Below are 114,559 nucleotides of genomic sequence, written 5' to 3' on the forward strand. Positions count from 1 at the left end.
CTTCAACTCCTCGTTCTGCACCGTGCTCTGCGCCGACCTCGCGGCGAACTGGCTGGTGCGTTATGCCGACGGCCAGCTCGCGAACCAGCCGACGGCACAGGCGATGCGCGACAACATCGAGATGATGCTGCACTTCAAGCGCGTCGAGCGGCCGGCCGCGGGCGTCTATGGCGGCCTCTGCGTCGCCCCTTATCACTACCGCCATTTCGACGAGCTGATGGCCGATATCGGCGCGAAAAACCAGAAGCGCGGCGGACTCGCGGGCCGCTTCCAGCCGCCGGATGCGGATGCTTACGCCAAGTTCCTGGCGACGGCGCCGGACTACCGGGCGGCGTGAAAGGAGAATTGCGGCGGCTCGCCTCCGACGTCTACGATCTCGCTGGCCATCGAATCGACGGGAACCAGCCATAGGATCGGCCATGGGATCGAGACGACTTGCCGCCGCGGCCCTCGCGGCTGTTGCCATCTTCGGCGCGGTGCCCACCGTTGCGCAGAAGGCGGCGCCGACGCCACAGCAATCGGAGGCGCTCGCGGCTTACGAGCGCGCGCTCGGCGACTTCAAATCCATCCTCACTGAGCGGCGGCGCCAGATCGAGGCGAAGGAGCCGCTGCCGAACCTGCCGGGACAGGCGCTCTATCTCGCGCGCGTCGCTGTGATCAGCAGCTACAAGGACCTCACCGACGTCATGCCGTCGCGGATCGGCCGGCCCAACAAGTTCGAGATTCCTCCGGCCTATTTCGACGCCGAGATCGAGCCGCTGGTCGACGAATACGGCAGGCTCTTCGACCTCATGGAGGCGCCGCCTGCCAGCGCGCAGAGCTCGCCGACGCCGTTCAAGGACGTCGTCGATCTCGCCGTTGCGATCGCGCGCGCCAAGGGCCTCGCGCCCGAACATGCCGAAGTTGCGGGGCGGATCAGCCTCGGGCTGTTCTTTGCGGAGACCAACGGCAAGCAGAACGTCCGCAACGCACGCTCGAACACCTATATGGGCAGCTTCCAGACCGGCCCCTCCGAAGACCGCAACGGCCGGCGGAAATGGGAGAAGATCAAGGGCGACGTAGCTGCGATCGACCCGGGCTTAAGCGCGCGAGACGACAAGGAGGAGGCGCGTGCCCGCGGCACCGATCAGCGCTTCAACCACTGGACCAACGTCCGCAACGGGTTGATGAACGCGCACTCCGATCTGTTCCGCGAGATTCCGGGTATCGTCAAGACGCTGCCTGATACGATCGACCAGATGAAGCTTTTCCAGCTGATCCAGATCGTTCCAACCCCGACGCGGTCCGCGCTCAAATCGGGCGATCTCCTGAATTACCGGGTGTCAAGCCCCAGAATCATGGGATACCTGCGCAACAACAGCATCTTTGCCTTCGGACGGGCCGACCGGGCGAAAACCTCGGCGAGCTACCGCGAAATCTTCGCCGCGATGTGGCTGTTCAACCGGAAGTTCGAGAAAGCGATGGCGAAATACGCGGAGATCAGGGCGCGCTGAGGAAGCGGGTTGCAACTGCCAGCGCAGGTTGTAGTCTCGCGGTGGCATCGATCACGCGGACCTTTCCATGCGCATTCTCGTTCTCGGCGGCAGCCAGTTTCTCGGCCGGGCGATCGCAAGCCACGCCTCCGCTGGCGGGCATGACGTGACCTGCGCGGCCCGCGGCCTTGCGGGGCCGATTGCCGCCGGCGCCCGCTTCCTGCGGATCGACCGCGACGTGGCCGACGGACTTGCGCCGCTCGCGGGTGAGACATTCGACGCCGTGGTCGATGTCTCGCGTCATCCCGGCCAGGTCCGTCGCGCAGTCGCCGCGCTGAAGCGGCCGGGCGTGCATTGGACCTTCGTCTCGACGATCAGCGTTTATGCGGACAACCGCATCCCGGGGCAACGCGCCGACACGGCGCCGCTGCGCGAGCCTGTTGCGGGAGAGATCGAGCACAGCACCGAGGCGATCTACGGCGCAGCCAAGGTCGCCTGCGAACAGGCGGTCGGCGATGACGCCTTCATCTGCCGCGCCGGACTGATCGCAGGCCCCGAGGACCCGACCGGACGGTTCGCCTATTGGCCGGCGCGGCTTGCGCGCGGCGGCGAGGTGCTGGCGCCGGGATCGCCGGAGGATGCGGTCCAGTTCATCGACGTGCGCGATCTCGCGCAATGGATCGTGCATGCGGCAGAGAGCGGTCTCGTCGGCATCTATGACGGGATTGGGCCGATCCGCACGCGCGGCGGATTCCTGAGCGAATGCGCTTCCGCGCTGAACGCGTCCTGCACCTTCACCTGGATCGATCGCGCCTTTCTGGAAGCGCATGACGTCAGGCGTTGGGCGGGCCCGCGGTCCTTACCGATGTGGCTGCCATTGCCGGACTACGCCGGCTTCCTGACGCGCGATACCTCGCCGGCACGCGCGGCCGGATTGACCTCGCGACCGCCGGGAGACACCGCGCGCGATACGCTTGATTGGCTCAACGCCAACAACGGGCCCGTCGTCGGTCTCACTGCCGAAGACGAGAAGGATGTGCTCGCGGCGTGGCATGCGCGCCAGCCCTAGGTGCAGACGGGCCAATCGTTCGCCGGTGAAGAAGCGCCTTGTCGTGACAAATCTGTCAAAGGCCACACTGCCGTTTTCGGTGCAAGACCCGTGACCGCCATGGCTATGGTGTTCCACGACTGCCCGTTTGTTGGTAGCCTGCCGCACCGACAGACAGCAATCGGGGACCACCGAATGACGCGCGCCAATCCCGCATCTCCCGCACGACGCAATGGAGCAGCGAGGAAACATATCGGTCGGGCACTCGCCGCAACCGCGGCATTGGCTGTGCTCGCCGGCTGCGAGGACAAGAACACGTTCGTGGCGCCGCCGCCGCCCAAGGTCGACGTCGCGACGCCGGTGCAGCGTCCGGTGACGCGCTACATCGAGGCGACCGGCAACACGGCACCGATCAAGAGCGTCGATCTCGTCGCGCGCGTGCAGGGCTTTCTGCAAACGATCGACTATCAGGACGGCACATTCGTGAAGCAGGGCACCCAGCTGTTCACGATCGAGCCTGAGACCTACAAGCTCAAGCTCGAGCAGGCGCAGGCGGCCGAAGTCGGCGCGCAGGCCTCGCTCCGGCAGGCGGAGGCCGACTACAAGCGACAGGCCGAGCTGGTGCAGCGCCAGGCGGTCTCGCAAGCCACGCTCGACACCTCGACCTCGAACCGCGACAACGCCCAGGCCAATCTGCAGCAGGCCCAGGCCAACACCAAGCTCGCCGAAGTCAATTACGGCTACACCAAGGTCACGGCACCGTTCGACGGCATCGTCAGCGCGCACATGGTCTCGATCGGCGAGCTCGTCGGCGTCTCCTCGCCGACCCAGCTCGCCACCATCGTGGCGATGGACCCGATCTATGTGAACTTCACCGTCAACGAGCAAGACGTGCTGCGCATCCGCGCCGAGGCGACCCGTCGCGGACTGACGCCCGCGGACATGAAGCACTTCCCGATTCAAGTGGGGCTGCAGACCGATACCGGCTACCCTCATGAGGGCAAGCTCGACTACGTCTCGCCGACCCTCAACCAGTCGACCGGCACGCTGGCCGTGCGCGGCCTCGTTCCCAACGACAAGCGGGTGCTGCTGCCTGGCTATTTCGTCCGGGTCCGCGTGCCCTTCGACCAGGAGAAGAGCGCCCTGCTCGTTCCCGACACCGCGCTCGGCAGCGACCAGGGCGGCCGCTATCTCCTCGTCGTCAACAGCGACAACGTCGTCGAGCAGCGCAAGGTACAGATCGGCCCGGTCGACAACGGCCTGCGCGTGATCGAGAGCGGCCTGAAGCCAGAGGATCGCGTCGTGACCGCGGGGCTCTTGCGCGTCATCCCGGGCCAGAAGATCGACCCGCAGGTGACGAAGATCGAGCAGACGCAGGCCTCGAGCAAGTAGGGGCTGCCAGCCATGATCTCAAAGTTCTTCATCGAGCGGCCGGTCCTCTCGAACGTCATCGCGCTGTTGATGATCCTGATCGGCGGCGTCGCGCTGTTCAATCTCGCCATCGCGCAATACCCCGACGTGGTGCCGCCGACCGTGCAGGTCACCACGCGCTATCCCGGCGCCAGCGCCAAGACCGTGATCGATACCGTGGCGCTGCCGATCGAGCAGCAGGTCAACGGCGTCGAGGACATGCTGTACATGCAATCCTACAGCGGCTCCGACGGCACCTACACGCTGACCGTGACCTTCAAGATCGGCACCGACCTCAACTTCGCGCAGGTGCTGGTGCAGAACCGCGTCTCCAGCGCATTGTCGCAATTGCCGCAAGCCGTGCAGAACCAGGGAGTCACCGTGCAGAAGCGGTCGACCTCGATCCTGTTGTTCGTGACGCTCACCTCGCCGGATGCGAGGTACGACAGCCTCTACTTGAGCAACTACGCCACTATCAACATCCGTGACGAGCTCTCGCGCCTGCCCGGCGTCGGCAACGTCACCGTATTCGGCGCCGGGCAATACTCGATGCGGATCTGGCTCGATCCCAACAAGCTGCAGGTGCGTGGCCTGGTGCCGCAGGACGTGATCCAGGCAATCCAGCAGCAGAGCCAGCAGGTCGCCGCCGGTCAGGTCGGCGCGCCGCCGACGCCGCCGGGACAAGCGTTCCAGTACACGCTGAACGTCAACGGACGGCTCGACGATTCCGGCCAGTTCGAGAACATCATCGTCAAGACGGGCACGAGCGGCGACGTCACGCGGGTGCGCGACGTCGGCTGGGTCGAACTCGGCGCGCAGACCTACAGCCAGATCTTCTCGCTCAACAAGCAGCCCGCGGTCGGCATCGGCGTGTTCCAGTCGCCGGGCGCCAACGCGCTGCAGGTCGAGCAGGCCGTCGAGAGGAAGATGGCGGAGCTCGCCAAGCGCTTCCCCGAAGGCATCAAGTACGACACGCCGTTCGACACCACCAAGTTCGTCGAGGCCTCGGTGCACGAGGTCTATATGACCCTGATCGAGGCCGGCCTGCTGGTGCTGGTCGTCATCCTCATTTTTTTGCAGGACTGGCGCGCGATGCTGGTGCCGGCGACGACCGTGCCTGTCACCATCATCGGCGCCTTCGCCGCGATGGCGGCACTCGGCTTCACCATCAACATGTCGACGCTGTTTGCGATCGTGCTCGCGATCGGAATCGTGGTCGACGACGCCATCGTCGTGGTCGAGGGCGCCGCCCACAACATCGAACAGGGCATGAACGGCCACGACGCCGCGATCCGCGCGATGGACCAGCTGTTCGCGCCGATCGTCGGCATCACGCTGGTGCTGATCTCGGTGTTCCTGCCCGCTTCGTTCCTCGCCGGACTGACCGGGCGCATCTACTCGCAATTCGCGCTGGTGATCGCCGCGACCGCCCTGCTCTCCGCCATCAACGCCGCGACCTTGAAGCCGACGCAATGCGCGCTGTGGCTGCGGCCGGCCGTGCCGCCGGAGCAGCGCAATTTCTTCTATCGGGGCTTCAATGCGGTCTACAACCGCGTCGAGCGCGGCTACACAAGGCTGATCACGTTGCTCGTGAAGCACGCCACCATCTCGGTCGCGTTCGCACTGCTGATCATCGCCGCCAGCGGCTATGGCCTGTCGCGGGTGCCGACCGGCTTCCTGCCGATCGAGGACCAGGGCTATCTGATCGCCGCGGTGCAGCTGCCCGACGGCGCCGCGCTGGAGCGGACGCAGGCCGTGCTCGACAAAGCGAGCGGGCTGATCAAGGACACGCCCGGCGTGGCGCAGGTCATCACCATCGCCGGCATATCCGCGCTCGACAACAGCGCCAGCCTCGCCAATGCCGGTGTCGCCTACATCATCCTGAAGGATTGGGACGCCCGTAAAGGACCCGGCGAGGATCTGCGCTCGCTGGTCTTTGGCCTGAACGACAAGCTCGCTGATATCATGGAGGCGCGCACCATCGTGTTGCCGCCGCCGCCGATCCAGGGCATCGGCAACGCCGCCGGCTTCTCGATGCAGGTCGAGCTGCGCGACGGCAACAGCGATTTCGCCAAGCTGCAGGCCATCACCGGCGCGATGGTCACCAACGCTCAAAGCCAGAGCGCGCTGCAGCGCGTGCAGTCCTCGTTCCGCTCCTCGGTGCCGCAATTCAACGTCGAGATCGACCGCGTCAAGACTCAGACGCTTCATGTCACCACGGATCAGGTGTTCTCGGCGCTGTCTACCTATCTCGGCTCTTCCTATGTCAACCAGTTCAACAAGTTCGGCCGCGTGTTCCAGGTCTATACGCAAGCCGATCCCGCCTTCCGCGTCACCGAGCGCGACATCGCCAACATGCAGGTGCGCAACTCGAACGGCGACATGATCCCGCTCGGCACCGTCGCCAAGATCACGCCGGCCACCGGCCCGTCGCTGATCAGCCTCTACAATCTCTATCCGTCCTCGACCGTGATCGGCCTGCCGGCGCAGGGCTATTCGTCGGGCCAATCGCTGAAGCTGATGGAGGAAATCGCGGACAAGACGTTGCCGCCGGGCACCGGCTATGAATGGACCGCGATGTCGTATCAGGAGAAGGCGGTCTCGAACCAGATCTACTGGGTATTCGGGCTCGCCATGCTGCTGGTCTATCTCGTGCTCGCCGGCCAATACGAGAGCTGGTACGCGCCGATCTCGGTGATCCTCGCGGTGCCGCTGTCGCTGCTCGGGCCGATGCTGATCCTCTCCGCCCTCAAGATCGACAACAACCTCTATTGCCAGATCGGCCTGATCCTCCTGATCGCGCTGTCGGCCAAGAACGCCATCCTGATCGTCGAGGTGGGGCTCGAGCTGCACGGCCGCGACGGCAAGCCGATCATCGAATCCGCGATCGAGGCAGCGCGCGCCCGCTTCCGGCCGATCCTGATGACCTCGTTCGCCTTCATCCTCGGCGTCGTCCCGCTGGTGCTCGCCACCGGCGCCGGCGCCAGCGCGCGCAAGTCGATCGGCATCACCGTGTTCTCGGGCATGCTGGCCTCGACCTGCCTTGCAGTGCTGTTCGTGCCGGCCTTCTTCGTCGTGGTGCAGCGTTTCGAGAACTGGCGGGCGTCGAAGAAGAAGCCGCAGGCGGTGGCGGAGGTGAAGCCCTAACCCTGCTCCGCCGGCGCCTGCCGCGCCTCGCCGCTCGAGACCAGGAGCACCGAGACCTTCGACTGTCGCAGCACTGCATCGGCGACGCCGCCGAAGGAGAGATGGTCGGCCTGGATCCGGTCAACGCCCATGACGACGAGGTCGACGTCGGTGGTGTCGATCTCGCGCAGAATCGCCGCCTCCGGCAAATCCAGCCGAGCAATGACGGCCCCAGGATGATGCCGGCGAGCAGCTCGCCGATCACTGAGGGTTGGCCGACGCGCATCATGATCTCGCCGAGGCCGCGACCCACCGCGATCAGCAGGACGATCTGCGCCACCAGCAGGAATTCGGACGGGCCGGCCGATTTGCCCGCTTCGGCGCCGGCCGCAATGGTGGTGAGGATGAGCGCCGCGGGGACGAGGCCGACCGGCCGGAGCAAGGTCCACAGCATGCAGGCGTCATTTCCCCTTTACCCGGCCCCGCTGTCGGGGCCACGGGATAGAACCCGCGGGAGGCGGCGGGAGTTCCTGCCGCGCACGACGGGACGGAGGGGGCAAAAACGCCAAACGCGAAAACAACCCCATGCACAGTAGGGATGCCGTTGAAAACTTTCAAAAAGTTCGGCTTTGCCGAAACGGCTTGCTCCGTCGGGCAAAACACTGGCAGAATGGCATCGTGGGTGGCATGGCGAGAGTGCCTCCTCATTCTCCGTCATTCCGAGCGCAGCGACTTGTCCGCCGAAGCCTTGGCGAAGGCGGAAGCAATCCAGAATTTTTCCGCGGCGGCAATTTGGATTGCTTCGTCGCAAGGGCTCCTCGCAATGACGGTGGAGAGAGTCTCCCTCACACCACCTGCGGTGTTCTGATCTCGCGCGGCAGGATCAGCGCGGCGGCGATGGCGAGCAGGCAGAGGGCGGCGAAGGCGTGCAGCATGGTGACGAATCCGCCCCGCTCATAGAGCCAGGCGACCAGACCGACGGAGGCGCCGGCCGCGGTGAAACCGACGAAATAGCGCACGGCATAGGCGCGCGAACGCCACTCTTCCGTGGTGTATTTGCCGACCATGGCGTCGTTGACCGTCACCTGTCCGAACGCACCCATGACGATGCCGATCGAAGCGACGATCAGCGGCAGGTTGGACAGGCTCGCGGCCAGATACAGGAATGGCGCCAGCATGAAGGAAAGTGGCAGCGCCACCGTCTTGAGGGAGTAGCGGTCGAGCAGCCGGCCGATCGTGTACTGCGTCATCGCGCCGAACACGTAGACGCCGGCGGCGATGACACCTAACAGCGCCGGGCTCTTGGTCAGGTCCGCAAGGCGCTCGGCGAACAGCTTTGGCAGCGCCACGGTGACGGCGTTGAAGGTCGTGGAGATCGCGATCACCACGATCAGCAGCGCCAGGATCACGCGCCACATGTCCTGCCTGGCCACCCGCGCCTGCGCCGCCGCTTGCTTCGAGCCCTTGCGGTCCTCATGCACGACGCTCAGCGCGAAGGCGATGCCGATCAGGACCGTAACCGCGCCAGGAACGATGAACGCAAAACGCCAGCCGAGATATTGGCCGATCACGCCGGTGACCAGGGCCGACGACGCCACGCCGAGATTGCCCCAGACGCCATTGATGCCCATCTCGCGGCCGAGCCGGTCGGCGTAGGACACGATCATGGCGGTGCCGACGGGATGATAGATCGACGCAAAGATGCCGATCGCAAGCAGCGCCGCGCCGAGCTGCACGGGGGTCTGCACGAAGCCGACCGCGATCATCGAAAGGCCGATGCCGACGAAGAAGATCAGCATCATGTGGCGGCGGCTCCAGCGATCGCCCAGCCAGCCGGTGAGCAGCGAGCCGGCGCCGAAGGCAACGAAGCCCGGCGTCGCGTAGGGCAAAAGTTCCGAATAGGCCATGCCGAGCGCCGGGCCCATGATGATGACAGCGGCGGCGAAGATCAGCATCGAATAATGGTCGATGAAATGACCTGCGTTGACGAAACCGATGACCCGACTGGGGCTGTTCATTCCCGAATCCTCTCCTGGTCCGAAATGAGTTATATGTCCTCCCCATGACGGGATGCTGCCAATGACTGTCTTGGAAACGCCAATCCTGCGGGAGGTCCGGAGCAACCACCGCTCGCCCGCGGGCGTGCACCTGGTCGCCCGCGACTATCCCAAGGGGATGCGGATCGATCTGCACATGCACCGCGAGGCGCAGCTGATCTATGCGGCAAAGGGCACGATGCAGGTGACGACGCCCGCCGGACGCTGGCTGGTGCCGCCGGACCGCGCGGTCTGGGTGCCGGCCGGGCTCGAGCATGCCATCGACCTGCTGGCCGACATCGAGATGCGCACGCTGTATTTCGACCTGTCCTGGCTGAAGCGCGAGCAGCGCTATGACGGCCTGACCAGGGAATTCGTGGTGCGGGTGTCGCCGCTGCTCAATCAGGCGATTCTCGCGCTGTTCGACGGGCGCAACACCGAAGAGCGCACCGAGCTCCTGGTGCGCCTGGTGATGCTGGAATTGCACCAGGCCGAGGATTCCGCGACCTTCGTGCCGCTGCCGCGCGAAGCGCGCTGCCGCCGCGCGGCGATGATCGTGCTCGACGATCCCACCGGCCTGCACGACATCGACACGCTGGCGCGCGCGGTCGGAACCTCCGCGCGTACGCTGTCGCGGCTGTTTTCGAGCGAGACGCAGCTGAGCTTCAAGAGCTGGTGCCAGCGCGCGAGGATTGCGGCGGCGATCGAGCGGATATCGACGGATGCGAGCGTGTCGGTGAAGCAGCTCGCGACCCAGCTCGGCTATGCCAGCGTGCCGGCGTTCTCGGCCGCATTCCGCCAGGTGACGGGTCGGACGCCGACGGAGTTTGCAGCACACGCGGTGTCGTCGCCCGGCTTGACCGGGCGACCCAGTACGCCGAGACGGCTCGGCTAGAATCGAGAAGCTGCGGCGTACTGGATGCCCCGGTCAAGCCGGGGCATGACAGCGCGTTGGAATGAGCACTGCCCGGCATATCATCGACCCGTTCCGGCATGCCCTCATTCTCCAAACGCACGGCGGAGCGAAAGATGCCGCATTCGCCTGCTTGATTGTGATCGGCTTGCACCCAAATCCCGTGTAAGCTTGCCGCATCGCACAGACCTGATACGAAAGCCCCGATGGCCAACGCCTTCTTCTCCGACCTGCTTGCCACCATCTCCGAGCGCGGCCGCACGTTGCTTCGCCGGGGGGACGCCGCCGATACCAAGCATGATGCCGACGGACTGCTCGAGCTCTGCGATGCGCTGCTGTCGGGCCGGGGCGAAGCCTCGGGCACGGCGATGGCGCGCGAGGTGCTCGACATCTACCGGGAGCTGGACGCTGCGGGACGCCGCGCCTTCTTCGAGGGATTGGTGCGCGATTTCGGTCCCGACCGGGAGCGCCTGTCCAAGGCGATCGAGACATGGCGGGCCGCGCCCAGCGACGAGGACGCAAGCTCGCTGCACTTCGCTTCCGAGCCGCGCCGGCAGGAGCTGATCCGGCGGCTCAACCGCGCGCCCGGCGGTACCGGCGATCTCGTCAACATGCGCGCCGATCTGCTCGGCATGATGAACGGGCACACCGATCTCGCCGCGCTCGACCGCGACGTCTCGCATCTTCTTTCTTCGTGGTTCAATAGGGGGTTTCTCGTGCTGCGCAGGATCGACTGGTCGACGCCGGCCAACATCCTCGAAAAGATCATCCGTTATGAGGCCGTGCACGAGATCTCGGACTGGGATGATCTGCGCCGCCGCATCGATCCGGTCGACCGGCGCTGCTACGCCTTCTTCCATCCTGCGATGGTGGACGAGCCCTTGATCTTCGTCGAGGTGGCGCTGACCGAGACGATCCCCGGCGCGATCCAGCCCCTGCTCGCAGTCGACCGCCAGCACCTGCCGATCGAGCGCGCGCGCACCGCCGTGTTCTATTCGATCTCCAACACCCAGCGCGGCCTGGGCGGCATCTCCTTCGGCAGCTTCCTGATCAAGCAGGTGGTGGAAGAGCTGCGCCGCGAGTTGCCGAAGCTCGACACCTTCGTCACGCTGTCGCCGGTGCCGGGCTTCATGGCCTGGGTTAAGCAGGACAAGGATCTGCCGCTGTCGGACGAGGACCGCGAGGTGCTGAGGCGCCTCGACGATCCCAGATGGTTCGAGAGCCCGGAGACGGCGGCGCTGCTTCGCGCCGTGCTGGAGCCGCTCGCGGCGCACTATTTCCTCAAGGCGCGCACGCCGAAAGGCAAGCTGATCGATTCCGTCGCCCGCTTCCATCTCGGCAACGGCGCGCGGCTGGAGCGCATCAACTGGCTGGGCGACCTCTCGCCCAAGGGAATGCGCGAGTCCGCCGGCGTCATGGTCAACTACCTCTACCGCCTCGACGACATCGAGAAGAACCACGAGGCCTATGCCAATGACGGCGAGGTCGTGGCGTCGAGCGCGGTGAAGAAGCTGCTGAAGGGCGAAGGGCGAAGGCTCCTGGATATGCGGCTGTCGTAGGGGGCGGACGCTTACCACATCGTCATTGCGAGCACAGCGAAGCAATGCCGCCGTGGAAAGATTCTGGATTGCTTCGCTGCGCTCGCAATGACGGAGTGTGGGGCGACAGCTGGCGAAACCCAACGACCGCCCACCGCAGGCTCGGACAACCACGGATGACTTCCGCTCCCTCCCCGTCGTTGCGAGGAGCCCTTGCGACGAAGCAATCCAGACTGCCTCCGGGGAGAGATCCTGGATTGCTTCGCTACGCTCGCAATGACGGAGGACGTGGCAGCGGCTCGCCGAGTAGCCGCAGATCTCCTGCCGGTCAGATCAGCGTCTCGTACAAATCGTCCCAATTCGGATTGAGGCTCTCAATGAGCGCAAGCTTCTTCGCCCGGCTGCCACCTTTGATCTGCTTCTCGCGCACAATCGCGTCGGACATGGTCGCGTTCAGCTCGTACCAGACGAGGAGCTTGCAGCCGTACTTCGATGAAAAACCCTTTACCAGTCCTTCGCGATGCTCGAACGCGCGGCGCGGCGGATTGGAGGTGACGCCCGTGTAGATCGTTCCGTTGCGACGATTGGCGAACATGTACACGCAGGGTTGCTTCATAATCGTACTCGGCTGAGGACAGCTTCTACAATAGCACAACCAGGAGATGACTACGAGGCTTTCGCCAGCGTCATTGCGAGGAGCCGTTGCGACGAAAGCAATCCAGACTGCCGAAGCGGAAAGACCCTGGATTGCTTCGCTGCGCTCGCAATGACGGAGTGTGTGGCGACAGCTCGCGCAATTCGGCACATTGGGCTGCGGGCCAGACGCCCGCGAGCGGCCAGTGGCTCCTCCACCGTCATTGCGAGGAGCTCTTGCGACGAAGCAATCCAGACTGCTTCCACGGAAAGATTCTGGATTGCTTCGCTGCGCTCGCAATGACGGAGTGTGTGGCGCGGACGTCGCGCTCCAACGATACTCCTACTCCGCCAGCGCCTGCATCTCCTTGTAGAGATCGGACTTGCCTTCGAAGCCGATGCCTGCAAGCTCGGGCATGGTGATGTGGCCGTTCTCGACGCGGACGCCGTCGGGGAAGCCGCCATAGGGCTGGAACAGGTCGGGATAGCTTTCGTTGCCGCCTAAGCCGAGGCCGGCGGCGATGTTGAGCGACATCTGGTGGCCGCCGTGCGGGATGCAGCGGCTCGGCGACCAGCCGTGGGTCTTCAGCACCTCCAGCGTGCGCTGGTATTCGCACAGGCCATAGGACAAGGCGCAATCGAATTGCAGCCAGTCGCGGTCGGGGCGCATGCCGCCGTAGCGGATCAGATTGCGGGCGTCCTGATGGCTGAACAGGTTCTCGCCCGTCGCCATCGGGCCCGGATAGAATTCGGCGAGCGCGGCCTGCAGCGCGTAGTCGAGAGGATCGCCGGCTTCCTCGTACCAGAACAAGGGATAGTCACGCAGCATCTTGGCGTAGGCGATGGCGGTCTCCAGGTTGAAGCGGCCGTTAGCATCGGCGGCGAGCTGCGCGTCCTTGCCGATTTCCTTCAGCACTGCCTCGATGCGCCTGCGGTCCTCGTCGATATCAGCGCCGCCGATCTTCATCTTGACGACATTGTAGCCACGATCGAGATAGCCGCGCATCTCGGCCCGCAGCATCGAGAGATCCTTGCCGGGATAATAGTAGCCGCCCGCGGCGTAGACGAAGACGCGCGGATTGGCTTTGACACCGTGGCGTTCGGCGAGCAGACGGAACAGCGGCTTGCCCGCGATCTTCGCCACCGCGTCCCACACCGCCATGTCGATGGTGCCGACCGCGACCGAGCGCTCGCCATGGCCGCCCGGCTTCTCGTTGGTCATCATCGCGGCCCAGACCTTGTCGGGGTCGAGATTGTCGCCGGCCGCGTCGAGCAGCGACTTTGGATCGGCCTCGACGATGCGCGGAGCAAAACGCTCGCGGATCAGGCCGCCCTGCCCGTAACGGCCGTTGGAGTTGAAGCCGTAGCCGACGACGCGCTTGCCGTCACGGACGACATCGGTGACGACGGCGACGAGGCTGGTCGTCATCTTCGTGAAGTCGATATAGGCGTTGCGGATCGGCGAAGAGATCGGCTTTGTAATTTCGCGGACGTCGACGATGCGGACGGACATGGGGTGGGCCTTCAGTGGTTTTGCGAGGAGCGAAGCGACGAAGCAATCCAGACTGCCTCGGCGGAAAGATCCTGGATTGCTTCGCTGCGCTCGCAATGACGAGGAGAGAGTGCGCGCTCCTCGCAATGACGAGGAGCGAACGGCGCGCGCTCAGGTCAAGCCTATTTCTTATCCCTGAAATACGGCTCCACCGGACCGTGCACCTTGATGGTCAGCGGGTTGCCGTGGCGGTCCTTGGCGTTCCCTGCGGTGACGCGGACCCAGCCTTCGCTGATGCAGTACTCCTCGACATTGGTCTTCTCGATGCCCTTGAAGCGGATGCCGACGTCGCGCGACAGGATCTCCGCGTTGTAATAGGGGCTGTTCGGGTCGACCGACAGGCGGTCCGGAAATTCGTCGCTCATGATTGTCTCGCTCACAATAGTGTTTCGATTTGATTGCGCAATCCTTCGGGCCGGGCGGTCGGCGCGTAGCGCGCGACCACGCGGCCCTTACGGTCCACCAGGAATTTGGTGAAATTCCATTTGATGGCGGCGCCGAGAAGCCCGGATTGCTGGCGTTTCAGGTACTCGTACAGAGGATGCGCCTTCGGCCCGTTGACGTCGATCTTCTCGAACAGGGGAAAGGTGACGTCGTAATGGGTCGAGCAGAATTCCTGGATCTCGCTCGCCTGCCCTGGTTCCTGCGTGCCGAACTGGTTGCAGGGAAAGCCGAGCACCGAGAAGCCGCGCGGAGAGAGGTCGCGATGGAGATCCTCGAGGCCGCGATATTGCGGCGTGAAACCGCATTTGCTCGCGGTGTTGACGATCAAGAGCACCTGCCCCTCGAAACGCCGCAGGGCGACCTCCTCGCCGGCCAGCGAGTTGGCCTTGAAGTCGTAGATGGCGGTCATCGCTAGCCCACGGGATCGATCGGCGATGGCGGCACGCCGCCGGCCTCGATCGCTTCGCCTGCGAGCAGGCACAGATCCTCGCGATAGCGGCCAGAGACGATGTGCACGCCGACCGGCGCCCTGCCGACGAGACCTGTGGAGACCACGAGGCCCGGCAATCCCATGAAGGGAATCGCGATCTGCGGCAGCTGCGCTTCCCAGACGCGCTTGAAGGAATCCTCGTCCTTGCGATCGAGATAGTCGGGGAACGGCAATTCGCCGGAGACCGGCGTCAGCAGCACGGCGTATTTTTCGAAGAACAGCATCCAGTCGCGCGTCAGCGTGGCGCGTCGGGTCAGCGCCTTGGCGTAATTGGCCTGATCCATCGGCGTGACCCTGGCGCGGTTGCCGCGCAGGCAGGCCAGTGCGCCGGGATCGCCCTCGCGCTCGGCCATCTCCAGCTGCGCCTCATAGCCGTCACCGAGCCAGAGCTTGATCTGCCATTCCACCGCTTCGCGCATCGGCGGCGTGTCCTCGATCACATCGACGGTCCAGCCCGCGCGCTCCAGCCGCTTGCCGGCATCGCTCACCGCGTCCTTCACCTCCGGTGCGGTGGCAAGGCCACCCGGATTGAGGCACAGCGCAGCGCGCTTGTCGCGTGCGGGTCCTTGCAGCGGCACCGGCGCGAACCAGGGATCGCGGATGTCGCGGGCCGACATCGCTTCAAGCGAGATGCGCAAATCGTTGACCGTGCGCGCCAGCGGGCCCGAGACCGCCATGATCTGCGGACCGATCGGGCGCTCCGGCAGCGCCGGGTTGAAGGCGGGAATGCGTCCGAGCGTCGGGCGCAGACCGTGCACGCCGCAGGCATAGGCGGGATAACGGATCGAGCCGGCGATGTCGGTGCCGTGCGCGATGTGGCCGATGCCGGCCGCGACCGCCGAGCCGGCGCCGCCGGACGAGCCGCCCGGCGTCAGCGAAGCGTCGCGGGGGTTCTTGGTGTCGCCGTGGATGAGATTGGTGGTGAACCAGCGGTAGGAGAAGGCCGGGCAATTGGTGCGGCCGAGCAGGATGGCGCCCGATTTCCGGAAATTGGCGACCACTGGATTGTCCTCGCGCGCGATCAGGTCGCGCTGCAGCTTGAGGCCGTTGGTGGTGGCAAAGCCTTCCTGGTCGACATTGGCCTTGATGGTGACGGGCACGCCCGCGAGGACGCCGGGGTCCTCGCCCCGGCTAATTGCGGCATCGACGGCATCGGCCTGCTTGAGCACGTCATCCGGCCGGTGGTCGATCACCGCGTTGAGCTGGGGATTGACGGCATCGAGCCGCGCGAGACCGGCCTTGGCGGCCTCCCTGGCGGAGACTTTTTTGGACCTGACGAGGGTGGCGAGGTCGGCGGCCGACAGGCGCCAGAGATCTTGCATGGCTTGCTCCGTATGACAGGCGTCTTTTAGCGCCGGGAACGCGGCAAAGCCATGCGGATTTCGCGGGGGTGAAAGGCGGGTTTTGCGCCGGGCGTTGCCTCATTCTCCGTCATTGCGAGGAGCCCTTGCGACGAAGCAATCCAGGCTGCCTCCGGGGAGGGATTCTGGATTGCTTCGCTACGCTCGCAATGACGTGGAGAGAGCGGTGAGCCCGTTACCCTACCGCGTCCGGCTAATGCCTCGTCGCGGACTGGTCCGGCATGTCGAGCAGCGCTTCGGTGAAGGGAAACTCCAGCACGATCTCGCCGTCGGCGTCGGTGACCTCGATGACGGCCTCCAGCAGCGCCGGCTGGGTTCCTTCCGACTTCACGACCTCAAGGATCATCTGGCGCGCGACCTCCCAGGCGCGATCGGGGTTGCGCAGGTCCTCGCCGTCAGGATCCACGATCAGTTCGTCGCCGATGCGGGTGTTGAAGAAATATCTGGGCATGCGTGATCCAATGGGGTCGTCTGTCGCCGATGAGAAGCCGGTCCTTACTCACAACTGGTTTATCCCGACAGGGATCACGACCTATCGGCAATTTTGCGTATCTGATCCGCTCATCTTTGCGGCCGCAATACGCCATCTTTGCAGTGCAACAATTCCCGCAGCCTACTACCTAGGTCGGGAAAATTTCACTGGCGAACTTTGCCGTCCGCACTAATTTGTCCAATGGGCGGATACGTCCGAATTCGCGAAAATGGAGAGCCAAATGGCCTGGAAAGCCCCTAAGATCGTCGAAGTGCCCTGCGGCATGGAAATCAATATGTATGTGAGCGCCACCCGCAAGTAAGCGGCTGGTGGAAACGCGTTCTGCGCAGGTGGTTCTTTCGGTCACGATACGTTTCCGGCAGAGAGAAACCTTGTCCGAAACTGTCTCGGCCTGAGATCCACCTCGCCAATTCGCCTCCAGGAGACGGATCATGCTTCGCGTCGTCGTCCTGGGCGCCGGGGCCGGCGGCGGAGTTCCGCAGTGGAATTGCGGCTGCGAAGGCTGCCGCGCGGCTCGTGCGAAGGGACAAGAGCTGTTTCGAACCCAGGCTTCGGTCGCCTTCAGCGGCGACGGCGAGCACTGGTTCCTGATCAACGCCTCCCCCGATCTTCGCCAGCAATTGAACGCCACGCCGCAGCTGCACCCAAGGGCGGGCGCGCTGCGCCACACGCCGATTGCGGGCGTGATCTTGACCAACAGCGAAGTCGATGCGGTGGCCGGCCTGCTGTCGATGCGCGAAGGCTCGCCCTTCACGATCTATGCGCACGAGAAGGTGCTGGCGATCCTCAGCTCCAACAGCATCTTCAACGTGCTGAACGAGAAGAACGTGCGGCGCCAGCCGATCGCGATCCGCGAGCCGTTCGAGCCGCGGCTGCCCGACGGCACGCGCTCGGGGCTCGAGGTGCTGCCCTTTGCCGTGCCGGGCAAGTCGGCCTGGTATCTCGAAGGCAAGGTGCATCCGGGCGGCGAGAGCGGCGACGGCGACACGCTGGGCCTGAAGATCACCGACAAGGCCACGGGCAAGTTCTTCTACTTCATCGCGGCCTGCGCCGAGGTGACCGACGCGCTCAAGGCCGAGATCGACGGCGCTTCACTAGTGTTCTTCGACGGCACCGTCTGGCGCGACGACGAGATGATCAGGGCCGGCCTCGGCCACAAGACCGGCAAGAGCATGGGCCATGTCGCCATGTCCGGCGAGGACGGCGCCATCGCCCGGCTGGCCGATCTCAATATCGACAGGAAGCTGTTTCTGCATATCAATAACTCGAATCCGGCGCTGCTGCCCGGCTCGCCCGAGCGCAAGCTCACTGAGGAGGCGGGCTGGCAGATACCCGCGGATGGAACGGAGATCGTGCTGTGAACGCCGCATCACTGACTGGAATGACCGCGCTCTCGATCGGCAAGGACTTGAAGCTCAACTCCGCCGAGGAGCTGGAGGCAACGCTGCGCCACATCGGCGCCACGCGTTATCACAGCCTGCACCCGTTCCATAAGCTGCTGCATGGCGGCAAGCTGAACAAGGGCCAGGTGCAGGCCTGGGCGCTCAACCGCTACTATTACCAGAGCACCATTCCGATCAAGGACGCGGTGGTGATCTCCCGCTTCCGCGACCGCGCCACGCGGCTGGAATGGCGCCATCGCATCGAAGACCATGACGGCGATGTCGACAGCGAGGGCGGCATCGAGCGCTGGATCAAGCTGACCGAAGGGCTCGGGCTCGACACCGCTTACGTCGAATCCACCGAAGGCATCTTGCCGGCGACGCGCTTCGCGGTGGAAGCCTATGTGCACTTCTGCCGCGAAAAAAGCCCGCTGGAGGCGATCGCCTCCTCGCTCACCGAGTTGTTCGCGCCGAACCTGCATGAAGAACGCATCTCGGGCATGCTGGAGCACTACGACTTCGTCAACCCCGATATCATGAGCTACTTCAAGCGCCGCCTGACCCAGGCGCCGCGCGACGCCAATTTTGCGCTCGATTATGTCAAGAGGCACGCCACGACGCCGGAGCAGCGCGCGCAGGTCTGCAACGCGCTGATCTTCAAGACCAACGTGCTGTGGGTGCAGCTGGATGCGCTCCAGCATGCCTATGTCGAGGGCCACATTCCGCCGGGCGCGTTCGTGCCCAAAGCGAGCTAAGGATTAAAAGCAATGGCCGGGCCGCGGAACATCAGCGTCAGCGAGGCGAGCCGCCCCGTGCTGCCGCGGCATGCCAAGCTCAGATATGACGAGACCCGCAAGGTCTGGGTGATCCTGGCGCCGGAGCGCGTGCTGGCGCCGGACGAGATTGCGGTCGAGGTCTTGCAACTCTGCAACGGCGAGCGCAATGTCGGCGACGTCGCCGATCAGCTCGCCGCAAAGTACGCAGCGCCGCGCGAGGCGATCCTGGCCGACGTCATCGCCATGCTGCAGGATCTCGCCGACAAGGGCTTTCTCACCGAGATCAGGGAGAAGACGTCATGAGCGACGTGACCATCCCGCCCAGCGACAGCCTCGCGGTGCTTGAGAAGCAGCGCTCGACGGCGGAGACGTTCGGCATTCCGCTCGCCGTGCTGCTCGAGATCACCCATCGCTGCCCGCTGCAATGTCCCTATTGCTCCAACCCGGTCGAGCTCGACCGCTCCGGCAAGGAGCTGACGACCGAGGAATGGAAGAAGGTCTTGAGCGAGCTCGCCGAGATCGGCGTGCTCCAGGTGCATTTCTCCGGTGGCGAGCCGACGGCACGGAAAGATCTCGTCGAGCTGGTCAAGCATGCCAGCGACGCCGGGCTCTATACCAATCTCATCACCTCGGCCGTGCTGCTGACGCGCGAGAGGCTCAGCGATCTCGCAGATGCCGGGCTCTGCCATGTGCAGATCTCGTTCCAGGGCATCGAGGACGGCCTCGCAGATCGCGTTGCCGGCTACAAAGGCGGCCACCGCAAGAAGCTCGAAGTCGCGAAATGGACGCGCGAGCTCGACCTGCCGCTCACCGTGAACGCGGTGATGCACCGGCAGAACCTGCACCAGCTGCCCGACATCATCCAGATGGCGCTCGATCTCGACGCCGACCGGCTCGAGGTCGCCAATGTGCAATATTACGGCTGGGCGCTGAAGAACCGCGCCGCGCTGATGCCAACCGTGGCGCAGCTCGATGAGTGTACCCGCCTCGTTGAGGAGGCGCGCGAGCGGCTGAAGGGCCGACTGACCATCGACTACGTGGTGCCGGATTATTACGCGCTGCGGCCGAAGAAATGCATGGGCGGCTGGGGCCGGCAGTTCTTCAACATCTCGCCCGCCGGCAAGGTGCTGCCCTGCCATGCCGCCGAGAGCATCACCGGGCTCGATTTCGAATCGGTGCGCTCCAACCATTCGATCGCCTGGATCTGGCAGAACTCGGAGGCCTTCAACCGCTATCGCGGCACCGGCTGGATGAAGGAGCCGTGCAAGAGTTGCGAGTTCCGCGAGATCGATTTCGGCGGCTGCCGCTGCCAGGCCTTCGCGCTGACCGGGGACGCCGCCAACACCGACCCGGCCTGCGCGCTGTCGCCGCTGCACGAGACCATCTTCAAGCAGGCGGAAGCCGAGGCCGCAGGCGACACCAGCCGCTTCCTCTATCGCAACTTCGCCGGCGGCACCCTGGAATCCGAGAATGACGCCTGACGCCGACGCGGGCACAGCGGCCAAACGCACTGATCCCTTTGCACCGCTGACCTCCGATATGCTCGACGTCGGCGACGGCCATGAGCTCTATGTCGAGAGCGTCGGCCGCAGCGACGGCATCCCCGCGGTCTATCTGCATGGCGGGCCCGGCAGCGGCTGCCAGCCCGACCATCGCCGGCTGTTCGATCCCGACCGCTTCTGCGCCGTGCTGTTCGACCAGCGCGGCTGCGGCCGCAGCCGGCCCAAGGGATCGCGCGAGCACAACACCATTGCGCACCTGATCGCGGACATGGAAAAGATCCGCGAAAAATTCGGCTTCGAACGGTGGATGGTGGTCGGCGGCTCCTGGGGCGCGACGCTGGCGCTGGCTTATGCAGAGGCGCATCCCGAGCACGTCTCGGGCATTGCGCTGCGCGCGACGTTTCTCGGCACGCGAGCAGAAGTCGAGACGGCCTTCACCTCGCGCCTGTCGCAATTCCATCCGGCGCTGTACGAGGATTTCCTCAGCGTGCTGCCGCCAGAGGAACGCGACCGGCCGGTGGATGCCTATTGGCGCCGCATCCTCGATGCCGACCCTGCCGTGCATGGCCCGGCGGCGAAGGCCTGGCACGACACCGAGCGCGTCTTGTCCGAGCACAAGCCGGCACGGACGCGGCTCGACCTCGCCGGGCTGAACGTCTGGCGCACATTGCCGGCGACGCCGTTCATGGAAGCGCATTATTTCATCAACGACAGCTTCATGAACGAGGACCAGCTGCTGCGGAACGCGGCCCGGCTCGACGGCATTCCCGGCATGATCGTGCAGGGTCGCTATGATCTGTTGTGTGCTCCCGCGACAGCGCAGGCCCTTGCGAAAGTATGGCCCGGTTCCGAGCTTCGCATCGTGGAAGAAGCCGGGCATTCGCTCTATGATGGCGGCGTGAGGGACGCGGTCATGAAGTCGATCGCGGACCTTGCGTCGAAGATCGGGCGATGAGAGGACAAGAAGAATGCCGCTCGCCGGAAAGGGCATGCTGCTGACGTCGATGAACATCGACGCTTCGGACGAGGCCGATTTCAACCGCTGGTACGATCGCGAGCATCTGGAAGAGCGCGTCGCGATCGACGGATTTCTCGAAGCGCGGCGCTATGTCGCGCATGCCGCTAACCCCAAATATCTCTCGCTGTACTCGACCGAAACGCTCGGCGTGCTCGACAGCCCCGCCTACCGGGCGCGGCTCGCCGACCAGACCGAATGGTCGCGGCGATCCATGGCGCGCTTCAGGGACATGCTGCGCGTGGTCGCGCGCATCACGATCAGCAAGGGTACTGGCCGCGGCGCCTCGCTCGGCCTGGTGCGGCTGCGGCCGACGCCCGACAACGCCGGTGCGTGGCGTGATGCGCTGCAAGAAAAGCTGGCGCCGCTGGACCGCGACGGCATCATCTCGATGCACCTGCTCGAAAGCGAGCCGGAATTGTCGGGCGCAACGGCGGGAATTCCGGCGGTGCGCAACGAGGGCGCGCGCGACTGGTTCGTGCTGATCGACGGCACGCATGTCAATGCGGTCTCCGCCGTCATCGCCGAGCGCTTCACCGGCCCGGCTGCGGCGCCCTTCCCGCTCCCCATCTCCGTCGGCACCTACTGCCTGATGTGGGACCTCGCCAAGAGCGATGTCGCGCGCGGCTGAACGGCATCCGCATCGCAGCATATTGCAACGCACGCATCTGGTGCGCCCCGCGTTAATGCTGTGCACGCGTACCTCCCATGAAAGCGGTGACGCGCGCAAATTTGCCGTTGTACTTCGGAACGGTTCTAATAAGCTAACCCAATGACGTCATTCAGAAACCAGATCGAAGCGCGTTAAGCGCTCGCCAAGCTCAAACAAAAAAGGCCGCGGGGTCTTCGGGCCTGCGCGGACAGGGTAGGAATGAAACCGACCGACATCGCGGCCCCCGACTACTTTCACAAAGTGGTCGATTGCCAATGGGCCTGTCCTGCGCACACCCCGGTTCCCGAATACATCCGATTGATCGCCCAAGGCCGCTACAGCGATGCCTACATGATCAATTGGAAATCGAACGTATTTCCCGGCATTCTGGGACGCACCTGCGATCGTCCCTGCGAGCCGGCGTGCCGGCGCGGACGCGTCGAGGAAAACCCTGTCGCGATCTGCCGCCTCAAGCGCGTCGCCGCGGATTTCAAGGACGACATCAGGCAGCGGCTGCCGAAGCCCGGGCCGAAGAACGGCAAGCGCGTCGCGCTGGTCGGCGGCGGTCCCGCTTCGCTGACGGTGGCGCGCGATCTCGCGCCGCTCGGCTATCACTGCACCGTGTTCGATGCCGACCCGGAAGCCGGCGGCATGATGCGCACGCAGATCCCGAAATTCCGCCTGCCCAATTCGGTGATCGACGAGGAGACCGGCTACATCCTGGGTCTCGGCGTCGAGTTCAAAGGCGGCCACCGCATCGACAGCATGAAGGCGCTGCTTGCCGAGAAATACGACGCCATCTTCGTCGGCTCCGGCGCGCCGCGCGGCCGCGAGCTCGAGCTTCCCGGCCGGAAAGAGGCCGCCGCCAACATCCATATCGGCATCGAATGGCTGGCCAATGTGTCGTTCGGCCATGTCGACAAGATAGGCAAGCGCGTCATCGTGCTCGGCGGCGGCAACACCGCGATGGATTGCTGCCGCACCGCGCGCCGGCTCGGCGGCGAGAAAGTCACGGTGGTCGTGCGTTCCGGCTTCGACGAGATGAAGGCCTCGCCCTGGGAGAAGGAAGACGCGATCCACGAGGATATCCCGATCCTCAACTACATGGTCCCGGTGGCCTTCAAGCATGTCGCCGGCAAGCTGATCGGCGTCACCTTCCAGCACGTCAAAGCCGAATACGACGCCAAAGGCCGCCGCAATCTGGTGCCTTCGGGCGATCCCGATCAGACCATTCCCTGCGACGACGTGCTGGTCGCGGTCGGTCAGGAGAACGCCTTCCCCTGGATCGAGCAGGATTGCGGCATCGAGTTCGACAAATGGCACATGCCGAAGGTCGATCCGAAGACCTTCGCCTCGACCAATCCGAAAGTGTTCTTCGGCGGCGATGCCGCGTTCGGCCCGAAGAACATCATCTGGGCGGTCGCGCACGGCCATGACGCCGCGCTGTCGATCCACAAGATGCTCTCGGGCGAAGCGGTCGACGAACGGCCGCTGCCGGAGGTGCAAATCTCCTCGCAGAAGATGGGCATCCACGAATGGAGCTATGACAACGACATCTCGCCCGACAAGCGCTATAAGGTACCGCATCGCGACAAGGTCGTTGCGCTGAAGGACATCCGCGCCGAGGTCGAGCTCGGCTATGATGTCAAGCTGGCGCTCGGCGAAGCGCATCGCTGCCTGAACTGCGACGTGCAGACCGTGTTCTCGACCTCGCTCTGCATCGAGTGCGACGCCTGCGCCGACATCTGCCCGATGGATTGCATCACCTTCACCGCCAACGGCGAGGAAAGCGATCTGCGCCAGCGCCTGAAGGCGCCCTCCGCGCATCCGGACCAGGACCTCTACGTCTCCTCGGACCTGAAGACCGGGCGGGTGATGGTGAAGGACGAGGATGTCTGCCTGCATTGCGGGCTGTGCGCCGAGCGCTGTCCCACCGGCGCCTGGGACATGCAGAAATATTTCATCGAGATGACCCACGCAGGTTCGACATGTCCGACAAAAAGCCGATCAGCAGCGTAAACGACTTCGTCGTCCGCTTCGCCAACGTCAACGGCTCGGGCTCGGCCAGCGCCAACGAGATGTTCGCGCGCGCGATCCTGCGCCACGGCGTGCCTGTCAGCCCACGCAACATCTTCCCCTCCAACATCCAGGGCCTGCCGACCTGGTACGAGGTGCGCGTGACGGAAGCCGGCCATCTCGGCGCACGCGGCGGCGTCGACATGATGGTGGCGATGAATCCGCAGACCTGGGACAAGGACGTCGCCGGCATCGAGCCCGGCGGCTACCTGTTCTACGATTCCACCAAGCCGATGCCGTCGACCAAATTCCGCGACGACATCACAGTGATCGGCGTGCCGCTGACTGCGATCACCAACTCGACCTATACCGATCCGCGTCAGCGACAGCTGTTCAAGAACATCATCTATTTGGGCGCGCTCAGCGCGTTGCTCGACATGGACCCCAAGCTGATCGAGCAGCTGATCGGCGAGCAGTACAAAGGCAAGGAGAAGCTGCTCTCCTCCAACGTCCATGCGCTGCATCTCGGCCGCGACTGGGCGCTGCAGAACCTGAAATGTCCGATTGGGCTGCGCGTGAAGAAGTCCGACAAGGTCGGCGACCGCATCTTCATCGAGGGCAACAGCGCCGCCGCGCTCGGCGCGGTCTATGGTGGCGCCACCGTGTGTGCCTGGTATCCGATCACGCCGTCCTCGTCGGTGGCCGAGGCTTTCACCGCCCATTGCAAGAAGTACCGGCACGATCCTGAAACGGGCAGGGCGAAATACGCGATCGTGCAGGGCGAGGACGAGCTCGCGTCGATCGGCATCGTGATCGGCGCGTCCTGGAACGGCGCCCGCGCCTTCACGGCGACCTCCGGCCCCGGCATCTCGCTGATGACGGAGTTCATCGGCCTCTCGTACTTCGCAGAGATCCCGGCCGTGATCATGAACATCCAGCGCGCCGGCCCCTCCACGGGCATGCCGACCCGCACCCAGCAATGCGACATCATCGCCTGCGCCTATGCCTCGCACGGCGACACCAAGCATGTGCTGCTGTTCCCCGAGGACCCGGCCGAGGCCTTCGAGTTCGCGGCGGCCGCCTTCGATCTCGCCGAGCGGCTGCAGACCACGATCTTCCTGATGCTCGATCTCGACATCGGCATGAATCACCGGCTCTGCCGTCCACTGAAGTGGGACGATGCCAGGCAATATGACCGCGGCAAGGTGATGACGGCGGCGATGCTGGAGGAAGGCCGCGACTTCGGCCGCTATCTCGACGTCGACGGCGACGGCATTCCCTACCGCACCTATCCCGGCACGCATCCGACCAAGGGCTCCTACTTCACCCGCGGCACGTCGCGGGACCGCTATGCGCGCTACTCCGAGGAAGGCACGGTCTACGCCGACAACATGCAGCGCCTGATGCGCAAGTTCGAGACCGCGCAGGACCTCGTGCCGCGTCCGCTGCAGGCCAATGCGGAACGGCCGACCAAATATGGCGTGATCTATTTCGGCTCAACCTCGCCGGCGATGGACGAGGCGATCGGCCTGCTGGAAGCGCGCGGGCATCAGCTCGACCGCCTGCGCATCCGCGCCTTCCCGTTCCATTCCAGCGTGGCCAGCTTCCTCGCCGAGCACGATTTCGTATACGTCGTCGAGCAGAACCGCGACAGCCAGCTGCGCCAGCTCATCGTCAACGAGAACGGCATCGATCCCGTCCGGCTGGTGCCGATCGTGCATTACGACGGCACGCCGATCACCGCCCGCTTCATCGCCAAAGCCATTGGCGACCACCAGGATCACCTCAAGGTGACCCCGCTCCGCAAGGCCGTGTCATGACCTACATCGCAAAGCCCAAATTCCATCATCCAGGCCTGAAGAAGAACGCGCTCGGCTACACGCATCGGGACTACGAGGGCAAGATCTCGACGCTGTGCGCGGGCTGCGGCCACGATTCGATCACGGCCTCGATCATCGAAGCCTGCTACGAGCTCTCGATCGAGCCGCATCGGGTGGCGAAGATCTCCGGCATCGGCTGCTCGTCGAAGACGCCGGACTATTTCCTCGGCAATTCGCACGGCTTCAATTCCGTGCACGGCCGCATGCCATCCGTGCTGACAGGCGCCAACCTCGCCAACCGCGAGCTGATCTATCTCGGCGTCTCCGGCGATGGCGATTCCGCCTCGATCGGTTTCGGGCAGTTCGCGCATTCGATCCGGCGCGGCGTCAACATGACCTATATCGTCGAGAACAACGGCGTTTACGGCCTGACCAAGGGCCAGTTCTCGGCGACCGCCGATCGCGGCTCGAAGAGCAAGAAGGGCGTCACCAACACCGACAACGCCATCGACCTCGTCGCCATCGCGCTGCAGTTAGGGGCCACCTTCGTGGCGCGCTCGTTCTCCGGCGACAAGAGCCAGCTGGTGCCGCTGATCGCCGCCGCGATCGGCCACAAGGGCGCGTCCTTCATCGACGTGATCAGCCCCTGCATCGCCTTCAACAACCATGCCGGCTCGACCAAGAGCTTCGACTATGTCCGCGAGCACAATGACGCCGTGAACCGGCTCGACGTGCTGGTCGGCCGCGACCCGATTGCGGTGGACTACGCGCCCGGCACGGTGCAGGTGGTCGAGCAGCACGACGGCAGCAAGATCGCGCTGCGCAAGATCGATGCGGATTACGATCCGCACGACCGCCTGGGCGCCCAGACCTTCCTAGCAAGGCACGCCGCCAAGGGCCAGATCGTCACCGGTCTTCTGTACGTCGACCCTGAGGCCGAAGACCTGCACGAGCATCTCAACACGGTCGAGACGCCGCTCAACGCGCTGGAGGCGGACACGCTCTGCCCGGGCTCGGCGGTGCTGGACAAGATCAACGCCAGCCTGCGGTGATCATCTTCGCGCTGATGCCGCCGGCCTAACGCGTATCGTGATCTTCTCCGACACGACGGGTGGTTCGAACGGATAGTGCTTGGCGTCGCCAAGCACCAGTTGCAGCGTGTGCGTGCCCGGCGGAAGCTCGAGAAACGTTTCGGTTTGTCCGGCTCCGAAATGCAGATGGGACTTGTCCTGCGGAATCGGCTCCTTGGCATCAATGGGGTCTTTCACATCGATCAACAGATGATGGTGGCCGGCATTGTGGTAGTCGTCACCGGCATGCGTCACGCCCATGTTGCGCAGGCCGAACCGGACCCAAAACCCACCACGGATCTTCTGGCCGTCATACGGCGAGATGAAATAAAGCTTGGCGTCCTTTGGCGCAGTTTTGCCTTGCGGATAGGCCGCGCCGGGGAGCAATGCGATGGCGGCCGCGAGCGCGATACAGGAAACGATCTTCATCAAATTGACTCCAGTACCTACGGACTGAGCGCGATCCGGAATCCATGCGTGGGGTAACGGACGCCGGTGTCGTATCCACCGCGGTTTGACGGCCGCACATATCTCGAATCGTTCTTCCAGGAGCCTGAGCGCAGGACATGAGAGCCGCAGTCAGGGCTAGTCCACGCCGAGCCGTCGCTGGGCGCGCCCTGATACGTCCGGTGCCAGCAGTCTGCGACCCACTGATCGATGCCGCCGCCCATGTCGTAAAGCCCGAATGGATTGGGCTTGAAACTGCCGACCTTGGCCGGCTGCTCGGCCGCAAGTTCACCGCAATCCTTGCAGCCCGCCATGCCCGGCTGGAGCTTGTCGCCCCACCAATATTTGGTCTGTGTCCCGCCGCGTGCCGCATATTCCCATTCGGCTTCGCTCGGAAGCCGGTAGGGCTTCTTTGTCGCCTGCGCGAGCCAGGCGACATATTGCTGCGCATCGGTCCAGCTCACATTGCTGACCGGGGCATCGTCCTTGCCAGTGGCCGTGAATCCGCACGCCTTGGCGGCAGCGCATTCGTTCCACTCCTGCACCGTTACCGGATATTTTCCGATCGAGAACGGCTTGATCGTGACCTGATGGACGGGTCGTTCGGTCGGATCGTCATTGCTTCCCATCGCGAAGCTGCCGCCACGAATGGCGATCATTTCGGGTTCCCGGACCGGCGTCACCGATGGACTGGATGCCGGAGACGGTGAAGGCGATGCTGCGGGCGGTGGCACCGTTGTGGGCAACGGAGAAGCCGCGGGTGCGGCTTGTGGCGCCGGTGCTGCCGGGCTCGGTAACGACGGAACGGACTGCGGCGCCGGCGAAGCCAACGGCGCCGCGATCGGGGGAGCGGCAGCCTGTTGCCCCACCTGGCTGCGGTGCTGCACCAGCACGTACCAAAGCACGTAGCCGGCAATCACCAGCAATGCCGTGATCAGAAGAAAGAGCAGGACGTTCTCACGCCGGCTTCTTGTCTTGCCGACCGCATCAGCGTCCGGCAGCACACGATACACGCGCACCGGATCGGTGATGTTCTTGACCTTGCGGTCGCCGAGCGACTCATAGCCGCATACGATCTTGTGTTTGATCTGCTCGTAGATCGCGCCGGATATGAAGACCTGCCCCGGCTCCGCGATGCCCTCGATACGCGTGGCGATGTTGACGCCGTCACCATATATGTCGTCCGGCTCCACGATGACGTCACCGAGATTGACTCCGATCCGATATTCGAGCCGGGAATGCTTGGGAATGGAGGCGTTGCGGCCGACGAGATTCTGCTGGATGACGATGCTGCATCGAACGGCTTCCACGGGACTGTCGAATATGGCGATGAAGCCGTCGCCGGTCGTCTTCACCAGACTTCCATGGTGCTCGATGATGCTGGGCTGGATGATGTCGCGCTCGATCCGCTTGACGCGGGCATGCGTGCCTTCCTCGTCGGCCTGCATCATGCGGCTGTACGAGGCGATGTCACCGACGATGATCGCGGCAAGGCGACGAGGCATTCCGCTGTGCGGCGGCGGCTCGTCGTGATTTCCGGGTCTGAAGTTGCGAATTTCGCCCATGCGGGGGACTCCACAAACTTGCAAGGCAGCCCCAGCCTACGAGCGCCAAAGGCGGTCGTCTGTGAAGGCTACCACATTGACGAACCGAGACAATGTCGCGGCACGCACCGACGTTCGGGTTCCCGGCAATCAAGTCGTCACACCCCTTGAACCTTCTTGATCGGAGCGGTGACTAAGTCCCGCCGTGGCCGCTGCCCGACAACGAGCGACGTGCGACGGTTGAACGCGCTCCACTTCGCCTGCGACCAATGGCAGACCGGCCCGCGGATGGCGGGCGGATGCCCATCAGGCGCTCGGTGCGACCATGAAGCTTGCCCTTGTCCTTCCGCTTGTTCTTCCCCTTGCCTTGGCTGCATTGACCGGCGCTGCCCGGGCCGATGACGGCGATGATATTCGCGAGGCCAGCAAGGCCGAGGCCGAGACCTTCAATACGCGGATGTATGCGAAGCCTCCCGGCGACAAGGCCTATGCCTGCTTCGTCCGCCGCTACGATGCCGACCATCTGGCGCGGCATCCGAAGCAGAAGGTCGCCGCGATGAAGCTGCTGATCTCCGCGGAATTCGACAAGGAGGACAAGGAGCTTCACCATTCCTTCCGCCTCGGCTTCAGGTACCGTCATCGCAGCGGCGATTTCGACTCCAGCGGCTCGTGCAACCACGCCGTATTCACCAGGAGCGGCGACGAGGTCCGCCTCGGCTGCGGCGTCGACTGCGATGGCGGCGGCATCGGCGTTGCGCTCTCCAAGGACGACAAGTCCGCGATCGTCCGGCTCGAACGTGTCAGGGTCTGGCAGAACAACAAGCCGGACGATGACGCCGAGCATTCGCTGACCGCCGGCGCCGACGACAAGATTTTCCGGCTCGACCGGGCCGACAATCGCGAGTGCGCCTCGCTGGTGACCGATCGCAAGGAACTCGCGGCGCTGCGCCACAAGTGATATGCCTGCGGCAATGTCAGGCAATCCAGGGAGAATGCCATGAACCGCCGCAGCATCTTGTGGAGCGCCGTCTCGGCTTTGGGCGCAGCACTCGGCGCCTCCGGCGCCAGAGCCGCGACGGAAGTGAGCGCGAGTAGCAAGCTGAAAGTCGCCTACCATCTCAGCGACGCCGACAAGGTCCATTTCGTGCTCGGAAACATCCAGAACCACATCGACGGGGTCGGCGGCCCAGAGCATGTGACGATCGCGCTGGTGATCCACGGCCCGGCGCTGAAGGCGTTTCACTCGGCGCAGGCCAACCCCGACGTCAGCAAGCGCGTCGGTGACTTCTCCCAGGGCGGCATCGAGCTCGCCGCCTGCGGCAACACGATGAAAGCGCAGAACGTGACGCTGAGCGAGCTGCTGCCGGGTTTCATCAACGCCGAGAAGGGCGGCGTGGTCCGGCTGGCCGAGCTGCAGTCGCAGGGGTATTTGTATTTACGGCCGTAGGCCGGGCACGGCGATGGCTGGCGCAGCCCTTTCCGCGTCATTGCGAGGAGCCCTTGCGACGGAGCAATCCAGACTGTCTCCGAGGAGGGATTCTGGATTGCTTCGCTGCGCTCGCAATGACGGCGGAGGACGTTGCGCGAGCGACAGCCATTTCCCTCCAAGTCCACTTGACTCACCCATAACTCTACAGTTATGAGTCTACCCATAACCTCCCGGTTATGGATTTTTCATGCCTCCCACCCCCGACCTTCTGTTCAGGACGCTCGCCGATCCCACCCGGCGAGCGATCTTCGAGCGGCTGTGCCGTGAGGGGGAGCAGACGGTCGGGGCGCTGACGGCACGATCCGGCGTGTCGCAGCCGGCGGTGTCGAAACATCTTGGCGCCCTGAAGCAGGCGGGCCTGGTTCGCGACCGGCACGAAGGACGGCAGACCCATTACAGCGCGCAGCCCGGTGCGCTCAATCCGCTGATCGACTGGACCGGCCAGATGGCCGGGTTCTGGCAGAAAAGGTTAGATGCCCTCGACGATCTCCTGAAGAGGATGGACCAATGAACGCCCCCGCCGAGACGCGCTCCGTCGTGATCGAGCGCGAATTTGCCTATCCCGCCGAGCGGCTCTGGCGCGCGCTGACGCAGCCGCATCTGATCGAGGAATGGCTGATGAAGAACGACTTCAAGCCGGTCGTCGGCCATAGCTTCAATCTGCGCGGCGAATGGGGCGGCGTGCTGGACTGCGAGGTGCTCACCATCGAGCCGCAGAGGACGCTGGCCTACACCTGGAATTTCTCGCACGAGGACGCCGCGTTCGATCTCAAGAGCATCGTCACCTTCACACTGACGCCGACGAGCGCCGGCACCCATCTGCGCGTCGAGCAGGCGGGCTTCCGCCCGACGCAGAAACAGGCGTTCGGCGGCGCGCATGCCGGCTGGAAGCAGTTTTTGGCGAAGCTGGACGATTTGCTGGCGCGGGCGAGCTAGCTCCACCACCCATTCCGATCATTCTCAAAGGAGGTCCCAATGAGCACGCCTATGTGGATTCGGCAGATTCATCGCTGGCTGTCGATGGCTTTCACGCTTGCCGTCATCGCCAACATCGTGGCGATGACGATGCAAGTCGAGGCCGTGTGGATCGGCTTCCTGGCGCTGGTGCCGCTGATTCCGCTGCTCGCGACCGGGCTCTATCTGTTCGCGCTGCCTTATCGCGGCCGCAGCAACGCGTGAACGAGGCCATGATGAAGAAGCCCGTGGCGGCGAAGACGAGCAGCGCGAAGCAAGCAGGTACCGCCTCGCCATCCAAGCTGATCGACGGCAGGATCAAGGAGCTCGGCGACTGGCGCGGCGAGATGCTGGGGCGGGTTCGCGCGCTGATCAAGGAGGCCGACCCTGATGTCGTCGAAGAGTGGAAATGGCGCGGCGTTCCCGTCTGGGAGCACGACGGCATCATCTGCACCGGCGAGACCTACAAGGAGGTGGTGAAGCTGACCTTCGCCAAGGGCGCCGCGCTGGCGGATCCCGCAGGTCTCTTCAATTCCAGCCTCGACGGCAATGTGCGCCGCGCGATCGATATTCGCGAGGGCGAAACGATCAACGAGAATGCGTTGAAGGCGCTGATCCGCGCGGCGGTCGAGCTGAATGCGAGCAAGAAGAAGCCGGGGAAGCGATCAGCCTCGTAGACGCGATGGGCCGCCACAAGTGCCTTCCTTCTCCCCTTGCGGGAGAAGGTGGCGCGAAGCGCCGGATGAGGGGTCTCCATCGGCACGGGAGAGTGCGGAGAGATACCCCTCACCCCAGTGAGCTTATGTCTGCCGGCGTCGCTGCCCTCTCCCGCAAGGGGCGAGGGCACATCAATGCGCATCTCGCGTGGTGCCCCATGTAGGCAGTCCCCGTCACGCCACCGCCGCCGCGATCGGGCGGGGGCTGACGACGTATTCGCGCAGCACCTTGTCGTTGGCATCGACCTCGATCAGTGCGACGTCGTAGGTCCAGAGATCGGCCAGGTGCTGGAGCACGCGCTTGGCGTCGGTCTCGTTGAGCTGCGAGCCCTTGATGACGTGGTGATGCAGGATCAGGCGGCGGTCGCCGGAGAGATCGACGTCGACCACCTCGATATTGGCGTCGATGAAGCCGACATCGTGCTGCCGCGCCAGCTCGCGGCGGACGCGGCGGAAGCCGCGCTCGTCGTGGATGGCGTCGACCCGGATGCCGGCGCGCTCTTCGGGATCGTCGTGCAGGTGGAACATGCGGAAGTGCCGCATCAACTTCGGGCTCAGGAACTGCCCGATGAAGCTTTCATCGCGGTAATTGGCCCAGACGTCGCGCAGCACGCCCATGACGTCGCCCTTGCCGGCGATGTCGGGGAACCACTCGCGGTCCTCGTCTTCCGGATTGCTGACGATGCGCTCGATGTCCTGCATCACGGCAAAACCGAGTGCGTAAGGATTGAAGCCCGAGAAGCGCGGGTCGTCGAATTCGGGCTGGAACACCACATTGGTGTGCGACCCCAGAAATTCGAGGAAGTTGCCGTCGCTGATGCGACCCTGCTCGTGCAGCTTGGTCATGATGCGATAATGGACGTAGGTCGCCGTTCCCTCGTTCATGACCTTGGTCTGGCTCTGCGGATAGAAATATTGCGCGATGTGGCGGACGATGCGGAGCAGCTCGCGCTGCCAGGGCGCCAGCCGCGGCGCGCTCTTCTCCAGGAAATAGAGCAAATTCTCCTGCGGCAGGCCGAGCAGCTTGCGGCGGCGCTCGATGCTGAGCGTGGAGCGGCTCTTGGCGGCGCCCTTCGGCACGGTGCGCCAGAGATCGTTGAAGACCTCCTCCTCGTGCTGGCGGCGACGCCCTGCCCGCTTCTCCTCGGCGCGCAGATCGAGCTTCTTCTTGCCGGGATAACGGTCGATGCCGTGCGACATCAGCGCGTGCGCGGCGTCGAGCGTGCGCTCGACCTCGATGCGGCCGTAGCGATCCTCGCACTGCATGACGTAGTTCTTGGCGAAGTCGAGATAGTCCAGGATGCCGTCGGCATCGGTCCATTGCTTGAACAGATAATTGTTCTTGAAGAAATGGTTGTGGCCGAAGGCGGCGTGCGCGATCACCAGCGTCTGCATCGTCGCCGTGTTCTCCTCCATCAGATAGGATATGCAGGGCGAGGAGTTGATGACGATCTCGTAGGCCAGCCCCATCAGGCCCTTGCGGTAGGACGCCTCATGGAACGCGAAGTGCTTGCCGAACGACCAGTGCTTGTAGAACAGGGGCATGCCGACCGACGAATAGGCGTCCAGCATCTGCTCGGCGGTGATGACCTCGATCTGGTTCGGATAGACGTCGAGGCCGAGATCCTTCAGCGCCACCTCCTCGCAGGCATCGGTGATGCGCTGCAAGGTGTGGAAATCCCAATCGGCGCCTTCGAACAAACGTTCCTTCATGGAGCGGCCTTCTCCTGGGCAGTGTCGCGGCGCTGGAACAGATCGTGGAATACCGGGAAGATCTCGCTGCGCTCCGAGACCTTGCGCATCGAGAGCGGGGCGCCGCTGTTGCGCAGGCGTTCGTAGAGGCTCCAGAGCGAGGAGTCGGAGAGATCGAAGGCGCTGCCGCCGGCCTCGCCGACCTCGAGATAGGCGAAGAACTGGCAGACCGGCAGGATCTTCTCGGTCAAGAGGAGCCCCGTGAGCTCGCCGTCGGAATAGGAATTGTCGCCGTCGGAAGCCTGCGCGGCGTAGATGTTCCAATCCGACGGGTTGAAGCGCTCGCGCACGATCTCGTGCATCGCCTGCAGCGCACTGGAGACCAGCGTGCCGCCCGAGGCCGGACCGTAGAAGAAGGTCTGCTCATCGACCTCCTCGGCGCGGTCGGTGTGGCGGATGAAGACGATCTCGACGTGCTTGTAGCGCCGCTTCAGGAACACGTAGAGCAGCATGTAGAAGCGTTTCGCCAGGTCCTTCATGTGCTCGGACATCGAGCCGGAGACGTCCATCAGGCAGAACATCACGGCCTGCGCGACGGGCTTGGGCACCGTCTCGAAGCGCCGGTAGCGGATGTCGAGCGGATCGATGAAGGGGATGCGCTTCGACTTCGCCTTCAACGTTTCGAGCCGGGCCACGAGAGCCGCACGCTCGTCCTCGTCGGTGCAGGCTTCGATCGCGGCTTCCAGCTCTTCGATCTCGTCCTTGCGCGGACGCTTGAGCGCGATGCGGCGGGCGAGCGCGAGCTTCACCGTCCGGCTCACCGAGATGTTGGCGGGCGAGCCGGTCATGGTGTAGCCGGCGCGCTGGATGCCTTCGCTCTCGGTCTGCGCGATCTTGCGCTTGGCGAGATCCGGAAGCTCGAGATCGTCGAGGAACAGATCGACGAACTCGTCGCGGCTCAGCACGAAGCGGAAGGCATCCTCGCTGTCGCCTTCGCCGGGACCGGAATCCTTGGCGCTGCCCTGGCCGGAGCGCTGGAGATAGTCGCCTTCAATGAACTTCTTGTTGCCGGGCAGGACCATGTCGCGCGTCCCGCCTTCACGGCGGAAACGCGGCTCGTGCATGCCGTCGAGTGGAATCGTGACCTCACCACCCTCCAGGACGTCCTTGATGTCGCGTTCCTGCGAGGTCTTCTTGACGGCGCCCTGCACCAGGGATTTGGCCCGACGCAAGAACCGCTGGCGGTTCTCAAGACTCTTGCCGCCTGGATTCAGGCGCCTGTCAATAATGTGAATGGGCACTTTACCATTCGCCTCCCATCCGCCTCAACCGGCCTGCTTCACGCGCATGTACCATTCGACGAGCCGGCGAACCTGACGTTCGGTATAGCCGCGCTCCACCATGCGTGCGACGAACTCGCCGTGCTTCTTCTCCGTCTCGCCGTCCTTCTTCGACCCGAAGGAGATGACCGGAAGCAGGTCCTCGACTTGGGAGAATATCCGCTTTTCGATCACATCGCGAATCTTCTCGTAGGAGGTCCAGGTCGGGTTTTTGCCGCCGTTCTGGGCCCGGGAGCGTAACGAGAATTTGACGACCTCGTTGCGGAAGTCCTTGGGATTGGCGATGCCCGCCGGCTTCTCGATTTTCGTCAGCTCCTGGTTCAAAAGCTCGCGATCGAGCAGCTGGCCGGTATCGGGATCCTTGAAGTCCTGGTCCTCGATCCAGGCGTCGGCATAGTCGACGTAGCGATCGAACAGGTTCTGCCCATAATCCGAGTAGGATTCGAGATAAGCCTTCTGGATCTCGTTGCCGATGAACTCGGCGTAGCGCGGTGCGAGCTCGGCCTTGATGAACTCGAGATAGCGTTTCTCGGTCTCCTCAGGCAGCTGCTCGCGGCGGATCGCCTGCTCCAGCGCGTACATCAGATGCACGGCGTCGGCGGCCACCTCCTGCGGATCGTGGTTGAACGTCGCAGCCAGGATCTTGAAGGCGAAGCGGGTCGAGGCGCCATCCATGCCTTCGTCGACGCCGGCGGCGTCGCGATATTCCTGGACGCTGCGCGCCTTCGGATCGGATTCCTTCAGGCTCTCGCCGTCGTAGACCCGCATCTTGGCGAACAGGGTGGAGTTCTCGTGCTTGCGCAGGCGCGACATCACCGAGAACCGCGCCAACGTCTCCAGCGTCGACGGCGCGCAAGGAGCCGAGGCGAGCTCGGAGCCCTGGATCAGCTTCTCGTAGATCTTCTGCTCCTCGGTGACCCTGAGGCAGTAGGGCACCTTGATGACGCAGATGCGGTCGATGAAGGCTTCGTTGTTCTTGTTGGCCTTGAAGCTCGCCCACTCGGCTTCGTTCGAGTGCGCCAGGATGATGCCGGTGAACGGGATCGCGCCGATGTTCTCGGTGCCGATATAGTTGCCTTCCTGGGTTGCGGTCAGCAACGGGTGCAGCATCTTGATCGGCGCCTTGAACATCTCGACGAACTCGAGCACGCCCTGGTTGGCGCGGTTGAGGCCGCCGGAATAGCTGTAGGCGTCGGGATCGTTCTGGGCGTAGGTCTCGAGCTTGCGGATGTCGACCTTGCCGACCAGCGAGGAGATGTCCTGGTTGTTCTCGTCACCGGGCTCGGTCTTGGCGATCGCGATCTGGCGCAGCCGCGACGGCTGGATCTTGGCGACCCGGAATTGCGAGATGTCGCCGCCGAAGGCTTCCAGCCGCTTGTAGCACCACGGGCTCATCAGGCCGGTGAGGCGACGGCGCGGAATGCCGTACTTCTCCTCCAGCATCGGACCGAGCTGATCGGGATCGAACAGGCTGAGCGGGCTCTCGAACACGGGCGAGAGCTCGTCGCCGGCCTTGAGCACGTAGATCGGCTGCACTTCCATCAGCGACTTGAGCCGCTCGGCGAGCGAGGACTTGCCGCCGCCGACCGGGCCGAGCAAATAGAGGATCTGCTTGCGCTCTTCGAGACCTTGCGCCGCATGGCGGAAGAAACCGACGATGCGCTCGATGGTTTCTTCCATGCCGTAGAAGCCGGCGAAGGCTGGATAGGTGCGGATGGTGCGGTTCAAAAAAATACGGCCAAGGCGAGGGTCCTTGGCCGTGTCAATCGTCTGAGGCTCACCGATCGCCGCTAGCAGTCGTTCAGCCGCGTTCGCGTATTTCATGGGATCGCTTCGACACGATTCCAGATATTCCGCCATCGACATGTCGTGCTGGCTTCTCGCCTCGAACGACCGAGCGAAAGCGTTGAATAGAGAATCGTTGTACATGATCCCTCTCCGCGTGAGTTCCGCTACAAGCTGAAACGAAAGCAGTTACCGGACCGTTCCTCAGGCCGTTTCGAATCAGCGTGAGCACATGACAATCATTGGACACCCTGGTGCCGACTCGACGCAACGCACAACGTAGGCACTCCATGAGTTACGAACAGGCACCTGCCTGTAATTTGTGCGAATCTCTGTCTATTCTGGCTCATTTCCAGAAAATGTCACTCGGTCGCCACATCCGGGCGTTCCCGGGGATGGCCACATCCGGCGGTGCAGCATAGCGATCGGGGAGCGGCGATCTTATGACGCTTGTACGGCGAAGCCTTGCGGTCCCCGTTCATCTTCCTGCTGCAATGCGGTGTGCTGGCGGCCTGTACGTCGCGGCAACGCGCAGCACCGTGTCACAGTCGCTGCCAGGCCAGGCCCACCCCGACGGATGACAACGCGATCGTTCTGTGCGTAACGGCCAGCTTGGGATGCTGCGGAGCTCTTCGCATGTCCGGCGTCGGCCTCAGCACGATCATTTCGTGACCGCGGCAATCTTCGAGCAAGATCTCCGCCATCGAACCCCGTGGCAGAAATTCATTGTCGATACGGTGAGCGCGGATGCGTAGGAGTGGATGACGGACGACATGCCCGCTGGGCAGCGAGGCGCTAAGATCGCCGGATGGTGAACGACCTTTACGCAACAGCAAGCGTGCCGTCTGGATCGCCATGATCGCGACGGAGTTACACTGGAGGGTATGACTCCCGCACCCTTGATTGGTTCCCTCCCGGGTGCATGTAGGCTAGAGGATAGCGCGTCAGACCTTCGCGAAAACCCCTCGTCCGCAGGCTTGGAGATAATAAGCATCATGAATCCCGTCAAAGAACTGGAAAAGCACGGACAGGCGGTCTGGCTCGACTTCCTGGCCCGCGGCTTCATCGCCAAGGGCGACCTGAAGCGGCTGATCGACACCGACGGCGTCAAGGGCGTCACCTCCAACCCGTCGATCTTCGAGAAGGCGATCGGCAGCTCGGACGAATATGACGCCCCGATTGGCAAGGCGCTGAAGCGCGGCGACCGCACCGTGGCCGACCTGTTCGAGGCCGTTGCGATCGAGGACATCCAGAACGCCGCCGACGTGCTGCGCCCGGTCTACGACCGCCTCAAGGGCGGCGACGGCTATGTCAGCCTGGAGGTCTCGCCCTATCTCGCCATGGACACATCGGGCACGATCGCGGAGGCGCGGCGGCTCTGGAAGGACGTCGGTCGCAAGAACCTGATGGTGAAGGTGCCGGCGACGCCGGAGGGCCTGCCGGCGATCGAGCAGCTGATCAGCGAGGGCATCAGCATCAATATCACGCTGCTGTTCTCCAAGGCCGTCTATCTCGAGGTGGCCGAGGCCTACATCGCCGGTCTGGAGACCTACGTCGCCGGCGGCGGCGATCCGTCGCATGTGGCCAGCGTCGCCAGCTTCTTCGTCAGCCGGATCGATTCGGTGGTCGACAAGCAGCTGGACGAGAAGATCGCCCGCGCCAACGATCCGTCCGAGAAGGAACGTCTCGCCGCGCTCAAGGGCAAGGTGGCGATCGCCAACGCCAAGCTCGCCTATCAGGACTACAAGCGCCTGTTCGCAGGCCCCCGCTGGGAGAAGCTCGCCGCCAAGGGCGCCAAGCCGCAGCGCATGCTGTGGGCCTCCACCGGCACCAAGAACAAGGACTACAGCGACGTCCTCTATGTCGAGGAGCTGATCGGCCCCGACACCATCAACACCGTGCCGCCGGCAACGCTGGATGCGTTCCGCGACCACGGCAAGCCGCGCGACAGCCTGGAGGAGAACGTCGAGGACGCGAAGCGCGTGCTGGAGGAGCTGGAGCGCTCCGCCATCTCGCTCGATGCGATTGCCGAGGAGCTGGTCAAGGACGGCGTCAAGCTGTTTGCGGATGCCGCCGACAAGCTCTACGGCGCCGTCGCCCACAAGCGCGCCGTCGTGCTCGGGCCCGCACTCGACCGCCAGCAGCTTTCGCTGGGCGACGGGCTCGGCAAGGCGCTGGCCAAGACCACGGAGGAATGGCGGGCGTCGGCCAAGATCCGCAGGCTGTGGCAGCGCGACAAGTCGGTCTGGACCGGTGCGGACGAGGACAAATGGCTGGGCTGGCTCGACAGTCCAGCCAAGGCCGACATTGCCGATTACGAGGACTATGCGGGCCGCGTGAAGGGCCAGAAATTCTCCGACGCCGTCGTGCTCGGCATGGGCGGCTCCAGCCTCGGCCCCGAGGTGCTGGCGGAGACCTTCGGCAAGAAGGCCGGCTTCCCCAAGCTGCACGTGCTCGACTCCACCGATCCGGCGCAGGTGCGGGCGATGGAGGCGAAGATCGACATCGCCAACACCGTCTTCATCGTCTCCAGCAAGTCCGGCGGCACCACCGAGCCAAACGCGATGAAGGACTATTTCCACGAGCAGGTTGCCAAGGCGGTGGGGCCGAAGGTGAAGACCGGGCATCGCTTCATCGCGGTGACCGATCCCGGCTCGTCGCTGGAGAAGGCGGCGAAGAGCCTTCATTACGCCCGCATCTTCCATGGCGAGCCCTCGATCGGCGGACGCTATTCGGTGCTCTCGCCCTTCGGCTTGGTGCCGGCGGCAACCGCGGGCATCGACGTCAAGAGCTTCGTCAAGCATGCGCTGGCGATGGCCCGCTCCTGTGGCCCCGATGTGCCGCCGTCCGAAAACCCGGGCGTGCAGCTCGGCCTTGCCATGGGTCTCGCCGGGCTCGAAGGCCGCGACAAGGTGACGATCCTGGCGTCGAAGAAGATCGCCGATTTCGGCGCCTGGGCCGAGCAGCTGATCGCGGAATCGACCGGCAAGGAGGGCAAGGGCCTGATCCCGATCGAGGGCGAGCCGCTGGGCGATCCCTCCGTCTACGGCAACGACCGCTTCTTCATCGACATCCGCGTTGAAGGCGAGGCGGATGCCGCACACGATTCCCAGCTTGCCGCGATCGAGGCGGCGGGCCACCCCGTGGTGCGCATCGTCATGAAGTCGATCGAGCATCTCGGCCAGGAGTTCTTCCGCTTCGAGATGGCAACCGCCGTGGCCGGCAGCATTCTCGGCATCAACCCGTTCGACCAGCCGGACGTCGAAGCGGCCAAGATCAAGACCCGCGAGCTCACCGCCGCGTTCGAGAAGACCGGCAAGCTGCCGGCGGAAGAGCCGGTGGTCAGCACCAAGGACGCCGATCTCTACACCGATGAAGCCAATGCCACGGCGCTGCGCGCTGCCGGCGCCAATGGCGATCTCGGCTCCTGGCTGAAGGCGCATCTGTCGCGATCCAGCGACGGAGACTACGTCGCCCTGCTCGGCTACATCGCGCGCGACAAGGCCACGATCGACGCGCTCCAGGCCATGCGCTTAGAGGTGCGCGAGAAGCGGCATGTCGCGACCTGCGCCGAGTTCGGCCCGCGCTTCCTGCATTCGACGGGACAGGCCTACAAGGGCGGGCCCGACAGCGGCGTCTTCCTCCAGATCACCGCCGATGACGCCAAGGACCTGCCTGTGCCGGGCCAGAAGGCGAGCTTCGGCGTGATCAAGGCGGCGCAGGCCCGCGGCGATTTCGACGTGCTGACGGAACGCGGCCGGCGTGCGCTGCGGGTGCACCTGAAGGGCGGGCTCAAGAAAGGCCTTGCCGCGCTCAATGCAGCGCTCAACGACGCGCTGAACTAAAGGAATAATGCAGATGCAACTCGGCATGATCGGCCTCGGCCGAATGGGCGGCAACATCGTTCGCCGCCTGATGCGGCACGGGCATTCGACGGTGGTCTACGACAAGGACGCCAAGGCCGTCGCGGGCCTTGCCGCCGACGGCGCGGTCGGCTCGGCGACGCTGGAAGAGTTCGTCGCCAAGCTGGAGCGGCCGCGCACGGCCTGGGTGATGCTGCCGGCAGGACGCATCACCGAGACCACGATCGAGACGATCGCCGGCGTGATGCAGGAAGGCGACGTCATCATCGACGGCGGCAACACCTTCTGGCAGGACGACGTCCGCCGCGGCAAGGCGCTGAAGGCGCGCGGCATCCATTACGTCGATGTCGGCACGTCAGGCGGCGTCTGGGGGCTCGACCGCGGCTACTGCATGATGATCGGCGGCGAGAAGCAGGTGGTCGACCGGCTCGATCCGATCTTCGCGGCGCTCGCGCCGGGCGCCGGCGACATTCCGCGCACGCCGGGGCGCGAGGGCCGCGATCCCCGCGTCGAGCAAGGCTACATCCACGCCGGGCCCGTCGGCGCCGGCCATTTCGTCAAGATGATCCACAACGGCATCGAATACGGCCTGATGCAGGCCTATGCCGAAGGTTTCGACATCCTCAGGAACGCCAATATCGAGGCTTTGCCGGCGGATCATCGCTACGATTTCGATCTCGCCGACATCGCTGAAGTGTGGCGGCGTGGCAGCGTGATTCCGTCCTGGCTGCTCGACCTCACCTCGACCGCCCTCGCCGACAGTCCGCAACTGTCGGAATATTCCGGCTTCGTGGAGGATTCCGGCGAAGGCCGCTGGACCGTGAATGCGGCGGTCGACGAGGCCGTGCCGGCCGAGGTTTTGACCGCGGCGCTCTACACACGTTTCCGTTCCCGCCGGGAACACACCTTCGCTGAAAAAATTCTCTCGGCGATGCGCGCAGGGTTCGGCGGACACAAGGAGCCGAAGCAGCCGGGCGCGGCGAAGCCGAAGTAACGCGTAAACCAAGCGAAGGCCGACCATTCGTGACAAAAGACCCGCAGCCAAAGCGCAAGCCGGAAAATTGCGCCTTCGTCATCTTCGGCGTCACCGGCGATCTCACCCATCGCCTGGTGATGCCCTCGCTCTACAACCTGGCCGCCGAGCATCTTCTGCCGGAGAAATTCTGCGTCGTCGGCGTCGCCCGCAGGGGCCAGTCGGATGAGGAGCTTCGCGACAGCCTGCTGAAGGGCTTGCGGCAATTCGCGACGCGCCCGGTGGACGACGACATCGCGACGAGGCTTTTGGAATGCGTGACCTTCGTCGAGGCCGACGCAAAGGATCCGCCCTCCTTCGACCGCCTGCGCCAGCATCTGGATTCGCTGGAATGTGCGCAGGACACCGGCGGCAACCGGCTGTTCTATCTGGCAACGCCGCCGGCCGCGTTCGCGCCGACCGCGCGGGAGCTCGGCCGCACCGGCATGATGAGGGAGAACGGCGCCTGGCGGCGGCTCGTGATCGAAAAGCCGTTCGGCACCGATCTGGCCTCGGCCCGCGCGCTGAATGCCGAACTCTTGAAGATCATGGACGAGCACCAGATCTACCGGATTGATCATTATCTCGGCAAGGAAACGGTGCAGAACATCCTGGTGCTGCGCTTTGCCAACGGCATGTTCGAGCCCATCTGGAATCGCAACCACATCGACCACATCCAGATCACCGTGGAAGAGAAGCTCGGGGTCGGCCACCGCGGCGGCTTCTATGATGCCACCGGCGCGCTGCGCGACATGGTGCCGAACCACCTGTTCCAGCTGATGTCGCTGGTCGCGATGGAGCCTCCCGCCCGCTTCGACGCACATTCCGTACGCTCCGAGAAGGCGGACGTGCTGACATCGATCCAGCTGCCCAGCCGGGAGGACGCACTGAAGAATTCGGTGCGCGCGCAATATCTCGCGGGCCGCAGCGGCGACGACGAGATCACGGACTATCGCAAGACCGCGGACGTCAAGCCCGACAGCACCACCGAGACCTTTGTCGCGCTCAAGCTGATGATCGACAATTGGCGCTGGGCCGGCGTCCCGTTCTACTTGCGCACCGGCAAGGCGCTCGGCCACAAGCGCACCGAAGTCGCGATCAAGTTCAAGCAGGCGCCGCTGTCGATGTTCTCAGGGACGGACGTCGACCGGCTGTCTCAGAACTTCCTCACCATCGGCATCGCGCCGACCGAGACCATCGAGCTGCAGTTCAACGCCAAGATCCCGGGGCCGAGCATCACCATCGACGGCGTCGAGATGAAGTTCCGCTATGGCGACTATTTCCGCGCCGATCCCTCGACCGGCTATGAGACGCTGATCTACGACTGTATGATCGGCGACAACATCCTGTTCCAGCGCGCCGACGGCATCGAGGCCGGCTGGCAGGCGGTGCAGCCGTTCCTGGACGCCTGGAAGAGCGCGGGCAGCAACGGCATCGAAACCTATGAAGCCGGCAGCGACGGCCCTGCCTGCGCCGACGAGCTGCTCCGGCGCGACGGACGCAGCTGGCGGAAGTACTCGTGATGGCTCCGGCCGGGCAGCCGAAGCTGATCGTCGAGGCCGATGCCGAAGCTCTCGCCCGCGCCGCGGCCGAGCGCGCAATGGTGCGGATCGCAGCCAATTCCGGTCGGATCGCGATCTGCCTCACCGGCGGCTCCAGCCCGAAGAAGCTGTATCAGTTGCTCGGCAGCGAGGCCTGGCGCGGCAGGATTCCGTGGGAGCGCGTGCATTGGTTCATCGGCGACGAGCGTTTCGTGCCCGACAGCGATCCCCTCAACAACATGGCGGTCGCCCGCGCGACCTTTCTCGATCGCCACGCGCCCGCCGGCCATATTCACCCGATCCCGACCACAGCCGACAATCCCGATGCCGCTGCGGAAGCCTACGCGCGTGAGCTGCAGGCCTTCTATGGCGGAGACCAGCTCGATCCCGCACGTCCGCTGTTCGATCTCGTCCTGATGGGCGCAGGACCGGACGGCCACACCGCCTCGTTGTTTCCCGGTTACCCCGAGATCGAGGAGACCCGACGCTGGGTCGTCGGCGTTCCCAAGGCGAACGTTGCGCCGTTCGTGCCGCGGGTCTCGCTCACCCTGCCCGCTTTGGCCTCCTGCCGCGAGATGCTGTTCGAGATTGCCGGGCACGACAAGCGGCCGATCTTGACGCGCCTCTGCAATGGCGAGAATCTGCCGGCCTTGCGCGCGCGCTCGAACGGCGAGACCGTCTGGCTGGTCGACAAGGCCGCGCTTCCGGAGGACATTCGTGGGCCGCGCTGAAGCACCCTGTGCATTGATCGTGATGGGCGTGTCGGGCTCGGGCAAGAGCACGGTCGCGAAGGCGCTCGGCGAGCGCCTCGGCTGGCGGTTCGAGGACGGCGACAGCTTCCATCCCGCCAGCAATGTCGAGAAGATGCGGGCCGGACATCCCCTCACCGACGAAGACCGCTGGCCCTGGCTGAATGCCATCGCCGACGAAATCGCGCGGGTCTGCGGCCGCGGCGAGCACGTCATCATCGCCTGCTCGGCGCTGAAGCACGCCTATCGCGACGTGCTGCTGCGCGGACGCGATGACGTCCGCTTCGTGTTCCTGAAGGGCACCAAGGAGCTGATCGCCGAACGGCTCGCGCAGCGCAAAGGGCACTTCATGCCGCCCGGACTGCTCGCCAGCCAGTTCGAGACGCTGGAGCCGCCGGAGCCGGGCGAGCACGTCATCACCGTCTCGATCGACGAGACCGTCGAGGCGATCGTAGACGGCATCGTGCGGCAGCTCAAACTGGGCGGCGCAACACCCAAGGTTCTGCCATGACCCAAATCTCACTCGTGGTCTCCGACGTCGACGGCACGCTGCTGACCAAGGACAAGACGCTGACGGAGCGCGCGAAGAACGCCGTGCAGCGGCTGCACCAGGCTGGCATCGGTTTCACCATCACCTCCAGCCGTCCGGCGATCGGCATGCGCTTCTTGATCGAGCCGCTGGCGCTGTGGCTGCCGGTTGGGCCGTTCAACGGCTCCTCGATCGTCGATCCCGAGATGCGGCCGGTCGAGCAGCACCTGATTCCAGCGCGCGCGGCCGAGCGCACCTTGCAGATCCTCCGCGACTACGGCGCCGACGTCTGGCTGTTCACCACCGACAAATGGCTGATCGACAATCCCAGCGGCAGCTACGTCGCGCACGAGCGGCACACGATCCGCTCCGATCCGACGATCGTGACTGACTTCTCGCCCTATCTTGCCAGCGCCTGTAAGATCGTCGGCGCCAGCGCCGACGCCGCCCGGCTCGAGGCGTGCGAGAAGGTGATGCAGGAAGCCCTCGGCAGCGCAGCGACCGCGGTGCGCTCGCAGACCTATTATCTCGACATCACCCCGCCGGGCTTCAACAAGGGCACGTTCGTGCAAGCGATGGCCAGGCGCCTCGGCATCTCGACCGACGCGGTCGCCACCATCGGCGACATGCAGAACGACCTCGCCATGTTCCGCGTCAGCGGCACCTCGATCGCCATGGGCAACGCCGCCGACAACGTCAAGGACGAGGCGACGCACGTCACTGCGACCAACGAGCAGGACGGCTTTGCCGAGGCGATGGAGATGATCTTGACGCGGAATGGGCTGGGCTAAAGCGGAATGGCTTAGATTGACTCGATTGCCACGGGCTCGGTGCAACCTCTCCCGCTTGCGGGAGAGGTCGCGCCGAAGGCGCGGGTGAGGGCTTTCTCCTCTAGGGGGCTATCCCATTGCGGAGACACCCTCTCCCCAACCCTCTCCCGCAAGCGGGAGAGGGAGTGCACCGTGCTCGTGGGGGCAAAAGCGCCTGACGGCTCTTCCTACTACTTCGACCGCTGCACCGCCGGCTTCTCGCTGCCTTGCCTTGCCGCCGACAAATTGTGCGCCGTGTTGATCAGCGCGATGTGGGTCAGCGCCTGCGGGAAATTGCCGGTCTGGCGGCGGGCCACGGAATCGTATTCTTCGGCCAGTAGCCCGACGTCGTTGGCGATGCCGACCACGCGGTCAAGCAGAACTTGCGCCTTGTCGAGATCGCCCGACAGCACGTAGGCATCGGCGAGCCATAGCGTGCACGCCAGGAAGGCGCCTTCGAGCGGCGGCTGGTCCGGGGGCAGCTCGCGCGGGTCGTGCCGCAGCACGAAACCGTCGCGCATCAGGCATTTTTCGGCCGCGGCGATGGTGCCGCGGATGCGCGGGTCGTCCGCCGGCAGGAAGCCGACGGCGGGCAGCAGCAGCACGCTGGCGTCGAGCATCTTCGAGCCGTAGGATTCGACGAACGCATTTTCCTCCGCATCGAATCCCCTGTTGCAGACATCGCGATGGATGGCTTCGCGTAGCGCACGCCAGTGCAGCAGCGGCGCCTTGAAGCCGAAGGTCTCGGCGCTCTTGATGCCGCGGTCGAAGGCGACCCAGGTCATCACCTTGGAGAAGACGTAGTGCTTGGGTTGGCCGCGCCGCTCCCAGATGCCGTGGTCGGGCCGGTCCCAGACTTCGGCCAGATGATTGAGCACGGCGCATTCCAGCGCCCAGGTCGTCTCGTCGTCGAGCTTGAGCCTCGCCATGCGCGACTGGTGGAAGGCGTCGATCAATTCGCCGTAAACATCGAGCTGGAGCTGCGCGTGGGCGGCATTGCCGACGCGCACCGGCTGCGCCCCCTCGTAGCCGCCGAGCCAGCCCGCCTCCCATTCCAGGAGGCGCCGCTGGCCCCAGATGCCGTACATGATCTGCATGTTCGAAGGGGAGCCGGCGGCCGCGCGCAGCAGCCAATTGTGCCAGGCCAGGGCTTCCTCGGTGTAGCCCGAGTTCATCAGCGCCAGCAGCGTGAAGGTGGCATCGCGCAGCCAGCAGAAGCGATAGTCCCAGTTCCTGCTGCCTCCGAGCTTCTCCGGCAAGGAGGTGGTGGGTGCCGCGACGATGCCGCCGGTCGGCGCGAAGGTCAGCGCCTTCAGCGTGATCAGCGAACGCAGGACCAGCTCCTGATAGTCGCCGTCACGGGTGCAATGGCCGCACCAGTCCTCCCAGAATTTTTCGGTCTCCTGAAGCGCCAGCTCCGCATCGATCGGCGCAGGCGGGGCGAGATGCGAGGGACCGTAAGTCAGCACGAATGGCACGGTCTCGCCTTCCTTCACCTCGAAATCCGAGACGGTGGTCAGATCCTCGCCGCGGGTCTCGACCGGAGTGCGCAGCACCGTCATGTCCTGGCCGGCGATGGCCATCAAGGAATGGTCGATCCGCCGCACCCAGGGAATATCCGCGCCGAAGCCGAAGCGGATGACGAGCTCCATCCGCATCTTCACGGTGCCACGGATGCCGCGGACCAGCCGCACGATGTCGGACGCCTTGCCGCGCAGCGGCATGAAATCGATCAGCGCGACGGTGCCGCTTTTCGTCTCGAACCGCGTTTCGAGGATGAGGGTGTTGCCGAGATAGCGCCGCGAGATGGAGGTTGCGCCCTCGCTCGGCGCGATCAGCCAGCGGCCATTCTTGTGGGTGCCGAGGATGGCGGCAAAGCAGGCGTCGGAATCGAAGGCCGGCCAGCACAGCCAGTCGATCGAGCCGTTGCGCCCGACCAGCGCCGCGGTCTCGCAATCGCCGATCAGCGCATAGTCCTCGATCCTCTGAGCCAATGTCGTGCGAGCCTGGCAAGTCCCGGCGGCTCAATTCCCGCCGGGCAATGAACGTTCCCGTGTCGCAGCCTTCAAAGCTGCGAGATCGATCTTGGACGCGATCTTGTCGAGCGCGACCGGCAGGCGCTGGCGCCAGTTCGGATGCTCGTCGATCGTGCCGGGAATGTTGGGCTGGTCAATCACGCCGAGCAGATCCTCCATCGACACCGCGAGCAGCCGCGACGGCGTGCGCGACAGGAAGGCCAGCACAGAGTAGAGATCATTGGCGCTGATGCCGTTCTGGCGCAGGATCTCGTCGAGCCTGCCGAGCGCATCCCAGCGCGCCTGGTCGTTCTCGCCGGGATCGAGCCCGAGCGAGCGCTTCATCTTGAGATCGCTGAAGGAGCGCCAGCCGGCATAGGTCGACAGGTCATGGGTGTTCAGCGTCACCAGCGCATTGGGCCGGTAATGGTCGACATTGCGGAAATGCCCGGCATCGTCGCGCTCGAACATCATGACGAGATAGGACCAGATGCCGAAATCCTGCATCATCTCGCGGAAACCTTCCGGCACGGTGCCGAGGTCCTCGCCGATCACGATGCATTTATGGGCCGCGCTCTCGCGCGCTACGGCCGCCAGCAGCGCCTCGAACGGCATCTGCACATAGGCGCCGTTGTCGGGCTTGAAGCCGCGCGGCACCAGATAAAGCCGTTTCAGGCCGAGCACGTGATCGAGCCGGATGGCGCCGGCATGGCGCATCGACGCCGCGAGCATGTCGGCGAACGGGACGAAAGATTGCGCTTCCAGCCCACCGGCATTGAAGCCGGCAAGGCCCCAATCCTGGCCGATCGTGTTGAGCACGTCGGGCGGCGCGCCGACCGCGAGATGACGCGAGATCGCCGTCTGCTCGTTCCAGGCATCGAAGCCGTTGGACTGCACGCCGACGGCGACGTCGAGATAGAGTCCGACCCGCATGCCGAGCTGACTGGCGAGCGCGTTGGCCCCGTGCAGCTGGCTGTCGGCCGTCCATTGCACGAATTCGACGAACTCGACCTCGCGCTTGTCGGGGCCGTTGCGCAGCTCGGCGAATTTCGCCTCGTCCGGCTGCTGCCATTCTTGCGGCCATTCCCACCAGGGTCCGGTGAAACGATGCCGCAGCACCTCGAAACAGGCAAAGCGGGACAACAGCGGCGCGCGCTCCGCACGGAAGGCGTCAAACGCCTTGCGACGCGCCTCGCTCGCGCTTGTCACGAAGCTGCTAAAGGCGGCGCGCAGGCCCAGCCATTTCAGCGCCGCCATGTCGGTATAAGGGACGCGGTCGCCCTCGCGCAGACGGGCAGCCGTTGCGGCCGCGTCGGGCACGAGGTCGGCCGAAAATTCAGGGATCGCCTCGACGTCGATATAGAGCGGGTTGAGGAAAAGCCGGCTGTTCGGCGAATAGGGGCTGCAATCGGCCGGGTGATCGTCGAACAGGACATGCAGCGGATTGAGCCCGACGCCGTCGGCCCCGAGCTGCTTGGCGAGCCGGACGAGGCCGGCGAGATCGGTGAAATCGCCGATGCCCCAATTGCGGTCGGAGCGGACGCTGTAGAGCTGCACGGCGAGCAGCCAGCCGCGGTCGAAATCGCCGCCGAAACAGCGCTCGGGCGCCACGATCATCGGCACGTCTTCGCTCGCACCTTCGGCATCGGTCAGCGTCAGGCGGTGATACCCGAGCGCCAGGCCCGCCGGCCAGGCGATCACCGGCTCCCGCGTCTCGCCTGCCGCGATCACATTGCCGTTGCCGGCGATTTTCCATTGCAGCGGCGGCGCGCCAACCGACGCCAATTCCGTGCGCGGGCGTCCGAGCGCACGGACCACGACCGGCCCGCTGACGAAGCGATAGACCCGCTTCTCCGGCAGGGCATCGAGGATGGATTTGAGGGCCTCGGGCGCGGTGACCCGCAGCTTGCCGAGGGCATCGATGAATTCGGATTGAACGCCCTTGATCCGGGCTTGAGCTAAAAGATCCATTCGGCACGCAGCTTGCAGGCCATTGTTTGGCCAGGGGCATCGAGAATAACGAGATCGCGGAAGAGGTTAGTCAGGGGTAACTCGCAAACTGCGCTTGCCGTTCCCAAGGGAACCAATGACACACAAGCGGCTTTCTATCATGGTACCAAGCGTGGGTTCCCGACAAGGGAAACGGGCTCCTGCTTTCTTGTCAATGGCATCACCGTGAACAAGACAATTCAAACTGTCGAGAGTGCCGCGGCCGGCAGCGCTTTCCTGATCGAGGACGTCTATCCCGCGATCGACGGCGGCCGTTTCGCCGTGAAGCGGATCGCGGGCGAGCCGGTCGAGGTCTGGGCCGACATCTACCGCGATGGCGAGGCCGTGATCTCAGCCGCGCTGATCTGGCGAGGAGAGCAGGAGCGCGAATGGCGGAGCGAGCCGATGACCCATCACGGCAATGACCGCTGGTCCGGCGCGTTCACGCCCCCCGAGCCCGGCCAATATGTCTACGCGATCGAAGCCTGGACCGACGAGTTCGCTACATGGTCGCACGCCGCCGCGCGAAAGCGGCGCACCGGGGCCGATGTCAGCCTCGATGCGATCGAGGGCGCCGGGCTTTTGACCAAGGCGCATGGCGCGCGGCAGGACGCCGCAGCGATCATCATCAGACAGTGCGAAGATTACCTGAGGAACGGCGACATCACCTCGCTGCTCGCGACCGAGCTCGGCGAAGCCATGGCCGAGAGCCAGTCGCGGCCGGACCTGACGCGTTCGCCATTCTTCCCGCTGACTGCCGACCGCGACAAGGCCCGCTTCAGCACCTGGTATCAGATGATGCCGCGCAGCCAGAGCGCATTGCCGGGCCGGCATGGCACCCTGCGCGACTGCATCGCGCGCGTGCCTGACATCGCCGCAATGGGCTTTGACGTGCTCTACTTCACGCCGATTCACCCGATCGGCAAGACCAGCCGCAAGGGCCGCAACAACGCACCGGTGGCCCGTGAAGGCGATCCCGGCTCGCCCTATGCGATCGGCTCGGCCGAGGGCGGCCACGATGCGCTGCATCCGGAGCTCGGCACGATCGAGGACTTCCGCGCGTTGGTCGCCACATGTCTTGAATACGGGCTCGAGCTTGCGCTGGACTTCGCGGTGCAGTGCTCGCCGGATCATCCCTGGCTGACGCAGCATCCGGAATGGTTCAAATGGCGGCCCGACCGCTCGGTGAAGACGGCGGACGGCCCCTATTCTGACATCGTTATCCCCGACTTCAATTCGGTCGATCGCGTCGGGCTGTGGAATGCGTTTCGCGACGCCATGCTGTTCTGGATCGACAAGGGTGTAACCATCTTCGCCATCGACAATCACGACACCGCGCCGCTCGCGTTCTGGGAGTGGCTGATCCGCGACATAAGCCGCCGTCATCCCGACGTGATCCTGTTCTCCAAGACCTATGCACGGCCAAAGCCGATGAAGGGCCTCGCCAAGCTCGGCTTCGCGCAGTCCTTCACTTACTTCCCCTGGCGCACGGAAAAATGGGAGCTGGAGCAATATCTCGGCGAGCTGACGCGCTATCCCGAACGCGATTTCTACCGTCCGAACATGTTCGTCAACACGCCTGACCTGTTGCCCTTTCACCTGCAGAGCGGAGAGGCGTGGGCCTTCAAGTCGCGGATCGCACTGGCGGCGACGCTGTCAGGCAATTACGGCATCTACAGCGGATTCGAGCTGCTGGAGCATGAGGCCATTCCCGGCCGCGAAGAATATCTGGATTCCGAGAAGTACCAGATCAGGCAGCGGGACTGGGATCGTCCCGGCAACATCAAATCGTACATCGCCGCGCTCAACCGCATCCGCAACGAGAACGCGGCGCTCCAGCAGACCGCGAATTTGCGCTTTCTCGCCATCGAGGACGGCGAGACGATCGCCTTCGCCAAGGAGGCGGCCGATCCGGCCAGCATTGTCGTCGTCGTGATCGCGCTCTCGCGCCGTGAGCGAGAATGCTGGCTGGCGCTCGGCGATCTCACCGTTGACGCCGGCGGGCGGCGTCACCATGTGACGGCACTCGAAAACCTCCTCACCGGCGAACAGTCCCGCATCGAATGGGGCGGCATCAAGTTGCGTATCGATCCCGACCGCGATCCGGCACTTCTGTTCCGCTGCCTGGCGTAAGGGGTCACGCCATGAATGTTCTGTCTTCCGTCGACACCAAGAAGGCTGAGGCTGCCGAGATCGTGGATGAGCTCTGGTACAAGGACGCCATCATCTACCAGCTCCACGTCAAGGCCTTCGCCGACAGCAACAATGACGGCATCGGCGACTTCGCCGGCCTGACCGAGCGGCTGCCCTATCTGCAGGAGCTCGGCGTCACCGCGCTGTGGCTGCTGCCGTTCTACCCGTCGCCCGGCCGCGACGACGGCTACGACATCGCCGATTACGGCGCGGTCAATCCCGATTTCGGGACGATGAAGGACTTCAAGCGGTTCATCCAGGAAGCGCAGAAGCGGGGCCTGCGCGTCATCACCGAGCTCGTCGTCAACCACACCTCGGACCAGCACAAATGGTTCAAGCGCGCGCGGCGCAGCCATCCGGGCTCGAGCGCGCGCAACTGGTACGTCTGGAGCGACACGGATCAGAAGTACCAGGGCACGCGCATCATCTTCACCGACACGGAGAAGTCGAACTGGACCTGGGATCCGGAAGCCGGGGCGTTCTACTGGCACCGCTTCTTCTCGCACCAGCCCGACCTCAATTTCGACAATCCACGCGTGGTCAGCGCCATCATCCAGGTGATGAAGCGGTGGCTGGATGCCGGTGTCGACGGCTTCCGGCTCGATGCGATTCCCTATCTGTGCGAGCGCGAGGGCACCTCGAACGAAAACCTGCCCGAGACGCATGCGATCATCAAGCGCCTGCGGCAGGAGCTGGATGCGTATTCCAAGGGCAAGCTGCTGCTGGCCGAGGCCAATCAATGGCCGGAGGACGTGCAGGAATATTTCGGCCGTGGCGACGAATGCCACATGGCCTATCACTTCCCGCTGATGCCGCGCATCTACATGGCGATCGCCCAGGAAGACCGCTTCCCGATCACCGACATCCTGCGCCAGACGCCGGATATCCCGGCGAGCTGCCAATGGGCGCTATTCCTGCGCAATCATGACGAGCTGACGCTGGAGATGGTCACCGACGTCGAGCGCGACTATCTCTGGACCACCTACGCCAACGATCCCCGCGCGCGCATCAATGTCGGCATCCGCCGGCGCCTTGCGCCGCTGATGGACAACGACCGGCGCAAGATCGAGCTGATGAACTCGCTGCTGCTGTCGTTCCCGGGCACGCCGATCATCTATTACGGCGACGAGATCGGGATGGGCGACAACATCTATCTCGGCGACCGCAACGGCGTCCGCACGCCGATGCAGTGGAGCCCGGACCGCAACGGCGGCTTCTCGCGCTGCGACCCCGCCCGCCTCTACGCGCCGCTGATCATGGATCCCGTTTACGGCTATGAATCCGTCAACGTGGAGGCGCAGTCGCGCAGCCTGTCCTCGCTGCTCAGCGCCACCAAGCGGCTGATCTCGGTGCGGAAGTCGACGCTCGCCTTCGGCCGCGGCACCATGACCTTCATCCGCCCGGCCAACCGCGCCGTGCTCGCCTATGTCCGCCAATACCGCGACGAGGTGATCCTCTGCGTCGCCAATCTGTCGCGCGCCGCGCAGGCCACCGAGCTCGACCTGTCGCCGTGGAAGGACCGCATCCCGCAGGAGATGCTCGGCCGCACACGCTTTCCCGCGATCGGCGAATTGCCCTACATGATCACGCTGGGGCCCTACGGCTTCTACTGGTTCCAGCTTCAGGAGCGCGACAAGTCCGAGCCGGTTGTGCCGCGCGCGGTGCCGGAATTCGAGACGCTGGTCGTGCCGGTGAACTCGAACTGGGTCTCGCTCGCCCGCGAGCGCGGCGTGTTCGAGCGCGACGTGCTGCCGGGCTTCCTGTCACGGACGCGTTGGTATCCCGAGAACAATCCCAAGCACATCCGGACCACGCTGACCTCCGCGGTACCGTTCAGCGACATCGGCGACAACAGACCCTGGATCGCGTTCTTCGAGACGACGCGGGACGAGGTGACGACGCGGTACGTGATGCCCATGCAGATCGAATGGGTGCGTTTCGACCGCGAGCGCTTCAACCCGAAGGCGCTCGCCGCCGTCCGCCAGGGCGCACGCGAAGGCACGCTCCTCGACGTCGCGACCGAGCAGATCTTCATCGGTCTGTTCTTACGAGGACTGTCGCAAAACCTGGTCGTGGACGAGAACAATCTGCGGCTCGAGTTCAAGGCGACCAGCCGTTTCGCCGACTACACCATCAAGGAGCCCGAACGCATCCGCGCCATCGAACAGTCGAACAGTACCGCGCTGGTCGACAACAAGTACGTTGCCAAGATCTATCGGCGGCTGGAGAGCGGCATCAGCCCCGAGATCGAGATCGGCTACTATCTCACCGAGGTCGCCCGCTTTGCCAATACGCCGGCGCTGCTCGGCAGCGTCGAGCTGGTCGACGGCAACCAGCGCAGCGCGCTCGGCGTGCTGCATGCCTATGTCGAGAACCAGGGCGACGGCTGGACCGTGACGACCGGATATCTCGACCGCTATATCGACGAGCAGCGCGTGGCGCCCGCCGATGAGATGCCGCGCGAAACCCAGGAGCAGGCGCCCTATCTGCATTTCATCGCGCAGATCGGCCGGCGGCTCGCCGAGCTGCATGTCGCTCTCACCGCGGCAGAGCCCGCCGATCTCGCCCCGGAGCCGATCGACTCCGCCCAGATCAAGGCTGCGCTCTCCGACCTCAAGGCGCGTGCCGAGCGGATTCTCGAGCTGCTTGCCGACAGCCGCGACGGGCTGCGGGAGATGGACCGGCCCCTGATCGACCGGCTCATCGCTGCACGCGCGGACCTGTTCGACCGCCTCAATGCGCTCTTGCCATCCGAGATCGGCGGGTTGAACATCCGTCATCATGGCGACTTCCGGCTCGGGCAAACTCTGATCGTGAAGGACGATATCTTCATCATCGACTTCGACGGCGATCCGCGTGTGCCGCTGGCCAACAAGCGCCGCAAGGCGCCGGCCGCGCGCGACGTCGCCGGCCTGATCCATTCCATCGACCTTTCTGTAAACGTGGCGCTGAGCCGCGCGCTCACGGGTGCTTCCGACGAGCAGGACCGGCTCGCGGCCGCCCTCGACGAATGGCGCGAGCGCGCCACCGCGACCTTCCTGTCCGCCTACCGCGAAGCCATGATCGATCGGAGGCTGTGGCCGGACGATCGGTCCTGCGCGGAAGGCCTGTTGAGATTTTTCCTCCTGGATCGAGCGTTCCACGACGTAGAGTACGAGCTGTCCCGCCGGCCTGAGGGGCTGCATGCGCCGCTGACCGGACTGCTTCGCATTCTGTCAAGTGCCGAGAGCGAAGCCCATGCCTAAACTGCCTGCAGAAGCCTACGCGATCATCGAAGGTCGCCACTCCGACCCCTTCCACTATCTCGGGCTGCATCCCGAGGGCGGAAAGAGCGTTGTCCGCGCGTTTCTGCCCGAGGCCACCAATGTCGAGGCAGTCGGCGACCATGGCGAGGTCGCGCCGCTCGATCGCGTCCACGATTCCGGCCTGTTCATCGGCGCCCTGCCCAACGGCTCGAAGCACTACCAGCTGCGCGCGAAGTTCGGCAACGACGTGGTCGAGTTCGAGGATGCCTACCGTTTTCCGCCGATCCTGACCGATTTCGACCTCTATTTGCTCGGCGAAGGCACCCATCAGCGCCTCTACGACAAGCTCGGCGCGCATCCGATGCGGCTCGAGGGCGTCGACGGCATCGGCTTCGTGGTGCTCGCGCCGAACGCGCGGCGCGTCTCCGTGGTCGGCGACTTCAACTACTGGGACGGGCGACGCCATCCGATGCGGGTGCGCGGCAACGGCTATTGGGAATTGTTCATCCCGCATGCGAAGGCCGGCGATCACTACAAGTTCGAAATCGTCGGACCGCATGGTCATCTGCTGCCGCTGAAATCCGATCCGATGGCATTTGCCAGCGAGCTGCGGCCGAAGACGGCCTCGATCGTGTTCGACGAAGCGCGCCTGCCGCGACCGCGCCCGGCGCCTGAAGGCATCAACGCATTGTCGGCGCCGATGTCGATCTACGAGGTGCATCTCGGCTCGTGGCGGCGCAAGGACAACAATGAATGGCTGACCTATCGCGAGCTGGCCGAGCAGCTGCCGGCCTATGCCCGCGACATGGGCTTCACCCATCTCGAATTCCTGCCGGTGAACGAGCATCCGTTCGATGGCTCCTGGGGCTATCAGCCGACCGGCCTCTATGCGCCAACCAGCCGTTTCGGCGGCCCCGAGGATTTTGCGGCGCTGATCGATGCCTGCCACCGCGAAGGCATCGGCGTGCTGCTCGACTGGGTGCCCGGCCACTTCCCCGACGATCCCCACGGGCTCGGCCATTTCGACGGCACCGCGCTCTATGAGCACGCCAACCCGCTCCAGGGCCGCCACCTCGACTGGGGCACGCTGATCTACAATTACGGCCGCACCGAAGTGACGAACTTCCTGGTGTCGAATGCGCTGTTCTGGATGGAGCGTTACGCCATCGACGGCCTGCGCGTCGATGCGGTCGCCTCCATGCTCTATCTCGACTACAGCCGGCCGCCCGACGCCTGGATCCCGAACCAATATGGCGGGCGGGAGAACATCGAGGCGATCAACTTCCTGCGCCGCTTCAACACGGAAGTGTTCGCCCGCTTCCCGCAGGCAACCACCGCCGCCGAGGAGTCCACCGCCTGGCCCCAAGTCTCGCGCCCGGTCGAGTTCGGCGGGCTCGGCTTCGGCTACAAGTGGAACATGGGCTGGATGCACGACACGCTGAACTACATCAGCAAGGATCCGATCCACCGCAAGCATCACCACGGCGAGATCCTGTTCGGCCTGCACTATGCGTTCTCGGAGAACTTCATCCTGCCGCTGTCGCACGATGAGGTCGTGCACGGCAAGCGCTCGATCCTCGGCCGCATGCCCGGCGACGAGTGGCAGCGCTTTGCCAATTTGCGCGCCTACTACAGCTTCATGTTCGGCCACCCCGGCAAGAAGCTCTTGTTCATGGGCGCCGAGATCGCGCAGAGCCGCGAATGGAATCACGACCAGTCGCTCGACTGGCATCTGCTCGAATACAAGGTCCATTCCGGCGTCCAGGCCTTGATCCGCGACCTCAACCGGCTCTATCGCGCGGTTCCGGCGCTGCACCAGATGGATTGCGAGCAGGCCGGCTTCGAATGGCTGATCACCGATGATGCCAACCGCAACGTCTTCGCCTGGCTGCGCAAGGGATTCGACGAGCACGCGCGGTGTGTCGTCATCATCAACTTCTCGCCTAACGTCTACCAGAACTATCGCGTTCGCGTGCCCTTCGGCGGCAAGTGGAAGGAAGTTCTCAACTCCGATTCCGCCCATTACGGCGGCAGCAATGTCGGCAATGTCGGCGAGGTCCATGCCGAGGGCGGCGAGCTGCGCCTCACCATTCCGCCGCTGGCTGCGATCTTTCTTGTTCCGGAAAGCTGATCGATGCGCCTGACTGCCGGATCGCCCGCACGGCTCGGCGCAAGCTGGGACGGACGCGGCACCAATTTCGCGCTGTTCTCCGCCAACGCGCAGAAGGTCGAGCTCTGCCTGTTCGACACCCAAGGCCGCCGCGAGCTCGAGCGCATCGAGCTGCCCGAGAAGACCGAGGATGTCTGGCACGGCTATCTCAACGACGTCGCGCCGGGCCAGCTTTACGGCTATCGCGTGCACGGCCCCTACGAGCCCGAGCACGGCCATCGCTTCAACGCCAACAAGCTGCTGCTCGACCCCTACGCCAAGCGGCTTGCCGGGCGTCTGGTCTGGAGCGATGCGCATTTCGCCTACCGCACCGGAAGCCCGCGCGAGGACCTGTCGTTCGACCGGCGCGACAATGCGCGCGGCATGCCCAAGGCCGTCGTGGTCGACGAGACCTTCAACTGGGGCCGCCGCGAGATCCGGCCGAATATTCCCTGGGAAGACACGATCATCTACGAGGCCCACGTCAAGGGCCTGACCCAGAAGCGCGAGGACGTGCCGCCGAATCTGCGCGGCACCTATGGCGGCTTGTCTTCACCGGCAATGATCGATCACCTCAGGAAGCTCGGCGTCACCACGGTCGAGCTGCTGCCGGTGCACAGCTTCGTCGACGACCGCATCCTGGTGGAAAAGAAGCTCGCCAATTACTGGGGCTACAACACGCTGTCGTTCTTTGCGCCCGAGCCACGCTACGCCCAGGACAACGCGCTCGATTCCTTCCGCACTACGGTGGCGCGGCTGCACGATGCCGGCATCGAGGTGATGCTCGACGTCGTCTACAACCACACCGCCGAGGGAAATCATCTCGGTCCGACACTGTGCTATCGCGGCATCGACAACGCCTCCTATTATTGGCTGAACCGCGAGAACCCGCGCTATTACGACGACTTCACCGGCTGCGGCTCGTCGGTGAACCTCACCCATCCGCGCGTGCTGCAAATGGTGATGGATTCCTTGCGCTACTGGGTCGAGGTCTGCCATGTCGACGGCTTCCGCTTCGACCTTGCCACCACGCTGGCGCGCGGGCCGAACGGTTTCGATCGCGGCAGCTCGTTCCTGACCGCGGTGCGGCAGGACCCGGTGCTGGCCACCGTCAAGCTCGTCGCCGAGCCGTGGGACCTCGGCCTCGGCGGCTACCAGGTCGGAGCCTTTCCCTCGCAATGGTCAGAATGGAACGACCGCTATCGCAGCGCCATGCGCCGCTACTGGAGCGGTGAAGGTAGCCTGATCGGCGACATCTCCAGCCGCATGACCGCGTCCTCCGACTTGTTCAACCACGACGGACGGCGGCCGCGCGCCAGCATCAACCACATCACCGTCCACGACGGCTTCACGCTCGCCGACCTCTTCAGCTACAACGAGAAGCACAACGAGGCCAACGGCGAGGACAATCGCGACGGCTCGAACGACAATCACAGCAACAATTGCGGCGTCGAGGGCCCGACCGACGATCCTGGCATCATCAGCCTGCGCCGCCAGCTGCGCAAGAACGTGCTGGCCTGCCTGATGCTGGCCCAGGGCGTTCCGCTGATCCTCGCCGGCGACGAGGTCGGCAACTCGCAATCTGGCAACAACAACGCCTATTGCCAGGACAACGAGGTCGGCTGGGTCGGCTGGGACAATCTCGGCAAGGACGGCGACGACATGATCGACTTCGTTGCCCATCTCGCCGACATCCGCCGCCGTTTCTCACAGCTGCGCAGCCATCGCTGGCTCGACGGCCGCCCCAAGGACGGCGTCTCCTACGGCGCATTGTGGCTGACGCCCGCCGGCAACGAGATGACGGAGAGTGACTGGACATTCCCGGATGGGCGGTTTCTCTCCTATGTGATGGGCCCGATGGAACCGGGCGGCGCTGCGATCTTTATCGTACTGAACGCCGCTCCCGAAGAGATCGCATTCAAATTGCCCAAAATGACCGAATACAAGAGCTGGCAGCAGATCCTGAACACGACCGATGCCAAGCTGAATACGATCGACTTCCTGCCCGGGAGCGACAGCAAGGCGCCGCCGCGCTCCGTGCTCGCCTTCGCAGGCGCACTATGAGGCCATCCTTCGGGGCGAGGCCGACCAAGGACGGCGTGTCGTTCCGGCTGTGGGCGCCGGCCGCGCGCCGCGTCGATCTCCTGCTCGACCGCAGGCACGCGATGCAGCGCCGGCAGGATGGCTGGTTCGTCGCCGAGATCGCCGGCTTGTCATCTGGCAGCAAGTACAAGTTCAGGATCGACGACGACATCGACGTGCCGGATCCCGCTTCGGCCTTCCAGCCCGACGACGTGTTCGGCCCGAGCGAGGTGATCGATCACGATGCCTTCGTCTGGCGCGCACGCGATTGGCGCGGCCGTCCCTGGGAAGAGACGGTGCTGGTCGAGACCCATGTCGGCACCTTCACGTCCGAAGGCAGCTATCGCGCCATGATCGACAAGCTCGATCACCTCGCCGCGACCGGCATCAATGCGCTGGAATTGATGCCGCTCGCCGATTTCGCAGGCCGCCGCGGCTGGGGCTATGACGGCGTGCTGTGGTACGCGCCGGACAGCGCCTATGGCCGGCCCGAAGACCTGAAGACGCTGATCGACGAGGCGCATCTGCGCGGGCTGATGGTGTTCCTCGACGTCGTCTACAATCATTTCGGCCCGGAAGGAAACTATCTCGGCCGTTACGCGCCGACCTTCTTCACCGATGCGCACACGCCGTGGGGCAGCGCGATCGATTATCGCGTGCCGCAGGTGCGAGCCTTCGCCGTCGAGAATGCGCTGTCCTGGCTCGGCGACTACCGCTTCGATGGCCTCAGACTCGACGCCGCCAACCACATCATGGCTGTCCCGGGCGAGCAGTCCATGCTGCAGGACCTCAGCGTTGCCACCGGCGAGCTCGCCAAGGCCACGGGACGCCACATCCATCTCGTGCTGGAGAACGGCGACAACCGCGCCAGCCTGCTCGATGCCGCGCAGGAGCCGCCGAACGGCAAATATCGCGGGCAGTGGAACGACGATTATCATCACGTCTGGCACGTGATGCTGACCGGCGAGCATGCCGGCTACTATGGCGATTACCAGACGCCGCGCATGGATCTGGCGCGCGCGCTCGCCTCCGGCTTCGTCTATCAGGGCGAGATCTCGGAATTCTGGGGCAAGAAGCCGCGCGGCGAGCCGAGCGGCCAGCTGCCGCCGGCGACCTTCGTCAATTTCCTGCAGAACCACGACCAGATCGGCAATCGCCCGCTGGGCGAGCGGCTGGAAAGCCTGGCATCGCCACAGCAGATCGAGGCCGCGCTCGCGGTCACCCTGCTCGCGCCGATGGTGCCGATGCTGTTTCAGGGCGAGGAATGGGGCTCGACGGCCCCCTTCCCGTTCTTTTGCGATTTCCAGGGCGAACTCGCCGATGCCGTGCGCAAGGGACGCAAGCGCGAATATGCCTGGGCTTACGAGAAATACGGCGAGGAGGTGCCCGATCCGCTCGATCCGGCAACGCTGCAATCGGCCGTGCTCGACTGGACCGGCCGCACGCCGCAACAGGATGCGCGGCTCGCGCTGGTGCGGGAGTTGCTCGGCGTCCGTCGCAAGCAGATCGTGCCGCGGCTGAAGGGCGCAAGCTTCGGTGATGCCGAGGCGGCCGACAACGGCATCGTCACCGCACATTGGCGCATGGGCGACGGCACCACGTTGCGTCTTGTCGCCAATCTGTCGGATCACGAGATCACTTCCAGCGTCAGTGCGGGCACGCCGATCTGGGGCGGCGGCGCCGGCGAGCGGCTCACGCCCTGGTCGGTGGTCTGGCGCCTCGGAGGTTAGAATGCCTCCCGCCATTCCGCTCGCGACCTACCGGCTCCAGCTCACCGCGGATTTCGATTTCGACAAGGCCGCCGCGGTCGTTCCGTATCTCAAGGCGCTGGGCATCACGCATCTCTACGCCTCGCCGGTGATGAAGGCCCGCAAAGGCTCGACCCATGGCTATGACACGGTCGATCACGGCCAGTTCAATCCCGAGCTCGGCGGTGAGACCGGCTTTGCGCGGCTGAGCCAGGCGCTTCAGCAGCACGATCTCGGGCTCATCATCGATTTCGTCCCCAACCATGTCGGCGTGCATTTTGCCGACAATCCGTGGTGGCTCGACGTGCTGGAATGGGGCCAGGCCTCGCCGCACGCGGCGTCCTTCGACATCGACTGGGACCAGCTGGCCTACCGCGCCCGCGGCGGCGTGCTGCTGCCGATCCTCGGCGCGTCCTACGGCGAGGCGCTGGAGCGCGGCGATATCGAGCTGCGCTACGACCCGGACGAAGGGACTTTTTCCGCCTGGTATTTCGAGCACCGCTTACCGATCGCGCCGGAGCGCTATGGCGAGATGCTGCGGATTGTCGTCAAGGAGGCGGACGCGGCGGAAACAGAGCCCGGCAAGCGCCTGCTGTCGCTCGCGACCCGCACCACAGGGCTGCGGCGCCCCAATCGCAAGGAAGCTCCCGGCTTCAAGTCCGAGCTCAAGGAGATCGCAGGCGCCGCCGACATCATCAAGCGCGGCCTTGCCGCCTATCGCGCCGGCAAGGACCGCCCGGCACAGACGTTGACGCTGCATCATCTCCTCGAGCGCCAGCACTACAAGCTCGGGCACTGGCGACTTGCTTCCAGCGACATCAACTATCGCCGCTTCTTCGACGTCAACGGCCTCGCCGGCCTGCGCGTCGAGGACGCGAGCACGTTTGCCGCTACGCACCGGCTGGTGAAGCAGCTCATCGCCGACGGCAAATTGCAGGGAATCCGGCTCGATCACATCGACGGCCTGCGTGACCCGGCCCAGTATTGCCAGCGATTGCGCCGCCTGGTGCGCGACGCGCAGGGCAACGCAAAGCCCTTCTACACCGTGATCGAGAAGATCCTGTGCGAGCACGAACGCCTGCCGCATTTCGCCGGCGTCCAGGGCACCACCGGCTACGAGTGGATGAATGTCATCACCCACGTGCTGGTCGATCCCAGGGGACTGGAGGCGCTGGACGAGACCTGGCGGCAGATCAGCAACCGGCCGCCGCGGCTTGTGCCTTACGTCAAGGACGCCAAGCGGCGGGTGCTGGAGACGCTGCTCACCAGCGAGTTCACCGTGCTGACGCGCCTGCTTGCGCGCATCGCCAACGGCCATTATTCGACGCGCGACTTCTCGGCCGACAGCCTGCGGCAGGCGCTCGAGCTCTATGTGTTGCATTTCCCGGTCTATCGCACCTACCTGACGCATAGTGGCCCGACCGCAGCGGACCGCAAGCTGATCGACGACACCATTGCGCGCGCCCGCCGCGACTGGTTCGCCGCCGACGAAGGCATTTTCGACTTCCTGCGCGATGCCTTGACCATGGACCTGCTCAAGCCGGGCCGTCCACCGCACAGCGCCCCGCGCGTGCGCCGCTTCGCGCTGAAGGTGCAGCAATTCACCGGCCCGATGATGGCAAAGTCGCTGGAGGACACCGCGTTCTATCAATTCCACCGGCTGCTGGCGCTGAACGAGGTCGGCGGCGACCCCGCCAGCACCGGCCTCAGCATTCCCGCCTTCCACCAGGCCATGCTGGCCCGCGCCAGGGAATGGCCGCAAGGCATGACCGCAACCGCCACCCACGACACCAAGCGTGGTGAGGATGCGCGCACGCGCATCGCATCGCTCAGCGAGATTCCCGGTGAATGGACCAGCGCAGTGGCGCGCTGGAAGGTGCTGAACGCGCCGCACCTCACGCTGCACGGCAATTTCCGCGCGCCGTCGGCGACGTTCGAATACATGCTCTACCAGACCCTGCTCGGTGTCTGGCCGGTTCAAGCGCCGGCCGATGCTGGCTTCATCGAGCGCATCCAGGCCTATGCCCTCAAGGCCGCGCGCGAAGGCAAGGAGGAGACGAGCTGGCTCAACCCTCATGAAGCGTATGAGAACGGGATCCGCGATTTCATCGCGAAGATCCTCGACCCCGACCAGTCCGCGGAATTCCTTCAGGCCTTGCAGACGCTGGCGCGCCGCGTCGCGCTGCTCGGCACGCTGAACTCGCTGAGCCAGCTCACGCTCAAGGCGACGCTGCCGGGCGTGCCGGACTTCTATCAAGGCACCGAATTCTGGGACCTGTCGCTGGTCGATCCCGACAACCGCCGCCCGGTCGACTTCGCCGCGCGCCGCGCGGCGCTGCCATCACTGGAAGCGCCGGACTGGAGCGGCCTGATCAAGAGTTGGCCGGACGGCAGCCTCAAGCTGGCCTGGACGCGGCATCTGCTCAAGCTGCGCAACGAGCTGGCCGACGTCTTCGCGCAGGGCGACTACCAGCCGCTGGAAGTACGGGGCGCCCATGCCGACCATGTCATCGCCTTCGCGCGTCGTCAGGGCCGCGCCGCCGCGATCGTCGTGGTCGGGCGTCAGTTCGCGCCGTTCACCCAAGCAGGCCGGGAATGGCCCGCACCGGAAGCTATTGACGCCACTATCGACACCACGGGCTATGTCGTGCCCGGCCTTGCCGGCAATGACTTGCCGCTCGCGCAGGCCTTCCGCGATTGTCCTGCCTTCGTCGTCGCAGGCCGAACGGCGAATGCCGTCAGGGCGGCGCGGCAGCGCGTGCGCGCCTGAAGTTACTTCTCCCCGTCCTTGGTCAGCAGCAATTGGCCGCGCTTCCTGATCGTGGCCTGCGCCATCTCGGCGAACCGCTGCAGCAGCCAGGGCAGCACCACCTCGACCCGGACCTGATCGTCGCCGACATCGACCTGCCCCGTCGCGACCTGGCCGAGCGCGCGGATGCGGAAGGCCATAGTGTCGCCGCTCCAGCGTTCCTCCTCGACCTGCATCACGGGAATGCTCGCCGCGGCGCGGCCGAGCCCCGTCTTGAGCCGGCGCACCGCCTCCTCACGGCCGAGACGATGCGGAATCGAGACGACGAGCGGTGCTGACATGGTCCTGCCTCTTCTGACTGACGTCACATAATCATGCCGGGTCGACCAACAAAGGTTCCATGCAAGTTGATCCCCCGGCCGTGTTTCAAGGTCGGAACTTTACAACCTACGGCAAGTTGCTCCCGCACAACGGGACAGGTTTGCAATGACCCTTCTTACGAAGGGCTGGAGGAGATTCGTATGTCAATCGGCACGATCATTCTGATCATCTTGATCATCGCCCTGCTCGGCGGCTTCAGCGGCATCGGCGGCGGGCCGTTCTACGGCACCGGTTATTACGGCGGCGGCGGCCTCGGGCTCGTCATCGTCATTCTGCTGATCCTGATCCTGATGGGAAGGATCTAGATGCAGACTTCGTAGGATGGGCAAAGGCGCAATGCGCCGTGCCCACCTCTTCGTTCGAACGAAAGAAGGTGGTGGGCACGCTTCGCTTTGCCCACCCTACGAGACCTGCCTTCGGCGCAACAGCGACAGACCTACTTCACCTTCCCCGCCAGCTTCTTGATCGCGGCCTTGATTGACACGGCTGCATCCTCATACCCCTCCCACGCCTTCGATCGCGCCAGCAGGGCCGGCACGGTGCGCAGCGTATAGCGCTTCGGATCGAGATCGCTCTTCACCTGCGCCCAGGTGACCGGCATCGACACGGGCGCGCCGGCGCGCGCGCGCGGCGACAACGGGGCCACCGCCGTCGACATGCGGTCGTTGCGCAGATAATCCAGGAAGATCTTTCCCCTGCGCAGCTTCTTCGACATGTTGAGCAGATAGCGTTCGGGATCGTCGTCCGCCATCCACTGGCAGACGCCTTGCGCAAAGGCCTTGGCCTCCTTCCAGCTCACCTTGTCGCGCGCGCCATGGAGCAGCGGCACCACGACGTGAAGGCCCTTGCCGCCGGTGGTCTTGCAGAAGCTGTCCATGCCGATATCGGCGAGCCGCTGCCGCATCTCCTTGGCCGCCTCGACCACGTCGGCAAAGTCCACGTCGGGGGCGGGGTCGAGATCGAACACCAGGCGGCCCGGGGTGTCATAGGCATAGGGCGCGCAGTTCCAGGGATGCAGCTCGACGCCGCCGATCTGCGCCACCGCGGCGAGCCCTTCGATCCGGTCGATCTGAAGATACGGCTTGCGGTCGCCGGAGACCCGCGCGAGCTCAAGAAGGTTCGACGTTCCCTGCATCGCATGGCGCTGGAAGAAGCACTCGCCCTTGATGCCGTCGGGCGCGCGGATCAGCGAACAGGGCCGGCCCTTGAGATGCACGATCATCCATTCGCCGACGGCTTCGAGGTAGCGGGCAAGATCCAGCTTGGTGACGGCACCACCATCGCCGTCATCCGGCCAGAGCTCCTTGTCCGGCTTGGAGATGACGACACCCATGACCTCGGCATTTTGAGCGGCCTGCTTCGAGCGCCCGCCCGCCTTGGTGCGCGCCGCCTTCCTGGCCCGGGGCTCGGCGAGCTCGGTGTCGACGGGCGTCTCGGCCTCGACCTCCTCCGCCGCCTTGTCCTGCCGCAAGCCCTTGAAGGCCGCCTGGCGAATATTGCCGTCGGCCGTGAAGCCCGCGAACTCGATTTCGGCGACGAGCTCGGGCTTCAGCCAATGCACGTCCCGCGTCTTCTTCGGCGCGTTCTTGCCGCCGAACGGGCTTTCCTTGCTCTCAATCGCCTTCAGCGCCGGCATGATGCGCTTGACTTTATCAGCGCCAAAGCCGGTACCGACCATGCCGACGAAGGCGAGATGATCGCCGCGCTGCACGCCTGCCATCAGGGAGCGGAATTTGCCGTTGGTGGTCTTGTAACCGCCGATCACCACTTCGTGGCCGGCGCGGCATTTCGATTTGACCCAGCTCTCGGTGCGCCCCGAACGATACGGCGCATTCAGCTTCTTCGACACGACGCCTTCGAGCTCGAGCTTGCAGGCCGATTGCAGCACGGCATCGCCGCCGCTCTCGAAATGCTCGACATAGCGGATCTGAGTCGATTTCCGCTTGCGCGCTTCCAGCAGCTTCTTGAGCTGCGCCTTGCGCTCCCCAAGCGGCAGCCGACGGTAGTCCTGCCCTTCCGCGAAGAGCAGATCGAAGGCGAAGAAGATCAGGTCGTCGGTCTTGCCATCGGACAGCGCAGCTTGCAGCGAGGAGAAGTTCGGCGCGCCGTTATGGTCGAGCGCGACGATCTCGCCGTCGATCATCACGTCCGGCAGCGCGGCGGCTTCCTCGGCGATGGAGGCGAACTTGCTGGTCCAGTCGAGTCCCTTGCGCGTCTTCAGCGTCGCCTCGCCGTCCTCGACCCGGAGCTGGACGCGATAGCCGTCGAATTTGATCTCGTGGCACCAGCCCTCGTCTCCGGGCGGCCGCTCGACCAGCGTGCAGAGCTGCGGCGCAACGAAATCCGGCATCTCAGACACCGTCTTAGCCCTCGCCGCGGTCGCGGCAGTTTTCTTCGCCGCTTTGCCGCCCTTCAACGCGGTGCGCGGCGACGGCTTCACCGTCCGCCCTTTCGTCTCTTCCGCGCGGTTGGACTGCCAGACCGCGTCGGCCTTGCCCTTGGTCCCCTTCGCCAGCATGAACGGCTTCGGCGCGCGGCCCTTTCCCTCCGCGATCTGTTCCATCGCCCGGCCCGAGGCGACGGACTTGTCCTGCTCGAGAATATCGTTGTCCGCGCCTTCGCGGACATACTCGTCACGATGCTTGATCAAGAGCCAGTTGGTCCGCTTCTCGCCGCCGCGGTTGCGCATCCGCACCAAGACCCAGCTTCCCTGCAGCTTGTCGCCATGGAGCGTGAACTTCAGGTCGCCTTTCTTGAAGCCGGCCTCCGGATCGTCCGATTCCCAGGTGCCGCGGTCCCACAACATCACGGTGCCGCCGCCGTACTGGCCTTCCGGAATCGTGCCTTCGAAATCGCCGTAATCGAGCGGATGGTCCTCGACTTCGACGGCCAGCCGCTTGTCGTGGGGATCAAGCGAAGGCCCCTTCGTCACCGCCCAGGACTTGAACACGCCGTCGAATTCGAGCCGGAGGTCGTAGTGCAGCCGGGTCGCATCATGCTTCTGGATGACGAAGCGCCGCTGTTTCGATGGCGCCACGGCGGTCTTGCCCGAAGGCTCCGGCGTCTTCTCGAAGTCCCGCTTCTGTCGGTAGGTGGAGAGTTTCTGCAGCACGTCCGGTCCCGCTTCTCGTTCGGCACTTGAAGCCTATCACGGCGAAAGTCCCGCCCGGAACCAAAACCCGATGGGACGGTTGGGGTTCCAAAACGCCTTGAAAACGCTGGAGAATGGAATGGCCCCGCGCGCCTACTGGAAGGGAACGTTGAAGCTGTCGCTGGTCAGTTGCCCGGTCGTGCTCTATCCGGCGACCACCGCGGCCGAGAAGACGCGGTTTCACTTGATCAACCGCGAGACCGGGAACCGGCTCAAGCAGCAGATGATCGATTCCGAGACCGGTGACGTCGTCGAGAGCGACCAGAAGGGCCGCGGCTACGAAGTGCGCAAGGGCAAGTACATCGAGATCGAGCCGGAGGAGCTCGAGGCGGTCCAGATCGAGAGCAATCACACCATCGATATCGAGAGCTTCGTGCCGCGCGAGGAGATCGACCAGCGCTTCCTCAACCACCCCTACTACATCGCCCCCGACGGCAAGGCCGCGGTCGACGCCTTCGCGGTGATCCGCGACGCCATGAAGGACCAGGAGCGCGTGGCGCTCGCTAAGATCGTTCTGACCAATCGCGAGCACGTCATGGCGATCGAGCCGCGCGGCAAGGGCCTGCTCGGCACCACGCTGCGCTTCCCTTACGAGCTGCGCGAGGAGGACCAGTTCTTCGACGACATCAAGAGCCCGAAGATCACCAAGGACATGGTCGAGCTCGCCGGCCACATCCTGCAGACCAAGGCGGCGCATTTCGATCCCAGCAAGTTCAAGGACGAATACGAGGACGCGTTGAAGGCCCTGGTGAAGCGCAAGGCCAGCGGCAAGAAGATCGAGCTGCCCGAGCCCGAGGAACGGCCGAGCAACGTCGTCAGCCTGATGGACGCTCTGAAGCAGAGCCTGAAGGGACGCGGCGGGAAGAAGTCGGCGGCGAAGTCGCACGCGCGGCGCGCGACCGGACGGCACCGCAGCGCGAAGAAGGCGCACCGGTCGACGGCAAGGCACAGGAAGGCGGGTTAGTTCGTCATTCCGGGGCGATGCGAAGCATCGAGCCCGGAATCCATCGTGCCAAGCGCGACGGGCAGAGAAATGGATTCCGGGCCCGCGCCAACGGGCGCGTCCCGGAATGACAGCCGGGGTCTATTCCCCAGCCTTCAGCCGATACCCGATCCCCGTCTCCGTCAGCACATATTGCGGCCGCTCCGGATCGGCTTCGATCTTCTGGCGAAGCTGGCGGACATAGACGCGCAGATATTGCGCGTCGGTCAATTCATCCCACAGCTCCTTCAGCAGGAAGCGGTGGGTGAGCACCTTGCCGGCGTGCTGCACCAGCACCCGCAACAGGTCATATTCCTTCGGCGAGAGCTTCACCTCGCGCTCCCCGACCTTGACGATGCGGCGGACGAGATCGACCGAGAGATCGCCGGTGCGGAACACCGGGCGTTCGCCCTTGACCTGAAGCTGGTGACGCAGCGCGGCGCGCAGGCGCGCCAGCAGCTCCTCCATGCCGAACGGCTTGGTGAGATAATCGTCGGCGCCGAGATCGAGCGCCTGCACCTTGCCGGCTTCGTCGCCGCGGCTCGACAGCACCACGATCGGCACGCCGTCGTTGCGGGCGCGGATGGTGCGGAGCAGCTCATGGCCTTGAACGTCGGGCAGGCCGAGATCGAGAATGATCAGCGCCGGCTCCTCGCCAAGTTTCTCCAGCGCCGTCTTGCCGTTCGGCGCTTCCAGGATTTCGTAGCCCTGGGTCGTCAGCCCCATTCGCAGCAATTTGCGGATCGGCGGCTCGTCGTCGATGACCAGGACCTTGATCGGAGCAGCGCTCATGCGGCGGTATCCAATGCGTGGCTCTCTGCCGGAACCGGCAGGCGAATGGTGAGGACCGCGCCGCTCCGCTCGCTGCGATTGGCGGCGGAGATCGTGCCGCGCATCGCCTCGACGAAGCCGCGCGAGATGGCAAGCCCGAGCCCGGTGCCGGGACGGACGTGATCGCCCTTCTGCACGCGATAGAACTTGTCGAATACGCTCTCGAGCTCGTCCGGTGGAATGCCGGCGCCCTCGTCGACGACCGCGAGCACGACATGAGCGCTGTCGCGCCGGCCGCGGATCGAGATCGTGGTTTCGGGGGGCGCGTATTTCGCGGCATTGTCAAGCAGGTTGAACAGCACCTGCTCGAACAGCACGGCGTCGAGCTGGAGCATCGGCAGATCGGCGGCCAGCATCAGCTCGACCTTGTGGCGGCTGAGGATCTTACTGGCGCGCCGGAGCGCGCTGCCGACGATCTCGCTGAGATCGTGCAGCGCTGTGTTGGGCACGATGGCGCCGGATTCGAGCTTGGTCATGTCGAGCAGATTGGCGATGAAGCGGTTGAGCCGCTCGGATTCGTCGATCACGGTGGCGAGCAAATCGCGCTTCTCGGTGTCCGAGAGCGCGCCCGCGAGATCGCGCATGGTGGAGGCCGCGCCGAGCACCGAGGCGAGCGGCGTCTTCAGATCGTGCGAGATCGAGGTCAACAGCGCCGAGCGCAGCCGCTCGGATTCGACGGTGCGCTTGACGCGGTCCATGTCCTCGACCAGCAGCACACGCTCGATCGCGAGCGCGCCCTGGTCGACCAGCGCATCGAGCAGTCGGCGCTGGTCCGGCGTCAGCAGCGGGCCGGAGCGGTCGTTGTCGATGCCGATGACGCCGATCGGGCCGCGCCCGGTGCGCATCGGCAGGAACAGCCGCTTGGCGCCCGGCAACGTGTCCGAGCCGCGGCCGGCGGGACGATCGTTGCTCCAGGCCCAGTTGGCGGCGGCAAGATCGGCCTGGTCGAGCTCGTCCTCGGGCGGATAGCCTGATTTCACCGTCAGCAGGCCTTCATCCGGCAACAGCAGCACCACGCGGACCTTCAGCATCAATGCGGTCTGGTAGGCACTGGCCCACAAGACGTCGTCCAGCGTGGCGGTGCCGGCGAGCTTGCGGCTGAAGGCATAGAGCTGCTCGGTCATCCTGATCCGGCCGATCGCGGTGTCGGCCTGGATGCGCACGCGCGCCGCGACATTGGAGACGATCATCGCCACCACCATGAACAGCACGAAAGCGGCGACATTGGTCGGGTCGGTGATCGTGAAGGTGTAGATCGGCGGGATGAAGAAGAAATTGTAGCAGAGCGAAGCCGCCACCGTGGCCAACAGCGAGGGCCACAGGCCGTAGCGCACGGCAACCGCGACGACCGAGGTCAGCAGCACGAGATCGACGTTCTCGATGCCGAAATAGGGCTGGATCAGCTTGGCAGCGCCGAGACCCACAAGCACGATCCCAAGCGCCTTGAGAAAAGGCAAGGGATCGAACGGCTCGGATCGTGCGGCGGTCTGCACCGCCATCTTGGGCGCGGCCTCTCCGGAAAGCTCGTTGCCGGGAATGACGTGAACGCTGATATTGCCCGCGCGGCGCACCAGATCGTGCACGACCGAGCCGCGTGTCATCTCGAACCAGCGCGAGCGCGTCGACTTGCCGATCACGATCTGGGTGACGTTGTTGCCGTGCGCGAAACCGATGAGATCGTCAGCGATGCGGCGGCCGACGGCGGGAATGGTCAAGGCTTCGCCGCCGAGCGATTCCGCGAGCCGCAGCGTATCGGCCAGCCGATCGCGCTCCTCGTCGGACAATTGCAGCGATCGCCGCGTCTCGATCGAAATCGCGGTGAACGGCGCATGCAGCCGGTCGGCCAATCGCTTGGTGTAGCGCACGAGGCCGGCCGCGCGCGGGTCCTCGCTGACGCAGACCAGGATGCGCTCACCCGCGGCCCAGGGCCCCGGAATCGCATTCGCCTGCATGTGGTTGAGCAGCTGCTCGTCGACCCGCTCGGCGGTGCGCCGCAGTGCGAGCTCGCGCAGCGCCGTGAGATTGCCTGGCGAGAAATAATGCTCCAGCGCCCGCTCGGCCTGCTTGGGCACATAGACCTTGCCCTCCTTCAGGCGCTGGATCAGGTCGTCGGGCGTGAGGTCGATCAGCTCGATCGCGTCGGCGCGGTCGAACACCGAATCCGGCACGGTCTCGCGCACCCGGACATGGGTGATCTGGGCAACGACGTCGTTCAGGCTCTCGATGTGCTGGATGTTGACGGCGGTATAGACGTCGATGCCGTGCGAGAGCAGCTCCTCGACGTCGAGATAGCGCTTGGGATGGCGGCTTCCGGACGCATTGGTGTGGGCGAGCTCGTCGACCAGCGCAATCTGCGGCCGCCGCGCGATCACCGCGTCGAGGTCCATCTCCTCGACGATCTGGCCGCGGTAGTCCAGCCTCTTGCGCGGGACCACTTCGAGGCCGCGCACCAGCGCCTCGGTCTCGGCGCGGCCATGGGTCTCGACGAAACCGACCACGACATCGATGCCGGCCTTGCGCTTGGCCTGGGCGCTTTGCAGCATCTCATAGGTCTTGCCGACGCCGGGAGCGGCGCCGACGAAGATCTTCAGCCTGCCGCTCGCACCCTCCTCCCGGCGCGCCGCTTCCAGCAGGGCCTCCGGTGACGGACGTTGTTCGGGATCGCGGCGCTCTCGGACCATCTTGCCAGTATAATCATCCGTACATTGCCAGCCTAGACGGCTACTTCGCGGCGATCCGATCGAGCGCGAGGTTCAGCGCCAGAACGTTGACCCTGGGCTCGCCGAGGAAGCCGAGCAGACGGCCTTCGGTGTTGGCGGCCACGAGCTGCCTGACCTGACCGTCCGGCAGATTGCGCGCCTTCGCCACGCGCGGCACCTGGAGTTGCGCGGCTTCCGGCGAAATGTCGGGGTCGAGGCCGCTGGCCGACGTCGTCACCAGGTCGACCGGCACCGAGGCGTTCGGATTCTCGCGCCTGAGCTTGTCCACATCTTCCTTCAGCCGGTCGGCCAGCGCCCTGCTGGTCGGACCGAGATTGGAGCCGCCCGAATTGGCGGCGTTGTAGGGCGCGGGCACCGTCTTGGTCGAATCGTTCGGGTCCGGCGCCAGCGTCGCCGAGGGGCGGCCGTGGAAGTACTTGTCGTCCTTAAACGCCTGACCGATCAGGGCGGAGCCGATCACCTTGCCGTCTTTCTCGACCAGGCTGCCTTGCGCCTGCACGGGAAACAGCGCGCCGGCAATGCCGGTCATGGCGAGCGGATAGGCAAGGCCCGTGATGGCGGTGAGCGCCAGTAAGAGGACGATGGCGGGGCGGATTTCTCTGAGCATGCTGGGTCTCCTATGTCTTCCGTCATTGCGAGCGAAGCGAAGCAATCCAGGGTCTTTCCACGGAGGCAGTTTGGATTGCTTCGTCGCAAGAGCTCCTCGCAATGACCGGTTATGCCAAATGCAAGGCGGTCACCGCGAGATCGATCGCTTTGATGCCGATGAAGGGAATGACGATGCCGCCGAGCCCGTAGATCAGGAGGTTGCGGCGGAGCAGTGCGCCGGCACCGACGGCGCGATAGGCGACGCCCTTCAGCGCGAGCGGGATCAGCGCGATGATGACGAGCGCGTTGAAGATGATCGCCGACAGGATGGCGCTCTGCGGGCTCGACAGGTTCATGACGTTGAGCACGTTGAGCTGCGGGTAGAACGCCAGGAACATCGCCGGGATGATCGCAAAATACTTGGCGACGTCGTTGGCGATCGAGAACGTCGTCAGCGCACCGCGCGTCATCAGGAGCTGCTTGCCGATCTCGACCACCTCGATCAGCTTGGTCGGGTTGGAATCGAGATCGACCATGTTGCCGGCCTCGCGGGCGGCTTGCGTGCCGGTGTTCATGGCGACGCCGACGTCGGCCTGGGCGAGCGCCGGCGCGTCGTTGGTGCCGTCGCCGCACATCGCCACCAGCTTGCCCTTGGCCTGCTCGTCACGGATCAGCTTCAGCTTGTCCTCGGGCGTTGCCTGCGCCAGGAAATCGTCGACGCCGGCTTCCGCGGCGATGGCGGCCGCCGTCATCGGGTTGTCGCCGGTGATCATGATGGTGCGGATGCCCATGCGGCGCAGTTCGGCGAAGCGCTCGCGGATACCGCCCTTGACGATGTCCTTGAGCTGGACGATGCCGAGCAGCTTTCCGTCCTTGGCGACCGCCAGCGGCGTGCCGCCGGCCTTCGAGATCTCATCGGCGATGGTCTGGATCTCGCGGCCAACCTCAGAGAGCCCGCCGGGCTGAAGGGCACGCGCGGTGCTGCCCGAGGTAACCGCCAGCGGTGCACCGCGGCCGACATAGTTCAGCATCGCATCGACCGCGCCCTTGCGCACCGACGAGCCGCCGGCGTCGACGCCGCTCATGCGGGTCTGCGCCGTGAACGGAACGAAGGTCGCACCCAATTCGGCCATATCGCGGCCGCGGATGCCGTACTTCTCCTTGGCCAGCACGACGATGGAGCGGCCTTCCGGCGTCTCGTCCGCCAGCGAGGCGAGCTGGGCGGCATCCGCCAGCTCCTGCTCGGTGACGCCGCGCACGGGACGGAAGGCGGTCGCCTGCCGGTTGCCGAGCGTGATGGTGCCAGTCTTGTCGAGCAGCAGCGTGTCGACGTCGCCGGCGGCCTCGACCGCGCGACCCGACATCGCCAGCACGTTGAAGCGCACCAGGCGGTCCATGCCGGCGATGCCGATCGCGGACAGCAGCGCACCGATCGTGGTCGGGATCAGCGTCACGAACAGCGCGACCAGCACGACCACCGAGATCGAGCCGCCGGCATAGGCGGCGTAGCTCGGGATCGTCACCGTGGCGAACACGAAGATGATGGTGAGGCCGGCGAGCAGGATGTTGAGCGCGATCTCGTTCGGCGTCTTCTGCCGCTCGGCGCCCTCGACCAGCTTGATCATGCGGTCGATGAAGGTCGCGCCCTGCGCGGCGGTGATGCGGACGCGGATCCAGTCCGACAGCACCTGCGTGCCGCCTGTTACCGCCGAACGGTCGCCGCCGGATTCGCGGATCACGGGCGCGGATTCGCCGGTGATGGCGGCCTCGTTGACGGAGGCGACGCCCTCGATCACCTCACCGTCCGAGGGGATGGTGTCGCCCGCCTCGACCAGCACGAGATCGCCGACCTTCAGGCTCGCGCCTGACACGAGCTTGTAGTCACGGCCCGCGCCGCTCAAGAGCTTGGCCTGGCTCTCGGTGCGAGTCTTGCGCAGCGTCTCGGCCTGCGCCTTGCCACGGCCCTCGGCCACGGCTTCGGCGAGATTGGCGAACAGCACGGTGAACCACAGCCAGAGGATGATCTGGAAGGTGAAGCCGAGATTCTCCCCGCCGGTGACGAGATCGCGCAGGAAGATCACGGTGGTGAGCGCGGCCACAATCTCGACCACGAACATCACAGGGTTCTTGATCATGGAGCGCGGATCGAGCTTGGTGAAGGCAGCGCCGATCGCCGGCATCACGATCTTGGGATCCAGCATCGCCGAGACCGGCATGCGCTTGTTGGATTTGTGGACAGGTTCCATGGAGGTCACTCCGAAAAGCGAAAATCAGAAGACGTTGCCGGCGTTCATCGCGAGATGCTCGACGATGGGACCGAGTGCGAGCGCCGGGAAGAAGGTCAGGCCGCCCATGATCAGGATGACGCCGACGACGAGGCCGACGAACAGGCCTCCGGTGGTCGGGAAAGTGCCCATCGACGGCGGGATCGACTTCTTGGCCGCGAGCGAGCCTGCGATCGCCATCGCCGGCACGATCATGAAGAAGCGGCCGACGAACATCGCGGATGCGCCCGTTAGGTTGTAGAACGGGGTGTTGCCGGTCAGGCCGGCGAAGGCGGAGCCGTTGTTGGCGGTCTGCGACGTATAGGCGTAGAGCACTTCCGAGAAGCCGTGCGGGCCCGCATTCGCCATCGAGGCAACGCCGGTGGGAAGCACGACCGCGACGGCCGACCAGCCCAGGATCATCAGCGGCAGGATCAGGATCGCGAGCATCGCCATCTTGACCTCGCGGGCCTCGATCTTCTTGCCGACATATTCCGGCGTACGGCCGACCATCAGGCCTGCGACGAAGATCGCGAGAACGACGAACAGCAGCATGCCGTATAGGCCGGCGCCGACGCCGCCGACGATGATCTCCCCTAACTCCATGTTGATCAGCGGGATCATGCCGCCGAGCGCGGTGAAGCTGTCGTGCATGGCGTTCACGGCGCCGCTGGACGCGGCGGTGGTGATCACCGCGAACAGCGAGGACGCAACGATGCCGAAGCGGACTTCCTTGCCCTCCATGTTGCCGCCGGTCAGGCCGAGTGCATGCAGGGTCGTGGTGCCGTTGGCTTCCGCCCAATAGCAAACGGCGACGCCGGCGACGAACAGCACGCCCATCACGGCGAGGATCGCCCAGCCCTGGCGCTGGTTGCCGACCATGCGGCCGAACACATTGGTGAGCGCCGCGCCGAGCGCGAAAATCGACAGCATCTGCACGAAATTCGACAGCGCGGTCGGGTTCTCGAAGGGGTGAGCGGCATTGGCATTGAAGAAGCCGCCGCCATTGGTCCCTAACATCTTGATCGCGACCTGCGAGGCCACTGGGCCGACCGCGATGGTCTGCTTGGCGCCCTCGAGCGTGGTCGCTTCGACGTAGTCGCCAAGCGTTTGCGGGATGCCCTGCCAGACCAGGAACAGCGTGTAGACGATGCAGATCGGCAGCAGGATATAGAGCGTGCAGCGGGTCATATCGACCCAGAAATTGCCGACGGTTCGAGCAGAGGCGCGGGCAAAGCCGCGGATCAGCGCGACAGCGAGCACGATGCCGGTCGCCGCCGACAGGAAATTCTGGTGCGTCAGGCCGACCATCTGGGTCAGATAGGACAGCGTGCTCTCGCCGCCGTAGTTCTGCCAGTTGGTATTGGTGATGAAGGAGATCGCGGTGTTGAAGGACAGATCCTCGGCGACCGCGGATTGGCCGGCTGGATTGAACGGCAGCACGGCCTGCAGCCGCATCAGGCCGTAGATGATGAGGAAGCCAGCGACATGGAACAGCAGCATCGCGACCGTGTAGGTCAGCCAGTGCTGCTCGCGCTTCTCGTCGACGCCGGAGATCCAGTAGATGCCGGCCTCGATCGGCCGCAGGACAGGCGACAGGAAGGTGCGCTCGCCGTTGAACACGCGCGTCATGTACCAGCCCAGCGGCTTGGTCAGCGCGACGATAGTCGCACAATAGAGAATGATCTGGAACCAACCGATCATAGTCATGGCATTAACCCTTCAGGCTTTTGGTCCGGCGCAAAAGCGGCAGGAGCAGCGCGAGCAGGCCCGCGACGAGCAGCGTCGGCCAGCAGCAATTTTGCGAGCAGCAGCACGGCGTCAGAACCGCTCGGGCCGCAGCAGTGCATAGGTGAGATAGATCAGGAGGCCGAACGAGACGGCGCCGGCGAGCGCATAATCGAAGATCATGGTCCGCTCCCTCACAGCCGTTCGCAGGCGTAGGTGTAGCCGATCGCGAGGGCAAAGAAGAAGAAGCCCAGCGCCAGCATCAAAAGGTCCATCATGGCGATACTCCTTAGGAGAGACGATGTCCGGCATAGCCCGTCTCTGGATCCCGGCGGGCCGCTTGCTGCGATCGAGCGCGGCACGGGCGGGAACTTCACCGCGCTGAAGTGCCACCGCGCCCATAGGTTTTCGAGATGAGACCTATGGCGACGTTATAGGAATCTCATAAAGGCCGGCCCGTCCCGGCGCAGGGCTCGCGCCTGAGAGCTTTCCCCGCAGCCATCCTTCGAGACGCCCGCTTGGGGCGGGCTCCTGAGGATGAGGGCGGAGTGCGCGGCCATAGTTTCAGCGGGCACTGACGCCGACGAGCCTCATCCTGAGGAGGCCGCTTATGGAATCCTTATATCTCTCACCCGAACCCTCTCTCGTTTTCAAATGCCCTCCAGGCCATCTTGGCGAGGCCGGCCGACTGACCGACGCCAATTCCAGGAGGCCTGATATGACCGCTCTCCACCCGCTCGATCTCCCCTCGCTCGCCGAGCAGCTGCGCAAGGCCCATTCAATGACGCGGCCGCTGATGCTCGACATCATCGGTCGCGCCTGCCGACGCTTGCCGTCGCTGGGCCGGAGCGAACGCGCAGCCCGCGTCGTGGGCCTGATCGATGCGGAAGCCTGGGCCGATGCGGCGCTGGCGCTGCTGGAGCTCGAGCTGCCGATGTGGCAGGTCCGCCGCATCGCCTACGATGACGGCGAGTGGCATTGCGCGCTGTCGCGCGAGCGCGAGCTGCCGGACTGGCTGGATTCCGCGGTCGATGCGCGCCATGCCGACCTCGCGCTCTCTCTGTTGTCGGCCTTCGTCGAAGTCCGAACGCTGGCCATCGAAGTGTCGCGGCCGAGCGTTCCGTCGGTGCGCCCTATGCTGGATCCGCTTTACGAGCCGGTCGCCTGCCACAATTCCCGCTAGACGCATCTGAAAGGACACGAGAAATGCCGACGCCGATTCTCGGCTTTGAGCGACCCCGTCTGAGGGCTGAACAGCAGTTGCCCATATCGAAGCTGCGCAAAGCTCGGCTCGAGCGTATCGCCCTGCATGGGTTGGCCATGCTGTCGATGGGCAGCGTGCTCACCGCGCTGATCGCGCTGAGGACCGCAATCCATATGTGGCATCTCCAGGCCTGACCGGCATTGCGGACGTGATGATCTTTCGCGGCCTCGGCGTCTAGCTCCTCACCTCCGCCTCGATCAGTCGCGCCAGCTCCGACGCGGTGACCTCGATCGGCCGGCCGCTGCGCTCGACGCGGGCCTGGATCAGCGCGCCCTGGAGCGCCGACGTGCAGAGCACCGCCAGCGCCTCCGCCCGCGGCCTGGCAAACCCGTCGGCGACGAGCTTGTCACGCAGGATCGATAGCCGTGCCGCATAGGCCTTGCGACCGGCCTCCGACACGGCGCGCTCGCGCGGCGCCAGCTCGAGCAGCACGGTCGTGATCGGGCAGCCGTTGCGGAAGCCGGAGCCCTGCATCCAGCCTGCCAGCAGTCTGGCGTGCGCGCGCAAGAGCTCGCCGGTCGAGCCGCACTCTGCCGCGAGCTCGGCGACCGTCGCCGCGACGCGGCGGCCCGCCTCCTCCACCGCCGCCACCGCGATCGAGGATTTTCCGTCCGGAAAGTAATGATAGAGCGACCCCTTCGGCGCGCCGCTCACGTCGACGATGTCGTTGAGGCCGGAGCGGGCAAATCCCTGGCGGCGGAATAGCGTCAGCGCGGCATTGATGATGGGCTGACGGTGCTTCGGCACGGCCGGCATGGCACTCTCCTCCGCTCGGAAATTATATTGATTGGTCTACATCAGCCTCCGACAGTCAAGGCATGACAACTGACGGAGAGAGGCAGATGCCTGAGAGAGTGACCTATGAACTGAACGACGGCGTGGCGCGGATCGGGCTCGACGACGGCAAGGTCAACGTGATGTCGGCCGCGATGCTGGGCGAGATCGGCGCCGCCTTCGACCGCGCCGAGACGGAGGCGGAGATCGTGGTGCTGCGCTCGGGCCGGCCAGGCATCTTTTCCGCGGGCTTCGATCTGAAAGTGTTCGCCTCGGGCGATGCCGCCAAGAGCCTCGAGATGGTCCGGGCCGGCGCCGAGCTTGCGCTGCGGCTGATGTCGTTTCCGCATCCGACCATCGGCGTGATGGAGGGCCATGCTTACCCGATGGGAACGTTCCTGCTGCTCGCCTGCGACGTCAGGCTGGGCGCGCGCGGACCGCACCGCATGGGGCTGAACGAGGTGGCGATCGGCATCGCGCCTCCCAGCTTTGCCATCGAGCTCGCGCGCAGCCGGCTGCATCCGGCCTGGCTCAGCCGTACCGTCACGCTTGGCGAGATGTACGAACCCGGGGAGGCGCAGACGGCCGGCTTTCTCGATCGCGTGGTTACACCTGAGATGGTCGACGCCACGATCGAGACGATCATCACCGGCCTGCGCGCCATCCACAAGCCGTCGCATGCCACGGCAAAGCGGCGCCTGCGCCGGGGAGCCATGGACGCCATGCGCGCGGCGATCGATCGCGAGCTGACCATGGCTGCCTATGAGGCAAGCAACCGCGCGCGCAGCGCAGTCGCGCTGCCCGGTTGAGGTCGGCTATCCCGCGGAAAAGGCGTTGCCCAAAACTACCTGGCCGATCTGGCGCAGTTTCACGGAACCGTGTAGAGCGGTTTCATGAGCACAGGCAATGTCAACGTCGTCGCCCACCCCCTGGTCCAGCACAAGCTCTCCCTGATGCGGGAGAAGGACCGCTCGACCAAGAGCTTTCGCGAGATCCTGAACGAGATCGGGATGCTGCTGGCCTACGAGGTGACGCGCGACCTGCCGCTGGAGCTGGTGGACATCGAGACGCCGATCGCGCCGATGCAGGCACCCAAGATCGCCGGCAAGAAGCTCACGCTGGCGCCGATCCTGCGCGCCGGCGTCGGCTTTCTCGACGGCATGCTCGCCCTGATGCCGTCGGCGCGCATCGCCCATATCGGGCTCTACCGCGACCCCGAGACGTTGCAGGCCGTGGAATATTACTTCAAGGCGCCGCAGGACCTGTCCGACCGCACCGTGATCCTGATGGATCCGATGCTGGCGACCGGCAATTCCGCCTGCGCCGGCGCGTCCCTGCTCAAGGCTCGCGGCGCCCGCGACATCCGCTTCGTCTGCCTCCTGGCCGCGCCCGAGGGCATCGCCAAGTTCCAGAGCGAGCATCCCGACGTGCCGATCTGGACCGCCGCGATCGACGAGCGGCTCAACGACCACGGCTATATCGTGCCGGGCCTGGGCGACGCCGGCGACCGGATGTTCGGCACCAAGTAGACAGGTTTGCACGACCGGGTTAGTCCGATGGCCATGAGTGCCAACGATTTTTCGCTGCAATCGCTGCTCCGGATCAAGACCGCCGCCGACCCTGCCCTGGTATTCGACGGCAAGGCCGTCTCTCGCGCGGAATTCTCGGCGAAGGTCGAGCAGAGCGCCGCCTGGCTAGCCGCGCAAGGCATCGGCAAGGGCGACGTCGTTGCGGTCTGGCTGGTCAACCGGGTCGAATGGCTGACACTGCTGTTCGCCGCCGCACGGCTCGGTGCGGTCGCCGCCGCCGTCAACACGCGCTACCGCAGCGCGGAAGTCGCGCACCTGCTCAAGCTGTCAGGCGCGAAGCTCATGGTGGTCGAGGCGGCATTCCGCGCGATCGACTTTGCCGCCATCCTCGCCGATGTCGCCGAGGCCGAGGTGCCCGCGCTGGAACGGCTGGCGGTGGTCGGCGCGGATGCGATCCCCGCACGCTGGCCCTGCGTGCGGTTCGATGCGTTCGAGACGCCTTACCCTTCCCCTCCGCCGCGCCAGGATGATGTCGACCTGCCCGTGCTGCTCTACACCACGTCGGGCACGACCAAGGGGCCGAAGCTCGTCGCGCATTCGCAAGCGACGCTGGCAACGCACGCCGCCTCCGTCGCCCACGCGCTCCAGCTCGATCACCACCGTCATTCGCTCCTGGCGATGCTGCCGTTCTGCGGCACCTTCGGCATGACGAGCCTGCTCGGCTTCCTCGCGGCCGGCGCGACCATTCATGTGCTCGATGCCTTCGAAGCAGCGCCGGCGCTGCAGATCCTCAGCACGGAGCGCATCACGCATTCCTTCGGTTCGGACGAGATGTTCCGGCGCATCCTCGCCCTCACCGATGCGCCACACCCGTTTCCGCATCTCGAAGTCTGCGGCTTCGCCGCGTTCCAACCGGGCTGGCGCGAGCTGGCTGTGGAAGCCGAAGCGCGCGGCATGAAGCTGTATGGCCTCTACGGTTCGAGCGAGGTGCAGGCGCTGTTCTCGATCGGCCGCCCCAGTGATGCCTTTGCCGATCGGATCGAGGGCGGCGGCTGGCCGATGTCGCCGGAGGCGAAAGTCCGCGTGCGCGATGTCGAGACCGGCGAGCTCGCCGCAAGCGGCGTCTCCGGCGAGATCGAGATCAGCGCGCCCTCGCGCTTCCTCGGCTACTTCAACAATCCGGAGGCGACGCGCGAGGCGATCACCGCCGGCGGCTTCTTCCGCACAGGCGACATCGGCCGGCTGCGCGGCGACGGGTCGTTCGTCTACGAGACCCGCGCCGGAGATGCGATGCGGCTCGGCGGCTTCCTGGTCGCGCCCGGTGAGATCGAGGACGAGCTCAAATCCTGCACCGGTGTCGCCGACGCCCAGGTCGTCGCCATCGATCTCAAGGGCCAGGCGCGCTGCGTCGCCTTCGTGATCCCGACAAGCGAGCCGCCCATCCAGGAGACGCTGATCGCGCGCCTGCGCGAGCGGCTCGCCGGCTACAAGGTGCCGGCGCGGATCTATGTCGTGGATGCCTTTCCAGTCACCGACAGTGCCAACGGCGTGAAGATCCAGCGCGCCCGGCTTCGCGCCATGGCGATGGAGCGGATCGCCGCCGAATAGACCCGTTCAGTACGACTTGTTCAGTACGATTTGGCGAGCCCCAGCACCTTTTCCGCGATGAAGCTGAGCGCGAGCTGCGGGCTGACCGGCGCGATGCGCGGGATCAGCACCTCCCGCAAATAGCGCTCGACATGGAATTCCTTGGCGTAGCCGAAGCCGCCATGGGTCATCACCGCCTGCTCGCAGGCCGAGAAGCCCGCTTCGCCCGCCAGATATTTTGCGGCATTGGCCGCCGCGCCGCAGGGCATGCCCTTGTCGTATTGCCAGGCCGCCGACATCACCATCAGCCAGGCCGCCTCGAGCTCGACCCAGTTCACCGCAAGCGGATGCTGGATGCCCTGGTTCTTGCCGATCGGCCGGTTGAACACGATTCGCGTCTTGGCGTATTCGGTCGCGCGCGACAGGGCGAGCTTGCCGAGGCCGACCGCCTCGGCCGCGATCAGAATACGCTCCGGATTCATACCTTCGAGGATGTACTCGAAACCCTTGCCTTCCTCGCCGATGCGGTCCTCCATCGGGATCTCGAAATCCTCGAAGAACAGCTCGTTGGAATCGACGATCTTGCGGCCCATCTTCTCGATCTCGTGGACCTTGATCCTGTTGCGGTCGAAATCGGTGTAGAACAGGCTGAGACCGTGGGTGGGCGAGCGCACCTCCTCCAGCGGCGTAGTGCGCGCCAGCAGCAAAATCTTGTGCGCGACCTGCGCGGTCGAGATCCACACCTTCTGACCATTGACGATGTAGCGGTCGTTCTTGGCGACCGCGCGGGTCTTGAGCTGGGTGGTGTTGAGGCCGGTGTTCGGCTCGGTGACGGCGAAGCACGCCTTCTCGCGGCCCTCGACCATCGGCGGCAGCATGCGCCTGCGCTGCTCCTCGGTGCCGAATACGACGACGGGGTTGAGCCCGAACACGTTGATATGCACCGCCGAGGCACCGGACATGCCGGCGCCCGACTCGGCGATGGTGCGCATCATGATCGCAGCTTCCGTGATGCCGAGCCCGGAGCCGCCATATTCCTCGGGCACGCAGATGCCGAGCCAGCCGGCATCTGCCAGCGCCTTGTGGAAGTCGTGCGGGAAGCCGCCGTCGTGGTCCTTCTTCAGCCAATAGGCGTCGGGAAAGCCTTCGCAGATCTTGGCGATGGCGTCGCGAATGGCTTCCTGCTGATCGGTGAGCGCGAAATCCATGGTCTTGACCTCCCTTCGCCAAGCATTGTTTAGCTCGAAAAACTACATGCAGATACGTGAATTTGCCCGCGAAGTGTGTCTACCATGCATGGGGTCATGCGGCGCGACGTGACGAATGCGCCGTTATTTCGCAGGGAGGAAACCGCGATGGCCGGACTTTATTTCGAGGACTTTTCCGTGGGCCAGGAGTTCAGGCATCCGCTGACCCGGACCGTCACGGAGATGGACAACACCATGTTCAGCCTGCTGACGCTCAATCCGCAGCCGCTGCACATCGACGCGCATTTCGCCGAGAAGACCGAGTTCGGCCAGCGCATTTTCAACAGCCTATACACCCTCGGCATCATGATCGGCATGACGGTCTATGATACGACCTTAGGGACTACCGTCGCCAATCTCGGCATGACCGACGTCACCTTTCCGAAGCCGGTCTTCCATGGCGACACGTTGCGGGCCACAACAAAGGTGCTCTCTGTGCGGGAATCCAGATCGCGGCCCAAGGCCGGCATCGTCGAGTTCGAGCATCATGCCCTGAACCAGAACGACGAGATTGTCGGCAAATGTCGCCGCATGGCGATGATGCACAAGAGGCCGGTCTGATGCGTTCGATGCTGTTCGTGCCGGGCGATTCCCGGCGCAAATTCGAGAAGGCGAGCGAAGGCAAGGCCGACGCGCTGATCATCGATCTCGAGGATTCCGTCGTCACCGAGAAGAAGGCGGAGGCGCGTGAGCTCACGCTCTCGATGCTGAAGAGCCGCCCCGGCCCGCATCAGCTCTATGTCCGCGTCAACGCGCTCGACACCGGCATGACGCTGGCCGATCTCGCCGCGATCATGCCGGGCAGGCCTGATGGCATCGTGCTGCCGAAATCGCAAGGCGGCGACGACGTGCGTCAGGTCGCGACCTGGCTCGAAGCTTTGGAAGCCGCCTCCGGCATCGCGATCGGCGCGACCCGCATCGTCTGCGTCGCGACGGAGACCGCCGGCTCGATCTTCGGGCTCGGCAGCTACAAGGGCAGCTCCCCTCGCCTCGCCGGACTGATGTGGGGCGCGGAAGATCTCTCCGCCTCGCTCGGCGCTACCGAGAAGGCGAGCGGCGGCGTGTTCCACAGCCCCTATCGCCTGGCGCGGGATCTCTGCCTGATCGCGGCGGCAGCCGCCGAGGTCGCGCCGATCGACACTGTTTACACCGACATCGACAATCTCGCCGGCCTCGAGCAGGAGACGCGTGCCGCGCGGCGCGACGGTTTTTCGGCCAAGGCGCTGATCCACCCCAAGCATGTCGACATCGTCAACGCGGCCTTCGCGCCGACGGAGGCCGAGCGCGCCTGGGCGGAGAAGGTGATCGCGGCGTTCGCGAGCAATCCCAATTCCGGCACGTTGCGGCTCGACGGTCAGATGATCGACAAGCCGCACCTTCGCGCGGCGATGAAGATTCTCGGCCAGTCCTAGAGCGGGACGCAAGCCGGGCCGGCTGCCGGCCTCAGTCGAACCCCTGAACGGGCGGTGCCGGGGAATGCGCCGGCGCGGCAGGCGCGGCTTGAACCGGGGGAGCCTGGACCGGCGGCGGGGCCGGATTGCCGGCAGCTCTCATCTGGCCGTTGGCGGCCATCGCCTCGCGCGTGCGCGACGGGCTGCCGGTCGCGGCGGCGCGACGCGGCGGCGGCTGCCGGTGCCTGGCCGACTGCGAGCCTCTCAGGCCCCAGGACCGGGCGATCGAAGGTCCGGCCGTGTAGCCGATCAAGGCGCCGGCGACCGCACCCACCGGCCCAAGCACGACCGCACCCGAGACCGCGCCGAGCGCCGCATCGCCCGCGCGCTCCTGCGCGAGCGCGCCCGCGGGCACGCAGGCCAACATTGCGACAGCAGTGATCAGTGCCTTGTTCATCGGAGCGCCTCCCTCGCGACAGATCACTCCTGCTCAAATATGGCCACACGAGGTTCGCTTGCCGGCCAACAAAAGGCAATCGCGCCCGGAACCCGGGCGTCCGGACAGCTCGATTGGCCGACCATCGATCTCCAGGAGCCAGCGACAAGGACAGGCGCGCCAACATCTTGACACCGCTCACCCGCTGAATATTTTTTTGCCGAGAAGAGATCTTCTCATCCTCGCAAACCAAAGGATCTAACGCGACCGTCTGGAGAGACGACGATGCTCGATGAGAATTTGGCCCGCATTCGTGCGCACCGCAACAACATCCACCGCTACCGGCGCCTGCTGAAGACCAGGCTGTCGCAGCTCGAGCGCCAATTCATCGAGAGGCGACTTGCCGAAGAGCGATCGGCGCTCGATGGCCTGACCGCCAGCACCTTTCCCGTCGGCTTCCGCGCCGCCGAAGCGCCGGCGAACGCGTTGGGGATGGCCCAATGAACAGCCAACGCGATCTGCTGATCCGCGGCAGCGAGAAGGTCATCGGCCATTACGAGCTGCTTCTTGCCAGCGCCAAGAGCGAGCATGAGCGCGAGCTCTATCGCCAGCGCATCGAACGCGAGCGGCGGCTGATCCGGGACCTGCAAGGCGAATGGGATCACCGCGCGGCCTGAGCTGGGAGATCACGCCTCCCGGGCTATCGCACATGAGATGTGGCTATGTGCACCGACTGTCTCCACAGCGTCATGGCCGGGCTTGTCCCGGCCATCCACGCCTTTCCACGCAGCACAAAGAACGTGGATGCCCGGGCCTTCGCCGCGCCGAAGCGGCTTCGGCCGCGCAGGCGGGACAAGCCCGGGCGTGACGACCTCCGCAAAATTCAAATGCCATAGCCCTGCCATCACAGGACGAACCGCTAGCGCGGTTCGTCCTGCGCATTCGTTTCAGCGGACGAGGCGATTGGGGCCTGCGAGTGCGCTGCTCGTGCCGGCTGCGGGCGCCACTCTCACCGTGGCGGTGAACGGCGCACCGTTGCGTAGCAGCGTGAGCTTCACGTCCTCGCCGATCCGCGCCAGGCCGATCGTGTTGCGGAGCTGGGCGGCAGTGCGGATCGGGCGGTCGTCGGCGCCGGTCACGACATCGCCCTTGCGCAGGCCGGCCTTCTCTGCGGGCGAATCCGCCGCGATCTCGGCGATGACGGCGCCCTGATTCAATCCCTTGTTGACCGACGGATGCAGGTCCTTCAGCGAAATGCCGATGCGGCCGCGCTCGACCCGGCCGCTCACGATGATCTGCTCCATCACCTTGCGCGCCATGTTGACCGGAATGGCAAAGCCGATGCCGACGTTGCCGCCCGCGGGCGAGATGATCGCCGAGTTGATGCCGACGAGCTCGCCACGCAGGCTGACCAGCGCGCCGCCGGAATTGCCGGGATTGATCGCCGCGTCGGTCTGGATGAAATCCTCATAGCCCTGCTTGCCGAGGCCGGTGCGGCCCAGCGCGCTGACGAGCCCCGAGGTCACGGTCTGGCCGAGGCCGAAGGGATTGCCGATCGCGAGGACGAAATCGCCGACATCGAGCCCGTCGCTGTCGCCGAAGGCAAGCGCCTTGAGCCCGACCGGGTTCTGAACCTGGAGCACCGCGACATCCGTGGGCGGATCACGGCCGATCACCTTGGCGGAGAACTGCCGGCCGTCCTTGGTCGTGATCTGAACGGCGGATGTGCCCTCGACCACGTGATTGTTGGTCAGCACATAGCCGCGCTGGGCGTCGACGATCACCCCGGAGCCGGTCGCATTGACCTCCTTCTCGATCTGCCGGGGAACGTCGAAGAACTCGCGAAACAGCGGATCGCGATAGAGCGGGTTGTCCTCGCGCACGCGGCCATGCACGGAGATGTTGACCACCGCGGGCGTCACCTGGCGCACCAGCGGCGCCAGGGTCGGCACCAGGCCGCCGGTCTTCACATCCGGGATCTGGCCGGCGGCAGGCTGCGACGCCGTGAGCGTCAGCATCAGCAAGGCCAGGAACAGCAGACGCACAGCATTCATCATCGTCACCCTGCCGCTTGTGTTGTGGGGAGTTTCGAAACCTTCGTGGCTTCAGCCTTCGTCGCCTGACGCGACGATCCAGCCTTGCAGGGCCAGAAGCGGGACAGTCCAGGCTGCCGCGGCCTGACCGAGCAGCACGAGAGCGAGGACGGTGGGCGTGACTATCATGCCGCCTGCCCTTCGGCGGCGGCCCATGGCCGCCGCAGCCGCATCGGCACGCCGCCGCCGCGCGGCGGGTCGTCATTGTCGTTGTCGCCGTCGAGCTTGCGCAAGGCGGCTAGAATGTCGACGAGCCGGACCATGTGGCTCATGCCGGGAATCTCGCGCAAGGCGGGACAGGATTCGACCGCATACATGTCCGATGCCCAGGACGACAGGATGACGCGCTTCTCGGGCGACGAGAGATCCTCGGCATTCAGGACGTCGGCAGGCGAGTCGTAGTGGGCGGCGGGATGAAACAGCGGATTGAGAGTGCCGGAACTGGTATTCACGTTGGTCATCGATGGGTCTCCCACATGCTCCTTTCCAGGGGGACGGCTTGTTGACGATGAGACGGCGGCGCCACATCGCCGCCGTCTCACCTGACGTTAGTGCGTATTGATCGCGATGCGCTTGACGCCTTCGCGTGCCTTCTCCGATTTCGGCAGCGACACGGTCAGGACGCCATTCCTAAACGACGCCTCTGCCTTGTCCTCCTCGACACCCTCCAGCGGAATCTGCCGTTCGAAGGCGCCGTAATAGCACTCGGTGAAGAACCTGCCTTCGCCGTTGCGCTCCGCCTTCTTCTCGCCGCGGACGGTCAGCACGCCATTGGCGATCTCGACCTGAACGTCCTTCTCCGTCAGGCCGGGAAGCTCCGCCGAGACGGTCAGCGTCTTGTCGGTCTCGCTGAGCTCGACCTTCGGCCAGCCGAACCGGCCCTCCATCAGCGGCGACAGGCTGGTCGCCCCGAAGCCGCGGAAGACATCGTCGAACAGACGGTTCATCTCGCGGTGAAGCGTCAGGAACGGATCGAAATTGTCGCGCGCCGGCGCAAGCTCCTGGTTTTTCGACCAGGGAATGAGATCACGAAAAGCCATGGTACCCTCCTTCATGCATCGGAAAGCGCGGCCCGCGCACGCGCGCGCCGCGTTCCGCTACCTGTTCGATCGAGCGCTCAGGCTGCTTTCTTCTGCTCGATCTGCGTTGCCGCAGGAGCGCCGCCCGCGATCGGAATGCGGCGCGGCTTCATGGCTTCCGGAACCTCGCGGACGAGGTCGATGATCAGGAGCCCGTCCTGGAACGAGGCCTGCTTCACCTGGACGTAATCGGCGAGGTTGAACACGCGCCGGAACGGACGCGCGGCGATGCCTTGGTACAGATATTCGCGCGCGGCGGTCTCGGGCTTTCTGCCCTCGATGGTGAGCGCGTTCTGTTCGGCCGTCACGGTGATGTCGCTCGCGCCGAAGCCCGCCACCGCAAGGCTGATCCGGTAGTGGTCTTCGCCGGAACGCTCGATGTTATAGGGGGGATAATTATCCTCGGTCGCCTGGCGCAGCGTGCTGTCGACGAGGTCGGCCAGGTGGTCGAAGCCGATGGTGGAGCGCCACAGCGGCGCGAAGTCAAAGCTGGTCCTCATAACCAAGTCCTCCTGAGAGCAAGATGGATACGAAGGAGCGCAAGGCGGGAATTCAGACGGGTCTGAAACGACCTGCCCGGCGCCCGTGCCGGACCCGGTTGGCATCCGGCACACCGCTCTCGCGGCGAAAAACGACTTAGAAAACCGGAAACCGGTTTCAAGAGGGGCCAACGGATTTTTTTTCGACCCCATTGATGGTCCGCCGAGCCCGGACGCTCTCGGCGGCATCGGCAAGGTAAAATAGGGGTAAAATGGGCGGGTCGAGGGTAAGGCCAGGTTGCCTCCGCGCATCTGGCCCCGGGCAACGCGCATGACGAACCAGGCGGCAGCACACCGCAGACCAGGGACCCGACCGCGTCCGGCCGGTCGCACGGCCGGCGCGATTGCCCTGCTGGCCGTCGCAACCGCCTTTGCGGCACAGGCCGATGACATTGCCATCTCGCCTGCCGGGCTAAAGACGCTCGGAACGATCGATGCGCGCTTTCAATCCTACAACATCGAGATGGTGGAGGTGACCGGCGGACGGTTCTGGAAGCCTTATCCGCGAACCGCACGTGCCTTCGACGAACGGGATCGTTACAGCGCGCGGCCGCCGATCGATCTTGCCAATGCGCGACTGCGCCTGCTCGCCGCGGCGTTGTCGCCGGCCTATCTGCGCGTGAGCGGCACCTGGGCCAATGCGACGTTCTTTGCCGAGGCGCCGGGAGCCCCACCGCCGGGATTCAACACGGTGCTCAGCCGAGCGCAGTGGCGCGGCGTCGTGGAGTTCGCGGATGCCGTCGATGCGGAGATCGTCACCTCCTTTGCGATCAGTCCCGGCAGCCGCGATGACTACGGCATATGGAAGCCGGATCAGGCGCAGCAGCTGGTCGACACCACGCGCGCTCTGGGTGGGCGCATCGCCGCCGCCGAATTCATGAACGAGCCGACGCTCGCAGCGACGGGCGGTGCACCGGCGGGCTATGACGCGGCCGCGTATGGCCGCGACTTCAAGGTCTTTCGCGAGTGGATGCGGCGCGCCGCACCGGAGACGCTGATCCTCGGTCCCGGCTCGGTCGGCGATGCACCATCGCCGTCTGGAGCGGGGCTCACCACGCGGGACCTGCTTGCCGCATCCGGTCCCGGCGTCGATCGGTTCTCTTATCACCATTACAACACGATCTCACCGCGATGCGGCGGGCACGACGATCCGGCGCAGGCCCTCTCGGAGCAATGGCTGGCGCGCACGGATACGACACTCCGGACCTACCAGGCGCTGCGCAACGCATTCGAGCCGGGCAAGCCGATCTGGCTGACCGAGACGGCTGATGCCGCCTGCGGCGGCGGCTTATGGGACCGGACTTTTCTGGACACGTTCCGCTACCTCGACCAGCTCGGACGCCTGGCGAGGGCCGGCGTCCAAGTGGTGATGCACAACACGCTGGCTGCCAGCGATTACGGCCTGCTCGACGAAACAACGTTCCGGTCGCGGCCGAGCTATTGGGCCGCGCTGCTCTGGCGCCGGCTGATGGGAACGATCGTGCTCGACGCAGGCAAACCTGCTGCGCGCGATCTCCATCTTTACGCGCATTGCCACCCAGCCACGACAGGTGCGGTGTCGCTGCTCGCAATCAACACGTCGCGCGGCACATCGCGCACGCTATCGCTGCCGGATTCCGCCGAGCGGTACACGCTGCACGCAGCGCAGTTGCAGGGTACGATTGTGCAGTTGAACGGCAAGAGGCTCACGCTGACCCCTGAGGGCCAGCTGCCCCGGCTCGAGGCACGCGCAGCACCGCCGGGAGCAGTCAGGCTTGCGCCGACGACCATCACCTTCCTGGTGTTTCCGAACGCTGCAAATCCGGCTTGCTTGTCCCGACGCTCAGGATCTTAGCGAGTCCCGCGCCGTCTCCGGCGCCAGCAGCGTCGCGACGATCGTGATGACCGACAGCGCGACGATGTAGACCGACACCGCCCAGTACGATCCGGCCCAGGCCAGCAGCGCAGCCGCGATCAGCGGCGAGAAGCCGCCGCTCAAGGCCGCCGCGACGTTGGCGCCGAGCGAAGCGCCGCTGTAGCGCACCTGGGTGCGAAACAGCTCCGGCATGAACGCGGCCTTCGGCCCGAACAGCAGCGCATGGGTGAGCGTCATCGTGACGACGAGCGCAAGCGTGATCAGCGCCGGCTCCCTGGTGTCGAGGAACCAGAACAGCGGGAACGCCAGGGCCACCGAGAAGACGCCGCCGGCCAGATACAGCGCCTTGCGTCCGAAGATGTCGGACAGCCAGCCGGCCAGCGGCAGCGTCGCGAACTCGACGATCGCGGCATAGACCACCGCATCCAGGATCACCTGCCGGGGCAGGCCGAGCCTGGTCGTCGCGTAAACCACCGTGAACACGGTGAGGAGATAAGCGAGCCCGACCTCCGATACCGTGATGCCGATCGCGAGCAGAAAGCTGCGCCAGTCGCGGCGCAGCACTTCGAGGGCCGGCTGCGCCAGCACCTCCTTGCGCTCGACGATCTCCTTGAAGTGAGGCGTCTCGGCGAGCTTGAGCCGCACGATGAAGCCGACGCCGACCAGCAGAATGCTGATCAGGAACGGCACGCGCCAGCCCCAGCTGAGGAAGTCCGCCTCGGGCAGCTTCGTCATCAGGGCGAAGATGCCGGTGGAGGCGGCGACGCCGACGGGAAAGCCGACCTGCACCAGGCTGCCGTAGAAGCCGCGGCGATTGCCGGCGTGCTCGATCACCATCACGACCGCGCCGCTCCACTCGCCCCCGAGCCCGATGCCCTGAACGAAACGGAGGATCACGAGGAGTATCGGCGCCCAGACGCCGATCTGATCGTAGGTCGGCAGGCACCCGATCAGAAAGGTGCCGAGCCCCATCGCGATCATGGTCGCAACCAGCATGGTCTTGCGGCCGAGCCGGTCGCCGTAATGCCCAATGATGGCGCCGCCGATCGGCCGCGCAACGAAGCCGACCGCATAGGTCGAGAATGCCGCGAGCGTGCCGACGAAGGGATCGAAGCTCGGGAAGAACAGTTTGTTGAAGACGAGCGCCGCCGCCGTGCCGTAGATCAGGAAATCGTACCACTCGATCGCGGTACCGAGCGCGCTCGCCCACACCACATGCGCCGTCGTCGATCGCTCCGCGGAAGCGGAGACCCCCGTTGCTGTCGTCATGCCCTGCCCCAAAGGATTCCAGTGGGCATCATGGCCAAACGTTGTGACGGTTGCAATCTGTGGAGGTGTTGCCTCCTCACTGGATTTGCGGCGCGGGATTTTGTGCGCAGGTGGCGCAACACCCGTCATTGCGAGGAGCCCTTGCGACGAAGCAATCCAGACCGCCTCCGCGGGAAGACTCTGGATTGCTTCGCTTCGCTCGCAATGACGGGTGTTGAGGCAGGAGCGCTCCTTAAGGGGCATCACCCGGCCATCGTGGAACCGGCCCGACAGCCGTTATTCGCCATTGACAAACTAATTCGCCATTATCTAATTTCCCTTACAACGACCCTGCCGCACCAAGCGGCCAAAAAGAGAGGAAACGATAATGAGAGGGCTTCTGGCCTGCGCCGTGCTCGCGGCCATGACTTCGGCTGCCATGACCACAGGTGCCAGCGCGCAAGTGTCCGACGACGCGGTGCGGATCGGCGTGCTGACGGATTTGTCGAGCTGGGGCCGCGACAACTCTGGGCCGGGCTCGGTCGAGGCTGCCAAGATGGCCGTGGAGGAATTCGGGCCGACCGTGCTCGGCAAGCCGATCGAGATCATCAGCGCCGACCACCAGATGAAGACCGATGTCGGCGTTCAGATCGTCCGCGGCTGGTTCGACAACGGCAAGGTCGACGCCGTCGTCGACATCCCCAATTCCGGCATCGCCATCGCCGTGCACAACATGGTGCGCGAGCGCGGCAAGGTCGCCCTGCTCTCCGGCCCCGGCGCGAGCTCGCTGACCGACGAGCTGTGCAGCCCGAACACCGTGCACTTCACCTACGACACCTATGCGCTCTCGAAGGTGACGGCCTCCGCCGTGATCCGGGAAGGCGGCAAATCCTGGTACTTCATCACCGCGGATTATGCCTTCGGCCATCAACTCGAGAAGGACGCCACGCGCTTCATCAACGAGATGGGCGGCAAGGTGCTCGGCGGCGTCAAGCATCCGACCAACACCGCCGACTTCTCCTCCTTCGCGCTGCAGGCGCAGAGCTCGAAATCCGATGTGGTCGCCTTCGCCAATGCCGGCCAGGACACCGATAACGCCATCAAGCAGTCCGGCGAGTTCGGCCTGGTCCAGGGCGGTCAGAAGCTGGTCGGCCTCTTGATGTTCGACACCGACGTGCACGCCATCGGCCTGAAGGCCGCGCAGGGCACCTATATGACCACGGCGTCCTACTGGGCCATGGACGAGGCCACCCGCGCCTGGTCGAAAAAGTTCTACGAGCGCACCAAGGTGATGCCGACCATGATTCAGACCGGCGTCTACGGCGCGGTGCTGCACTATCTCAAGGCGATCAAGGCGGCCGGCACCGACGATTCCGCCAGGGTGATGGCGAAGATGCGCGAGCTGCCGATCGAGGATATCTTCGTCCATGGCGGCAAGTTGCGCGAGGACGGCCGTGTCATCCGCGACATGTATCTCGCCAAGGTGAAGACCCCCGCGCAGTCCAAGGAGCCGTGGGATTATCTGGACATCGTCAAGACCGTGAAGGGCGATGACGCCTTCCGCCCGGTCTCCGAATCCAAGTGTCCGCTCCTGAAGAAGTGAGGCCCGATATGGCTGGCAACGAGCATGGCACCATGGAGACGTACGAGTGCGACGTGCTCGTCGCCGGATCGGGTTGCTCCGGCATGTCGGCCGCGATCACCGCGCGTCATCGCGGGCTCGACGTGCTGATCGTCGAGAAGGAGCCGCGCTTCGGCGGCACCACGGCCCGCTCCGGCGGTTGGCTCTGGATTCCCGGCACCTCGCTGGCAAAGGCATATGGCATCGAGGAAACGCCGGAGCAGGCCCGCACGTATTTGCGGCATGAGGCGGGCAACAATTACGACGCAGCACGCGTCGATGCCTTTCTGAGCGCCGGTCCTGAAGCTGTCGATTTCTTCACCACCAAGACGGCGCTGCGCTTCGACATGCCGCTGGTGTTTCCCGACTACCATGCCGAAGCGCCCGGCGGCGCCCAGGGCGGCCGCTCCATGGTGACGCGCCCGTTCGACGGCCGCGAGCTCGGCAATCTCATCAAATCGCTCGGCATGCCGCTGCCCGAGCTCACCGTGTTCGGCATGATGCTCGGAAGCGGCAAGGAGATCATCCACTTCATGCGGGTGACGAAGTCGCTGACCTCGGCGGTCTATGTCGCGAAGCGCCTGACGCGGCATTTCATGGACGTGCTGCGCTATGGCCGCGGCATGACGCTCACCAACGGCAATGCGCTCGCAGGCCGCCTCGCAAAGTCAGCGCTCGACCTGAAGATTCCGATGTGGCTGTCCTCGCCGGTGCGCGAGCTGACGGTCGAGAACGGCGCCGTGACCGGCGCCATCGTATCGCGCGAGGGACGCGAGGTGCGCGTTCGTGCACGACAGGGCGTTGTGCTCGCCTGCGGCGGCTTTCCGCATGACGTCGGGCGGCGCAGGAAGATGTTCCCGCATGCGCCGACCGGCGTTGAGCATTATTCGCCCGGGCCTACGGGCAATACCGGCGACGGCTTGCGCCTCGCAGAAGGCGCCGGCGGCCGCATCGAGGACCGCCTGCCGAACGCAGCGGCCTGGGTGCCGGTATCGCTGACCACGCGCAAGGACGGCTCCAAGGGAGTGATGCCGCACTTCATCGATCGCGCCAAGCCCGGCGTGATCGCGGTGATGCGCGACGGCAGGCGTTTCGCCAATGAGGGCAATTCCTATCACGACTTCGTCCAGGCCATGATCAAGGCCGCCAAGCCCGGCGAGGAGATCGCCGCATTTCTCGTCTGCGATCACAATACGCTGCGCAAATACGGCCTCGGCTGCGTGCCGCCGTTCCCGATGCCGCTGGGTCATCATTTGAAGACCGGCTATCTCATGCGCGGCGATACGCTGGAAGCGCTGGCGGCGAAAGCCGGGATCGACGCCAAGGCGTTCGCCGAAACGGTCAGGCAGTTCAATGTGACGGCGCCGCTGGGACAGGACGCCGCCTTCGGCAAGGGCTCGAAGGCCTATAACCGCTACCAGGGCGATGCGCTGCACGGCCCCAACCCCTGCGTCGCACCGATCGAGAACGGACCGTTCTACGCCATCAAGATGGTGATCGGCGATCTCGGCACCTATGCCGGCATCGTCACCGACGCGAACGCACGGGCGCTCGATGCCGAAGGACGGGTGATTCCCGGTCTCTATGCCGCCGGCAACGACATGGCGAGCATCATGGGCGGCAATTATCCGGGCGCCGGCATCACGCTTGGGCCGGCGCTGACCTTCGGCTACATTGCCGGCAGACATCTTGCCGACAGCGCCGCCAAGCGCGACGCGGCGTAGAGCATGATCCGGAAAAGTGTGCAGCGGTTTTCCGAAGAGATCATGCTCAAACAGTGACTGAGGCCCATCGGAGGCGCATGAAGAGAGAGAGCCGCGGCATCCAGTCGATCGAGGTCGGCGGCGAATTGCTCCGCGCGCTCGCCCGCAGCGGCGAGCCGATGATGCTGCGCGATCTCGCCCGCGAGGCCGGCATGACGCCGGCCAAGGCGCATCCTTATCTCGCCAGCTTCTCCCGCATCGGCCTGATCGAGCAGGACGAGACCACCGGCCGCTACGAGATCGGCGCGCTGGCGCTGGAGCTCGGCCTGATCAGCCTGCGCCGCCTCTCGGGCGTGCGCATCGCGCGTCCCAAGATCGCGGGCCTTGCGAGCCAGATCGGCCACACCGTCTCGCTCGCGGTCTGGGGCACGCACGGCCCGACCGTGGTGCAGCTCGAAGAGCCGGCCCAGCCGGTGCACATCGTGATGCGCGTCGGCTCGGTGATGGCGCTGCTGGAGACCGCCACGGGCCGCGCGTTTGCGGCGTTCCTGCCGGAGAAGACGATCAGCGCCGCGCTCGACAGCGGCCTCGACCGTTATGGCGTCGGCTACAACCCGAAGCGCGCCGTGAAGGGGGCGAAGGTCGCCGAGATGCTGACCGAGGTGCGCAAGCACGGCCTCGCCCGTGCGCTCGGCGATCCCCTGCCTGGCGTCAACGCGTTCTCCGCGCCGGTGTTCGATCATTCCGGCCACGTCGCGCTGGTCATCACCGCGATGGGCCCGGAAGGCACTTTTGACGCCCGCTGGGACAGCCCGATCGCGCATGCGCTGCGCGACTGCGCCGGGGGCATCTCGAAGCGGCTGGGTTACGGGTTGACGGTCGCGGCGGAGTAAGAGGCAGACTGCCTGCCTCACGACGACTGTCATTCCCCGCGAAAGCGGGGAATCCAGTACGCCGCGGCCCATCGATTCAATCACTGCTGCCTCGGAGTACTGGATCGCCCGGTCAAGCCGGGCGACGACACCGAGTGTGGGGGCGACAACGGCCCTACTTCTCCTTCACCGGCACCGTGTAGTTCAGGACCAGCCGGCCGCCGTCGGGATAGATTGTCTGCCCCGTGATATAGGACGCATCGTCGCTGGCAAGGAAGGCTACGACGGAGGCCACCTCGCTCGGCTCGCCGCCACGGCCAGCGGGCGTGCGCGACAGCACGGTCTTGCGCGCGTCCTCGGACGTGTAGATCGCTGAGGCCACCATGTCGGTCAGGATCGTGCCCGGTCCGACCGCGACGACGCGGATGTTGTGCGGGGCCAGTGCGACCGCGGCGACCGAGGTGAGCTGCTTCATGCCGCCCTTCGACATCGCGTAGGTCGCAAGCGACGGGATCGCCAGCAGCGCATTTACCGAGGACATGTTGACGATGACCCCGCCGCCGCCTTGCGCGATCATCTGCCTCGCCGCCGCCTGCACGCCGAAGAACGCGCCTTTCAGATTGATGCCGATGATCTCGTCAAATTCCTCTTCGGTGATGTCGAGGATGTCGCGGTTGCGGGCGACGCCGGCATTGTTGACCATGATGTCGAGCCGGCCGAACTCCTTCACCGCGGTCGCGACCAGCTGATCGACATCAGCACGCTTGGCGACGTTGCCGACGATGGCGCGCAGGGAATCCGGCCGCCCAAGCTCGGCGGCCGTGGCCGCCAAGCCCTCGGCATCGACGTCGGAGATCACGACCTTGACGCCGTCGTCCAAAAATCTCTTCGCGCAGGCCTTGCCGATGCCGCGCGCCGCGCCGGTGATGGCGGCGACCTTGCCGGATAGTTTCATGGGTTCACTCCTGGATGTGTGACGATCTCACGGACGCATTCACGCAAAGACGCGCGGGCGCAGCCCGGCATGAAACCAGGTGATCATGGAATAGATGTCATAGACGGGCAATCCGACTTCGGCCTGAAGCGCGGCGGCATAAGGCGGCATGTTGGTGCATTCGAGCACGATGGCGCCGACATCGGGATGCTTTGCGACGAGCTCCTTGCCGGCCTCGACCACGTCGCGCTCGGCTTGCGCGATGTCCATGTCGTCCTTCTCGGCCTTGATCAGGACACGGAAGAACTCCTTGCCGCTCTCGGTGCCGACCAGCGGCGTGTCGAGCGGCACGCCGGCGCCTTCGAGATGGGCCGGTGTCAAGGTCGAGCCCGACACCGTGACGAGGCCGACGCGCTTGCCGGGCGGCAGGGTCGCCTGCACCCACGGCACCTGCATCAGCGAGGAAGTCGCGACGGGAACGCCGACGGCCGCCGCGATCTCCTTCTGGAACAGCGAGAGGAAGCCGCAATTGGTGGTGATGGCCTCCGCTCCCAGCCGCACCAGATCCTTGGCCGCATCGATGAAGTCGGGCAAGAGGCCGGCCGCGCCCTTCAGCACGACCTTTTCGGGCGAGGCGCCGCTCACCACGCGATAGAGCACCGGGAATGGCCAGGTCATGCCGTTGCCCATGTCGCCGGGAATGCGGGGAAAGCGCGCCTCCAGCATCAGGATGCCGAGCGGCGCGCCGTAGATGGCCTTGCCGCCACGGGCGATGCGGGAGGGCGAGCTGACTGAGTTGGTCATAGTGCGCTCTCAGAGGAAACGATCGGGCGCAAACGGCGCGAGCGGAATCTCCGGCGCCTTGCCGCTCACGAGCTGGGCGACCAGACGGCCGGTGCGGGCCGAGCCGACCAGGCCGACATGGCCGTGGCCGAAAGCATAGACGATGTCGCGCGAGGCGCGCGCATAGCCGATGCAGGGACGTCCGTCCGGCATGCTCGGCCGATGGCCGAACCAGGTCTTGACGCGCGAGACCGGAATGTCCTTCGGCAGTTTCGGGAACATGCTGACGAGGTGGTTGCGCAGAATCTCGGCGCGCTTCCAGTTCGGCGCGGCCTCGAGGCCGGCGATCTCGACCGTGCCGGCGGCGCGCAGGCCCTTGTTGGTCCAGTTCACCACCAGCTTGGCGTCGGAGGCCATGATCGAGCTGCGCGGGCCGACTTCCGGATTCTCGATCACGACATGATAGCCGCGCTCGGTCTCGAGCGGGAGGGGATCGCCGACCGACGCGGTGAGCTGCTTCGAGCGGGCACCGGCCGCGACCACCGCGGCGTCACAGGCGATCTCGCCGGTCTCGGTGACCACAGCGACGAGCTTGCCGCCCTTGAGCTTCAGCCCGGTCGCCTTGGCGCGTACGTGCTTCGCGCCGCTGGCAATCGCATGATTGGCAAGGGCTGCAACATAAGCGCCGGGATCGCGGCAGCGCCCGGCTTCCTCCACCACGACGCCAAAGGTGTAGCGCGGATGCAGATCCGGCTCACGCTGGCGCATTTCGTCGGCATTGAGCTCCAGCCATTCGACGCCAACCTTCCTGCGCAGGCGCCAGCCGAGATCATTGTCGAAATTGCCGCGCGATGTGAACACGTGCATCACGCCGTTGCGCTCGATCAGCTCGGGGACGCCGGCTTCTTCCGCGAGCTTCCTGTGCAGCAGCGGCGCGTCCTTCAGGAGATCGCGCAGCGCGAACGCCGTGGTCTCGACCCGCGCCGCGGTCCAGCCCGAGAGCAGATACTTGATCAGCCAGGGCAGCGCCTTCGGCAAGTAAGACCAGCGGATCGCGAGCGGGCCGAGCGGGTCCAGGAGATAGCCCGGCACCTTCTTCCAGACGCCGGGCTCGGCCGGCGGGATCACCGAATGCGACGACAGCCAGCCGGCATTGCCGTAGCTCGCCGCCTGCTCGCCGCCGGGCTCGCCCGGATCGATCAGCGTCACGCGATGTCCCTCGCGCAGCGCCTCGATAGCGCTGATCACGCCGATCGCGCCGGCTCCGATGATGGCGACGTGGCGGCCGTCAGGCATCGCTCTAGGCTTTCACCGCCGGCGTGAAATCCTTGCCGACCGAGATCGCCCTGGGATCGATGATGCAATGGAGGATCGACGGCTTGCCCGAGGCGAGCGCGCGCTCGAACGCCGGTGCGAACTCTTCGGTGCGCTCGACGCGCTCGCCATGCCCGCCGAACGCCTTCGCATACATCGCAAAGTCCGGGTTCTTCAGCTGCGTCCCGACGACGCGGCCGGGATAGTCGCGCTCCTGGTGCATGCGGATGGTGCCGTATTGCGAATTGTCGATGATAATGACGACGAGCGGCGCGTCGTACTGCACGGCGGTGGCGAATTCCTGGCCGTTCATCAGGAAGCAGCCGTCGCCCGCAAACGCGACGACGACGCGATCCGGATATTGCCGCTTGGCCAGCACGCCCGCCGGCACGCCATAGCCCATCGAGCCCGAGGTCGGCGCGAGCTGGGCGGCGAAGCTGTGGAAGCGGTGATGGCGATGGATCCAGCCGGCGTAATTGCCGGCGCCGTTGCAGACGATCGCGTCGTTCGGCAGGCGGTCGCGCAGCCAGGTCATCACCTCGCCGTACTGGAACCTGCCCGGCAGCTCGCGCGCCTTCTCGGTCCAGGCCAGATAATCGGCATGCGCCTTCGCGGCCTCGCCCTTCCATGCCACCGCACCTGACGGCTTCAACGTCTCGACGGCGGCGGCGAAGGCGGCCGGCGTCGCCTGGATCGCCAGTTCAGGCTGATAGATGCGGCCGAGCTCTTCGGAGCCCGGATGCACATGGATCAGCTTCTGCTTCGGATTGGGAATGTCGAGCAGCGTATAGGACGACGATGGCATCTCCGACATGCGGCCGCCGATCAGCAGGACGACGTCGGCATTGTCGATGCGCGCCTTCAGGCCGGGGCTCGGCCCGATGCCGAGGTCGCCGGCATAATGCGAATGGTCGGCGTCGATCAGCGCGGCCCGGCGGAACGAGGTCGCGACCGGCAGGTCGAACCGCTCGGCGAACCGCGCGATGCTCTTGGCCGCCTCGTCGGTCCAGCGCGAGCCGCCGAGAATGACGAGCGGCGCCCTTGCGCCGGCCAGCATGGCGCCGAGCTTTTCGATATCGGCAGGCGCCGGCCAGCTCACGGCGGGCTCGATGCGCATGGCATCGGCAACGGCCGCGGTCTCGGTCAGCATGTTCTCCGGCAGCGCGATCACCACGGGACCAGGGCGGCCCTGCATGGCGACGCGGAAGGCGCGCGCGACCAGCTCCGGAATGCGGTCGGGACGGTCGATCTCGACCGCCCATTTCGCCATCGAGCCGAACACCGCCTTGTAGTCGAGCTCCTGGAACGCCTCGCGCTCGCGCATGCCGGTGTCGACCTGGCCGACGAACAGGATCATCGGGGTCGAATCCTGCATCGCGATGTGGACGCCGTGGCTGGCGTTGGTGGCACCGGGGCCGCGGGTGACGAAGCAGACGCCCGGCCGCCCCGTGAGCTTGCCATAGGCTTCCGCCATCATCGCCGCGCCGCCTTCGGCGCGGCAGATCACGACGTCGATCGGGCTGTCATGCAGCGCATCGAGCGCCGCCAGATAGCTCTCGCCCGGCACGCAGGTGACGCGCTCGACGCCCTGGGCGACGAGCTGATCGATCAGGATCTGGCCCCCGGTGCGGGTGTTGCGAATGGTCATGTCGGCTCCCTCAAGACTTCGGCGATACGCAATTGTTCGGGAACTGGCCTAAGACAGGCCGAGAGCGTGCGCAAGGTCGAAAGGCTTCTCGCAGCCTGCGCAGGCGTCATGCCCGTCCCTGCCGTTTGCACTACAGGCCCTGCCGCGGCCATGATGGCGAGCTTCGGCATCTTCGTCTACGATCCCTCTGAATCACTGTTCGGGAGCACCGGAATGCAAACCATTGGCCTGATCGGCGGCATGAGCTGGGAGAGCACCGCGCTTTACTACAAGCTCATCAACGAGCGGGTCCGCGACCGCATTGGCAAGCTGCATTCGGCCCCGCTTCTGATGTATTCCTATGATTTCGAGGAGATCAAGCAGATGCAATATGCCGGCCGCTGGCAGGAGGCGGCGGCGAGCCTGGCGGAGGCCGCGCGGCTGCTCGAAAGTGCCGGCGCGCGGGCGATCGTGCTGTGCACCAACACGATGCATAAATTGGCGCCGGAGATCATCTCCAGCGTCAACGTTCCGTTCATCCACATCGGCGATGCGACGGCCGAGCGGATTCGCGCCAAAGGATATCGGCGGGTCGGCTTGCTCGGCACCAAGTTCACGATGGAGGAAGACTTCTACATCGACCGATTGCGCGCGCACGGTCTCGACGTCATGGTCCCTCCCGCGGACGAGCGCGCCGAGGTGAACCGCATCATCTACGACGAGCTGTGCCTCGGCAACGTCGCCGCGCCCTCGCGCCGCCGCTACCAGGAGGTGATGGCGGCGCTCGTCGCCGGCGGCGCCGAGTGCATCATTCTCGGCTGCACCGAGATCACCATGCTGGTCGGCCCTGATGACACGTCGGTCGAGACATTCGACACCACCGCCATTCACGCAGAGACGGCCGCCGATTTCGCGATCGGGTGAATTGATCTCGTCAATTTCAGCCCCGCTATCCTCACCCGCTCCGCTTCTGTCGCGCGCTCGCCAGCAGCACCAGCATGAATGAGGCCGCCGTCATCAAGGTCGAGATCGCGGCGATGGTCGGATCGATCTCGTCGCGCAGCGCGGTGAACATGCGCTTGGTCAACGGCTGATACTGGCCGCCGGAAATGAACAGCGCGACGATGGTCTCGTCCATCGCCGAGATGAAGGCGAAGATTCCGCCCGCAACCACGCTGGACTTGATCTGCGGCAGCGTCACCGCGAAGAAGCTGCGCAGGCGGTTCATGCCGAGGCTGCGCGCCACCATCTCCTGCGCCGGATCGAAACTCTGCAGGCCCGCGAGCACCGAGATGACGACATAGGGCAGGCCCAGCATCACGTTCGCCAGCACGAGGCCGGGCATGGTCGCGACCAGACCGACTTTGGCATAGACGAAGAAGATGCCGACGGCGGTGATGATGATCGGCACCACCAGCGGCAACAGAAGCGCCAAGTGGATCAGCCTCATGATGCGTAGCTTCGACTGGCTGATGGCATAGGCGGCGGCCACCCCGAACGGGGTCGCGATCACGACGGTGAGGAGGGCGACCGTCAGCGTCACCCGCGTCGCCTGCATCCAGGCGGGATTTGAGAAATACTGCTGGTACCAGCGCAGCGAAAAGGACGGTGGCGGAAAGGTGAGAAAGCGCGCGCTGGAGAACGAGATCGGCGCGATAATCAGAACGGGGAGGATCAGATAGACCAGCACCAGCGCGCTGACCACGTAGAGGGCGATCCGTGCGGGCGAGGCGCGCATCATTTCTGCCCCAACACGCGGTCGAGCGAGATGAAGCGGCTGACGACGAAGAAGATCACGAGCACACTGATGAGCAGCACCACCGCGACCGCGCTCGCCGCCCCGAACTGGTTGTAGAGCTCGACATTGCGGCTCACCAGCATCGACACCATCACGGTGCGGCCGCCGCCGAGTAGCTCCGGCGTGATGTAGAAGCCGAGGCAGAGCACGAACACCATGGTGCAGCCGGCGAGCACGCCCGGCAGCGACAGCGGCAGGAACACGCGCATGAAGGTGAGCGACGGGCTCGCGCCCAGGCTGGCGCCGGCCTGCATGAGATCGTTGGGAATCTTCTGCATGGTGGCGTAGAGCGGCAACACCATGAAGGGCAGCAGGATGTGCACGGTCGCAACCACCGTGCCAAAGGTGTTGTGGACCAGCGCGAGCGGCTCGGAGATGACATCGAGATAGCGCATGAACTGGTTGATCACGCCAGTGCGCTGCAGCAGCGCCAGCCAGGCATAGGCGCGGACCAGCACGCTGGTCCAGAACGGCAGCACGACCAGCGAGAGGATGACGATGCTCCACCCTTTCGGCACCGAATTGGCAAGGTAGGCCACGGGATAGCCAAGCAGCAGCGCGATGGCCGTGACCGCGAGGCTGATCTCGAAGGTCAGCGCAAAGCTGCGCCAGTAGACGTCTTCGGTGAAGACGCGGCGATAGTTCTCCAGCGTGAAGCCGTCATGGTAGATCGACTGCCAGGCCAGCCAGCCCACCGGCAGCACGATCAGAGCCAGGATCACCAGCAGCGCCGGCGACACCAATGCCAGCATCAGGCCGTGCTCACGGCGCTGATGTTTTTGGGAGGGATCTGGCACTGAAGTCGTCAACGTTGCCTCGCTCACTTCTGCATGAAGGACGCCCAGCGCTTCTCGGCGGCTTCGCCCGCCGGCGAGGACCACCAGGCATAGGACATCAGCGCCTGCTTCGCCGCATTGGCCGGCTCGCTCGGCAATTGCGCGGCGCGCTCGGGCTTGATCACGCTGGTCTCGAACGCCTTCGGGTTGCCCGGACCATAGTCGATGTGCAATGGCAGATTGGCCTGGTGCACGGGATCGACGGCCTCGTTGAGGAATTTTATCGCGGTGGCGAGATTCGGCGCGCCCTTGAGGATGCAGAGCGAGGTACTCTGCAGGATGCCCTGGTTGTAGGTAAAGGCGACCTTCGCGCCTTCCTTGGCGACGGCACTGACGCGGCCATTCCAGGCCATCTCCATGTCGACCTCGCCGTCATTGAGCAACTGCGCCGACTGTGCGCCCGAGGTCCACCACACCGTGATGTGCGGCTTGATCTCCTCCAGCTTCTTGAAGGCGCGGTCGACGTCGAGCGGATAAAGCTTGTCCGGTGCGACGCCGTCGGCCATCAGCGCCGCCTCTAACGTTGCAAACGGATGGTTGCGCAGCGCGCGGCGGCCGGGGAATTTCTTCACGTCCCAGAAATCGGCCCAGCTGTTCGGCGCGTCCTTCGGGAATTTCTTCTGGCTGTAGGCAAGTACGCTCGAATAGAACTCGTAGGACACTGAATAGGGGCTGCGATAGGCCTCCGGCATCGCCGCGCCGTTTGGAATCTTCGAGAAGTCGAGCTTCTCCATCAGCCCCTGTTCGCCGCCGCGCAGGCAGTTACCGGTCGGGGTGTCGACGACGTCCCAGATCGGCTTGCCGCTGCCGACCTGCGTCTTGATCGCGGGCCAGGCGTCGGGAATGGAGTCCTGGTTGATGGTGATGCCGAGCTTCTTGGCGGAGGGATCGAGGATCGCCACCGTCTGCGCCTGCTGATAGGCGCCGCCCTGCGAGACGAAGGTGATCTGCTCGGCGGCATCAGCCGCGCTGGTCAGTCCGATTGCGCCCAGCAGCGCGCAGCCCAATCCAAATTTCTGCTTCATCGTCATCCTCACCTCCTCCAAATAGATCTCACTGACCGATCGCATCGAGAAACTGGTACCAGCCGGCGACCACGCGCACGGCGGGCTCCCGCAGCGGATAGAACGGAATCGCCTTCATGCGCCGGGCGTCGAGCAGGCCGACGTCGGGCGCCTCGCCGCGCACGAAGGCGGCGAGATAGCTGCCCATCAGGCTCGACATCGCAACGCCTGCGCCGTTGTAGCCGACCGAGAAGAGCGTGCGGTCATCGAGCCGGCCGATATGTGGCACCGAGTCCAGCGTCATCGCGACCAGGCCCGACCATTTGTATGCGAGCGGGACATCGGCGAGATCGGGGAAGATGCCGACCATCGCCTTGCGCAAGGCGTCGAATGCGGCTTGCGAATCCTGCTTGCCGAAGGCGCCGCGGCCGCCAAAGATGACGCGGTTGTCGACCATGCGGAACCAGCGCATCATGCGCTTGGTCTCGGTGTAAGTGCGCCCCGTCGGCATCAGTTTTCCCGCGAGATTGCCGGGAAGCCGCTCGGTTGCGACCATGGCGCTGCGGAACGGGATCAGCGTGCGCTGCAGATGCGCGGTGGCACCGGTCAGATCCGAATAGCTGTTGGTGGCAATGATCGCCTGCCTGGCGCGCACCGCGCCTTGCGGTGTCTCGGCAACGATGCCGTCCTTCTCGCGCCGGAGCTTGACGACCGGCGACTCCTGGAAAATCGGAACGCCGCGGCTTGCAACGCCATTTGCGAGGCCGCGCAGATAGTTCAGCGGATGGATGCCGCCCGAACCGGGATTGAGCACACCGCCGACAAAGATGTCGGAGCCGGTCTCCTCACGCACCTGTCCCTTGTCGAGGATGCGAACGGCGGCGGAGCCCATTTCGCGCGTCATCCAGTTGGCCTCGTCGATCGCGGCCTTGAGCGTCGTCTCATTGTGCGCGGCCTTGACCTGGCCGGTGCGCACAAGGTTCGCGCTGGTGATGCCGAATTCGGAGACGAGCTCCTCGACCATGTCGGTCGATTCATGCGCGATCTCGTACATGCGCCGCGCCATGGCGCGGCCGTGTGCGGCATCGATCTCGCGGAACGACAGACGGAATTTTGCCGTGATCACCCCGCCATTGCGCCCGCTCGCGCCCCAGCCGGGACGGTTGGCCTCGAGCACGACGGGGCTGAGCCCGCTCCTGGCAATGTGGTGCGCGGCGGAGAGGCCAGTGTAGCCGGCGCCGATGATCACCACATCCGCCTGTTGCTCGCCCGACAGCACGGGAAACGCGCGCGCCGGCTCCGCCGTGGCTTCCCACAGCGAATTGACGGAAGGCAGCGCGCGCCAGTCCCGTGTCATGCCACAGCTCTCCGTTACTCCGCCGGTCCGATCGCGGCGTCGGCAAGCGCCTTCAACGTCGGATAATGGAAGTCCGGCTTGGTCAGCGTCTCCACCGCGGGCGTGCCGCCGAAGCCGGCGATGCCCTGGCGGCGCTCGATCCAGCACACCTTGTAGCCGAGCTTCCGCGCGATCCCGATGTCGTGATATTGGCTCTGCGCGACGTGCAGGATGTCGGACTGCTTGTAGCCGAAGGCCGACTGGCGGCCCTTGTTGTAGGCGAAGAATTCCGGGTTCGGTTTTGCAACGCCGGTGTCGTCGGCGCAGACGGTGTCATCGAAGGGATTGCCGAGCGCATGCGCGTAGCAAGACAGCGCCACGCGGTCGGCATTGGTCATCGCGACCAGGCGGAATTTTGTGCGCAAGCGCTTCAGCGCCTCGACCGAGTCCGAGAACGGCCCCCAGCGCAGCACGGCAAGCTGGAAGACGTCACAGGAGGCATCGTCCGCCGGCAGCCCGAGCTCCTTGGCGAGATAGCGGTAGACGTAGAACATCACCTCGCTGGAGCGCTCATAATGCTTGTCGCGGCCTCGCTTGTAGGATTCGAAGATCTGCTCGTCGCTGAGCTCGGCCGCCTTCTTGCCTCCGATCTTGCGCACCGCTTCAAGTACGCCGGTCTCGAAATCGATCAGGGTGCCGACGACGTCGAAGGTGAGGACCTTGAAATTGCTGAACGCGGCTTGGGTCGACATATCGCTTCTTCTCTCGGTTGAACAAGGCTGGATTCAGTCCACCCTGGGTACGACAATGGTGTCCTCGGGGTGGAGCGTAACGGTGAGGCTGCCGCCGAGCGGCGGGATGCGGTGATAGGCCTGGTGATAGCTCGGTTGGCGCAGGCTGAGCGCGATGCCATCGGCGAGCGCGAGGAAAATGCGCAGGCTCTCGCCCTGATAGACGATGTCGGTGACGGTCCCGGTCAGCCGGTTGCAAGCGGCATCCTGCGCGCCATCATCGATCAGCAGCTTCTCGCTGTGCACGGCCAGCATCAGGGCATCGCCATCGGGAATGGCGCGCGCGCTGCGCAGCAAGACGTTGCCGAGCGCGACGCTGGCGGCATCGACGCGGCGGACCGGCAGCATCGTGGCTTCGCCGATGAAGCTGGCGACGAAGGAATCGACGGGATGGTCATGCAGCCGCGCCGGCTCGTCGATCTGAACCAGCCGGCCGTCCTTCATGACGGCGACGCGGTCGCTCATGGTCAGCGCCTCGCGCTGGTCATGGGTGACGTAGATGATGGTCGCGCCGATCCGCTTGTGCAACGCGCGCAGCTCGATCTGCATGGATTCGCGCAGCTGCTTGTCGAGCGCGGAAAGCGGCTCGTCCATCAGGATCAGGCGCGGCTCGAAGATCATGGCGCGCGCCAACGCCACGCGCTGGCGCTGACCGCCGGAGAGCTGCGCGATGCCGCGCTCTTCATAGCCGGCAAGCCCGACCATGCTGAGCGCTGCGCGCACCTTGTCCGGCCAGATGGATTTCGGCAGGCGTCGCGCGCGCAAGGGAAAAGCGACGTTCTCGCCGACGCTCATGTGCGGAAACAGCGCGTAATTCTGGAACACCACGCCGATGTCGCGCTTGTGCGGCGGCATGTAGGTGACGTCACGGCCTCCGAATAGAATCGTGCCTGAGGTCGGCAGGATGAAGCCGCCCAAAATGCCGAGCAGCGTGGTCTTGCCGGAGCCGGACGGGCCAAGCAGTGAGACGAATTCACCGGCGCTGACATTGAGCGAAACGTCGTCGAGGGCGCGAACGGCGCCATAGGCCTTGCTGGCGGACCTGATCTCGACGCTCTCCGCGCGCTTGTCCAACGATCGACCTCGCGATGTCCCTCAGCCGGCGTGCCTCACTGCGCGCCATAAGCCTGCTTTATAGACAGGGATTTGGAGCACTCACGGCAAAGCGTGCGCTGCACCAAATCCTCTCTCGAAGGGCCTGTCTTTAAGCTGTCATGCTGATGACACCAGACTTGGCAAAATCCGGCAATTGCCAAATTCTCACCGCGCCCATAACATGACGTTATGCCAGAGCTCCGTCGCATGCTGCCGTCCAGCAACGCCCTGTTCGTCTTCGACGCGGCGGCGCGCAATGGCAGCTTCACGGCTGCGGCCGCCGAGCTGAACGTCACGCAGCCGGCGGTGAGCCGCATGCTCGGCCAGTTCGAGGAGCATCTCGGCGTTCGCCTGTTCGATCGCAAGGCGGGCCGCGCGGTGCTCACCGAAGAAGGCGAGCTGCTCTATCGCCGCGTGCTCGAAGGCTTTCGCAGCATCGAGAGCGGGCTCGTCGAGATCGAGCGGCGTCGCAAGGGCACCGAGACGGTGACGCTGTCGGTCTCCTCCGCCTTCACCACGCACTGGCTAATGCCGCGCATCGACAAGCTGCAGAAGCAGTTTCCGCAAGTCGATCTGCGCTTCCAGTTGATTTCCGGCGCGCTGCGCGGGCCGGTGGAGAATGTCGATCTCGGCATGCGCTTCCGCGATCGCGACGAGCCGCCCTCCGGCGGCACGCTGGTGATGAAGGAAGTGATGCTGCCGATGTGCAGCCCTACCTATCTCGGCGAGACCGATCCCGCCGAGGGCAACACCATCATTCGCCTCGCCGAGACACCGGGCGACTGGGCTGCGGATTACACTTCGCTCCTCACCGGCCGCCGCGGCGCGGCCAAGGCGCTGAGCTTCACGGATTATGCCGTGGTGGTGCAGGCCGCGCTGCTCGGCCAGGGCATCGCGCTCGGCTGGCTGACGGTCGCCTCGCACTGGCTGCTCACCGGCGCGCTGGTGCCGGCCTCCGACCGGCTCACCACCACGCGCCGCATCTGCGAATTCCTGCCGCCGCGCAACCGCCCGATGCGCCCGATCGCCGCCGAGATCCGCGACTGGATCATCGCGCAGATGAAAAGCGAGATCGCCGCGATCGACCGGCTCTATCCGAAGCTCGGCGCCATGGCGGCGTGCTATTGAGCCTGGAGCGAGCTTCACAAGAAGCCGTCATGCCCGGGCTTGTCCCGGGCATCCACGTTCGCCGTGCCACGTGGTAAGGCGTGGATGGCCGGGACAAGCCCGGCCATGACGCTGTGGAGGCGTCGCCCCCCTCCCTCCACGTCATTGCGAGCGCAGCGAAGCAATCCAGAGTCTTTCCGCGGAGGGATTCTGGATTGCTTCGTCGCAAGAGCTCCTCGCAATGACAGTGTGGAGAGAGGTTTGCCCGCTACCGATGCTCGATCGCCCTGATCGCACCGCGCAACTCTGCGAGGCCGCGCAGGCGGCCGATCGCGGTGTAGCCGGGATTGGTGCGCTTGGTGGCGGCGAGATCGTCGAGCATGCGGTGGCCGTGATCGGGACGGAACACGATTCTCTTGTCCGGTGCGCGCCGCGCGTTCTCCTTTAGCAGCGTCTTGAGCACCGCGATCATGTCGACGTCGCCGTCGAGATGGTCGGACTCGTAGAACGACAACCCGTCCGCCTCGCGCTTGGTCGCGCGCAGATGGGCGAACGCGATGCGCGGGCCGAAGCGCTCGGCCATATCAGGGAGATTGTTCTCCGCGCGCACGCCGAGCGAGCCGGTGCAGAAGCAGATGCCGTTGGCCTTGGACGGCACGGCATCGAACAGCGCCTGATAATCGTCGGCGCTGGAAGCAATGCGCGGCAGGCCGAACAGCGGCCGCGGCGGATCGTCCGGATGCAGCGTCAAGGAGACATCGAGCTGCTCGGCCACCGGCGTCACGCGCGCGAGGAATTCCGCGAGATGCTGCCGCAATATCTTTGGCGTGATGTCGCGATAGGTGTCCAGCCGATCGCGGAATTGCGGGATCGTCATCGGCTCGGTGGTCGAGCCCGGCAGCGCGCTGGCAATGACCATGACGAGATAGTCGATATCCGCCTGGCTCATCTGCTCGAACAGCTTTTTAGCGCGCGCCTGCTGCTCGGGGGTATACTCTTGAGCAGCCGCCGGGCGCTTCAGGATGTGCAGCTCGAATGCCGCAAAGCGGTCCTGGTCGAAGCGCATGGCACGGGCGCCGTTCGGCAGCTCCCATTCCAGATCGGTGCGGCACCAGTCCACCACGGGCATGAAGTTATAGCAGATGATCTTGATGCCGGACGCGGCGACCGCCTCCAGGCTCGCGATCCACGCCTCGATCGACTTGGTCGCTTTTCCGCCGAGGCGCTTGACGTCGTCAGGGATCGGAATCGATTCCACCACCGACCAGGTCAGCTGCGAGCGGCTGGGCTGGCCGTTCTCGATGAAGTTCTTGCGCTCCTCGACCGCCTTGCGCGTCCAGGCCTCTCCGATCGGCACCTGATGCAGCGCCGAGACGATCTGGCTCGCCCCGGCCTGCCTGACATCATCGAGCGAGACCGGATCATCCGGTCCGTACCAGCGCCATCCCTCCAGCATCATGTGCTGCCTCCCAAAGCGTTTTCGAGCGAAGTGGGTACCGGTTCGCGTGAAGAAAACGCGTCAAAACAAAAGTCAGTTCGCGGTCAGCACGACCTTGACGCTCTGCGAACGGTCGAGCGCCAGCCGCAGCGCGTCGGGCGCGGTCGAGAGCGGCCGCTCGGCGGTGACCAGCGACAGCACATCGACGCTGCCGTTGCCGATCAGTTCCACCGCATTCATGAACTCGAAGCCGAAGCGGAACGAGCCGCGCAGGTCGATCTCCTTGGCCATCACCGCATTCGACGGCGTCGGGATCTGGCCGCCCGGCAGGTTGCCGATCTGCACCACGACGCCGCCGCGCCTGACGATGCCGATCGCGCTGGCAAGGCCCGCGGCCGTGCCCGAGACCTCGAACGCGACGTCATAGGGGCGCGACGCAGCCTGCGCCTTCAACCCTTCCTCGCCGGCAGAGACGTTCTCGACGTGGGAGGCGCCGAGCTTGGTCGCAAAGGCCAGCGGCGCCGGCGCGATGTCGGCGACGGTGATGTCAGCCATGCCGGCGCGGTGCGCCGCGAGCATGGTCAGAAGCCCGATCGGGCCGGCACCGAAGATGATGCCGCGCTTGCCCTCGATCTTGCCGGCGCGCGCCACCGCGTGCAGGCACACCGCGAGCGGTTCGGCCAGCGCGGCCGCCTGGTAGGACACGTGATCGGGAATCTTCACGCACTGCGCAGGGATCGCATCGAAGTAGTTGGCGAAGCCGCCCTGCATGTGCGGCGTCTTCGAAGCCGAGCCCATGAAATAGATGTTCTCGCACAGGTTCGGCCGGCCCTCGCGGCAGGCGACGCAATGGCCGCACCAGCGCGACGGGTTGACGGCGACGCGGTCGCCGACCTTCAGGTTCGCAGCGGCACCGGAGATCTCCACGACCTCGCCCGAGATCTCGTGTCCCAGCACCAGCGGCGACTTCACCACGAAGTCTCCGGTGCGGGCATGACGAAAATAGTGCATGTCCGAGCCGCAGATGCCGCCGGCGCCGAAGCGGATGCGCACCATGCCGTCAGCGAGCCTGTCGAGCGGATGCTCGATCATGCGCAGGTCTTCGGGGCCAAACAGGGTCGCGGCGAGAGCAGTCGAGGTCATTTGGAGAGTCCCATGTATTTTGGCAGCCAGAGGGTCAGGTCGGGAATGAAGGTGATCGCGATCAGCGCCAGCATCAGCGGCACTAGCCAGGGCAGGATCGCCACCGTCGTGCGCTCGACCGAGAGCTTGGCGACGCGGGCGAGCACGAACAGCACCATGCCAAGCGGCGGATGCAACAGGCCGATCATCAGGTTCAGCGTCATGATCAGGCCGAAATGAATGGGGTCGATGCCGAGCTTGAGCACGATCGGGAGCAGGATCGGCACCAGGATGGTGATCGCCGCCGTGGTGTCGATGAAGCATCCCACGAACAGGATCAGCACGTTGGCGAGCGCCAGGAACACCCATTTGTTCTGGGTGATGCTGAGCATCCAGTCCGAGAGCATCTGCGCCGCCTGTGACACCGTCAGCAGCCAGGCGAAGATCGAGGCCGCGGTGACGATGAACAGCACCGAGGCCGTGGTCTCGATGGTGTCGAAGGTCGCCTTGGCGACGGTCTGGAACGTCATGGTGCGGTAGCGGACGAGGCCGAGGAACAGCGACCAGATCACCGCGGCGACGGCGGCTTCCGTCGGCGTGAACCAGCCGAGCGTCATGCCGCCGATCAGGATCACCGGCGCCATCAGCGCCATCACCGCCGAGAAGTCGAAATACCAGTCGATCAGGAGCAGCGTGCCGAGGCCGATGACGACGGCCGTGTTGACCGAAAGGCCGGCCAGCACCATCAGCCAGATCGCCATCGGGAACGACAGCACGATCAATATCTCGAGCCCGGCCGAGCCGAGCTGCGGCCAAGAGAACGGCGTGTCGCTGCCCCATTTGTTCTTGTGCGCGAAATAGGTGACGGTCACCATCATGAACAGCGTCAGCACGACGCCGGGAATGACGCCGCCCAGGAACAGCGCGCCGATCGAGACGTTCGCCATCATGCCGTAGATCACGAACGGCAGCGACGGCGGAATGATCGGTCCGAGCGTTGCCGAGGCCGCGGTGACGCCGACCGAGAACTCGGTGGAGTAACCGTGGTCCTTCATCGCCTTGATCTCGATGGTGCCGAGGCCGGCGGCATCCGCAATCGCGGTGCCGGACATGCCGGAGAAGATCACCGAGCCGATGATGTTGACGTGGCCGAGGCCGCCGCGCATCCACCCCACCAGCGCAACCGCGAATTTGTAGATGCGCCCGGTGACGCCGGCGATGTTCATGAGATTGCCGGCCAGGATGAAGAACGGCACGGCGAGCAGCGGGAAGCTCTCGACGCCGGCGATCATGCGCTGCGCCAGCGTGACGTCGGGCGTCACGCCGCTGACCAGGATATAGAGCAGCGACGACACGGCCATGGCGATCGCCACGGGAACGCCGAGCAGCATGAGAACGAGAAAGCCTCCGAGCAACAGCAGCATGGTTTTATCCTTCCGATCCGTCGTAGGCACCGGGACGTTCGAGGACCGAGTAACCCTGCCGCCAGTTCTGGATCGCCACCTGCACGGAGCGTGCGAACATCAGCACGAACCCGAGCAGCACGGCGTAATAGACATAGTCCTTGGGAAGATTGATGGTGGTCATCTGCTCGTCGCCGATGATCCTGATGTAGACCCAGACCAGCTTGATGGCGTAGCCGAAGAAGGCGATCCGGATCAGGTCGATCGCGGTCGACAGCACGCGCCCTACGGCATGCGGCAGGTAGCGATAGACGAGGTCGACCTGGATATGCCGCGACAGCCGTACGCACATCGACGAGCCGATGAAGACCACGCCGATCAGGCAATAGGTCGCGATCTCCTCGGTCCAGGCGTAGCTGTCGTTGAGCACGTAACGGGTGAAGAACTGCAGGAAGACGGCGAGCGCCATTACCCAGAAAATCGCTAGCGCCACCCAGTCCTCGAAGGCGTAGACGCCGAGATCGACCTTCGGCGTCGCCTCCTCCTCGAAGGTGTGCGCGATCTCGTCGGCGGTGATCTGCCGGTGGATTTCGGCGGTGGACATGTTACCTCTCTCCAAATCGTCGTTCCGGAGCTCGCGAAGCGAGAACCCGGAATGACGTCTTTGTTCTACTGTCTCACGCTTGCTCCGCTCCTCATCCTGAGGAGCTTGCGAAGCAAGCGTCTCGAAGGATGCCCCCGGGGCACACCGGGGCCCTCATGGTTCGAGATGCGCTTCGCGCTCCTCACCATGAGGGTCTTATGGCGGGGCAAGCGGCGGTCACTTCACCGCCTGGATCTTCTCCCAATCCGCCTTGCGGTAGCCGAAGGTCTCGAACGCGACGTTCTTCAGCACGGTGTCGCGGAACTCGTTCTTGTCGACCTCGGTCACGGTCAGCCCCTTGTCCTTGAAGAAGGCGACCAGCTTGGCCTCGTTCTGCTTGATCTCGCCCGTTGCCTTGGCAGCGGCCTCCTGCGCCACGTCGGTGAAGATCTTCTTGTCCTCGTCGGACAGCTTCTTCCACAGCGCGCCGGCGATCACGGTGTTGAGGTGATCGACGATGTGGCCGGTCAGCACGATGTGCTTCTGCACCTCGTAGAACTTCTTGGCCTCGATCGTCGTCAGCGGATTTTCCTGCGCCTCGACGGTGCCGTTCTGGAGCGCGAGATAGACCTCGGCGAACGCGATCGGCGCGGTGTTGGCGCCGCAGGCCCGCGGCATCGCCAGATAGGCCGGAACGTCGGGCACGCGGATCTTCAGGCCCTTCATGTCCGCGCAGGTCTTGATCGGCTTGTTGGACGAGGTCTGGCGCACGCCGTAATAGGTCACCGCGACGATGTGGTGGCCGCTCTTGTCCTCATAGCCCTTGGCGAGCTCCTTGAAGATGTCGCTCTTGGTGTAGGCGAGCAGATGATCGGCATCGCGGAAGGTGTAGGGATAATAGGTTACGCCGATCGGCGCGAAGCTCTTGGCCGCGAAGCTCGATCCGGAGATGATGATGTCGACCGAACCGAGCGAGAGGCCCTGGTTGATGTCGGTCTCCTTGCCGAGCTGCGAGGCCGGATAGACCTCGATCTGGTAGCGCCCGTTGGTGCGCTTATTGATCTCCTGCGCGGCCCAGACCGAGGCTGTGTGGAACGGCTCCGAGGGCTCGTAGACATGGGCCCATTTGAGCTTGGTCTGCGCCATGCTGGCGCTGGTCGCTGCCAACAGCGTGGCGGCGGAAATCACTGCTGCAATCGTCATCTTCTTTAACATCGACTTTTCCTCCATCGTTCAAGTCTGCTTCTTGTTCGCCCGCCCCGGCATGGATGCGGGCCGCCCAATCTCATCGCCGCCGCGAGCTGCCGCTCTTGGCCTGTTTCTTCGATGGTCGTTTTGATTTCGCCGGCTGAACCCCGGACGGCGCCGCCCGCCTCCGTGCAGCCGGCGCCCCTGCTGATGTCTCGGCACCAAAATTCTGTGCAAAGCGCTCCTGCGAATGCGCGAGGTGATCGCGCATGGCGTCATGGGCCGTCAGCGGCCGGCGCGCAGCGATGGCGTCGCGCACGGCCCGGTGCTCATCGAGCGCGGTTCGCCACGTGGTGGGATTCTCGAAATAATGCGCTAGCTGCGCGAAATAGGGATTGAGGCGCTGGTCGAACAACTCGCCGACAACCCGCACCAGCACGGCATTGCCGAGACATCCTGCCACGGCGATATGGAAGGCGCGGTCATGAACCATCGAGGCTTCGCCAGGATGGTCGACATTCTCCATCGCGACGAGCGCGGCGTCGATGCGGTCGATGTCATCTTTGGTCGCCACGCGCGCGGCCTGTTCGGCGATGGCGCTCTCCAGGAATTCGCGGGCGCGCAAGAGTTCGAACGGGCCTTCGATGACGGCAGTAGCTGTCGGCGCGGCCACGGCGGCGGGCTCGATCACATAGATGCCGGATCCGACGCGGATGCGCAGGCGCCCTTCGACCTCGAGCGCAATCAAGGCTTCGCGCACCGTGGGCCTCGACACCTTGAGCTGTTCCGCGAGGTCGCGCTCGGTCGGCAAGCGGCTGCCGACCGCGTACTCGCCGCTGTCGATCAGGCTTCGCAATTGATCGGCGACCTGGCGATAGAGCCGTCTCGCCTCCACAGCTTCCAGCGGCACGCTGGTCCTCCCGAAAAG

99 protein-coding genes and 1 pseudogene (1 of these 100 running past the window's edge) are annotated in these 114,559 nt (G+C 65.0%); 52 read left to right on the forward strand and 48 right to left on the reverse strand.

What is annotated here, in order from left to right:
* From I6F36_RS10525 to I6F36_RS10545, 5 genes are all read left to right on the forward strand, one after another.
* Positions 1-337, forward strand: partial view of an NAD(P)/FAD-dependent oxidoreductase gene (locus tag I6F36_RS10525; protein WP_225126065.1) — the end only. It extends 1,154 nt beyond the left edge of the window; 337 of the gene's 1,491 nt are visible here — the last part of the coding sequence; the start codon falls outside the window, past its left edge; its stop codon occupies positions 335-337.
* 82 nt (positions 338-419) lie between these two features.
* Positions 420-1,493 carry a hypothetical protein gene (locus I6F36_RS10530; RefSeq protein WP_225126066.1) on the forward strand — a complete coding sequence of 358 codons (1,074 nt, stop codon included), beginning with the start codon at positions 420-422 and terminating at the stop codon, positions 1,491-1,493.
* A 67-nt stretch (positions 1,494-1,560) separates the two neighbouring features.
* Positions 1,561-2,541, forward strand: coding sequence for an NAD-dependent epimerase/dehydratase family protein (locus tag I6F36_RS10535; RefSeq protein WP_225126067.1), 981 nt, complete (start codon positions 1,561-1,563; stop codon positions 2,539-2,541).
* Positions 2,542-2,715: 174 nt separating this feature from the next.
* Complete coding sequence (locus I6F36_RS10540) at positions 2,716-3,912, forward strand: efflux RND transporter periplasmic adaptor subunit (protein WP_198399638.1); 1,197 nt, start codon at positions 2,716-2,718, stop codon at positions 3,910-3,912.
* 12 nt (positions 3,913-3,924) lie between these two features.
* Positions 3,925-7,077: an efflux RND transporter permease subunit gene (locus tag I6F36_RS10545; RefSeq protein WP_225171394.1), complete on the forward strand. Its 3,153-nt coding sequence runs from the start codon at positions 3,925-3,927 to the stop codon at positions 7,075-7,077.
* Here the strand turns inward: I6F36_RS10545 and I6F36_RS10550 are convergent.
* Together I6F36_RS10550 and I6F36_RS10555 are read right to left on the reverse strand one after the other, a co-directional pair.
* Positions 7,074-7,510, reverse strand: a pseudogene (locus tag I6F36_RS10550) (universal stress protein). The gene I6F36_RS10545 and the pseudogene I6F36_RS10550 sit on opposite strands and share 4 nt — an antisense overlap.
* A 391-nt stretch (positions 7,511-7,901) precedes the next feature.
* A complete protein-coding gene (locus I6F36_RS10555) occupies positions 7,902-9,074 on the reverse strand; it encodes an MFS transporter (RefSeq protein ID WP_225171395.1) in 1,173 nt (390 codons plus the stop codon).
* Positions 9,075-9,135: 61 nt separating this feature from the next.
* Between I6F36_RS10555 and I6F36_RS10560 the strand changes: the two genes are divergently transcribed.
* Positions 9,136-9,987 (forward strand): helix-turn-helix transcriptional regulator, encoded by an 852-nt coding sequence (locus I6F36_RS10560; RefSeq protein ID WP_036027245.1) that lies wholly within the window; start codon positions 9,136-9,138, stop codon positions 9,985-9,987.
* Between the two features lie 224 nt (positions 9,988-10,211).
* Entirely contained in the window at positions 10,212-11,564 is a 1,353-nt protein-coding gene (locus I6F36_RS10565) for a malonyl-CoA decarboxylase (RefSeq protein WP_109144743.1), read from the forward strand.
* A gap of 307 nt (positions 11,565-11,871) precedes the next feature.
* Here the strand turns inward: I6F36_RS10565 and I6F36_RS10570 are convergent, their stop codons facing one another.
* From I6F36_RS10570 to I6F36_RS10595, 6 genes are all read right to left on the reverse strand, one after another.
* Positions 11,872-12,159, reverse strand: coding sequence for a GIY-YIG nuclease family protein (locus I6F36_RS10570; RefSeq protein WP_036007372.1), 288 nt, complete (start codon positions 12,157-12,159; stop codon positions 11,872-11,874).
* Positions 12,160-12,519: 360 nt separating this feature from the next.
* Positions 12,520-13,689: a D(-)-tartrate dehydratase gene (gene tarD, locus I6F36_RS10575; RefSeq protein WP_225171396.1), complete on the reverse strand. Its 1,170-nt coding sequence runs from the start codon at positions 13,687-13,689 to the stop codon at positions 12,520-12,522.
* Positions 13,690-13,850: 161 nt separating this feature from the next.
* Positions 13,851-14,093 carry a DUF3297 family protein gene (locus I6F36_RS10580; protein WP_036007363.1) on the reverse strand — a complete coding sequence of 81 codons (243 nt, stop codon included), beginning with the start codon at positions 14,091-14,093 and terminating at the stop codon, positions 13,851-13,853.
* 11 nt (positions 14,094-14,104) lie between these two features.
* Entirely contained in the window at positions 14,105-14,581 is a 477-nt protein-coding gene (locus I6F36_RS10585) for a glutathione peroxidase (protein ID WP_225171397.1), read from the reverse strand.
* A gap of 2 nt (positions 14,582-14,583) precedes the next feature.
* Positions 14,584-15,984 (reverse strand): amidase family protein, encoded by a 1,401-nt coding sequence (locus I6F36_RS10590; RefSeq protein ID WP_225171398.1) that lies wholly within the window; start codon positions 15,982-15,984, stop codon positions 14,584-14,586.
* A 232-nt stretch (positions 15,985-16,216) separates the two neighbouring features.
* Positions 16,217-16,474 (reverse strand): hypothetical protein, encoded by a 258-nt coding sequence (locus I6F36_RS10595; protein ID WP_036007354.1) that lies wholly within the window; start codon positions 16,472-16,474, stop codon positions 16,217-16,219.
* Between the two features lie 262 nt (positions 16,475-16,736).
* On the opposite strand from I6F36_RS10595, the gene pqqA reads away from it, so the two are divergent.
* From pqqA to I6F36_RS10645, 10 genes are all read left to right on the forward strand, one after another.
* Positions 16,737-16,817, forward strand: coding sequence for a pyrroloquinoline quinone precursor peptide PqqA (pqqA, locus tag I6F36_RS10600; protein ID WP_007595659.1), 81 nt, complete (start codon positions 16,737-16,739; stop codon positions 16,815-16,817).
* A 130-nt stretch (positions 16,818-16,947) separates the two neighbouring features.
* Positions 16,948-17,877 (forward strand): pyrroloquinoline quinone biosynthesis protein PqqB, encoded by a 930-nt coding sequence (gene pqqB / locus I6F36_RS10605; RefSeq protein ID WP_225171399.1) that lies wholly within the window; start codon positions 16,948-16,950, stop codon positions 17,875-17,877.
* The gene (gene pqqC, locus I6F36_RS10610) at positions 17,874-18,653 is read left to right on the forward strand and encodes a pyrroloquinoline-quinone synthase PqqC (protein WP_225171400.1); all 780 of its coding nucleotides are present in this window, start codon (positions 17,874-17,876) and stop codon (positions 18,651-18,653) included. Before pqqB ends, pqqC begins: the two co-directional genes overlap by 4 nt.
* Before the next feature lie 12 nt (positions 18,654-18,665).
* On the forward strand, positions 18,666-18,977 hold the full coding sequence (gene pqqD / locus I6F36_RS10615) for a pyrroloquinoline quinone biosynthesis peptide chaperone PqqD (RefSeq protein WP_025034414.1): 312 nt from the start codon (positions 18,666-18,668) through the stop codon (positions 18,975-18,977).
* The gene (gene pqqE / locus I6F36_RS10620; RefSeq protein ID WP_109144747.1) at positions 18,974-20,155 is read left to right on the forward strand and encodes a pyrroloquinoline quinone biosynthesis protein PqqE; all 1,182 of its coding nucleotides are present in this window, start codon (positions 18,974-18,976) and stop codon (positions 20,153-20,155) included. Before pqqD ends, pqqE begins: the two co-directional genes overlap by 4 nt.
* Positions 20,145-21,131 carry a prolyl aminopeptidase gene (gene pip, locus I6F36_RS10625; RefSeq protein WP_225171401.1) on the forward strand — a complete coding sequence of 329 codons (987 nt, stop codon included), beginning with the start codon at positions 20,145-20,147 and terminating at the stop codon, positions 21,129-21,131. The genes pqqE and pip overlap by 11 nt, the downstream gene beginning before the upstream one ends.
* Positions 21,132-21,144: 13 nt before the next feature.
* Positions 21,145-21,822 carry a DUF4286 family protein gene (locus I6F36_RS10630; RefSeq protein WP_225171402.1) on the forward strand — a complete coding sequence of 226 codons (678 nt, stop codon included), beginning with the start codon at positions 21,145-21,147 and terminating at the stop codon, positions 21,820-21,822.
* 240 nt (positions 21,823-22,062) lie between these two features.
* Positions 22,063-23,862 carry an FAD-dependent oxidoreductase gene (locus I6F36_RS10635; RefSeq protein WP_036007315.1) on the forward strand — a complete coding sequence of 600 codons (1,800 nt, stop codon included), beginning with the start codon at positions 22,063-22,065 and terminating at the stop codon, positions 23,860-23,862.
* On the forward strand, positions 23,832-25,679 hold the full coding sequence (locus I6F36_RS10640; protein ID WP_192893297.1) for a 2-oxoacid:acceptor oxidoreductase subunit alpha: 1,848 nt from the start codon (positions 23,832-23,834) through the stop codon (positions 25,677-25,679). The genes I6F36_RS10635 and I6F36_RS10640 overlap by 31 nt, the downstream gene beginning before the upstream one ends.
* Positions 25,676-26,731: a 2-oxoacid:ferredoxin oxidoreductase subunit beta gene (locus tag I6F36_RS10645; RefSeq protein ID WP_225112120.1), complete on the forward strand. Its 1,056-nt coding sequence runs from the start codon at positions 25,676-25,678 to the stop codon at positions 26,729-26,731. The genes I6F36_RS10640 and I6F36_RS10645 overlap by 4 nt, the downstream gene beginning before the upstream one ends.
* On the opposite strand, the gene I6F36_RS10650 is transcribed toward I6F36_RS10645, so the two are convergent.
* Both I6F36_RS10650 and I6F36_RS10655 read right to left on the reverse strand, forming a co-directional pair.
* Positions 26,732-27,178, reverse strand: a complete 447-nt coding sequence (locus tag I6F36_RS10650; RefSeq protein WP_036007306.1) for a DUF4399 domain-containing protein — start codon at positions 27,176-27,178, stop codon at positions 26,732-26,734. It abuts the gene before it with no gap.
* Between the two features lie 17 nt (positions 27,179-27,195).
* Positions 27,196-28,761 (reverse strand): SUMF1/EgtB/PvdO family nonheme iron enzyme, encoded by a 1,566-nt coding sequence (locus tag I6F36_RS10655; protein WP_225171403.1) that lies wholly within the window; start codon positions 28,759-28,761, stop codon positions 27,196-27,198.
* Positions 28,762-29,065: 304 nt separating this feature from the next.
* On the opposite strand from I6F36_RS10655, the gene I6F36_RS10660 reads away from it, so the two are divergent.
* The 6 genes from I6F36_RS10660 to I6F36_RS10685 all read left to right on the forward strand — a co-directional run bounded on the left by I6F36_RS10660 (position 29,066) and on the right by I6F36_RS10685 (position 31,860).
* Positions 29,066-29,698, forward strand: a complete 633-nt coding sequence (locus tag I6F36_RS10660; protein ID WP_225134505.1) for a hypothetical protein — start codon at positions 29,066-29,068, stop codon at positions 29,696-29,698.
* Between the two features lie 39 nt (positions 29,699-29,737).
* Positions 29,738-30,187 carry a DsrE family protein gene (locus tag I6F36_RS10665; protein WP_225171404.1) on the forward strand — a complete coding sequence of 150 codons (450 nt, stop codon included), beginning with the start codon at positions 29,738-29,740 and terminating at the stop codon, positions 30,185-30,187.
* Between the two features lie 229 nt (positions 30,188-30,416).
* Positions 30,417-30,740: a helix-turn-helix transcriptional regulator gene (locus I6F36_RS10670; protein ID WP_157281764.1), complete on the forward strand. Its 324-nt coding sequence runs from the start codon at positions 30,417-30,419 to the stop codon at positions 30,738-30,740.
* Positions 30,737-31,165: an SRPBCC domain-containing protein gene (locus I6F36_RS10675; protein WP_225171405.1), complete on the forward strand. Its 429-nt coding sequence runs from the start codon at positions 30,737-30,739 to the stop codon at positions 31,163-31,165. Before I6F36_RS10670 ends, I6F36_RS10675 begins: the two co-directional genes overlap by 4 nt.
* Before the next feature lie 39 nt (positions 31,166-31,204).
* On the forward strand, positions 31,205-31,408 hold the full coding sequence (locus I6F36_RS10680) for a hypothetical protein (protein WP_036007290.1): 204 nt from the start codon (positions 31,205-31,207) through the stop codon (positions 31,406-31,408).
* An 11-nt stretch (positions 31,409-31,419) separates the two neighbouring features.
* On the forward strand, positions 31,420-31,860 hold the full coding sequence (locus I6F36_RS10685; protein WP_109145916.1) for a DUF1801 domain-containing protein: 441 nt from the start codon (positions 31,420-31,422) through the stop codon (positions 31,858-31,860).
* A gap of 213 nt (positions 31,861-32,073) precedes the next feature.
* Here the strand turns inward: I6F36_RS10685 and I6F36_RS10690 are convergent, their stop codons facing one another.
* The 4 genes from I6F36_RS10690 to I6F36_RS10705 form a co-directional block, all read right to left on the reverse strand.
* Positions 32,074-33,612 carry a SpoVR family protein gene (locus I6F36_RS10690; RefSeq protein ID WP_036007288.1) on the reverse strand — a complete coding sequence of 513 codons (1,539 nt, stop codon included), beginning with the start codon at positions 33,610-33,612 and terminating at the stop codon, positions 32,074-32,076.
* Positions 33,609-34,886, reverse strand: a complete 1,278-nt coding sequence (locus tag I6F36_RS10695; protein WP_193374965.1) for a YeaH/YhbH family protein — start codon at positions 34,884-34,886, stop codon at positions 33,609-33,611. Before I6F36_RS10695 ends, I6F36_RS10690 begins: the two co-directional genes overlap by 4 nt.
* A 30-nt stretch (positions 34,887-34,916) precedes the next feature.
* Positions 34,917-36,860 carry a PrkA family serine protein kinase gene (locus I6F36_RS10700; protein ID WP_036007284.1) on the reverse strand — a complete coding sequence of 648 codons (1,944 nt, stop codon included), beginning with the start codon at positions 36,858-36,860 and terminating at the stop codon, positions 34,917-34,919.
* 398 nt (positions 36,861-37,258) lie between these two features.
* Complete coding sequence (locus I6F36_RS10705; protein WP_225171406.1) at positions 37,259-37,573, reverse strand: hypothetical protein; 315 nt, start codon at positions 37,571-37,573, stop codon at positions 37,259-37,261.
* Between the two features lie 138 nt (positions 37,574-37,711).
* On the opposite strand from I6F36_RS10705, the gene I6F36_RS10710 reads away from it, so the two are divergent.
* Genes I6F36_RS10710 through I6F36_RS10735 form a run of 6 tightly spaced genes read left to right on the forward strand, consistent with a single transcriptional unit; the run spans position 37,712 to position 45,201 of the window.
* The gene (locus I6F36_RS10710; RefSeq protein ID WP_225171407.1) at positions 37,712-40,561 is read left to right on the forward strand and encodes a bifunctional transaldolase/phosoglucose isomerase; all 2,850 of its coding nucleotides are present in this window, start codon (positions 37,712-37,714) and stop codon (positions 40,559-40,561) included.
* A 13-nt stretch (positions 40,562-40,574) separates the two neighbouring features.
* Positions 40,575-41,573 (forward strand): phosphogluconate dehydrogenase (NAD(+)-dependent, decarboxylating), encoded by a 999-nt coding sequence (gene gnd / locus I6F36_RS10715; RefSeq protein WP_225112112.1) that lies wholly within the window; start codon positions 40,575-40,577, stop codon positions 41,571-41,573.
* 29 nt (positions 41,574-41,602) lie between these two features.
* Positions 41,603-43,114, forward strand: a complete 1,512-nt coding sequence (zwf, locus tag I6F36_RS10720) for a glucose-6-phosphate dehydrogenase (protein ID WP_225126089.1) — start codon at positions 41,603-41,605, stop codon at positions 43,112-43,114.
* On the forward strand, positions 43,114-43,863 hold the full coding sequence (pgl, locus tag I6F36_RS10725; RefSeq protein ID WP_225126650.1) for a 6-phosphogluconolactonase: 750 nt from the start codon (positions 43,114-43,116) through the stop codon (positions 43,861-43,863). The genes zwf and pgl overlap by 1 nt, the downstream gene beginning before the upstream one ends.
* Positions 43,850-44,392 carry a gluconokinase gene (locus tag I6F36_RS10730; protein WP_036007277.1) on the forward strand — a complete coding sequence of 181 codons (543 nt, stop codon included), beginning with the start codon at positions 43,850-43,852 and terminating at the stop codon, positions 44,390-44,392. Before pgl ends, I6F36_RS10730 begins: the two co-directional genes overlap by 14 nt.
* Positions 44,389-45,201 carry an HAD family hydrolase gene (locus I6F36_RS10735; RefSeq protein WP_225126091.1) on the forward strand — a complete coding sequence of 271 codons (813 nt, stop codon included), beginning with the start codon at positions 44,389-44,391 and terminating at the stop codon, positions 45,199-45,201. The genes I6F36_RS10730 and I6F36_RS10735 overlap by 4 nt, the downstream gene beginning before the upstream one ends.
* 209 nt (positions 45,202-45,410) lie before the next feature.
* On the opposite strand, the gene I6F36_RS10740 is transcribed toward I6F36_RS10735, so the two are convergent.
* Positions 45,411-47,213, reverse strand: coding sequence for a glycoside hydrolase family 15 protein (locus tag I6F36_RS10740; RefSeq protein WP_225126093.1), 1,803 nt, complete (start codon positions 47,211-47,213; stop codon positions 45,411-45,413).
* Between the two features lie 30 nt (positions 47,214-47,243).
* Positions 47,244-49,205 (reverse strand): 4-alpha-glucanotransferase, encoded by a 1,962-nt coding sequence (gene malQ, locus I6F36_RS10745; RefSeq protein ID WP_225126095.1) that lies wholly within the window; start codon positions 49,203-49,205, stop codon positions 47,244-47,246.
* 204 nt (positions 49,206-49,409) lie between these two features.
* On the opposite strand from malQ, the gene I6F36_RS10750 reads away from it, so the two are divergent.
* From I6F36_RS10750 to treY, 6 genes are read left to right on the forward strand one after another with little or no spacing between them, the layout of a single operon-like run.
* Positions 49,410-51,356, forward strand: a complete 1,947-nt coding sequence (locus I6F36_RS10750) for a maltotransferase domain-containing protein (protein ID WP_225171408.1) — start codon at positions 49,410-49,412, stop codon at positions 51,354-51,356.
* 11 nt (positions 51,357-51,367) lie between these two features.
* The gene (gene treS, locus I6F36_RS10755; RefSeq protein ID WP_225126099.1) at positions 51,368-54,661 is read left to right on the forward strand and encodes a maltose alpha-D-glucosyltransferase; all 3,294 of its coding nucleotides are present in this window, start codon (positions 51,368-51,370) and stop codon (positions 54,659-54,661) included.
* A complete protein-coding gene (gene glgB / locus I6F36_RS10760; protein ID WP_036027305.1) occupies positions 54,654-56,792 on the forward strand; it encodes a 1,4-alpha-glucan branching protein GlgB in 2,139 nt (712 codons plus the stop codon). Before treS ends, glgB begins: the two co-directional genes overlap by 8 nt.
* A gap of 3 nt (positions 56,793-56,795) precedes the next feature.
* Positions 56,796-58,874 carry a glycogen debranching protein GlgX gene (gene glgX, locus I6F36_RS10765; protein ID WP_225171409.1) on the forward strand — a complete coding sequence of 693 codons (2,079 nt, stop codon included), beginning with the start codon at positions 56,796-56,798 and terminating at the stop codon, positions 58,872-58,874.
* Entirely contained in the window at positions 58,871-60,622 is a 1,752-nt protein-coding gene (treZ, locus tag I6F36_RS10770; RefSeq protein ID WP_225171410.1) for a malto-oligosyltrehalose trehalohydrolase, read from the forward strand. The genes glgX and treZ overlap by 4 nt, the downstream gene beginning before the upstream one ends.
* Before the next feature lies 1 nt (position 60,623).
* Positions 60,624-63,410, forward strand: coding sequence for a malto-oligosyltrehalose synthase (gene treY / locus I6F36_RS10775; RefSeq protein WP_225171411.1), 2,787 nt, complete (start codon positions 60,624-60,626; stop codon positions 63,408-63,410).
* 2 nt (positions 63,411-63,412) lie between these two features.
* Here the strand turns inward: treY and I6F36_RS10780 are convergent, their stop codons facing one another.
* Complete coding sequence (locus I6F36_RS10780) at positions 63,413-63,730, reverse strand: polyhydroxyalkanoic acid system family protein (RefSeq protein ID WP_036007246.1); 318 nt, start codon at positions 63,728-63,730, stop codon at positions 63,413-63,415.
* A 180-nt stretch (positions 63,731-63,910) separates the two neighbouring features.
* Between I6F36_RS10780 and I6F36_RS10785 the strand changes: the two genes are divergently transcribed.
* Complete coding sequence (locus I6F36_RS10785; RefSeq protein ID WP_009798696.1) at positions 63,911-64,075, forward strand: DUF3309 family protein; 165 nt, start codon at positions 63,911-63,913, stop codon at positions 64,073-64,075.
* 131 nt (positions 64,076-64,206) lie between these two features.
* On the opposite strand, the gene ligD is transcribed toward I6F36_RS10785, so the two are convergent.
* Positions 64,207-66,882 carry a DNA ligase D gene (gene ligD, locus I6F36_RS10790; protein WP_225171412.1) on the reverse strand — a complete coding sequence of 892 codons (2,676 nt, stop codon included), beginning with the start codon at positions 66,880-66,882 and terminating at the stop codon, positions 64,207-64,209.
* A gap of 118 nt (positions 66,883-67,000) precedes the next feature.
* On the opposite strand from ligD, the gene I6F36_RS10795 reads away from it, so the two are divergent.
* Entirely contained in the window at positions 67,001-67,885 is an 885-nt protein-coding gene (locus tag I6F36_RS10795; protein WP_225171413.1) for a Ku protein, read from the forward strand.
* A 120-nt stretch (positions 67,886-68,005) separates the two neighbouring features.
* On the opposite strand, the gene I6F36_RS10800 is transcribed toward I6F36_RS10795, so the two are convergent.
* From I6F36_RS10800 to I6F36_RS10825, 6 genes are all read right to left on the reverse strand, one after another.
* Positions 68,006-68,695 (reverse strand): response regulator transcription factor, encoded by a 690-nt coding sequence (locus I6F36_RS10800; protein ID WP_109144771.1) that lies wholly within the window; start codon positions 68,693-68,695, stop codon positions 68,006-68,008.
* A complete protein-coding gene (locus tag I6F36_RS10805) occupies positions 68,692-71,415 on the reverse strand; it encodes a sensor histidine kinase KdpD (RefSeq protein ID WP_225171414.1) in 2,724 nt (907 codons plus the stop codon). The genes I6F36_RS10800 and I6F36_RS10805 overlap by 4 nt, the downstream gene beginning before the upstream one ends.
* Before the next feature lie 40 nt (positions 71,416-71,455).
* Positions 71,456-72,061, reverse strand: a complete 606-nt coding sequence (locus I6F36_RS10810; RefSeq protein WP_225171415.1) for a K(+)-transporting ATPase subunit C — start codon at positions 72,059-72,061, stop codon at positions 71,456-71,458.
* Between the two features lie 109 nt (positions 72,062-72,170).
* Entirely contained in the window at positions 72,171-74,288 is a 2,118-nt protein-coding gene (gene kdpB, locus I6F36_RS10815; protein WP_225171416.1) for a potassium-transporting ATPase subunit KdpB, read from the reverse strand.
* A gap of 24 nt (positions 74,289-74,312) precedes the next feature.
* Positions 74,313-76,016, reverse strand: a complete 1,704-nt coding sequence (kdpA, locus tag I6F36_RS10820; RefSeq protein WP_225171417.1) for a potassium-transporting ATPase subunit KdpA — start codon at positions 76,014-76,016, stop codon at positions 74,313-74,315.
* Positions 76,017-76,127: 111 nt separating this feature from the next.
* Entirely contained in the window at positions 76,128-76,217 is a 90-nt protein-coding gene (locus I6F36_RS10825; protein ID WP_035698142.1) for a K(+)-transporting ATPase subunit F, read from the reverse strand.
* Positions 76,218-76,752: 535 nt separating this feature from the next.
* On the opposite strand from I6F36_RS10825, the gene I6F36_RS10830 reads away from it, so the two are divergent.
* Together I6F36_RS10830 and I6F36_RS10835 are read left to right on the forward strand one after the other, a co-directional pair.
* The gene (locus I6F36_RS10830; RefSeq protein ID WP_225146845.1) at positions 76,753-77,217 is read left to right on the forward strand and encodes a hypothetical protein; all 465 of its coding nucleotides are present in this window, start codon (positions 76,753-76,755) and stop codon (positions 77,215-77,217) included.
* 23 nt (positions 77,218-77,240) lie between these two features.
* Positions 77,241-77,432, forward strand: a complete 192-nt coding sequence (locus I6F36_RS10835; protein WP_225139163.1) for a hypothetical protein — start codon at positions 77,241-77,243, stop codon at positions 77,430-77,432.
* Positions 77,433-77,472: 40 nt separating this feature from the next.
* Here the strand turns inward: I6F36_RS10835 and I6F36_RS10840 are convergent, their stop codons facing one another.
* On the reverse strand, positions 77,473-78,054 hold the full coding sequence (locus I6F36_RS10840) for a TetR/AcrR family transcriptional regulator (protein ID WP_225171418.1): 582 nt from the start codon (positions 78,052-78,054) through the stop codon (positions 77,473-77,475).
* Positions 78,055-78,140: 86 nt separating this feature from the next.
* On the opposite strand from I6F36_RS10840, the gene I6F36_RS10845 reads away from it, so the two are divergent.
* From I6F36_RS10845 to I6F36_RS10855, 3 genes are all read left to right on the forward strand, one after another.
* Entirely contained in the window at positions 78,141-78,881 is a 741-nt protein-coding gene (locus tag I6F36_RS10845; protein WP_225112095.1) for a crotonase/enoyl-CoA hydratase family protein, read from the forward strand.
* 84 nt (positions 78,882-78,965) lie between these two features.
* A complete protein-coding gene (upp, locus tag I6F36_RS10850) occupies positions 78,966-79,601 on the forward strand; it encodes a uracil phosphoribosyltransferase (protein ID WP_036007202.1) in 636 nt (211 codons plus the stop codon).
* A gap of 33 nt (positions 79,602-79,634) precedes the next feature.
* Entirely contained in the window at positions 79,635-81,209 is a 1,575-nt protein-coding gene (locus tag I6F36_RS10855) for an AMP-binding protein (RefSeq protein ID WP_225171631.1), read from the forward strand.
* A gap of 20 nt (positions 81,210-81,229) precedes the next feature.
* Here I6F36_RS10855 and I6F36_RS10860 read toward each other — a convergent pair whose 3' ends face one another.
* Positions 81,230-82,396 carry an acyl-CoA dehydrogenase family protein gene (locus I6F36_RS10860; RefSeq protein ID WP_036007218.1) on the reverse strand — a complete coding sequence of 389 codons (1,167 nt, stop codon included), beginning with the start codon at positions 82,394-82,396 and terminating at the stop codon, positions 81,230-81,232.
* A 96-nt stretch (positions 82,397-82,492) separates the two neighbouring features.
* On the opposite strand from I6F36_RS10860, the gene I6F36_RS10865 reads away from it, so the two are divergent.
* On the forward strand, positions 82,493-82,996 hold the full coding sequence (locus I6F36_RS10865) for a MaoC family dehydratase (RefSeq protein ID WP_338076419.1): 504 nt from the start codon (positions 82,493-82,495) through the stop codon (positions 82,994-82,996).
* Positions 82,996-83,847, forward strand: coding sequence for a CoA ester lyase (locus I6F36_RS10870; protein WP_225126117.1), 852 nt, complete (start codon positions 82,996-82,998; stop codon positions 83,845-83,847). Before I6F36_RS10865 ends, I6F36_RS10870 begins: the two co-directional genes overlap by 1 nt.
* A 31-nt stretch (positions 83,848-83,878) precedes the next feature.
* Here I6F36_RS10870 and I6F36_RS10875 read toward each other — a convergent pair whose 3' ends face one another.
* Positions 83,879-84,283: a hypothetical protein gene (locus I6F36_RS10875; RefSeq protein WP_225112093.1), complete on the reverse strand. Its 405-nt coding sequence runs from the start codon at positions 84,281-84,283 to the stop codon at positions 83,879-83,881.
* Between the two features lie 264 nt (positions 84,284-84,547).
* Between I6F36_RS10875 and I6F36_RS10880 the strand changes: the two genes are divergently transcribed.
* Positions 84,548-84,766, forward strand: coding sequence for a hypothetical protein (locus tag I6F36_RS10880; protein WP_036007194.1), 219 nt, complete (start codon positions 84,548-84,550; stop codon positions 84,764-84,766).
* The gene (locus I6F36_RS10885; RefSeq protein ID WP_172786903.1) at positions 84,763-84,939 is read left to right on the forward strand and encodes a hypothetical protein; all 177 of its coding nucleotides are present in this window, start codon (positions 84,763-84,765) and stop codon (positions 84,937-84,939) included. The genes I6F36_RS10880 and I6F36_RS10885 overlap by 4 nt, the downstream gene beginning before the upstream one ends.
* Positions 84,940-85,209: 270 nt before the next feature.
* On the opposite strand, the gene I6F36_RS10890 is transcribed toward I6F36_RS10885, so the two are convergent.
* The 4 genes from I6F36_RS10890 to I6F36_RS10905 form a co-directional block, all read right to left on the reverse strand.
* Positions 85,210-86,316 (reverse strand): trypsin-like peptidase domain-containing protein, encoded by a 1,107-nt coding sequence (locus tag I6F36_RS10890; RefSeq protein ID WP_225171632.1) that lies wholly within the window; start codon positions 86,314-86,316, stop codon positions 85,210-85,212.
* A gap of 164 nt (positions 86,317-86,480) precedes the next feature.
* Positions 86,481-86,816: a hypothetical protein gene (locus I6F36_RS10895; RefSeq protein WP_225171419.1), complete on the reverse strand. Its 336-nt coding sequence runs from the start codon at positions 86,814-86,816 to the stop codon at positions 86,481-86,483.
* Between the two features lie 87 nt (positions 86,817-86,903).
* Entirely contained in the window at positions 86,904-87,395 is a 492-nt protein-coding gene (locus I6F36_RS10900) for an Hsp20/alpha crystallin family protein (RefSeq protein ID WP_036007189.1), read from the reverse strand.
* Between the two features lie 77 nt (positions 87,396-87,472).
* On the reverse strand, positions 87,473-87,934 hold the full coding sequence (locus I6F36_RS10905) for an Hsp20 family protein (protein WP_025034360.1): 462 nt from the start codon (positions 87,932-87,934) through the stop codon (positions 87,473-87,475).
* Between the two features lie 310 nt (positions 87,935-88,244).
* Between I6F36_RS10905 and I6F36_RS10910 the strand changes: the two genes are divergently transcribed.
* A complete protein-coding gene (locus tag I6F36_RS10910; RefSeq protein ID WP_225171420.1) occupies positions 88,245-89,807 on the forward strand; it encodes a hypothetical protein in 1,563 nt (520 codons plus the stop codon).
* Here I6F36_RS10910 and I6F36_RS10915 read toward each other — a convergent pair.
* Entirely contained in the window at positions 89,796-91,097 is a 1,302-nt protein-coding gene (locus I6F36_RS10915) for an MFS transporter (protein ID WP_225146840.1), read from the reverse strand. The genes I6F36_RS10910 and I6F36_RS10915 overlap by 12 nt on opposite strands.
* A gap of 367 nt (positions 91,098-91,464) precedes the next feature.
* On the opposite strand from I6F36_RS10915, the gene I6F36_RS10920 reads away from it, so the two are divergent.
* From I6F36_RS10920 to I6F36_RS10930, 3 genes are all read left to right on the forward strand, one after another.
* The gene (locus tag I6F36_RS10920; protein WP_225171421.1) at positions 91,465-92,679 is read left to right on the forward strand and encodes an ABC transporter substrate-binding protein; all 1,215 of its coding nucleotides are present in this window, start codon (positions 91,465-91,467) and stop codon (positions 92,677-92,679) included.
* Positions 92,680-92,687: 8 nt separating this feature from the next.
* On the forward strand, positions 92,688-94,421 hold the full coding sequence (locus tag I6F36_RS10925; RefSeq protein WP_225171422.1) for an FAD-dependent oxidoreductase: 1,734 nt from the start codon (positions 92,688-92,690) through the stop codon (positions 94,419-94,421).
* Positions 94,422-94,498: 77 nt separating this feature from the next.
* Entirely contained in the window at positions 94,499-95,293 is a 795-nt protein-coding gene (locus I6F36_RS10930) for an IclR family transcriptional regulator (protein ID WP_225171423.1), read from the forward strand.
* A 154-nt stretch (positions 95,294-95,447) separates the two neighbouring features.
* Here the strand turns inward: I6F36_RS10930 and I6F36_RS10935 are convergent, their stop codons facing one another.
* Genes I6F36_RS10935 through I6F36_RS10950 form a run of 4 tightly spaced genes read right to left on the reverse strand, consistent with a single transcriptional unit; the run spans position 95,448 to position 99,951 of the window.
* The gene (locus tag I6F36_RS10935) at positions 95,448-96,227 is read right to left on the reverse strand and encodes an SDR family NAD(P)-dependent oxidoreductase (RefSeq protein WP_225171424.1); all 780 of its coding nucleotides are present in this window, start codon (positions 96,225-96,227) and stop codon (positions 95,448-95,450) included.
* A gap of 39 nt (positions 96,228-96,266) precedes the next feature.
* Complete coding sequence (locus tag I6F36_RS10940; protein WP_225171425.1) at positions 96,267-97,010, reverse strand: aspartate/glutamate racemase family protein; 744 nt, start codon at positions 97,008-97,010, stop codon at positions 96,267-96,269.
* A gap of 9 nt (positions 97,011-97,019) precedes the next feature.
* The gene (locus tag I6F36_RS10945; protein ID WP_225139174.1) at positions 97,020-98,285 is read right to left on the reverse strand and encodes an FAD-binding oxidoreductase; all 1,266 of its coding nucleotides are present in this window, start codon (positions 98,283-98,285) and stop codon (positions 97,020-97,022) included.
* A 4-nt stretch (positions 98,286-98,289) separates the two neighbouring features.
* A complete protein-coding gene (locus tag I6F36_RS10950) occupies positions 98,290-99,951 on the reverse strand; it encodes a thiamine pyrophosphate-binding protein (RefSeq protein WP_225155271.1) in 1,662 nt (553 codons plus the stop codon).
* 213 nt (positions 99,952-100,164) lie between these two features.
* On the opposite strand from I6F36_RS10950, the gene I6F36_RS10955 reads away from it, so the two are divergent.
* Positions 100,165-100,854 (forward strand): aspartate/glutamate racemase family protein, encoded by a 690-nt coding sequence (locus I6F36_RS10955; protein WP_225171426.1) that lies wholly within the window; start codon positions 100,165-100,167, stop codon positions 100,852-100,854.
* Between the two features lie 31 nt (positions 100,855-100,885).
* Here I6F36_RS10955 and I6F36_RS10960 read toward each other — a convergent pair whose 3' ends face one another.
* The 6 genes from I6F36_RS10960 to I6F36_RS10985 all read right to left on the reverse strand — a co-directional run bounded on the left by I6F36_RS10960 (position 100,886) and on the right by I6F36_RS10985 (position 106,769).
* On the reverse strand, positions 100,886-101,671 hold the full coding sequence (locus I6F36_RS10960) for an ABC transporter permease (protein WP_036027377.1): 786 nt from the start codon (positions 101,669-101,671) through the stop codon (positions 100,886-100,888).
* The gene (locus I6F36_RS10965) at positions 101,668-102,480 is read right to left on the reverse strand and encodes an ABC transporter permease (protein WP_225155269.1); all 813 of its coding nucleotides are present in this window, start codon (positions 102,478-102,480) and stop codon (positions 101,668-101,670) included. The genes I6F36_RS10960 and I6F36_RS10965 overlap by 4 nt, the downstream gene beginning before the upstream one ends.
* A gap of 68 nt (positions 102,481-102,548) precedes the next feature.
* Positions 102,549-103,595 carry an ABC transporter substrate-binding protein gene (locus I6F36_RS10970; protein ID WP_036027380.1) on the reverse strand — a complete coding sequence of 349 codons (1,047 nt, stop codon included), beginning with the start codon at positions 103,593-103,595 and terminating at the stop codon, positions 102,549-102,551.
* A gap of 22 nt (positions 103,596-103,617) precedes the next feature.
* Complete coding sequence (locus I6F36_RS10975; protein WP_225171427.1) at positions 103,618-104,925, reverse strand: FAD-binding oxidoreductase; 1,308 nt, start codon at positions 104,923-104,925, stop codon at positions 103,618-103,620.
* Positions 104,926-104,939: 14 nt separating this feature from the next.
* Positions 104,940-105,656, reverse strand: a complete 717-nt coding sequence (locus tag I6F36_RS10980; RefSeq protein ID WP_225171428.1) for an HAD family hydrolase — start codon at positions 105,654-105,656, stop codon at positions 104,940-104,942.
* Between the two features lie 33 nt (positions 105,657-105,689).
* A complete protein-coding gene (locus I6F36_RS10985) occupies positions 105,690-106,769 on the reverse strand; it encodes an ABC transporter ATP-binding protein (RefSeq protein WP_225171429.1) in 1,080 nt (359 codons plus the stop codon).
* 210 nt (positions 106,770-106,979) lie between these two features.
* Here I6F36_RS10985 and I6F36_RS10990 point away from each other — a divergent pair, with 210 nt between their 5' ends.
* Entirely contained in the window at positions 106,980-107,918 is a 939-nt protein-coding gene (locus I6F36_RS10990; RefSeq protein ID WP_036007129.1) for a LysR family transcriptional regulator, read from the forward strand.
* 247 nt (positions 107,919-108,165) lie between these two features.
* Here the strand turns inward: I6F36_RS10990 and uxuA are convergent, their stop codons facing one another.
* The 6 genes from uxuA to I6F36_RS11020 all read right to left on the reverse strand — a co-directional run bounded on the left by uxuA (position 108,166) and on the right by I6F36_RS11020 (position 114,541).
* On the reverse strand, positions 108,166-109,356 hold the full coding sequence (gene uxuA, locus I6F36_RS10995) for a mannonate dehydratase (RefSeq protein ID WP_225171430.1): 1,191 nt from the start codon (positions 109,354-109,356) through the stop codon (positions 108,166-108,168).
* 72 nt (positions 109,357-109,428) lie between these two features.
* Positions 109,429-110,478 (reverse strand): L-idonate 5-dehydrogenase, encoded by a 1,050-nt coding sequence (locus tag I6F36_RS11000; protein WP_225142140.1) that lies wholly within the window; start codon positions 110,476-110,478, stop codon positions 109,429-109,431.
* The gene (locus tag I6F36_RS11005) at positions 110,475-111,881 is read right to left on the reverse strand and encodes a TRAP transporter large permease (protein WP_225139181.1); all 1,407 of its coding nucleotides are present in this window, start codon (positions 111,879-111,881) and stop codon (positions 110,475-110,477) included. The genes I6F36_RS11000 and I6F36_RS11005 overlap by 4 nt, the downstream gene beginning before the upstream one ends.
* 4 nt (positions 111,882-111,885) lie before the next feature.
* Positions 111,886-112,464 (reverse strand): TRAP transporter small permease, encoded by a 579-nt coding sequence (locus I6F36_RS11010; protein ID WP_036007120.1) that lies wholly within the window; start codon positions 112,462-112,464, stop codon positions 111,886-111,888.
* 216 nt (positions 112,465-112,680) lie between these two features.
* Positions 112,681-113,658: a sialic acid TRAP transporter substrate-binding protein SiaP gene (locus I6F36_RS11015; protein WP_225139182.1), complete on the reverse strand. Its 978-nt coding sequence runs from the start codon at positions 113,656-113,658 to the stop codon at positions 112,681-112,683.
* Between the two features lie 70 nt (positions 113,659-113,728).
* Positions 113,729-114,541 carry a FadR/GntR family transcriptional regulator gene (locus I6F36_RS11020; RefSeq protein ID WP_036007117.1) on the reverse strand — a complete coding sequence of 271 codons (813 nt, stop codon included), beginning with the start codon at positions 114,539-114,541 and terminating at the stop codon, positions 113,729-113,731.
* Positions 114,542-114,559: the final 18 nt, after the last annotated feature.

Source organism: Bradyrhizobium sp. BRP19, from assembly GCF_020194195.1.
Taxonomy (GTDB): Bacteria; Pseudomonadota; Alphaproteobacteria; order Rhizobiales; family Xanthobacteraceae; genus Bradyrhizobium; species Bradyrhizobium yuanmingense.

Excerpts from the sequence above, each read along its gene's own strand:
- I6F36_RS10530 (WP_225126066.1), top strand. The coding sequence starts at position 420 with ATGGGATCGAGACGACTTGCCGCCGCGGCCCTCGCGGCTGTTGCCATC.
- I6F36_RS10535 (WP_225126067.1), top strand. The coding sequence starts at position 1,561 with ATGCGCATTCTCGTTCTCGGCGGCAGCCAGTTTCTCGGCCGGGCGATC.
- I6F36_RS10540 (WP_198399638.1), top strand. The coding sequence starts at position 2,716 with ATGACGCGCGCCAATCCCGCATCTCCCGCACGACGCAATGGAGCAGCG.
- I6F36_RS10545 (WP_225171394.1), top strand. The coding sequence starts at position 3,925 with ATGATCTCAAAGTTCTTCATCGAGCGGCCGGTCCTCTCGAACGTCATC.
- I6F36_RS10555 (WP_225171395.1), bottom strand. The coding sequence starts at position 9,074 with ATGAACAGCCCCAGTCGGGTCATCGGTTTCGTCAACGCAGGTCATTTC.
- I6F36_RS10560 (WP_036027245.1), top strand. The coding sequence starts at position 9,136 with ATGACTGTCTTGGAAACGCCAATCCTGCGGGAGGTCCGGAGCAACCAC.
- I6F36_RS10565 (WP_109144743.1), top strand. The coding sequence starts at position 10,212 with ATGGCCAACGCCTTCTTCTCCGACCTGCTTGCCACCATCTCCGAGCGC.
- I6F36_RS10570 (WP_036007372.1), bottom strand. The coding sequence starts at position 12,159 with ATGAAGCAACCCTGCGTGTACATGTTCGCCAATCGTCGCAACGGAACG.
- tarD (WP_225171396.1), bottom strand. The coding sequence starts at position 13,689 with ATGTCCGTCCGCATCGTCGACGTCCGCGAAATTACAAAGCCGATCTCT.
- I6F36_RS10580 (WP_036007363.1), bottom strand. The coding sequence starts at position 14,093 with ATGAGCGACGAATTTCCGGACCGCCTGTCGGTCGACCCGAACAGCCCC.
- I6F36_RS10585 (WP_225171397.1), bottom strand. The coding sequence starts at position 14,581 with ATGACCGCCATCTACGACTTCAAGGCCAACTCGCTGGCCGGCGAGGAG.
- I6F36_RS10590 (WP_225171398.1), bottom strand. The coding sequence starts at position 15,984 with ATGCAAGATCTCTGGCGCCTGTCGGCCGCCGACCTCGCCACCCTCGTC.
- I6F36_RS10595 (WP_036007354.1), bottom strand. The coding sequence starts at position 16,474 with ATGCCCAGATATTTCTTCAACACCCGCATCGGCGACGAACTGATCGTG.
- pqqA (WP_007595659.1), top strand. The coding sequence starts at position 16,737 with ATGGCCTGGAAAGCCCCTAAGATCGTCGAAGTGCCCTGCGGCATGGAA.
- pqqB (WP_225171399.1), top strand. The coding sequence starts at position 16,948 with ATGCTTCGCGTCGTCGTCCTGGGCGCCGGGGCCGGCGGCGGAGTTCCG.
- pqqD (WP_025034414.1), top strand. The coding sequence starts at position 18,666 with ATGGCCGGGCCGCGGAACATCAGCGTCAGCGAGGCGAGCCGCCCCGTG.
- pqqE (WP_109144747.1), top strand. The coding sequence starts at position 18,974 with ATGAGCGACGTGACCATCCCGCCCAGCGACAGCCTCGCGGTGCTTGAG.
- pip (WP_225171401.1), top strand. The coding sequence starts at position 20,145 with ATGACGCCTGACGCCGACGCGGGCACAGCGGCCAAACGCACTGATCCC.
- I6F36_RS10630 (WP_225171402.1), top strand. The coding sequence starts at position 21,145 with ATGCCGCTCGCCGGAAAGGGCATGCTGCTGACGTCGATGAACATCGAC.
- I6F36_RS10635 (WP_036007315.1), top strand. The coding sequence starts at position 22,063 with ATGAAACCGACCGACATCGCGGCCCCCGACTACTTTCACAAAGTGGTC.
- I6F36_RS10640 (WP_192893297.1), top strand. The coding sequence starts at position 23,832 with ATGTCCGACAAAAAGCCGATCAGCAGCGTAAACGACTTCGTCGTCCGC.
- I6F36_RS10645 (WP_225112120.1), top strand. The coding sequence starts at position 25,676 with ATGACCTACATCGCAAAGCCCAAATTCCATCATCCAGGCCTGAAGAAG.
- I6F36_RS10650 (WP_036007306.1), bottom strand. The coding sequence starts at position 27,178 with ATGAAGATCGTTTCCTGTATCGCGCTCGCGGCCGCCATCGCATTGCTC.
- I6F36_RS10655 (WP_225171403.1), bottom strand. The coding sequence starts at position 28,761 with ATGGGCGAAATTCGCAACTTCAGACCCGGAAATCACGACGAGCCGCCG.
- I6F36_RS10660 (WP_225134505.1), top strand. The coding sequence starts at position 29,066 with ATGAAGCTTGCCCTTGTCCTTCCGCTTGTTCTTCCCCTTGCCTTGGCT.
- I6F36_RS10665 (WP_225171404.1), top strand. The coding sequence starts at position 29,738 with ATGAACCGCCGCAGCATCTTGTGGAGCGCCGTCTCGGCTTTGGGCGCA.
- I6F36_RS10670 (WP_157281764.1), top strand. The coding sequence starts at position 30,417 with ATGCCTCCCACCCCCGACCTTCTGTTCAGGACGCTCGCCGATCCCACC.
- I6F36_RS10675 (WP_225171405.1), top strand. The coding sequence starts at position 30,737 with ATGAACGCCCCCGCCGAGACGCGCTCCGTCGTGATCGAGCGCGAATTT.
- I6F36_RS10680 (WP_036007290.1), top strand. The coding sequence starts at position 31,205 with ATGAGCACGCCTATGTGGATTCGGCAGATTCATCGCTGGCTGTCGATG.
- I6F36_RS10685 (WP_109145916.1), top strand. The coding sequence starts at position 31,420 with ATGAAGAAGCCCGTGGCGGCGAAGACGAGCAGCGCGAAGCAAGCAGGT.
- I6F36_RS10690 (WP_036007288.1), bottom strand. The coding sequence starts at position 33,612 with ATGAAGGAACGTTTGTTCGAAGGCGCCGATTGGGATTTCCACACCTTG.
- I6F36_RS10700 (WP_036007284.1), bottom strand. The coding sequence starts at position 36,860 with ATGTACAACGATTCTCTATTCAACGCTTTCGCTCGGTCGTTCGAGGCG.
- I6F36_RS10705 (WP_225171406.1), bottom strand. The coding sequence starts at position 37,573 with ATGGCGATCCAGACGGCACGCTTGCTGTTGCGTAAAGGTCGTTCACCA.
- I6F36_RS10710 (WP_225171407.1), top strand. The coding sequence starts at position 37,712 with ATGAATCCCGTCAAAGAACTGGAAAAGCACGGACAGGCGGTCTGGCTC.
- gnd (WP_225112112.1), top strand. The coding sequence starts at position 40,575 with ATGCAACTCGGCATGATCGGCCTCGGCCGAATGGGCGGCAACATCGTT.
- pgl (WP_225126650.1), top strand. The coding sequence starts at position 43,114 with ATGGCTCCGGCCGGGCAGCCGAAGCTGATCGTCGAGGCCGATGCCGAA.
- I6F36_RS10735 (WP_225126091.1), top strand. The coding sequence starts at position 44,389 with ATGACCCAAATCTCACTCGTGGTCTCCGACGTCGACGGCACGCTGCTG.
- malQ (WP_225126095.1), bottom strand. The coding sequence starts at position 49,205 with ATGGATCTTTTAGCTCAAGCCCGGATCAAGGGCGTTCAATCCGAATTC.
- treS (WP_225126099.1), top strand. The coding sequence starts at position 51,368 with ATGAATGTTCTGTCTTCCGTCGACACCAAGAAGGCTGAGGCTGCCGAG.
- glgB (WP_036027305.1), top strand. The coding sequence starts at position 54,654 with ATGCCTAAACTGCCTGCAGAAGCCTACGCGATCATCGAAGGTCGCCAC.
- glgX (WP_225171409.1), top strand. The coding sequence starts at position 56,796 with ATGCGCCTGACTGCCGGATCGCCCGCACGGCTCGGCGCAAGCTGGGAC.
- treZ (WP_225171410.1), top strand. The coding sequence starts at position 58,871 with ATGAGGCCATCCTTCGGGGCGAGGCCGACCAAGGACGGCGTGTCGTTC.
- treY (WP_225171411.1), top strand. The coding sequence starts at position 60,624 with ATGCCTCCCGCCATTCCGCTCGCGACCTACCGGCTCCAGCTCACCGCG.
- I6F36_RS10780 (WP_036007246.1), bottom strand. The coding sequence starts at position 63,730 with ATGTCAGCACCGCTCGTCGTCTCGATTCCGCATCGTCTCGGCCGTGAG.
- I6F36_RS10785 (WP_009798696.1), top strand. The coding sequence starts at position 63,911 with ATGTCAATCGGCACGATCATTCTGATCATCTTGATCATCGCCCTGCTC.
- I6F36_RS10795 (WP_225171413.1), top strand. The coding sequence starts at position 67,001 with ATGGCCCCGCGCGCCTACTGGAAGGGAACGTTGAAGCTGTCGCTGGTC.
- I6F36_RS10800 (WP_109144771.1), bottom strand. The coding sequence starts at position 68,695 with ATGAGCGCTGCTCCGATCAAGGTCCTGGTCATCGACGACGAGCCGCCG.
- I6F36_RS10805 (WP_225171414.1), bottom strand. The coding sequence starts at position 71,415 with ATGGTCCGAGAGCGCCGCGATCCCGAACAACGTCCGTCACCGGAGGCC.
- I6F36_RS10810 (WP_225171415.1), bottom strand. The coding sequence starts at position 72,061 with ATGCTCAGAGAAATCCGCCCCGCCATCGTCCTCTTACTGGCGCTCACC.
- kdpB (WP_225171416.1), bottom strand. The coding sequence starts at position 74,288 with ATGGAACCTGTCCACAAATCCAACAAGCGCATGCCGGTCTCGGCGATG.
- kdpA (WP_225171417.1), bottom strand. The coding sequence starts at position 76,016 with ATGACTATGATCGGTTGGTTCCAGATCATTCTCTATTGTGCGACTATC.
- I6F36_RS10825 (WP_035698142.1), bottom strand. The coding sequence starts at position 76,217 with ATGATCTTCGATTATGCGCTCGCCGGCGCCGTCTCGTTCGGCCTCCTG.
- I6F36_RS10830 (WP_225146845.1), top strand. The coding sequence starts at position 76,753 with ATGACCGCTCTCCACCCGCTCGATCTCCCCTCGCTCGCCGAGCAGCTG.
- I6F36_RS10835 (WP_225139163.1), top strand. The coding sequence starts at position 77,241 with ATGCCGACGCCGATTCTCGGCTTTGAGCGACCCCGTCTGAGGGCTGAA.
- I6F36_RS10840 (WP_225171418.1), bottom strand. The coding sequence starts at position 78,054 with ATGCCGGCCGTGCCGAAGCACCGTCAGCCCATCATCAATGCCGCGCTG.
- I6F36_RS10845 (WP_225112095.1), top strand. The coding sequence starts at position 78,141 with ATGCCTGAGAGAGTGACCTATGAACTGAACGACGGCGTGGCGCGGATC.
- upp (WP_036007202.1), top strand. The coding sequence starts at position 78,966 with ATGAGCACAGGCAATGTCAACGTCGTCGCCCACCCCCTGGTCCAGCAC.
- I6F36_RS10855 (WP_225171631.1), top strand. The coding sequence starts at position 79,635 with ATGAGTGCCAACGATTTTTCGCTGCAATCGCTGCTCCGGATCAAGACC.
- I6F36_RS10860 (WP_036007218.1), bottom strand. The coding sequence starts at position 82,396 with ATGGATTTCGCGCTCACCGATCAGCAGGAAGCCATTCGCGACGCCATC.
- I6F36_RS10865 (WP_338076419.1), top strand. The coding sequence starts at position 82,493 with ATGCGGCGCGACGTGACGAATGCGCCGTTATTTCGCAGGGAGGAAACC.
- I6F36_RS10870 (WP_225126117.1), top strand. The coding sequence starts at position 82,996 with ATGCGTTCGATGCTGTTCGTGCCGGGCGATTCCCGGCGCAAATTCGAG.
- I6F36_RS10875 (WP_225112093.1), bottom strand. The coding sequence starts at position 84,283 with ATGAACAAGGCACTGATCACTGCTGTCGCAATGTTGGCCTGCGTGCCC.
- I6F36_RS10880 (WP_036007194.1), top strand. The coding sequence starts at position 84,548 with ATGCTCGATGAGAATTTGGCCCGCATTCGTGCGCACCGCAACAACATC.
- I6F36_RS10885 (WP_172786903.1), top strand. The coding sequence starts at position 84,763 with ATGAACAGCCAACGCGATCTGCTGATCCGCGGCAGCGAGAAGGTCATC.
- I6F36_RS10890 (WP_225171632.1), bottom strand. The coding sequence starts at position 86,316 with ATGAATGCTGTGCGTCTGCTGTTCCTGGCCTTGCTGATGCTGACGCTC.
- I6F36_RS10895 (WP_225171419.1), bottom strand. The coding sequence starts at position 86,816 with ATGACCAACGTGAATACCAGTTCCGGCACTCTCAATCCGCTGTTTCAT.
- I6F36_RS10900 (WP_036007189.1), bottom strand. The coding sequence starts at position 87,395 with ATGGCTTTTCGTGATCTCATTCCCTGGTCGAAAAACCAGGAGCTTGCG.
- I6F36_RS10905 (WP_025034360.1), bottom strand. The coding sequence starts at position 87,934 with ATGAGGACCAGCTTTGACTTCGCGCCGCTGTGGCGCTCCACCATCGGC.
- I6F36_RS10910 (WP_225171420.1), top strand. The coding sequence starts at position 88,245 with ATGACGAACCAGGCGGCAGCACACCGCAGACCAGGGACCCGACCGCGT.
- I6F36_RS10915 (WP_225146840.1), bottom strand. The coding sequence starts at position 91,097 with ATGACGACAGCAACGGGGGTCTCCGCTTCCGCGGAGCGATCGACGACG.
- I6F36_RS10920 (WP_225171421.1), top strand. The coding sequence starts at position 91,465 with ATGAGAGGGCTTCTGGCCTGCGCCGTGCTCGCGGCCATGACTTCGGCT.
- I6F36_RS10925 (WP_225171422.1), top strand. The coding sequence starts at position 92,688 with ATGGCTGGCAACGAGCATGGCACCATGGAGACGTACGAGTGCGACGTG.
- I6F36_RS10930 (WP_225171423.1), top strand. The coding sequence starts at position 94,499 with ATGAAGAGAGAGAGCCGCGGCATCCAGTCGATCGAGGTCGGCGGCGAA.
- I6F36_RS10935 (WP_225171424.1), bottom strand. The coding sequence starts at position 96,227 with ATGAAACTATCCGGCAAGGTCGCCGCCATCACCGGCGCGGCGCGCGGC.
- I6F36_RS10940 (WP_225171425.1), bottom strand. The coding sequence starts at position 97,010 with ATGACCAACTCAGTCAGCTCGCCCTCCCGCATCGCCCGTGGCGGCAAG.
- I6F36_RS10945 (WP_225139174.1), bottom strand. The coding sequence starts at position 98,285 with ATGCCTGACGGCCGCCACGTCGCCATCATCGGAGCCGGCGCGATCGGC.
- I6F36_RS10950 (WP_225155271.1), bottom strand. The coding sequence starts at position 99,951 with ATGACCATTCGCAACACCCGCACCGGGGGCCAGATCCTGATCGATCAG.
- I6F36_RS10955 (WP_225171426.1), top strand. The coding sequence starts at position 100,165 with ATGCAAACCATTGGCCTGATCGGCGGCATGAGCTGGGAGAGCACCGCG.
- I6F36_RS10960 (WP_036027377.1), bottom strand. The coding sequence starts at position 101,671 with ATGATGCGCGCCTCGCCCGCACGGATCGCCCTCTACGTGGTCAGCGCG.
- I6F36_RS10965 (WP_225155269.1), bottom strand. The coding sequence starts at position 102,480 with ATGCTGGCATTGGTGTCGCCGGCGCTGCTGGTGATCCTGGCTCTGATC.
- I6F36_RS10970 (WP_036027380.1), bottom strand. The coding sequence starts at position 103,595 with ATGACGATGAAGCAGAAATTTGGATTGGGCTGCGCGCTGCTGGGCGCA.
- I6F36_RS10975 (WP_225171427.1), bottom strand. The coding sequence starts at position 104,925 with ATGACACGGGACTGGCGCGCGCTGCCTTCCGTCAATTCGCTGTGGGAA.
- I6F36_RS10980 (WP_225171428.1), bottom strand. The coding sequence starts at position 105,656 with ATGTCGACCCAAGCCGCGTTCAGCAATTTCAAGGTCCTCACCTTCGAC.
- I6F36_RS10990 (WP_036007129.1), top strand. The coding sequence starts at position 106,980 with ATGCCAGAGCTCCGTCGCATGCTGCCGTCCAGCAACGCCCTGTTCGTC.
- uxuA (WP_225171430.1), bottom strand. The coding sequence starts at position 109,356 with ATGATGCTGGAGGGATGGCGCTGGTACGGACCGGATGATCCGGTCTCG.
- I6F36_RS11000 (WP_225142140.1), bottom strand. The coding sequence starts at position 110,478 with ATGACCTCGACTGCTCTCGCCGCGACCCTGTTTGGCCCCGAAGACCTG.
- I6F36_RS11005 (WP_225139181.1), bottom strand. The coding sequence starts at position 111,881 with ATGCTGCTGTTGCTCGGAGGCTTTCTCGTTCTCATGCTGCTCGGCGTT.
- I6F36_RS11010 (WP_036007120.1), bottom strand. The coding sequence starts at position 112,464 with ATGTCCACCGCCGAAATCCACCGGCAGATCACCGCCGACGAGATCGCG.
- I6F36_RS11015 (WP_225139182.1), bottom strand. The coding sequence starts at position 113,658 with ATGTTAAAGAAGATGACGATTGCAGCAGTGATTTCCGCCGCCACGCTG.